Source organism: Streptomyces sp. TAA486, from assembly GCF_000426165.1.
Genome location: NZ_KE384504.1, coordinates 1 through 115,343, shown reverse-complemented (window position 1 = coordinate 115,343; position 115,343 = coordinate 1). Strand labels below are relative to the sequence as shown.

At 69.6% G+C, this 115,343-nt stretch carries 83 protein-coding genes, 2 tRNA genes and 4 pseudogenes (1 of these 89 running past the window's edge); 60 read left to right on the top strand and 29 right to left on the bottom strand.

The window, feature by feature from the left end; translation table 11 throughout:
* Window positions 1–378: the beginning of a dimethylargininase gene (ddaH, locus tag I004_RS37090; RefSeq protein ID WP_078511943.1), read on the bottom strand. Its footprint begins 522 nt before the window's first position; the window shows 378 of its 900 coding nt (coding positions 1–378); the start codon lies at window positions 376–378; its stop codon lies beyond the left edge, outside the window.
* Between the two features lie 108 nt (window positions 379–486).
* Window positions 487–1,749 carry an AMP-binding protein gene (locus I004_RS0130205; RefSeq protein WP_028438525.1) on the bottom strand — a complete coding sequence of 421 codons (1,263 nt, stop codon included), beginning with the start codon at window positions 1,747–1,749 and terminating at the stop codon, window positions 487–489.
* Between the two features lie 336 nt (window positions 1,750–2,085).
* Here I004_RS0130205 and I004_RS0130200 point away from each other — a divergent pair, with 336 nt between their 5' ends.
* The 14 genes from I004_RS0130200 to I004_RS0130130 all read left to right on the top strand — a co-directional run bounded on the left by I004_RS0130200 (window position 2,086) and on the right by I004_RS0130130 (window position 20,200).
* The gene (locus I004_RS0130200) at window positions 2,086–3,399 is read left to right on the top strand and encodes an AMP-binding protein (RefSeq protein ID WP_028438524.1); all 1,314 of its coding nucleotides are present in this window, start codon (window positions 2,086–2,088) and stop codon (window positions 3,397–3,399) included.
* Window positions 3,399–5,189 carry a prenyltransferase/squalene oxidase repeat-containing protein gene (locus tag I004_RS0130195; RefSeq protein WP_051345610.1) on the top strand — a complete coding sequence of 597 codons (1,791 nt, stop codon included), beginning with the start codon at window positions 3,399–3,401 and terminating at the stop codon, window positions 5,187–5,189. The genes I004_RS0130200 and I004_RS0130195 overlap by 1 nt, the downstream gene beginning before the upstream one ends.
* Window positions 5,190–5,203: 14 nt before the next feature.
* The gene (locus I004_RS0130190) at window positions 5,204–5,626 is read left to right on the top strand and encodes a hypothetical protein (RefSeq protein WP_028438522.1); all 423 of its coding nucleotides are present in this window, start codon (window positions 5,204–5,206) and stop codon (window positions 5,624–5,626) included.
* Window positions 5,623–5,925 (top strand): phosphopantetheine-binding protein, encoded by a 303-nt coding sequence (locus I004_RS0130185; RefSeq protein ID WP_028438521.1) that lies wholly within the window; start codon window positions 5,623–5,625, stop codon window positions 5,923–5,925. Before I004_RS0130190 ends, I004_RS0130185 begins: the two co-directional genes overlap by 4 nt.
* Window positions 5,926–5,933: 8 nt before the next feature.
* Window positions 5,934–6,968, top strand: a complete 1,035-nt coding sequence (locus tag I004_RS0130180) for a hypothetical protein (RefSeq protein ID WP_028438520.1) — start codon at window positions 5,934–5,936, stop codon at window positions 6,966–6,968.
* 3 nt (window positions 6,969–6,971) lie between these two features.
* Complete coding sequence (locus tag I004_RS37085) at window positions 6,972–8,585, top strand: aromatic amino acid ammonia-lyase (protein WP_051345609.1); 1,614 nt, start codon at window positions 6,972–6,974, stop codon at window positions 8,583–8,585.
* Complete coding sequence (locus tag I004_RS0130170; RefSeq protein WP_028438519.1) at window positions 8,573–9,817, top strand: 3-deoxy-7-phosphoheptulonate synthase; 1,245 nt, start codon at window positions 8,573–8,575, stop codon at window positions 9,815–9,817. The genes I004_RS37085 and I004_RS0130170 overlap by 13 nt, the downstream gene beginning before the upstream one ends.
* A gap of 83 nt (window positions 9,818–9,900) precedes the next feature.
* On the top strand, window positions 9,901–11,190 hold the full coding sequence (locus I004_RS0130165) for a biotin carboxylase (RefSeq protein WP_028438518.1): 1,290 nt from the start codon (window positions 9,901–9,903) through the stop codon (window positions 11,188–11,190).
* A gap of 112 nt (window positions 11,191–11,302) precedes the next feature.
* Window positions 11,303–12,070: an SDR family oxidoreductase gene (locus I004_RS0130160; RefSeq protein ID WP_028438517.1), complete on the top strand. Its 768-nt coding sequence runs from the start codon at window positions 11,303–11,305 to the stop codon at window positions 12,068–12,070.
* A gap of 111 nt (window positions 12,071–12,181) precedes the next feature.
* On the top strand, window positions 12,182–13,429 hold the full coding sequence (locus tag I004_RS0130155) for an ATP-grasp domain-containing protein (protein ID WP_028438516.1): 1,248 nt from the start codon (window positions 12,182–12,184) through the stop codon (window positions 13,427–13,429).
* A gap of 204 nt (window positions 13,430–13,633) precedes the next feature.
* On the top strand, window positions 13,634–15,070 hold the full coding sequence (locus tag I004_RS37080; protein ID WP_078511942.1) for an amidase: 1,437 nt from the start codon (window positions 13,634–13,636) through the stop codon (window positions 15,068–15,070).
* A gap of 358 nt (window positions 15,071–15,428) precedes the next feature.
* Window positions 15,429–16,760 carry an MFS transporter gene (locus tag I004_RS37075; RefSeq protein ID WP_051345607.1) on the top strand — a complete coding sequence of 444 codons (1,332 nt, stop codon included), beginning with the start codon at window positions 15,429–15,431 and terminating at the stop codon, window positions 16,758–16,760.
* Between the two features lie 179 nt (window positions 16,761–16,939).
* On the top strand, window positions 16,940–18,652 hold the full coding sequence (locus tag I004_RS37070) for an APC family permease (protein ID WP_078511940.1): 1,713 nt from the start codon (window positions 16,940–16,942) through the stop codon (window positions 18,650–18,652).
* Between the two features lie 177 nt (window positions 18,653–18,829).
* On the top strand, window positions 18,830–20,200 hold the full coding sequence (locus tag I004_RS0130130) for an ATP-grasp domain-containing protein (protein WP_078511939.1): 1,371 nt from the start codon (window positions 18,830–18,832) through the stop codon (window positions 20,198–20,200).
* A gap of 210 nt (window positions 20,201–20,410) precedes the next feature.
* Here I004_RS0130130 and I004_RS0130125 read toward each other — a convergent pair whose 3' ends face one another.
* Together I004_RS0130125 and I004_RS0130120 are read right to left on the bottom strand one after the other, a co-directional pair.
* The gene (locus I004_RS0130125) at window positions 20,411–21,088 is read right to left on the bottom strand and encodes a response regulator transcription factor (protein WP_028438514.1); all 678 of its coding nucleotides are present in this window, start codon (window positions 21,086–21,088) and stop codon (window positions 20,411–20,413) included.
* Window positions 21,089–22,267: a histidine kinase gene (locus tag I004_RS0130120; protein ID WP_037978572.1), complete on the bottom strand. Its 1,179-nt coding sequence runs from the start codon at window positions 22,265–22,267 to the stop codon at window positions 21,089–21,091.
* A 699-nt stretch (window positions 22,268–22,966) separates the two neighbouring features.
* Here I004_RS0130120 and I004_RS0130115 point away from each other — a divergent pair.
* Both I004_RS0130115 and I004_RS0130110 read left to right on the top strand, forming a co-directional pair.
* Window positions 22,967–24,460, top strand: a complete 1,494-nt coding sequence (locus I004_RS0130115; protein WP_028438512.1) for an alpha/beta hydrolase — start codon at window positions 22,967–22,969, stop codon at window positions 24,458–24,460.
* Window positions 24,461–24,476: 16 nt separating this feature from the next.
* Complete coding sequence (locus I004_RS0130110) at window positions 24,477–25,130, top strand: hypothetical protein (RefSeq protein WP_028438511.1); 654 nt, start codon at window positions 24,477–24,479, stop codon at window positions 25,128–25,130.
* A 182-nt stretch (window positions 25,131–25,312) separates the two neighbouring features.
* Here the strand turns inward: I004_RS0130110 and I004_RS0130105 are convergent, their stop codons facing one another.
* The 3 genes from I004_RS0130105 to I004_RS0130095 form a co-directional block, all read right to left on the bottom strand.
* Entirely contained in the window at window positions 25,313–25,723 is a 411-nt protein-coding gene (locus tag I004_RS0130105; RefSeq protein ID WP_028438510.1) for a Rid family hydrolase, read from the bottom strand.
* A 429-nt stretch (window positions 25,724–26,152) separates the two neighbouring features.
* Window positions 26,153–26,226, bottom strand: a tRNA-Pro gene (locus I004_RS0130100).
* 182 nt (window positions 26,227–26,408) lie between these two features.
* Window positions 26,409–27,338 carry a metallophosphoesterase gene (locus tag I004_RS0130095; RefSeq protein WP_028438509.1) on the bottom strand — a complete coding sequence of 310 codons (930 nt, stop codon included), beginning with the start codon at window positions 27,336–27,338 and terminating at the stop codon, window positions 26,409–26,411.
* 190 nt (window positions 27,339–27,528) lie between these two features.
* On the opposite strand from I004_RS0130095, the gene I004_RS0130090 reads away from it, so the two are divergent.
* On the top strand, window positions 27,529–27,990 hold the full coding sequence (locus tag I004_RS0130090) for a GatB/YqeY domain-containing protein (protein ID WP_028438508.1): 462 nt from the start codon (window positions 27,529–27,531) through the stop codon (window positions 27,988–27,990).
* Window positions 27,991–28,252: 262 nt separating this feature from the next.
* On the opposite strand, the gene I004_RS0130085 is transcribed toward I004_RS0130090, so the two are convergent.
* Complete coding sequence (locus tag I004_RS0130085) at window positions 28,253–30,553, bottom strand: transglycosylase domain-containing protein (RefSeq protein WP_028438507.1); 2,301 nt, start codon at window positions 30,551–30,553, stop codon at window positions 28,253–28,255.
* A gap of 468 nt (window positions 30,554–31,021) precedes the next feature.
* Between I004_RS0130085 and I004_RS0130080 the strand changes: the two genes are divergently transcribed.
* Window positions 31,022–31,384, top strand: coding sequence for a WhiB family transcriptional regulator (locus I004_RS0130080; protein WP_028438506.1), 363 nt, complete (start codon window positions 31,022–31,024; stop codon window positions 31,382–31,384).
* Window positions 31,385–31,961: 577 nt separating this feature from the next.
* Here the strand turns inward: I004_RS0130080 and bagB are convergent.
* Window positions 31,962–33,425, bottom strand: coding sequence for an ATPase BagB (gene bagB, locus I004_RS37065; protein WP_078511938.1), 1,464 nt, complete (start codon window positions 33,423–33,425; stop codon window positions 31,962–31,964).
* Window positions 33,422–34,396: an ATPase BagA gene (gene bagA / locus I004_RS0130070; RefSeq protein WP_028438505.1), complete on the bottom strand. Its 975-nt coding sequence runs from the start codon at window positions 34,394–34,396 to the stop codon at window positions 33,422–33,424. The genes bagB and bagA overlap by 4 nt, the downstream gene beginning before the upstream one ends.
* 44 nt (window positions 34,397–34,440) lie before the next feature.
* Between bagA and sp36 the strand changes: the two genes are divergently transcribed.
* The 4 genes from sp36 (at window position 34,441) to I004_RS0130050 (ending at window position 36,983) form a co-directional block, all read left to right on the top strand.
* Window positions 34,441–34,599, top strand: a complete 159-nt coding sequence (gene sp36, locus I004_RS39290; protein ID WP_106965479.1) for a Sp36 family protein — start codon at window positions 34,441–34,443, stop codon at window positions 34,597–34,599.
* On the top strand, window positions 34,596–35,069 hold the full coding sequence (locus I004_RS0130060; protein ID WP_028438504.1) for a RidA family protein: 474 nt from the start codon (window positions 34,596–34,598) through the stop codon (window positions 35,067–35,069). Before sp36 ends, I004_RS0130060 begins: the two co-directional genes overlap by 4 nt.
* Before the next feature lie 106 nt (window positions 35,070–35,175).
* Entirely contained in the window at window positions 35,176–36,156 is a 981-nt protein-coding gene (locus tag I004_RS0130055; protein WP_028438503.1) for an NUDIX hydrolase, read from the top strand.
* Window positions 36,153–36,983, top strand: coding sequence for an MBL fold metallo-hydrolase (locus I004_RS0130050; protein WP_028438502.1), 831 nt, complete (start codon window positions 36,153–36,155; stop codon window positions 36,981–36,983). Before I004_RS0130055 ends, I004_RS0130050 begins: the two co-directional genes overlap by 4 nt.
* Window positions 36,984–37,087: 104 nt before the next feature.
* On the opposite strand, the gene I004_RS0130045 is transcribed toward I004_RS0130050, so the two are convergent.
* Window positions 37,088–37,762, bottom strand: a complete 675-nt coding sequence (locus tag I004_RS0130045; RefSeq protein ID WP_028438501.1) for a Crp/Fnr family transcriptional regulator — start codon at window positions 37,760–37,762, stop codon at window positions 37,088–37,090.
* A gap of 336 nt (window positions 37,763–38,098) precedes the next feature.
* Between I004_RS0130045 and nth the strand changes: the two genes are divergently transcribed.
* From nth to I004_RS0130030, 3 genes are all read left to right on the top strand, one after another.
* Window positions 38,099–39,175 carry an endonuclease III gene (gene nth / locus I004_RS37060; protein ID WP_078511937.1) on the top strand — a complete coding sequence of 359 codons (1,077 nt, stop codon included), beginning with the start codon at window positions 38,099–38,101 and terminating at the stop codon, window positions 39,173–39,175.
* Window positions 39,176–39,288: 113 nt separating this feature from the next.
* Complete coding sequence (locus I004_RS0130035; RefSeq protein WP_051345645.1) at window positions 39,289–39,900, top strand: NUDIX hydrolase; 612 nt, start codon at window positions 39,289–39,291, stop codon at window positions 39,898–39,900.
* A gap of 108 nt (window positions 39,901–40,008) precedes the next feature.
* A complete protein-coding gene (locus I004_RS0130030; protein ID WP_028438499.1) occupies window positions 40,009–41,208 on the top strand; it encodes a MarP family serine protease in 1,200 nt (399 codons plus the stop codon).
* Window positions 41,209–41,577: 369 nt separating this feature from the next.
* Here the strand turns inward: I004_RS0130030 and I004_RS0130025 are convergent, their stop codons facing one another.
* The 3 genes from I004_RS0130025 to acs all read right to left on the bottom strand — a co-directional run bounded on the left by I004_RS0130025 (window position 41,578) and on the right by acs (window position 45,367).
* The gene (locus tag I004_RS0130025) at window positions 41,578–42,516 is read right to left on the bottom strand and encodes an alpha/beta fold hydrolase (protein ID WP_028438498.1); all 939 of its coding nucleotides are present in this window, start codon (window positions 42,514–42,516) and stop codon (window positions 41,578–41,580) included.
* A 108-nt stretch (window positions 42,517–42,624) separates the two neighbouring features.
* A complete protein-coding gene (locus I004_RS0130020; RefSeq protein WP_028438497.1) occupies window positions 42,625–43,110 on the bottom strand; it encodes a phage holin family protein in 486 nt (161 codons plus the stop codon).
* A gap of 289 nt (window positions 43,111–43,399) precedes the next feature.
* Window positions 43,400–45,367, bottom strand: coding sequence for an acetate--CoA ligase (gene acs, locus I004_RS0130015; RefSeq protein WP_028438496.1), 1,968 nt, complete (start codon window positions 45,365–45,367; stop codon window positions 43,400–43,402).
* 407 nt (window positions 45,368–45,774) lie between these two features.
* On the opposite strand from acs, the gene I004_RS0130010 reads away from it, so the two are divergent.
* On the top strand, window positions 45,775–46,968 hold the full coding sequence (locus I004_RS0130010) for a lipoprotein (RefSeq protein ID WP_037978476.1): 1,194 nt from the start codon (window positions 45,775–45,777) through the stop codon (window positions 46,966–46,968).
* 92 nt (window positions 46,969–47,060) lie between these two features.
* Here I004_RS0130010 and I004_RS0130005 read toward each other — a convergent pair whose 3' ends face one another.
* Window positions 47,061–48,044 carry a nucleotide-binding protein gene (locus I004_RS0130005; protein WP_028438494.1) on the bottom strand — a complete coding sequence of 328 codons (984 nt, stop codon included), beginning with the start codon at window positions 48,042–48,044 and terminating at the stop codon, window positions 47,061–47,063.
* A gap of 108 nt (window positions 48,045–48,152) precedes the next feature.
* On the opposite strand from I004_RS0130005, the gene I004_RS0130000 reads away from it, so the two are divergent.
* Window positions 48,153–48,974, top strand: a complete 822-nt coding sequence (locus I004_RS0130000; RefSeq protein WP_028438493.1) for a Fic family protein — start codon at window positions 48,153–48,155, stop codon at window positions 48,972–48,974.
* Window positions 48,975–49,389: 415 nt separating this feature from the next.
* Here I004_RS0130000 and I004_RS0129995 read toward each other — a convergent pair whose 3' ends face one another.
* Window positions 49,390–50,232 (bottom strand): HAD family hydrolase, encoded by an 843-nt coding sequence (locus I004_RS0129995; protein WP_028438492.1) that lies wholly within the window; start codon window positions 50,230–50,232, stop codon window positions 49,390–49,392.
* Between the two features lie 452 nt (window positions 50,233–50,684).
* Between I004_RS0129995 and ssd the strand changes: the two genes are divergently transcribed.
* The 7 genes and pseudogenes from ssd to I004_RS38775 all read left to right on the top strand — a co-directional run.
* On the top strand, window positions 50,685–51,839 hold the full coding sequence (ssd, locus tag I004_RS37055; protein ID WP_028438491.1) for a septum site-determining protein Ssd: 1,155 nt from the start codon (window positions 50,685–50,687) through the stop codon (window positions 51,837–51,839).
* Window positions 51,836–53,191, top strand: coding sequence for a TadA family conjugal transfer-associated ATPase (locus I004_RS37050; protein ID WP_078511935.1), 1,356 nt, complete (start codon window positions 51,836–51,838; stop codon window positions 53,189–53,191). Before ssd ends, I004_RS37050 begins: the two co-directional genes overlap by 4 nt.
* 56 nt (window positions 53,192–53,247) lie before the next feature.
* Entirely contained in the window at window positions 53,248–54,126 is an 879-nt protein-coding gene (locus I004_RS0129980; protein WP_037978560.1) for a type II secretion system F family protein, read from the top strand.
* On the top strand, window positions 54,123–54,953 hold the full coding sequence (locus tag I004_RS40650; protein WP_078511934.1) for a type II secretion system F family protein: 831 nt from the start codon (window positions 54,123–54,125) through the stop codon (window positions 54,951–54,953). The genes I004_RS0129980 and I004_RS40650 overlap by 4 nt, the downstream gene beginning before the upstream one ends.
* Window positions 54,954–55,065: 112 nt before the next feature.
* A complete protein-coding gene (locus I004_RS0129970) occupies window positions 55,066–55,320 on the top strand; it encodes a DUF4244 domain-containing protein (protein ID WP_028438488.1) in 255 nt (84 codons plus the stop codon).
* Window positions 55,307–55,672, top strand: coding sequence for a TadE family type IV pilus minor pilin (locus I004_RS0129965; RefSeq protein WP_028438487.1), 366 nt, complete (start codon window positions 55,307–55,309; stop codon window positions 55,670–55,672). The genes I004_RS0129970 and I004_RS0129965 overlap by 14 nt, the downstream gene beginning before the upstream one ends.
* Window positions 55,611–55,970 (top strand): annotated as a pseudogene (locus I004_RS38775) (Rv3654c family TadE-like protein); the annotation flags it as partial. The gene I004_RS0129965 and the pseudogene I004_RS38775, both read left to right, overlap by 62 nt.
* 96 nt (window positions 55,971–56,066) lie before the next feature.
* On the opposite strand, the gene I004_RS37045 reads toward I004_RS38775, so the two are convergent.
* Complete coding sequence (locus tag I004_RS37045) at window positions 56,067–58,553, bottom strand: DEAD/DEAH box helicase (protein WP_037978472.1); 2,487 nt, start codon at window positions 58,551–58,553, stop codon at window positions 56,067–56,069.
* 220 nt (window positions 58,554–58,773) lie between these two features.
* Here I004_RS37045 and bldG point away from each other — a divergent pair, with 220 nt between their 5' ends.
* The 10 genes from bldG to I004_RS0129910 all read left to right on the top strand — a co-directional run bounded on the left by bldG (window position 58,774) and on the right by I004_RS0129910 (window position 74,963).
* Window positions 58,774–59,115: an anti-sigma factor antagonist BldG gene (bldG, locus tag I004_RS0129955; protein WP_019547857.1), complete on the top strand. Its 342-nt coding sequence runs from the start codon at window positions 58,774–58,776 to the stop codon at window positions 59,113–59,115.
* 103 nt (window positions 59,116–59,218) lie between these two features.
* Window positions 59,219–59,671: an ATP-binding protein gene (locus I004_RS0129950; RefSeq protein WP_028438486.1), complete on the top strand. Its 453-nt coding sequence runs from the start codon at window positions 59,219–59,221 to the stop codon at window positions 59,669–59,671.
* A 683-nt stretch (window positions 59,672–60,354) separates the two neighbouring features.
* Window positions 60,355–62,781: a sodium-translocating pyrophosphatase gene (locus tag I004_RS0129945; protein WP_028438485.1), complete on the top strand. Its 2,427-nt coding sequence runs from the start codon at window positions 60,355–60,357 to the stop codon at window positions 62,779–62,781.
* A gap of 209 nt (window positions 62,782–62,990) precedes the next feature.
* Window positions 62,991–63,548 carry a hypothetical protein gene (locus I004_RS0129940; RefSeq protein WP_028438484.1) on the top strand — a complete coding sequence of 186 codons (558 nt, stop codon included), beginning with the start codon at window positions 62,991–62,993 and terminating at the stop codon, window positions 63,546–63,548.
* A gap of 84 nt (window positions 63,549–63,632) precedes the next feature.
* Window positions 63,633–65,192, top strand: coding sequence for a DUF7059 domain-containing protein (locus tag I004_RS0129935; RefSeq protein ID WP_028438483.1), 1,560 nt, complete (start codon window positions 63,633–63,635; stop codon window positions 65,190–65,192).
* 373 nt (window positions 65,193–65,565) lie between these two features.
* A complete protein-coding gene (topA, locus tag I004_RS0129930) occupies window positions 65,566–68,475 on the top strand; it encodes a type I DNA topoisomerase (protein WP_028438482.1) in 2,910 nt (969 codons plus the stop codon).
* A gap of 69 nt (window positions 68,476–68,544) precedes the next feature.
* Window positions 68,545–71,502 carry a dTMP kinase gene (tmk, locus tag I004_RS0129925; RefSeq protein WP_028438481.1) on the top strand — a complete coding sequence of 986 codons (2,958 nt, stop codon included), beginning with the start codon at window positions 68,545–68,547 and terminating at the stop codon, window positions 71,500–71,502.
* Window positions 71,503–71,683: 181 nt separating this feature from the next.
* Window positions 71,684–72,901 carry a DNA polymerase III subunit delta' gene (locus tag I004_RS0129920; RefSeq protein WP_028438480.1) on the top strand — a complete coding sequence of 406 codons (1,218 nt, stop codon included), beginning with the start codon at window positions 71,684–71,686 and terminating at the stop codon, window positions 72,899–72,901.
* A 245-nt stretch (window positions 72,902–73,146) separates the two neighbouring features.
* Window positions 73,147–74,748: an alpha/beta hydrolase gene (locus I004_RS0129915; protein WP_028438479.1), complete on the top strand. Its 1,602-nt coding sequence runs from the start codon at window positions 73,147–73,149 to the stop codon at window positions 74,746–74,748.
* A gap of 141 nt (window positions 74,749–74,889) precedes the next feature.
* Window positions 74,890–74,963: transfer RNA gene (locus I004_RS0129910), tRNA-Thr, on the top strand.
* Between the two features lie 44 nt (window positions 74,964–75,007).
* On the opposite strand, the gene I004_RS0129905 is transcribed toward I004_RS0129910, so the two are convergent.
* From I004_RS0129905 to I004_RS38770, 4 genes and pseudogenes are all read right to left on the bottom strand, one after another.
* Window positions 75,008–76,393, bottom strand: coding sequence for a tyrosine-type recombinase/integrase (locus I004_RS0129905; protein WP_028438478.1), 1,386 nt, complete (start codon window positions 76,391–76,393; stop codon window positions 75,008–75,010).
* A gap of 64 nt (window positions 76,394–76,457) precedes the next feature.
* Entirely contained in the window at window positions 76,458–76,658 is a 201-nt protein-coding gene (locus I004_RS40645) for an excisionase family DNA-binding protein (RefSeq protein WP_028438477.1), read from the bottom strand.
* Entirely contained in the window at window positions 76,655–76,831 is a 177-nt protein-coding gene (locus I004_RS40640) for a hypothetical protein (RefSeq protein WP_486580669.1), read from the bottom strand. Before I004_RS40640 ends, I004_RS40645 begins: the two co-directional genes overlap by 4 nt.
* A 146-nt stretch (window positions 76,832–76,977) precedes the next feature.
* Window positions 76,978–77,274: pseudogene (locus I004_RS38770) on the bottom strand (DUF3631 domain-containing protein); the annotation flags it as partial.
* Between the two features lie 438 nt (window positions 77,275–77,712).
* Between I004_RS38770 and I004_RS39720 the strand changes: the two are divergent.
* From I004_RS39720 to I004_RS37030, 7 genes are all read left to right on the top strand, one after another.
* Window positions 77,713–78,357, top strand: a complete 645-nt coding sequence (locus tag I004_RS39720) for a hypothetical protein (protein ID WP_158677150.1) — start codon at window positions 77,713–77,715, stop codon at window positions 78,355–78,357.
* 566 nt (window positions 78,358–78,923) lie between these two features.
* Window positions 78,924–80,567 (top strand): hypothetical protein, encoded by a 1,644-nt coding sequence (locus I004_RS0129885; protein WP_158677149.1) that lies wholly within the window; start codon window positions 78,924–78,926, stop codon window positions 80,565–80,567.
* A gap of 30 nt (window positions 80,568–80,597) precedes the next feature.
* Window positions 80,598–82,643, top strand: coding sequence for a hypothetical protein (locus I004_RS0129880; protein ID WP_028438474.1), 2,046 nt, complete (start codon window positions 80,598–80,600; stop codon window positions 82,641–82,643).
* Between the two features lie 346 nt (window positions 82,644–82,989).
* A complete protein-coding gene (locus I004_RS38765; RefSeq protein WP_078511933.1) occupies window positions 82,990–85,959 on the top strand; it encodes a tetratricopeptide repeat protein in 2,970 nt (989 codons plus the stop codon).
* Window positions 85,960–86,089: 130 nt separating this feature from the next.
* Window positions 86,090–89,068 carry a tetratricopeptide repeat protein gene (locus I004_RS38760; RefSeq protein WP_078511932.1) on the top strand — a complete coding sequence of 993 codons (2,979 nt, stop codon included), beginning with the start codon at window positions 86,090–86,092 and terminating at the stop codon, window positions 89,066–89,068.
* A gap of 72 nt (window positions 89,069–89,140) precedes the next feature.
* Entirely contained in the window at window positions 89,141–89,644 is a 504-nt protein-coding gene (locus tag I004_RS0129865) for a hypothetical protein (protein WP_486580666.1), read from the top strand.
* A 674-nt stretch (window positions 89,645–90,318) separates the two neighbouring features.
* A complete protein-coding gene (locus I004_RS37030; protein WP_051345604.1) occupies window positions 90,319–91,476 on the top strand; it encodes a hypothetical protein in 1,158 nt (385 codons plus the stop codon).
* 483 nt (window positions 91,477–91,959) lie between these two features.
* Here I004_RS37030 and I004_RS37830 read toward each other — a convergent pair whose 3' ends face one another.
* Entirely contained in the window at window positions 91,960–92,784 is an 825-nt protein-coding gene (locus I004_RS37830; RefSeq protein ID WP_486580664.1) for a phosphotransferase enzyme family protein, read from the bottom strand.
* Between the two features lie 380 nt (window positions 92,785–93,164).
* Here I004_RS37830 and I004_RS38755 point away from each other — a divergent pair.
* Window positions 93,165–93,342 (top strand): annotated as a pseudogene (locus tag I004_RS38755) (MmyB family transcriptional regulator); the annotation flags it as partial.
* Between the two features lie 53 nt (window positions 93,343–93,395).
* On the opposite strand, the gene I004_RS39280 reads toward I004_RS38755, so the two are convergent.
* From I004_RS39280 to I004_RS37020, 3 genes are all read right to left on the bottom strand, one after another.
* A complete protein-coding gene (locus I004_RS39280) occupies window positions 93,396–94,175 on the bottom strand; it encodes an aldehyde dehydrogenase family protein (RefSeq protein WP_106965476.1) in 780 nt (259 codons plus the stop codon).
* Window positions 94,176–94,545: 370 nt separating this feature from the next.
* Window positions 94,546–97,335 (bottom strand): SCO7613 C-terminal domain-containing membrane protein, encoded by a 2,790-nt coding sequence (locus tag I004_RS0129840; RefSeq protein WP_158677146.1) that lies wholly within the window; start codon window positions 97,333–97,335, stop codon window positions 94,546–94,548.
* Window positions 97,336–97,427: 92 nt separating this feature from the next.
* Window positions 97,428–98,360, bottom strand: a complete 933-nt coding sequence (locus I004_RS37020) for an aminoglycoside phosphotransferase family protein (RefSeq protein WP_051345643.1) — start codon at window positions 98,358–98,360, stop codon at window positions 97,428–97,430.
* 591 nt (window positions 98,361–98,951) lie between these two features.
* Between I004_RS37020 and I004_RS0129830 the strand changes: the two genes are divergently transcribed.
* The 3 genes from I004_RS0129830 to I004_RS0129820 all read left to right on the top strand — a co-directional run bounded on the left by I004_RS0129830 (window position 98,952) and on the right by I004_RS0129820 (window position 102,094).
* On the top strand, window positions 98,952–99,785 hold the full coding sequence (locus I004_RS0129830; protein WP_199779495.1) for a SigB/SigF/SigG family RNA polymerase sigma factor: 834 nt from the start codon (window positions 98,952–98,954) through the stop codon (window positions 99,783–99,785).
* 450 nt (window positions 99,786–100,235) lie between these two features.
* Window positions 100,236–101,300, top strand: a complete 1,065-nt coding sequence (locus tag I004_RS37015; RefSeq protein ID WP_051345601.1) for a T6SS phospholipase effector Tle1-like catalytic domain-containing protein — start codon at window positions 100,236–100,238, stop codon at window positions 101,298–101,300.
* 320 nt (window positions 101,301–101,620) lie between these two features.
* Entirely contained in the window at window positions 101,621–102,094 is a 474-nt protein-coding gene (locus I004_RS0129820) for a hypothetical protein (protein ID WP_028438469.1), read from the top strand.
* Between the two features lie 15 nt (window positions 102,095–102,109).
* On the opposite strand, the gene I004_RS0129815 is transcribed toward I004_RS0129820, so the two are convergent.
* Window positions 102,110–103,036: a DUF4231 domain-containing protein gene (locus I004_RS0129815; protein ID WP_037978467.1), complete on the bottom strand. Its 927-nt coding sequence runs from the start codon at window positions 103,034–103,036 to the stop codon at window positions 102,110–102,112.
* 445 nt (window positions 103,037–103,481) lie between these two features.
* Here I004_RS0129815 and I004_RS0129805 point away from each other — a divergent pair, with 445 nt between their 5' ends.
* The 4 genes from I004_RS0129805 to fxsT all read left to right on the top strand — a co-directional run bounded on the left by I004_RS0129805 (window position 103,482) and on the right by fxsT (window position 111,757).
* Complete coding sequence (locus I004_RS0129805) at window positions 103,482–105,653, top strand: FxsB family cyclophane-forming radical SAM/SPASM peptide maturase (protein WP_028438467.1); 2,172 nt, start codon at window positions 103,482–103,484, stop codon at window positions 105,651–105,653.
* On the top strand, window positions 105,634–106,440 hold the full coding sequence (locus I004_RS0129800) for an AAC(3) family N-acetyltransferase (RefSeq protein WP_486580659.1): 807 nt from the start codon (window positions 105,634–105,636) through the stop codon (window positions 106,438–106,440). Before I004_RS0129805 ends, I004_RS0129800 begins: the two co-directional genes overlap by 20 nt.
* Before the next feature lie 95 nt (window positions 106,441–106,535).
* The gene (locus tag I004_RS37010) at window positions 106,536–107,825 is read left to right on the top strand and encodes a TIR-like protein FxsC (protein ID WP_051345600.1); all 1,290 of its coding nucleotides are present in this window, start codon (window positions 106,536–106,538) and stop codon (window positions 107,823–107,825) included.
* Window positions 107,822–111,757: an FxSxx-COOH system tetratricopeptide repeat protein gene (gene fxsT / locus I004_RS0129790; RefSeq protein ID WP_028438465.1), complete on the top strand. Its 3,936-nt coding sequence runs from the start codon at window positions 107,822–107,824 to the stop codon at window positions 111,755–111,757. The genes I004_RS37010 and fxsT overlap by 4 nt, the downstream gene beginning before the upstream one ends.
* Before the next feature lie 90 nt (window positions 111,758–111,847).
* Here fxsT and I004_RS0129785 read toward each other — a convergent pair whose 3' ends face one another.
* Window positions 111,848–112,723 (bottom strand): alpha/beta fold hydrolase, encoded by an 876-nt coding sequence (locus tag I004_RS0129785; RefSeq protein ID WP_028438464.1) that lies wholly within the window; start codon window positions 112,721–112,723, stop codon window positions 111,848–111,850.
* Window positions 112,724–112,925: 202 nt separating this feature from the next.
* On the opposite strand from I004_RS0129785, the gene I004_RS0129780 reads away from it, so the two are divergent.
* On the top strand, window positions 112,926–114,647 hold the full coding sequence (locus tag I004_RS0129780; protein ID WP_051345599.1) for a hypothetical protein: 1,722 nt from the start codon (window positions 112,926–112,928) through the stop codon (window positions 114,645–114,647).
* A gap of 108 nt (window positions 114,648–114,755) precedes the next feature.
* On the opposite strand, the pseudogene I004_RS37005 reads toward I004_RS0129780, so the two are convergent.
* Both I004_RS37005 and modA read right to left on the bottom strand, forming a co-directional pair.
* Window positions 114,756–114,998: pseudogene (locus I004_RS37005) on the bottom strand (TOBE domain-containing protein); the annotation flags it as partial.
* A 61-nt stretch (window positions 114,999–115,059) separates the two neighbouring features.
* Window positions 115,060–115,343, bottom strand: a 284-nt coding sequence (modA, locus tag I004_RS0129770) for a molybdate ABC transporter substrate-binding protein (RefSeq protein WP_028438462.1), incomplete at its 5' end; no start/stop codon positions are given.

Here is a 115,343-nt window from a genome sequence, read left to right as displayed (position 1 = left end):
GCCCTCGTTGACCCACTGCGGCTCGTGGACGCGGTCGAAGCGCCGGTCGCGGAACCACTGCGCGTAGGCGGGCCCTTCGGCCGCCCGCTCCTCGTTGCGGAAGCGCGCGGCCAGTACCTTTCCGTCCACGACGGTGGCGCCGTTGGCGGCGAAGACCATGTCGGGAAGGCCGGGCAGCGGGTCGATGAGCTCCACGGTGTGGCCGAGACCGGTGTAGAGGTCTTTCAGCTTCTCCCACTGCGCGACGGCCCGGTCCCGGTCCACCGGCTTCTCGGGGCTCATCCACGGGTTGATGGAGTACTGGACGTCGAAGTAGGTGGGTCTGCACATCAGATAGCGACGGGGCCGTGCGGTGCGGGCGGCGGAGGATTCGGGCATGGCGACTCCATGGATGAGGGCTGGCGAAGGGATCGGTTCGGGCGGCAGGAAGTCCGCCCGCTGCGGCGCCGGGGCGGATACGGGCCACGCCGCCTGCAGCGAGCGTGCTCAGTCCAGGGGCGAGTCCTTGACCAGCAGCGGCGTCTTCTGTGAGCGCTCGTTGATGCTGAAGCGCGGCGTGACGCGGACCCAGAAGGCCTCGGGCGCCTCCGTCTCGACCTCGTAGCCCATCCGGTACACCTGCGTCAGCACCGTTTCCTTGACCCGCGCCTCGACCTCGTCCGCCTGCGCGCCGTCCCGCACCTTCACGCGCAGTTCCATGCGCTCCGCGGGAGCGCCGTGGTCGAAGAGCGCCACCTGCACGCCCATGACGTCCGGGTCCTTGAGGGCCGCCTCCTCGATCTCCTGCGGCGTGACGAGGATGCTGAGGAACTTCATCTGAGGGTCGTCGCGGCCCAGCACGCGCAGCGCGGGCTCCGCACGGCCGCAGGCGCAGGAGGTGAACTCGCCCCGGTCGCCGATGCGGTAGCGCACCACCGGGTTGACGCACTCGGGGTGCAGGTTGGTCACGAATATCAGCCCGTCGTCGAGCTCGACGTGCTGGTAGGGCACGAGGTGGAAGGTGTCCATGGCGCAGCCCGGGCCGTTGTGCCCGATCACCCACGTCTCGGTCGAGCCGTAGCAGCCGTACAGCTCCGCGTCGGGCAGGATGCGCCGCGTCACTTCGAGGGCCGCGGCGCCGAACGGCTCGCCGGTCCACAGGAGTTTGCGGAATCCGGGGGTGATGCCGGCGTCGACGCAGGTCTGCAGCAGGTGTGCGATCTGGCTCTGGGTGGCGTTGAGCGCCGTGGCGCCCAGACGGTGCACCATGCCCATCCATTCCGGGAGTTGGCGGTCCTCGATGGCGCCCAGCGGAACCGTGACGGCGCCCGACGAGTGGGCCAGCGCGTTGAAGAAGGCGTGCGAGGAGCAGAGCCGGCCCGGGGTGTCGTAGTTGACCAGCACGTCGTCGGCGGACAGCGGGTCCCAGACCGTGCGGATCTCCTCGATCATCTGGCCGCTGGGCACGAGGCTGAGTTTGGGAGCGGACGTGGTGCCGCCGCTGCCCAGAACCAGGGAACCGTGTGCGCGCTGCCGCGCCCTGAGCACGGTCTCCGGCAGCGCGGTGCGGAAGTCGTCCTTCGTCAGGACGGGAAGGTCGCCGAGAGCCGGGTCCGGCAGCGAGCGCGCCTTGTCGTAGAGGTGGCTGAGCGAGGGCAGGTCGCTCATCCGGTCGAGCAGCCGGCGCACGACCTCCGGCGACAGCGCGCGGTCGTGCTGCGCGCGGTCGCGGTGTGCCGTGGCGGACTCTTCCGAGGAGGTGATGGCCATGCGGGACGGTCTCCCATCGCACGTTGCCGCAAGAAGTACGGCAGGAAAGCAGGACCCCTCGAGTGCGCCACGAATTACCAGAGTTGTCCAAGAGAACTTCGCACGCCTTGAATAAGTGATTCCTATTGCGGCAGCTAGGCGCTGTGTGGCCCGATTGGCCACCTCGCTTCATAACCGGCGCTTCTGGTGGTCGTGTCTCCTCGTATTGGACGGTCGGCCCGGCGGTGCTGCAGCATTGCGTTCGCTTCCGGCTGCAACCAGGCGGCCGGTCGGATTCTCGGAGGGTTTCGCCTCCGCAGAAGTCGTCTGTCTTTTCTGTGAATTGAGGGGTGGCTCGTGCTGGTCCGGGACCGTGCGGGACTGGAAATGATGCGCTGCGCTCAGGAGGAATTACGTACGCTGCGCGGGAATCCCGTTCCCGAGGATTTCCACGGCGGAAAGATCGCCGCGGTCTGGGACCGGGCGAGGAAGAGCCCCGCCTTCCAGGGGCTTCCGGATTTCTCCTGGGAGGAGTTCGGCGGCCTGCCGGTCATGACGAAGGACCAACTGAAGGCCGATCCTTGGAACTTCGCCGTCACGGGGGTGTCGGGAGCGGCGAAGTACTACGAGACCACGGGCACCACGGGACGGGTCACGCCGACCCCGCGCCTGGCCGAGGACGTCATCTGGAACACCGTCTCCGTGGCGGAGGCGTGGCGCACGATCCTGCACGACGACGACCGTGTGGCGGTGTTGCTGCCCTCGGACGTCGTGCCCGTCGCGGACCTGATCGTCTCCGTCTGCGAATACCTGGGCCTGCCGCACAGCCGGCTGTACCCGTTCGCCACCGGAATCTCCGACTGGGACAGGCTGCTCGCCTTCTGGGAGAACCTGCGCCCGACGACGCTGTTCGTCTCGCCGGGCGTGATGCTGCAGCTCACGCGCCTCCTCAAGCAGCGCGACCTGATGGAACGGCACAGGCCCGCGGTGCGCAACATCATGCTCCTCGGAGAGGTCAGCACCCCCGCCCTGCGGGCACGGCTCGGCCAGTGGTGGGGAGCCGACGCCCACGACGCCAGCTACGGCAGCACCGAGACCGGAACCCTCGCGGCGGCCTGCCCGCGTGGCAGCCTGCACCTGCTGACCGGCACCAACTACTTCGAACTCGCCACGGACGAGGGCCTGGTGCCGCTGCCCGCGCAGGGGTCCGGCCGCCTCGTCGTCACACCGCTCAACCTGTACGCCCGTCCGATGCTGCGGCTGGACACCGGCGACGACGTCAACATCGACGCGGGCGGCTGCGACTGCCAGGACCCGGCACCGGTGATCGTGGTGTGCGGACGCAGCAGCGAGACGATCCGCATACACGGCGCGCAACTGAACATCCTCGGTGTGGAGAACGCCGTGTACGGCGCGACCGAGGCCACCGGCTACCTCGTCGAGCTCGAGGCCACCGGCGACTTCGGACGTCTGCTCCTTGAACGCGGCATCGGGGCGGACCGCTCGGCGGAGCCCGCCGCCATCGAGGCCGTGCAGCGCTACTCGGAGAAGGAACTCGGCCTCCACTGGGACGCCGTCGCCTTCGTCAACTCCCTGCCCAGCACCACCAAGAGCGGCGGCTCCCAGAAGAGCTGGAAGCGCTCCAACATACGCGTGGTGGAGCAGGCCTGATGAGCGCCCTCACACACGCACAGCCCGTGCCCGCCGCCCTGTCGCAGAGCCGTGCCGCCGGCACCGGCGAACCGGACCTGTGGTGCACCTACGCCGCGATGCGCACCCTCGCCTGGCTCGGCCGCACCGCCGAGGCCGAGGACGCCGAGGCGACGGCCCGCTACCTGCGCAGCAGACGCAACTCCGACGGCGGCTACGCCTGGTCCGCCGGCATGCCGTCCGATGCGTGGGCGACCTTCTACTGCACGCAGGCCCTCGCCGACCTCGGCCGCCCCCTGCCCGAGCCCGACGGCACCGCACAGTGGCTGCGCGGCACCTGGACGGCGGACGGCACCGGCGCGGCGTACGCGATGGCGCCCGGCCAGGCGCCGGACGTGTGGGCCACGCACTTCTCCACCCGCAGCACCGTGCGCATCAGCGAAGACGGCGTGCCGGACAGGGCGCAGCTGCTGGCATGGCTCGGCGCTCTCCAGCGGCCGGACGGCGGGCTGTCGTGGAGTCCGGACTCGCGGACCAGCGATGTGCGTGCCTGTCACTACGGTGCCGCCGCCTGGTACGCGCTGAACGGCGTCGCCCCGGTGGACCCGCCGTGGGACGTCGCGGCGCTCACCCGCTGGCTGTGCGAACAGCAGACCCCCGAGGGCGGTTTCCGCTTCTCGCCGGAGGCGGACGTGCCCTGCATGTGGGCCACGTACCGTGCTACGGCGGCACTGAACATCCTGGGCGCTTCCCCGGGCCGCCCCGTCGAGCCGTGGATACGCGAACTGCGCGGTGCCTCCGGCGCGTTCGTGCGCTGGCAGGGCTACGAGGTCGAGGACGTCTGGGCCTCGTTCTGCGCGGTCGGCGCGCTGCAGGCCGTCGGGGCGCCGACCGATGACGTCGCCGACGCCGTGGTCGCCCGCATCTGCGCACTGCGCTGCCCGGGCGGCGGATACACCTACCGCGAACCGGAGCACGCCGCCGACGCCCTGAGCACCGCCGCCGCCGTGCTCGCGGACGGGACGGAGCCCCCGGGGTCCCCGGAATCGTCCGAGCCTTCGCAGTCATCCGTGCGTGCCGCCCGCATCGCCTGGCTGGAGAGCTGCCAACTCCCCAACGAGGGCGGCCTGATGTACATGCCGGCCCGCGGCAGCGAGATCCGCTGCACCCTGTGGGGCCTGACCGCCGGAGCGTTCGCCGGTGAGGAGGCACAGCCCGCGCGCAGCCGCATCGCCCAGTGGGTGCGCGGTATCCAGAACCCCGACGGAGGCTTCGGCTTCTGGGAGGGGCGGGGCTCCGAACTGCTCTCCACGGCGGCCGCGGTCGGCGTCGTACGCCACCTGGGTGCCGCCGTGCCGGATTTTCTCGACGCCGCTGCGCTGCGCGCCTTCGTCTCCCGCTGTCTCGGCCCCGATGAGTGCACCGCGGCACTGCCCGGCACCGAACCGACCCTCCGGCAGGGCCTGCAGGCGCAGCGCATCCGGCACGCACTGGGCGAGGGCTCCCCGCACGCCGTGACGTCGCTCCTCGAGCGGCACCGGGTGCGCGGCGGCGGCTGGGCCAACACCGGTGCACGGCTGCCCGATCTGCTCTCCACGTACGAGGCGGTCGCCACCGCGGACCTGTACGGGCTGTCCCTCGACGCCGAGCATCTGCGGCGCTTCACCGACCGCGTGCACAGCGACGGCGGCACCGCGTGGAGCCCGCTGGCACCCGGCAGCGGAGGACCGCTCGCCGACGCGCTCGGCTCCCTGCTGCGCCGCCGCGTCGACGGCGCGCTGCGCGCCCTCCCCGACCTCGTGCTCTCCTGACCAGGAAGGTCTCCATGCCCACGATCGAGATCAGCGGCCCCGACCTCGCGGTCCCGGCCCGCCGCACGGTGGCGCTGCGCCTCACGCGCTGGTTCACGGGACGCGGCGTACCGGGCGGACACGTGGTGGTCCGCTTCTCCGTCACGCCGCCGTCCACCGTCTTCAGCGGCGGCATGCCCGTCGACGCCCTGCCGCACGGCGACGAAGGCCTGCAGCACGCGTCGGTGACCGTGTGCGTGGGGCCGGACCGCGACGAGGACTTCCGCACGGAGCTGGCCGCCGAGATCGCTTCGGCGCTGGAGATGAACGAGCAAACCCCCTTCCTCTACATCGAGTTCCGGGAGACCGATCCCGGCCGCGTCCATCTCGCCCACCAAGGAACGCTGCGACAGGCCGGAGAGGCCCTTGCCGCCGCTCAGGGAAAGGCACTGCGATGAGCAACTGCACCATTCCGGCGTACGACGAGACGCTCTCGCGCGTGCGCGAGGTCCTCGGCGAACTGCTCGGCGACGGCCCGAGGTCCGCGGGGGAGGACCAGCCGCTGACGGAGGTGCTGGGCGACCGCTACGACAGCCTCGCCGCGCTGGAGTGCGTCTCCCGGGTGGAGAACGCCTTCGGCATCGAGGTCGACTTCGTCGCACACGACGTGCGCTACTCCTTCGCGACGCTCCGGCGCATCGCCGAGTTCGTGCAAGGCGAGCTGGAGGACCGCGCCGTACTGGAAAACCGCGCGTGAACGCCTGCGTGACGGACAGGCCCGTCCTCGATGCCGAGATCCCGTTCGACACCTCGGGGCACACCGGCGAACCCGTGCGGTGGTGGCGGACGCCCGAACAGCTCCGTGCGGAGGTGGAGCTGCTCGTCGCCACGGTCGTCGGCGAGGTGGGCCAGGTGGTGACCCTGGCGCCGCCGGAACACCTCTTCGGAAGGCTTTTCGGCGTCGAACTGCCCGCCCTGAAGGGCATCGAGGTGCATTCCGCGTGGCAGGACCCCGTCACGCCGCCGACGTGGCGCCCCGGCGTGCCGTCGCTCTTCGTGTGCCTGCCCGCGAGCTGGGTGGCGCTGCGCAGCCTCGCGCCGCGTATCGCCGAACTGCCGCGCGCCGTGGCCCTGCACAGCGCCGGGCCGACGACGCCGCACACCCGGCAACTGGTCGGCGCGCTGCGCGGGCACCCCTTCCGGGCCGTCGAGCTGTTCGGCTCGACCGAGACCGGCGCGGTGGCCTCCCGGGAGGTCGCCGCGGACGCAGGGGACGAGGAGCCCTGGCGGCTGCTGCCCGATGTGCACGCCGAACTGCCCGCCGAGCCGTCCGCAGAGTCGACTGAGCGCAGGCTCACGGTGAGCTCGCCCCGGCTGGCACGGCGCGACGGAGAGGACGCGCCGCCCGCCTCATGGCAGATGGGCGACCTCGTACGGCCCGCGGGGGAGCGGCAGTTCAGCTTCGTCGGCCGCACCTCGCGGCTGATCAAGGTGAACGGGCTCCGCTGCGACCTGGGCCGCGTGGAGCAGACCGTCGCCGCGGCGCTGCCGGGCCTCGACGCCGTGTGCCTGCCGGTGCGCGACGCCGTACGCGGGGAGCACTACGAGCTGGTCTGTGCCGACCCGGCCGGAGGGCTCGACGCGACGTCGCTGTGGCCGCTGCTGCGACGCGCCCTGGGCGGCACCCCGCTGCCCCGGTCGCTGCGACGCGTGGCCCGCATACCCCGAAGCGCCACGGGCAAGCCGCTCACGCATCTGCTGACGGCCCCCGCCGCCACGGCAGCGACGGCGGGTGAGTGACGGATGACGACGGAACTCACCGAGGCGCCGCGTGAACTTCCCTGCCCGGTCGGGGAGTTGCTCGTCCACACGGCGCCCGGCGGCAAGCTGGTGCTCACCCGCGAAGAGGAACAGCGCATGCGGGCATCCGCCTCGGCGCTCGCCCGCATCGCAAAGGACCGCCCGGTCTACGGACTCACCCGCGGCTTCGGCCCGTTGGCCGAGTACGCAGCCGACGAGGACCCCCGCGAGCAGGGGCTCGGACTGCTGGACCACCTCACCGCCGGACAGGGAGCACCGCTGCCGCGCGACGTCGTACGCACCATGGTCTGGCTGCGGCTGCGCGGGATGACCCAGGGGCACTCGGCGGTCGACGTAGAGGTGTGGCAGACCCTCGCCGAGCAGTGGGACCACGGGCTCACGCCCGTGGTCCCGCAGGAGGGCAGCCTCAGCGCGAGCGGCGACCTGGTGCCGCTCGCCCACGCCGCGCAGGCCGCGGCCGGACGCGGCGAGGCGTGGCTCGAACTCGGCGGCGAGCAGCGGCGTGTGCCCGCGGCAGAGGCACTTGCCGCCAACGGCCTGCCCGCGGTGCGCTGGGACGCGCGTTCCGCGCTGGCCTTCGCGAACGGTTCGGGTGCCTCACTGGCGCGGGCCCTGCACAACCACGTGCGGCTGGCCGCCCTGGCGCGTGCCCTCGCCTCGGCCACCGGGCGCGCCGCGGCGCTGCTGGGCTGCAACACGGAGGCGTATGCGGACGCCCTCTCGGCGGTGCGGGGACACCACGGGCAGCGGGTCGCCGCCGCGCTGGTGCGCGAGGAGATGCACCGCACGGCCGCCGGCAGTGCCGGGCAGGAGGGTGCCGGCACCGCGCCGCGCAGGCTCCAGGAGCCGTACTCGCTGCGCTGCGCGCCCCAGGTCGTCGGCGCCGTGCTCGACCAACTCGCCGCGCAGGGACGGATACTGGCCGCCGAGGCGGAGGGCTGCACCGACAATCCGGTGCTCGTCGACGACGACGTGCTGCACGGCGGCAACTTCCACGCCGCGCCGGTGGGCCTGGCCAGCGAGCAGCACGCCCTGTGCGTGCACCAGCTCGCCTACCTCGCCGAGCGGCAGCTCGCGCTCGTGCTCGACCCGCAGCACAACGGCGGGCAACCGCCGCTGCTGGCGGAACGGCCCGGCAGGGACAGTGGGTTCGCCGGCGTCCAGATCGCGGCGACCGCCCATCTGGGCGCCCTGCGGCAGCGCGGCTATCCGGCGTCCTTCACGCCGGTGCCGACGAATCTCGGCAACCAGGACCACGTACCGCTCGCCCTCAACAGCGCCAATGCGGTGGCTGAGATGACGGAACGGGCGTGGTGGATCGTCTCCTCCCTGTTCCTCGCCGTCACCCGGCTCGCCCACCTGACCCGGGGCGGCACAGGCGCCGGTGGACACGGCGACGCGAGGGGCGGGGACGGCGATGGCGGGGACTCGCTGTGGGCCGAACTCGCCCGCGACTGGCCCCCGTTGACGCGCGACCGGCCGCTCGCCGGCGAGGTCGCCGCCATGGCCGGCCGCATCGAGGCCCACTACTCCCGCGCCGGGGAGCGACACGGCGCGAACGACGAGGATCAGGAGTACACCCGGTGCCCAGCGTGACACTCGGAACCCGGCTTGCCGCCGCGCAGCAGCCGCAATGGGAGGACGAGGAGGAACTCGTCCTGGCCGTGAAGGAGTTGGCGACCAGGCCCGCTCTGGTGAGCGCGGGCGACTGCCACGAGCTGCGCCACCGGCTGGCGGCGGCGGCCCGTGGAGAGGAGTTCGTCGTACAGGGCGGCGACTGCGCCGAGCGGTTCGCCTCCTCCGCGCCCGGCGAGGTGCGGGCGAAGGCGCAGCAGCTCCGGCGGCTCGGCGCCCTCGTGCGCGAGCTGTCCGGGCTGGAGAGCGTCCTGATCGGCAGGCTCGCCGGGCAGTACGCCAAGCCGAGGTCGAACCCGACGGAGACGGTCGGTGAGCACGTACTGCCCGTCTACCGCGGTGACGCGGTCAACTCGCCGGAACCGCTGCCCGAGGCGCGACGGCCCGACCCCGCCCGGCTTGTGCGCGCCTATGACCACGCCTCCGCGGTACACGGGACGCTCGGAACACCCCGAGCGCCCGAAGGAACTCGCGGCCCGGCACCGCACGGTCCGGAGCGGACCGGCGAGACGGAGCGGGCCCGCAGCGCGCAGCAGCGCGAGGCGGTCTTCACCAGCCACGAGGCGCTGCTGCTGGACTTCGAGGAGTCGTTGGTGCGTCCGGACGGGGTCGTCGGCGGCTCCTACGGCTCGTCCGCACACATGCTGTGGATAGGTGAGCGCACCCGCCAACTGGACGGTGCACACGTGCACTTCGCGGAGCAGGTGAACAACCCGGTGGGCGTGAAGCTAGGCCCGTCGGCCGACCCGGCGGACGTGCGCGCACTGTGCAAGCGGTTCGACCGGTACGGCCCGCCCGGCCGGCTGACGCTGATCAGCCGCATGGGGCGCGGAGCCGTCGCGGAGCGGCTTCCCCGGCTGATCGAGGCGGCGGCTCCCTTCGCGGGCCGCGTGGTGTGGCTGTGCGACCCGATGCACGGGAACACACTGCCGCACGTGTCGGGGCGCAAGAGCCGCGTACTGACCGACGTCCGCGAGGAGGTGCGCGGCTTCTTCGCCGCACTGCGCGAGTACGGCGCGTACCCGGGCGGCCTGCACCTGGAGACGACGCCCGAGCCCGTGACCGAGTGCGTGGGCGAACGCGACGACCTCGAACGTGCCGACGCCCTGACCCGCTACACCTCCGCCTGCGATCCGCGTCTCAACGCCGAACAGGCCGATGAACTGGTGGCGTTCGCCGCCCGGCTGCTGTGACCGCCGAACGCACGGACCCGCGTACACCGACCGCCCAGACAGCCTTGCCGGCAACGCCCGGCAGCCGACGGAGAGAGAAGCACGTGACAGCCCCGAGCGCACCGGACGACAGGCCCCACATCGTGGTGATCACCCGCTGGCGGGAGCACTACGCACAGTACGAGCGCTACCTCGACCACGACACCCACGCCGTCACCTACGTCGCCAGTGGCATCGCACTCGGCTCCGTACCGCCGGCCGCCAGGGAGGTGGCCCCCGTACGGCGCACCGACGACCTCGAGGAGGTTCGTGCGGCCGTGCACGCTCTGGCCGGCAGGCACGGGCGGCCGGCCGGGATCGTCGCCCTGAAGGAGGACGACCTGCTGGTGGCGGCGCAGCTGCGGGCCGACCTGGGATGTCCCGGCCAACTCCCCGGGGACCTGCTGCGGTTCCGCGACAAGTACCTGATGGCCTCCGCGATCGCCGACGCCGGGCTGCCGGTGCCGGCGTGTGCGCCCGCGCCCCGACCGGAGGCCGTCGCCGGCTTCGCGGAACGCCACGGCTGGCCGGTGGTGCTCAAGCCGCGCACGGGCAGTTCCAGCGCCGGGGTCACCGTGCTGGACGGGCCGGACCAGCTCGCGGCCACATCCTGGTCGGAGCCGTCGCTGGTGCAGGTGTGCAACCCGCATCCGATCTACCACGTGGACGGTGTCTTCACGGGCGAGGAACTGTCCACCTGGCGTGCCTCCCGCTACGTGAACTCCTGCCTCGGCTTCCGCGAAGGGCTGTTCCTCGGGTCCGTGGAGGAGGACGACGCGGAACTGCTGGCCGTCATCGGTACGTACACGCGGCGGTTCCTCGCGGCGCTCACCGACCGGCCCACGCCGTTCCACCTGGAGGTGTTCGTGGACCGGGCGCGGCTGCGGTGCGAGTTCCTGGAGGTGGGCGCGCGCGTCGGCGGTGCGGAGATCCCCTTCATCTGGCGGGAGTTGCACGGCTACGACCTGATGGAGGCCGCCTTCCGCATCCAGCTCGGCGAACCCGCGCCGCCGGCCCTGCCCGCGGCCCCCGGCGGACCCGGCGCAGGCGACGGCCACGGTCCGGAGCGCGGCGGCTGGCTGCTGATCCCCGCACCGGCGGAGAAGCCGTGCCGCATCACCGAGGTGACGCCCATGACCGGCCGGGAGCCCGGACCGTACAGCGAGTCCCTGCTGAGCGTCGGGGAGGTGCTGCCCGCGGCCGACGCCTACTACGAGCACGTCGGCGGCCGGTTCCGCTTCCGCGGCCGCGACAGCGGTGAGGTCGAGAAGGCCCTCGCCGCCACGGCCGAGGCGTTCCGGGTGACCGCGGAGCCGGTGCGGGACGAGGACCTCGTCGCGGCCGGATCCCCGTGAACGCCACGACGACAATCGGTTCCGGACGGGACCGGAACGAACACACGACACGGCGGAACACGCCCGGTCCGGCCGACCGGACCGGGCGGCACACAGCAGGAAAGGGGACGAGATGTCACGAGTGGTGATCGTCAGCGGTGGAGGGACGGGCATCGGACGTGCCGTGGCCCGCAGGTTCGCCGCGGACGGCGACAGGGTGCTGCTCGTCGGACGCCGGGCCAGGATGCTCGGCGGCGCGGCCGAGGCGCTCGCAGCCGAGGACGGCGTGAGCGGCGAGATCCGGACCTTCGCCGCCGACCTCTCCGACCCGGCGGAGGCCGAACGCGTGCGTGCCGAGGTCGACCGGCTCTACGGACGCGTCGACGTGCTGGTCAACAACGCCGGCGGCAATGTGGAGATCGGCGCGCCCGACGACGCTCCCGGCGGACTGGCCGGGGTCGCACGGCACTGGACGGGCAACTTCAACTGCAACGTGCTCACCTGCGTTCTTCTCACCGAGGCGCTCAGGGACCTCCTGCAGCAGCCGGCCCGCCGGGTCGTGCTGATCAGCTCCATCGCCGCATACCGGGGCTCGGGCTCCGGTTCGTACGCCGCGTCCAAGGCGGCCCTGCACCCCTACGCCTACGACCTGGCGGGGCAGTTGGGCGGGCACGGAGCCACCGTGAACGTGGTGGCGCCCGGCTACATCGAGGACACCGAGTTCTTCGGCGACCTGATGTCGGACGAGCGGCGCAAGATGCTCGTCGCACAGACCGACAACGGCCGCGCCGGCACGCCCGCGGACATCGCCGACACCGTGCACTGGCTCTCCTCGCCCGGCGCGGGCCACGTCACCGGACAGGTCGTCCAGGTCAACGGCGGTGCGCAGCACGGCGCTTGACGTCCGTCACGTCCACGTCCCCCGAATCATCCCCCCGCAGAGCACCCGAGGCCGGTGATCCACCGGCACAGCACAGCGGCGGCTGCCGCGCCCAGACAGGAGAGAGAAGCCATGCCGGAAAAGGGCTATGTGGCCATCGTCGACGCCTACAGCTTCACCAGGCGGCTCGCCCCGGAGTTCGTGAAGGCCGGATACGGGTGCGTGCGCGTGCAGAGCACCCCCGAGGTGCCGGCAGTCTACGGCTCCTCGTTCAGCCTCGACGACTACGCCGGGAACATCGTCCACCAGGGCGACCTCGACGAGACGGTCAAGGCGCTCGCGGACTACGGGCCCGTCGCCGTCGTGCCCGGCGGCGAGTTCGGCGTCGAGTTCACCGACCTGCTCAGCGAGGAGATGGGTCTGGCCACCAACGGCACCGCACTCAGCTCCGCACGCCGCGACAAGTACACGATGATCGAGACGATCAAGGCGGCCGGTGTGCCCGGAGCCGAGCAGCTCCGCATCACGGGTGAGGACGAACTGCGGCGCTGGCACGAGAAGCTGGGCGGCCGCGTGGTGGTCAAGCCGGTCCGCAGCACCGCGGGCGACGGCATCCACTTCTGCGACACGCCGCAGGAGTCCGTCGACGCCTACCGCGGGCTGAAGTCGGCCAGCAACGTCTTCTCGCAGAGCAACGAGGGCATCGTCGCCCAGGAGTACCTCGTCGGCGGCGAGTTCGTCGTCAACACCGTCAGCCGCGAGGGACGGCACCACGTGTGCGACATGTGGAAGACGACGCGGCTGACGGCGAACGGCGTGCTCGACCTGTGCGACGCCGTCCACCTCATCGCTTCCGGCAGCGACGAAGGACGCACCCTCGCCGCGTACGCACGGCGGGTCCTGGACGCCCTCGGCATCCGCAACGGGCCCGCTCACCTTGAGGTGAAGCTGACGCCGGACGGGCCGCGGCTCGTCGAGGTCGGCGCGCGCATCGCCGGCGGTGACATCCCGCACTACGCCCGCATGGGCATCGGCGAGTCCCAGATCGACTGGACCGTCGACGCCTACGTCAACCCGGAACGCTTCGACGCGCGGCAGCACGAGGAGTACCGCATCCGGCACCACTTCGCGTCCGTCGCGATGATCTCCTCGGTGCGGGGCACGCTGCGCCGCTACCCGCACCTGGAGACGCTGGAGAAGCTGGAGAGCCTGCACGAGATCCGGACCCTCGTCAGCCCCGGCTCCGCCATCGAGCCGACGGTCGACGACCTCACCTACCCGATGATTGTCAACCTCCGGCACGAGGTCGAGGAGGTCGTCACGCGCGACTTCGGCACCCTCCGCTACCTCGACGGCGAGGGCTTCTACGAACTCGACTGAAAACGACGGCTGTTCGGGCACGCGCGCACCCGTTCGTGCCCCAACAGCCGGCCGGCTCTCCGCGGCGGCGTACGCGGGGTCCCGGCGGAACGGAAAACACCGGCCACAACGGAGGCCGCCCCCAGAGTCCAGTCCACACAGCCCAGCCCACACAGCCCGGTCCACAGAGCCGAACATCATCGGCGCCGAGAAGCAGGAGCAGCGATGCGAACGCCTGAAAGTGCAGTGGCGGACTTCGTCGGCCGCAGACAGCCCGGCGCGACGGGCGACGCGGACGCGCCGTCCGTGCCCCGCGTGCTGGCCCTGCCGCTCGCGGAACGGGACGCGCTGCTGCGCAAGGGCGAGTTGTCCGCGGCCGAGCTCTACGGCGCGGCTGCCTCCTGGGAGCCCGTCGCGGACCAGCGGTACCGGGCCTGTGCCCAACTGCGTGTCACCACCGGGGAGTCGGTGGACGGACCCGGCGGTGGCGGAGAGGACCGAGGCGACGCGGACGTGAGCGGCAGGGGCGGCGGCACCCTGCGGGTCGGCGTCAAGGACACCGTCGACGTGCGCGGCTTCGCCACGCGGCTCGGGCTGCGCCACTACCGGCACCACCCGCGGGAGTCGGCGACGGTGGTGGCCGGGCTCCGCCGCGCCGAGGTCAACGCGAAGGTCGTCACCACGGAGTTGAACATCGGCGTGGGCTCGGGCTGCGGCAACCCCTACTTCCCGCAATTCGATCCGGCCGGATCCAGCACCGGCTCGGCGGTGGCCGTCGCGGCGAACGTCTGCGACGTCGCGCTGGGCACCGATGTCCTCGGCTCCGTGCGCTGGCCGGCGGGGCGCTGCGGCGTCGTCGGCCTGCGTACGACCCACGACCCGGCGAAGCTCGCGGGCATCTTCCCGCTCAGCCCGTGCATGGACGCGCCGGGCTGGGTCGCCCGCACGGCCGACGATCTCGCCTTCGCCTGGCGGCACTTGGGCCTCGGCGATGCTCCCCGGCTCTCGGCACCGAGCCTGCGGGTGGGGGTGCCGGAAGAGCTGTACCGGCCGGGCGTCGTCGACCCGGAGATCGCCCGGGCACTCGACACGGTGAGCACGGCGCTCACCTCGCGCGGACACCGCGTCGCGTCGCGCGCCCTGGGAGACCTGTGGAACTGCCGTGCGGCGGCATGGGAGTTGTGCGCCCGTGAGGCATGGGACGGCCACCAGGTCTGGCGTGACCGGCTCGTCGACGAACTGATGCCGTCGACCTGGCGGGCGCTGGAGACGGGCGCCAAGGTGACCGACGAGCGGCTCGCTGAGATCCGCGGCAGCATGGCCCAACTGAGGGCGGGCGTTGTGGAGTTGTTCGCCGCCCAGTCCGTGGACGTGTGGCTGATGCCGCTCGACCCGGGCGTGCCGCGGCCCCGCGGCGCCGTGGCGGCGGCCTCCACGATCCCCGACGCCGGCGACCCCGCCTTCGAGCGCGAGGTGGGCTTCACACCCGTCGCCAGCTTCGCCGGTCTGCCCGCGGTCACCATGCCCGTCGGCCGGGACCCGGAGCACGGCGCGCCCCTGGCCGTGCAGCTCGTCGGCCGCCCGGGAGACGACGGTTCACTCATCCGCCTCGCCCAGCAGCTCACCACGGCACTGGAACCCCTGGAGCTGCGCCCGGCCTGAGAACTGACAGACAGAGCAGGGCAGTTGGGCGACGACAGGCGACCGAGGAGGCGACCGATGAAGAGCGACGGCCGGCAGCCGGACGGTGAGGAGAGACGTGCGGAGGATGACCGGAAATCGGCAGCCGAGCAGGCCGGCACCGGACAAGACTGACCAGCGGCCCGGATTCGGGTACGCCGCGGGCCGAACAGCCCTGTCGCGCGGCGACCTGACACGGACCGGCCGGGCACGGTACGACCACGTGCACGGGAGCCGGCGAGGACGCCGGAGAGCGAAGAACCCGCCCGACGTCGGACCGGAGGGGGAGGGCACCCCCGAACCACGAGACGTCGGCCGAACCGGAATCGATGGGACGAACATGACCACTGCGGCGCCACACGCCACGCCGGCCGGCTCGAGCAGCCCGCCCCGGCGCAGCTTCCTGCTGCTCTACCTGGCGGTCTTCGGGGGCTACACGGGCCAGCAGATCCTCACGCCCGTACTTCCGCCGCTGGCACGTGAACTCTCCCTCAGCGAGTTCCAGTTCGGCATCGTGATGAGCGCCTCCGCCGCCATGGTCGCGCTCGTCAGCCCCTGGTGGGGCCGACGCAGCGACACGCACGGGCGCAAACCGCTGCTCGTGGTCTCGCTGTTCGGCGCCGCCGCGGGCCTGCTCGCGTTCGCCGTGTCCGCGCACTTCGGGCTGCTCGGCGCGATCAGCGCCGCCCTCACCTTCGCCCTGCTGCTGGCGACCCGCGGCATCGTCTTCGGCGGCGCGCTGGCAGCCCTGCCGGTGGCGGCGCAGTCCTACGTCGCCGACGTCACCCCGGACGAGCAGGCCCGTGTGAAGGGCATGGCGCGCGTGGGTGCGGCCATCGGCCTCGCGCTGGTCCTCGGGCCCGGACTGGGCGGCGTACTGGCCGAGTTCGGGCTGGTCGCCGCTCTCTACCTCGCGCCGGGTCTGATCCTGCTGCCCGCCTTCGCCGTATGGGCGGGACTGCCGAAGGACGCGCGCTCCGAGGGCCCGAAGAAGAAGGCGCCGCGGCTGAGCTGGCGGGACGAGCGGGTGTGGCCCTTCCTGCTGGCGGGCGTCGGCGTCTATCTCTCCGTGAGCATGCTGCAGATGAGCCTGGGCTTCCTGCTCCAGGACCGGCTCGGGCTGACGACCGGGGAGACCGCCGAGTGGTCCGGGTACGTGCTGCTCGCCGGCGGGCTCCCCATGCTGCTGGTGCAGGGTGTCGTCATCCCGTTCCTCGAGTGGCGGCCCCTGCGGCTGCTGCGCGTGGGAGTGCCGCTGACCGGAATGGCCTTCGTGGTCATGGTCTTCGCCGACAGCCTGCCGGTCTTCTTCGCGGCGACCGTGCTCTCCGGCCTGGGCCACAGTCTGGCCATCCCGGGCTACAACTCCGTGCTGAGCCTGCGGGTCGGTGCCGACGAACAGGGCGGTGTGGCGGGGCTGATCTCCGCGACGAACGGCTTCACCCTCGTCCTCGGTCCGCTCGCCGCGACGGCGCTGTACCAGACGGGCGTCTCGCTGCCGTTCGTCTGCGGTGCGGCGGCGCTCGGTCTGCTCGCCGCGTTCCTCGTCCTCTCTCCGAAGGTGCGCGACGTGCCGTCGCCGTCACCGGCCGGGGAGACCGCAGCCGAAGAGTCCCCGGAGCATGCCGCGGCTCCCGACGGCGCGGGGGAGGAGCGCAGCGACGTGGGATGACCCGCCGGCGCACGAGCCCCGGCCGGCCCGTCCCCACCTCCTGAGCACGTCCGTACCACCGGGGTCCGTGAACCCTCCGGACCCCCGGATTCCCTGAACGGCCGCCCGCCGAGCGGAAGTCACACTCCCCCGGCGCCAGGCCGTCCGTTCGCCCTGCCATCACACATAGGGGGAGACCCATGTCCGCACCACCCTTGGACCACCGCCCGCCCGCTGGCATACCCAGTCCGACGGGGGAATCCGGGCTCCGCCGGGAACTGGGCTTCTGGAGCCTCACCGGCGTCGCCTTCGGCGGCATGATCGGTTCCGGCTGGCTGTTCGGCGCCTACTACGCGGCCCAGGGCGCGGGCCCCGCGGCGCTGTTCTCCTGGCCGCTCGCCGGCGGCGCCCTGATCCTCGTCGGCATGGTCCTGGCGCAGCTCGGCGCCACCCGGCCACAGGCAGGCGGAATGGTGCGCTGGCCCATGCAGGCGGGCGGGCCCGTCGTGGGAGCGGTCATCAGCTGGGGCGTGATGCTGGCCGTCACCAGCGCGCTCGCCGCGGAGTCCTCCGCGATCGTCCAGTACGCCGAGCGCTATCTGCCCGGGATGTACACCGACGGCGCCCTGACGGCGCAGGGCACCCTGGTGACCGCCGCGCTGCTCGGGGTGCTGGTACTGCTCAACTGGTTCGGCGTCGCGCTCTTCGCGAAGGTCAACCTTCTGGTGACGGTGGTCAAGACGGCCGTACCGCTGCTCACCATCGTGGCGCTGTTCATGTCCGGCTTCCACACCGGCAACATCGAGGCGGGCGGCGGCTGGGCGCCCTACGGCTGGCCGGCGATGCTCAGCGTCGTCGCCACCGCGGGCATCATCTACTCCATGAACGGGTTCGGCGCGGCCGTCGAACTCTCCGGCGAGGCCCGCGATCCGCGCCGGGACCTGCCCCGCGCGGTCATCATGTCGATCACGCTCGTCGTCGCGCTCTACACGCTGCTGCAACTGGTCTTCCTGCTCGCCGTCCCGGAGGGGAGCCTCGTCGACGGGTGGCAGGGCATCAACCTCTCCTCCCCGTACGGACAGCTCGCACTCGCCCTGGACCTGGGGTGGCTGGCCACAGTGATCTACGCCGACGCCGTGATCTCCCCGGCGGGCGCCGTCTCCGTCTTCGTCGCATCCGGGGCGCGGGAGACCTACGCCGCGGCACGCAACGGTGTGCTGCCGCGCTCGGTGGCCGTCGTCCACCGGCCCTCGGGTGTGCCCCGGCGCGCGATGCTGGGCAACTTCGCCGTCAGCGTGCTCTTCCTCGTGCCCTTCCGCGGCTGGCAGGACCTGATCACCGTCGTCGGTGTGCTCTCCTTGCTGAGCTACTCCGCGTGCGCGGTCGCGGCAGGCACGTTCCGGGCGAGCGACGGGGAACGGGCCACCTGGACCCTGCCGGGGCTGCGCTGGATAGCGCCGGCGAGCTTCGTGGTCTCCACTGGGCTGATCCACTGGGCCGGCTGGGACCATCTGCGCATCGCCCTGCCGATGGCCGCCACGGGCGTGCTGATCTTCGTCGTACGGCATCGCCTGCGCGCCGGCCTCGGGCGTGAACTGGCCCTGGGCATGTGGCTGCTGGGCTATCTGGCCTCGCTCTACCTGGTCTCCTGGGCCGGCAGCTTCGGCGGCAACGAGCTGCTCACCGCCCCGTGGGACTCGGTCGTCGCCGCCGTGCTGGGCCTCGCCGTCTACCACTGGGGCGTCCGTTCGGGTGTCGCCCACCAGGCCCGCGGCGCGGAGCCGGAGGACGAGGGCAACGCGGACGGCGAGGCCCGCACGGAGAACCCTGCCGACGACGACGGCCGTACGGACGGCGACGGTCGTGCGGACCATGGGCGCCGCACGGGCCCGGCACCCGAACCGGCCGGATGACGACGCCGCCCGGCACCGGAGGGTGACACTTCCCTCGGCACAACTGCGTTGATCCCTTTGGCAGTTGTCGAAGGCCGAGCACCGTGCGTCCAGGTGACGGCCCGTCCGTCCTGGCAAGTGAGACCGGCTGGCCCGCGCGACAGCGGGCCGGCCCTGGAGAGTCAAGGGAGAGCCGTGATGTCCGAGCCCGTCCAGTCCCAGCAGCCCGACCGGCCGCCACGGGCCGGGAACGCGGAGCCCGAACACGATGTGGCCGGGCCCGTGGCATCGGAACGCCCCGGCCCGGAGGGCGGGGGAGGCGCTCCCGAACGGGGATACGTCGCGATCGTCGACACCTACCACCCGACGCGGCGGCTCATCCCCGAGTTCGCGAAGGCCGGCTACGCGTCCGTGCGCGTCCAGAGCGGCCCGGAGGTCCCGGAAGCGTTCCGCAGTGCGCTGAACCTGGACTACTACGCGGACAACATCGTGCACCACGGCGACCTGGAGGAGACCGTACGAGCGCTGGCCGCCTACCGGCCCGTCGCCGTCGTGCCCGGCGGAGAACACGGCGTGGAGTTCGCGGACCGGCTCAGCGAGCGGATGGGCCTGCCCTCGAACGGCACCGAACGCAGCGCGGCCCGCCGCGACAAGTACACGATGATCGAGACGGTCAAGGCGGCCGGAGTCGCCGGTGCCGCCCAACTGCTCGTCACCGACGAGGAGTCGCTCCGCCGCTGGCACGCAAGGCTCGGCCGCCGCGTGGTGGTCAAACCGCTCAGCAGCGGTGGTGGCGACGGAGTGTTCTTCTGCGACTCCCCCGAGCAGTCCGCCGAGGCGTACCGCGCACTGCTCGGCGCCGAGCACATCTACGGAGGGCGCAACGAGGGCGTCGTCGCCCAGGAGTATCTGCGCGGTGCCGAGTACATCGTCGACACCGTCAGCCGCGACGGCAGACACCGCGTGTGCGACATCTGGCGCACGACGCGACTGTCGGCCAACGGCGTTCTCGACCTGTGCGACTCGATCCGCTCCGTGGCGCGTTCCTCGCAGGAGGGCCAAGTGCTGGGCGAGTACGCCGAGTCGGTGCTCGACGCCCTGGGAATCCGGCACGGCCCCGGGCATCTGGAGGTCAAACTGACGCCGGAGGGTCCGCGGCTGATCGAGATGGGCGCGCGCATCGCCGGCGGCGAGATCCCCCACTACGCCGAGCTGGCCCTCGGCGAGTCCCAGCTCGGCTGGACGGCCCTGGCCTACACCGACCCCGACCGCTTCCACGCCGAGTGCGGGAGGGAGTACCGCGTCCAGCAGCACTTCGCCTCCGTCGCCATGATCTCGCCGGTGGAGGGCACGCTGCGGCGCTACCGGCACCTGGATCGGCTGGAGCAGCTGGAAAGCCTCTACGACGTGCGCCCCCTCGTCGCCCCCGGCTCGCCGATCCGGCGCACCGTCAACGACCTGACCTATCCGCTCATCGTCAACCTGCGCCACGAGGTCCAGGAGACGGTGCTGCGCGACGCGGGCACCGTCCGCTACCTCGACGGCGAGAGCTTCTACGAACTCGCGTGAGCGGGGCGGGCGGGCGGTCGGCGGGGATCGGTGACCGTCCTGGCAAAGGCACAGTAGGGACCGGGCGTTGCGAAGCGCTGGTGAGTCGCCGGTATCAGATGAGGGCGCAGGCTGAACTGACGCGTGCTCAGCCCAGTGAACGGGGCTGTCCAGGACGGCTCCGCGACGGGCCCCCTCGGGGCAGCGTGGGCACCCTGCGTGCCAGGCTGGTCATTCCTCCGCGTCGCGCACCACGAGTGCGATCTGCACCCGGTTCTCGGCCGCCAGCTTGGCGAGCAGGTTGCCTGTGTGCGCCTTGACGGTTGCGACGCTGATGTGCAGCCGCTCGGCAATCTCCGGGTTCCCGAGCCCGTCCGCGATGGCCCGAGCGGTATCGAGTTCTCGTTCGGTCAGTAGGGACAGCCGTTTCCGCGCGGCTTCGCGGGACGAGTTGCGAGCCGCAGAGGACTGTGGCCCGGTGGCCGCGGCGATCACTCGTGCCGTGGCCGCTGGGGACAGCACGGGGTTCCCCTCCGCGACTGTCCGCACCGCGTCGGCAATCCGCGACGGCGGGGTGTCCTTCAGGACGAACCCGAGTGCTCCGGCGCGCAGTGCGCCGAGCACCAGATCGTCGGAGTCGAATGTGGTCAGCATGAGCACCCGCGGCGGCGCCGCCCGGGTGAGGAGTTCCCGGGTCGTGCTGAGACCGTCACGGCCGGGCATCCGCACGTCCATCAGTACGACGTCCGGTCGCTGCTCGTCCACCACAGTGATCGCGGCGTCCCCGTCGGCCGCCTCCGCGACGATGGTCAGGTCCGGTTCGCCGTTGATGACGAGTCGCAGCGCCATCCGCACCAGCTCATCGTCGTCGACGATGACGACACGCACGGGCTCCCGCTCGCTGTCCACTCAAACGCTCTTTTCGTGGCTGTGGTTCGGCCAGGGTAGTTGCGCGGTGAGGAGGTATCCGCTGTCGGGTGTGGGGTGGTGGTTGAGTTTTCCGCCGGCGACGGTAATTCGTTCGGCGAGGCCGAGCAGGCCGAATCCTGACGCCGGCGGTTGAGTGGTTCTTGCGGTGGCTGGGGAATTGCGGACGCTGATGTGCAGTTCGTCGCCCGCTCTTCCTTCGAGGGCGATGTGTACGTGTGCTCCTGGGGCGTGTTTCGCGGCGTTGGTCAGTCCTTCCTGGACGATCCGGTAGCAGGTCAGTCCGGCGATGTCGGATGGTTTTCCCGTCATGGTGGTGGCGAGCGTGACGTCCAGTCCGGATGTGCGGGCGTCGGCAATCAGTTGGGGGATCCGGTCGAGGGAGGGCTGCGGCGGTTCCGGGCGCCCGGGGTCGGCCCGGAGCACACCGAGGACGTCCCGCAGTTCTTCCAGCGCTTGGTGGGAGCCGTCGGCGATGCCGCGGAGCAGTACGCGGTTCTCCTCAGCTGTGAGGTCGCCGCGGTGGTCCAGCACTCCGGCTTGCATGGCGACCAGGGAGATCCGGTGTGCGAGCACGTCGTGCATCTCGCGGGCGATCCGGTTCCGTTCCAGGGCCCGCGCCTGCGCCGCTCGTGCGATCTGTTCCCGTTCCGCGCTCTCCGCCCGGTCTCGCAGGGACCGTACTTCGACGCGCCGCGCCCCGGTGGCAATGCCCACGGCCACCGCGATGCCCGCGCTCAGTGCCGGCAACGCGAGCTGGAACCACAACGAGCCGGGCGGGCTCTCGACCGGGTAGAACCCGACGGCGAACTGTGATGCGGTCACGAAAGCCAGGCCGACGACACCGATCTCCACCGGACGGCGGCGAGCGGAGATCGAGACCAGCGCCAGAAACGCAGCGCCGGTGGCGAGTGCCGACGCGGTCGAGGCGATCGCGACCGTCATGGCCACAGTGAGCGGGAACCGCCGCCGCCACAGAAGCGCCGTCAGGCAGCCCAAAGCCACCAGCGGATCACCGGTGAGGAACCAGGAGTCCGTTTCGGTCCCCTGCTCCCGCGACAGCAGCACACCGGTGGAGAGCCAGACCGGTAGGCCCACTGCCGCAGCAGCCACCACCCGCCAGGTCTGCTGCCACCCCCCGAGCCGTGGCGCCATGTCCATGTTCACCCGGACATTGTCGCAACACGGTGCGGCCGGGTGATCAGACCCGGGGCTGATGTGCCCTTGGACCAGAGTCGAATCACCGCCTCGCCATGGGTCGAAGACGGTTCGGGACGCCGGGCGGATGTGCCGGCCGCGCCGAACCGAAAGACTCGTCCACGTGCCGAGACAACCGGACACGAGACGGAGAAACGCGATGCGCAAGGGCGGCTGTATGGGCCCTTGAGGCGACCGGCATGGTGATCACAGCCCTGTCCGCCCGAGCGGTGATCCGCGGATTGTTCAACCAGGACTCCGAGCCTCTGTGCGGCATCTTCACATGGGTCTCCGGCGGGCTTACCGGCCAGATGATTCTCCTGGGATTCATCGCGTTCTTCGGAGCGGTGTTTGGTGGCTGGGCGCACACCCGCCAGAAACCGGCCATCGAGCGGGCCGCTGATCCCGGGCGAATCCACGGCCGAGGAGCGGCCTCACGACATCCGGGGCCACGGGTGCGCTCCTACGGCATGTGCGCCGACGCGCCCCGGAGAGAGGACTTCGCCGTGCGCGCGCTCAGCCTGGCCAACCCCGGCCTCTACAACCCCGGCCTCTACAACCCCGCCCAGACCGACGCTCCGGTCCGCGTGAACGGCCGGCGGCGGGGCCGTCCCGAACCCGCCCGTTCCGGCGCCCCCGTGCGCCCCTTCAGGAGGACATCAGATGCGCAGAACCCTGTCCCTCGCCCTCGCCGCCACCGCGGTGGCCGCGACCGTGTTTCCGGGAGTGTGGGTGGCGACGCCGGACACGGCGGTGGCGACGCCGGACGCCGTGCGGTGGGGCTCGTGCTCGGAGAAGGCCGACTCACCCCGCAAGGCCGCCTCATCTCGTCTGGAGTGTTCGACACTCAAGGTCCCCCTGGACTACCGGAATCCGGACGGCCGTCAGATCGAGATCGCAATATCCCGGCTGGCGAGCAAGAAACCGTCGCAGCGCCGCGGCGTGCTGCTGACCAATCCGGGCGGCCCCGGCATCTCAGGACTCGGCTACCCGGCCGCTCTCGCCGCCTCACAACTGCCGCAGAAAGTGCAGGACTCCTACGACGTGATCGGCTTCGACCCGCGTGGCGTCGGCCGCAGCACGCCGGTTACCTGCGATCTGACGCCGGAACAGCAGAAACGCGGCAACCTTCCGCCGTACGCGCACACCGCGGGCGATGTCGCGCTGGAGGCGAAGAACGCGCGGACCATCGCCAAGCAGTGCGACACCTCGCGGAGCGCATGGATGCTGCCACACACCACCACCGCGAACACCGCGCGCGACATGGACCGGATCCGGGCGGCGCTGGGCGAGCCGAAGCTTTCGTACCTCGGCGGGTCCTACGGCAGCTACCTCGGGGCGGTGTACACGACGCTGTTCCCGAAGCGCAGCGACCGGATCGTGCTCGACAGCAACCTGGGCCCCGGCGGTTACGACGTCACGGCCATGCGGTCGCTCGCCCGTGGAATGGAGGATCGTTTCCCGGACTTCGCGGCGTTCGCCGCCGCGCACCCCGAATACGGTCTGGGCACCACACCGGAGCAGGTGACTGCGAAGTTCTTCGACCTCGCGAAGCGGCTGGAGGTGAAACCGGTCCGGGGCATCGACGCGACATTGTTCCGCGGGATCACCTTCGACCGCCTCTACAGCGATGCGGATATGCCTCTGGTGGCCGAGATGTGGCAGGCGCTCGACAAGGACCGGCCGTTGCCGCCCAACACGCCGCCGGTGATGGAAAACATGGAGAACTTCATGTCTGCCCGCTTCTTCGTGCTCTGTGGTGATTCACGCTGGCCGGAGACGATCCGGGAGTATCAGCGAAATGTCGCGGCCGACCGGCAGAAGTACCCGATGCTGGGCGGATCCTCGGCCGGCATCGGACCGTGCGCGTTCTGGCCGGACAAGCGGGTCGAGCCGCCGGTGCGCATCGGCGACCGGGGCCCGTCGAACGTGCTCATGGTGCAGAACGAGCGCGACCCGGGGACGCCGCTGGCCGGCGCCCAGGAGCTGCGGCGGGCGTTCGGGAAGCGGGCCACGATGGTGACGGCCGACCAGGGCGGGCACGGTGTCTATCCGTTCGGCCCCAACACGTGCGCGAAAGACGCGGTGACGGCGTTCCTGACCACCGGGCAGCGGCCGGCGCAGGATCTTGCCTGCCCGGCGGAACCGACCGAGTAGCGGGAGGGGCTGAGGCATGTTCCAGGCATTGCGGCAGCGTCGGGCTGTGAGGCGGGTCAAGCCCGGGGACGGGCGAGCGCTGAAGCCTTTCCGCTGGTGGCAGATGCTTTCCCGCGCACTGTTCCATCTTCGGCTGATGAACGACGACGGCCGACGGACGGTCTACGCCGTCGACGTAAAGCATCAGAAGCAGTCGGATGGCTACGTCAAAGCCCACCTGTACCTCGATGGCAGGCATCACGCCGAGTCCAGAGTCCCTGCCGTCTTCCCCGTCCAGGGCGGCACCGTCGAAGTAAGGGCGAGCACCTTCGGGCTCAAGCGCTGCCACTACGTCACCGTCGAGGGCGCCGAGCACCAACTCACCCCGGACCCCGCCTCCGCCGAGGGGCGCCGCGCGCGCCTCGATCGCGCGCACCCCGCCCTGAGCCGCTGGATCGGTTTCCTCACGTCGATCGTGCTCGCCATCGGCCTGGCTCTCCTGATCCTTCAGCTCGCCGAACAGGTCACCAGGGCGCCGGAGGGCGTCGCCCAGTACGTCGGGACCTTCACCTCGCCCATTGATCTACCGGCATGGGGCAACATCATCATCGGGCTCGGTACTGTGGCGGCCAGCACGGAGCGGGCGCTCCGGCTGCGCTACAACTGGCTGCTCGACGGCGGGGCGGGCTGACCCCGCGCCTTCGGACCGGTCGCTGTGAGAGTCATTCCGTCGCTCGCGGTCGCGGGCGGGGAGACCGGCCACAACATGTCGAACAGGAAGCGTCTCACTCCGGAGCACGCGGGGGACTGATGCAGGGTCTGGTGCTCTTGGTGGAGGAGCGCTGGTCATGCAGCCACAGCGCGTCGGCGGGCTCAAGAATCGAGCACGGCGGCGACGGCCTCGATCTCGACGAGTTGGTCCTGGTAGCCGAGCACGGTGACGCCCATCAAGGTGCTGGGGACGTCATGGTCAGCGAACGAGTCCCGGACTACCTCCCAGGCAGCCACGAGGTCCTCCTGCTGGGCCGATGCGACGAGGACCCTGGTGCTGATGACGTCCTGGAGCGACGCACCCGAGGCAGCAAGAGCGGCCTGCATGTTCTCGATGGCCTTCACCGCCTGACCCGCGTAGTCCCCGATCGCCGCAGTGGAGCCGTCATCGTTCAGCGGGCACGCGCCGGCGAGGAAGATCAGGCGTGACTCGGCTGGCGCCGTGGCCGCGTAGGCATACTCGGCGACGTCGGACAGAGAGGCGGAGCGGATCAAAGTGATGGCACGAGGCATGGTCGGTGGGTCCTCTCCCCTCGGGCATTGAGCAGGACGGACATCGTGCCAGCGCCTCGTTGGTTCTCGCCTTCCCCTTTTCCGCCGCTCCCACGGCAGCGCCGTCAGTTCTCCTCGACAACACAAGGCCGAGTGATCACCAACTGACTCCGGAACCCATCGACGAATGCTGTTCCCAGAGCTCGACAAAGCCAGATGAGGAATCGGCTCATGACGCGCTGATCGAATAGTGAGAGGCGTTGGACGCACGCTGGCCTGCATTCGCGGTCCCCGGGGCGCGCACTCGAGCTCTTGTTGAGGGTGCGTCAGGGATGATGCCTCGGGAGTGAATTCCCTGATCCACTCCCCGCTCACTCCCCAGAGACCACCGACAACGAGTCAGGGCCGGTCTCCCGTGAGGGAAACCGGCCCTGACCTGGAATTTCTCTGTCGGGGTGGCGGGATTTGAACCCACGACCTCTTCGTCCCGAACGAAGCGCGCTGCCAAGCTGCGCCACACCCCGAAGCAACGCGCACCACTCTAGCCCAGCCGGACGCTGAGGCGAAATCCGGTTTACGTGCTACGAGCGCCCCGAACAGGCCCGACCGGGGTCGTCGTGACCGGTACGTGGCGGTCGCGCTGCCGGCCGCCCCCACGCCCCGGCGGGCGACACGCGAGCCCCCCGGCCCCTGGGTCGCGGCCCCTTCAGTCGCGCGCCGTCAGCGTCAGCAACGTCGCCTCCGGCGGGCACGCGAACCGCACCGGCGTGTATCGGTTGGCGCCGCAGCCCGCCGAGACGTGGAGGTACGAGCGGTTGCCGCCGGCGACGTGGGTCGAGAGGCCCTTGACGCGGTCCGTGTCCAGGTCGCAGTTGGTCACGAGGGCGCCGTAGAACGGGACGCACAGCTGCCCCCCGTGGGTGTGCCCGGCGAGGATCAGCGGGTAGCCGTCCGCGGTGAAGGCGTCCAGGGAGCGCAGATACGGGGCGTGGACGAGCGCGAGCGAGAAGTCCGCGTCCTGCTCGGGGCCGCCGATGACGGCGTTGTAGCGGTCGCGCTTGATGTGCGGGTCGTCCAGCCCGGTGAGGGCGATCTCCTGGCCGCCGTCCAGCTTGAGCCGGCCACGGGTGTTGCTGAGGCCGACCCACCCCGCCGCGTCGAAGGCGTCGCGCATGCCCTCCCACGGGTTGTGGACGGCGCCGACGGCCGGGGCGTTCCCGTTGAGGCCGTGGCGTCCGCTGGCCTTCTCCAGCAGGTAGCGCGCGGGGTTGCGAAGCTTCGGGCCGTAGTAGTCGTTGGAGCCGAACACGTACGCGCCGGGGAACTCCATGAGCGGGCCCAGCGCGTCCAGGACCTCGGGCACGGCCTCCGGGTCCGAGAGGTTGTCGCCCGTGTTGATCACGAAGTCGGGGTGCAGGCCGGCGAGCGACCGCAGCCAGCGCTGCTTCTTGCTCTGCCCGCTGACCATGTGGATGTCTGCGATATGCAGGACGCGCAGTGACGGCATGCCCTGCGGCAGCACGGGGACGGTCACCCGCCGCAGCCGGAACGAGCGGGGTTCGACGAGCGCCGCGTAGCCCACGCAGGCCGCGCCGAGTGCCGTCAGGGTGAGGGGGAGTCCGTATCGCGCGCGCATCGGACCATGGTCGCAGAACTCTCGTTCCCCTCGCACTCCGTGCCCGTGCGCGCACCCGATGCCCAACGCCGGTGACTGCGGCCGCCGACGGCACGTCCGTACGTGCTGCCGCGGGCGCCGCAAGGGCGGGTGCCCCCGCGCCGTGTGCGAGATGATGGGCGCCGGATTCTCAGGAGGACACGAAAACGCTATGACTACGCTCAAGTCCCGGCTGCAGAACGACCTGACGGCAGCGATCAAGGAGCGCAACGAGCTGCGCTCGGCGACCCTCCGCATGACCCTCGCCGCGATCACCAAGGAGGAGGTCGCCGGGAAGTCCGCACGCGCGCTGTCGGACGACGAGGTCCAGAAGGTGATCACGCGCGAGGCGAAGAAGCGTCGCGAGGCGGCGGAGGCGTTCGCCGACGGCGGCCGCGGAGAGCAGGCCGACCGGGAGCGCGCCGAGGGCGAGGTGCTCGCCGACTACCTGCCGAAGCAGCTGACGGACGAGGAGCTGGACGCACTGGTCGGCGAGGCCGTCGCGGAGGCGCAGGCCGCGGGGGCTGAGGGCCCGCGCGCGATGGGCGCCGTCATGAAGATCGTCAACCCGAAGGTGCAGGGACGTGCCGAGGGCGGCCGCGTGGCGGCGGCGGTCAAGAAGCGGCTGGCGTAAGGCTGACTCCGGCCTCGTCACCGCTGCCTGCCCGGACGCAGTCGAGCCGGGCGGCCCGTACCCGTCCGACGGACAGGTGACGGACGCGCGAAGGGTGGTGCTCCCCTGGAGCGCCCCCTAGCGTGCAGGCCAGTGCAGGGTGCGTGGTGAGGAGCCGCCTCCGGATGCGCGGGGACCCCAGGCCACCGGGCCCGGGTGCCCGTCGAGCCCCAGGCCCGCACCCCGACCCCGTCGTCACGGTCAGCGCGCCGCCGACCCCCGGCTAGAAGCCGCCGGTCCCGCCGAAGCGCCCGCCGCTGCCACCGCTGCGCCCCCCGAACGGGTTGCCGCCGCCGTTGGCCCCGCCTGCGTCGGCACCGCCGGGGCCTCCGTTCGCGCCGCCGTTCTGGCCGGTCGTGGCTCCGGAGTCGGCACCGCCGTTGCCTCCGCCGCCGATGAAGTCCGGCGGCAGCGTGATGTCCGGCCACGGCGAATCGTCGTCGGGCGGCTTGGGCTTGTCGCGGCCCTTGCCCTTGTCGTCGTCGATCGGAATCAGGTTGAAGCGCGGGGCCGGCTTGCCCTCCAGGGCGCCCGCCATGGCGTCGCGCCAGATGGGGCCCGGCACTTCGCCGCCGAAGACCTTGTCGTAGTAGTTCCCGCCGATCGAGATGTTCGTCATCTGTGTCTTGTGCGCCGGGTCCCCGACCCACACCGCACCGGACATGTTCGGCGTGTAGCCCACGAACCAGGCCGCATAGCGCTGATCCGTGGTGCCGGTCTTCCCCGCGCTGTCCCGCCCGCTCAGTCCGGCCTTCTTGCCCGTACCGTCCTCGACGACGCCCCTCAGCAGCGAGTTGACGGTGTCGGCGGTGCGCTGGCTCATCGCGCGCTCGCACTCGGTCTTCGGCACCGGCAGTTTCCTGCCGCGCGCGTCGGTGATCGACTCCACCGCCACGGGAGTGCAGTGCTCTCCACGGTTGGCGAAGGTGGCGTACCCCGCTGCCATCGTCAGCGGTGACATCTCCTGCGTCCCGAGGGTGATGGAGGGGACCTGGTCGATCTCCTTGCCGTCGGCCCGCTCGATGCCCATCTTCCCGGCCATCTCCGTGACGGGGCAGACGCCGGTTTCGCTGATGAGGGAGACGAAGTAGGTGTTCACCGACTTGGCGGTGGCCTCCTTCATCTCGTACGGACCCACTTCGCTCTTGTTCTCGTTCTCGACGGGGGCGCTGCCGTTCCACTGGCCTCCGCACGTCTGCACCGGCGAGGGGTACTGCATCTTGTACGGCGAGGGGTACTTCTTGTACACGCTCATACCGCGCTCGAGCGCGGCCGCCGCGATGACCGGCTTGAAGGTCGAGCCGGGCTGGTAACCGGCGCCACCGCCCATGTCGTTGTCCACGGACAGGTTGATCTGGGTCTCGTTCTCACCGAAGCCGTACGGCCGGGACTGACCCATCGCCAGGATCTTGCCGGTGCCCGGCTCGACTATGGAGGAGGCGGTCGCGACCTTGTCCGACTTGTTCACGTGGTCCTTGACCGAGGCTTCGACGGACTTCTGCGCCTTCGGGTCGAGCGTGGTCCTGATCGTCAGGCCGCCACGGTTCCACCGCTTGGCGCGTGCCTTGTCCGTCTTGCCGAAGGCCGGGTCCTTCAGGACCACTTCGCGTACGTAGTCGCAGAAGAAGCCGGCACCGTGCGAGGCGGTGATGCAGCCGTTGCGGGGCTTGCTCATCTCGAGGCCGAGCGGCTTGTCCTTCGCCTCGCGCGCCTCTTCGGCGGAGATGCGGCCGAGGGCCTCCATGCGCGAAATCACGGTGTCACGCCGCTTCTTGGCAGCGTCCTCGTTCTGCACCGGGTCGTACCGGGCCGGGGACTGCACGAGCCCGGCCAGCAGGGCCGACTCGTGAACGTCGAGGTCCTTGGCCGACTTGGAGAAGTAGCGCTGCGCGGCGGCCTCGACCCCGTAGGCCTGCTGCCCGAAGAAGGTGATGTTGAGGTAGTTCTCGAGGATCTTCTTCTTGCCGAGGCTCTCCTCGACCTGGATCGCGTACTTGAGTTCCTTGATCTTCCGGCCGACCGTCTGCTGGGTGGCCTGGGCGACCTTGTCGGGGTCGTCGCCGGCCTCCTCCACGAAGACGTTCTTCACGTACTGCTGCGTGAGCGACGAGGCGCCTTCCTCGACCTCGCCGTTGCGCGCGTTGCGGTTGAGTGCGCGCAGGATGCCCTTCAGGTCGACGGCACCGTGCTTGTAGAAGCGTGCGTCCTCGATCGCGACGATCGCCTTGCGCATGGAAGGTGAGATGTCGGAGAGGCCGACGACGGTGCGGTCACGCGAGTAGATCTTGGCGATCTCACCGCCCTCCGAATCGAGGACCGTTGTGCGCTGACTCAGCGGCGGACGCTTGAGGTTCGCGGGGAGCTCGTCGAAGCCCTGGACCGTGTTCTTGGTGACGAGCCCGAGGCTGCCGACCGCCGGCAGCGCCAGCCCTGCGAGCACCGCGCCCGCCAGCACGCTGACGCCGAGGAACTTGGCGCCCTGCTGGAACGCGGACTCACCACCGCCGGCACTCTTCATCACCATGGCGGTCAGCCTACGTTCTCAATTGCCGGACAGGGGACCCTCAGTTCACCTAAGCTGGCGTACGCATCGAACCTCACACCGTCACTGTGGCTTCGTTCCTCTGCGGCCTATCCACTCACTCCTGTGAGTGATGAGGCTTGTCCGGAAGAGCGCCAAGTGTCGTGATGTGCCCGGCAAGTTCCTCCCCGCCGTACCGCCGTGAACTCCTGTGTTGTCCCGAAGGCCCAACTTTGAGCCCAAGTGGCTGTCAAGTCGCCCCGACTTGAGCTCAAGTTGAGTCCAGGTTGTTACCGGCTCACTCCGGTGGGTTACTTGTTGCGCACGCATAGTCCGTTCGGGCCATTCAAGATTGGGCCCGCTGGGGGTGTTGCACCCTGCCTGCCTTCCGTAACGTCTCGAACTGGCAACGGCGAATATGCCGCTTGCCGCCGTGGGGGAGCCTCGATTCGGGAGAGGACGGCGCCGGCTATGGGCTGGGTAACCGACTGGAGTGCGCAGGCAGCCTGCCGCACTACCGATCCGGATGAACTGTTCGTGCAAGGTGCGGCTCAGAACCGCGCCAAGGCCGTTTGCACAGGGTGCCCCGTGCGCACCGAGTGTCTGGCGGACGCTCTGGACAACCGCGTTGAGTTCGGTGTCTGGGGCGGGATGACCGAGAGGGAGCGGAGGGCGTTGCTGCGCCGCCGGCCCCTGGTCACTTCTTGGCGCCGGCTGCTCGAGACGGCACGCATGGAGTACGAGCGTGACACGGGCGGAGTTCTGCCTCTGGACCTCGAGGAGGCGAAGGACTACGCCGTCAACGCGGTGAAGGACTACGCGGCGGCGGGGTGAGTCACGCCTCACGGGTGATCCGGTACGTAACGGCGTAACGGCGTAACGGCGGCACTGCCGCTGGCCGTAAGGCAGTTGAGCGGTGCCGACGCACCGCCGTGCCATGCGCGTACCGCGGGGGTCACTCGCACCACACGCTTCCCGCGGGCTCCCACTCCTGCTGCCCGACGTGCCGCGACGCACCGCTCGTACCGCTCGGGTCGATGAACTCCCGGGCGGGAGGTGCGGCGCGCGGCTCTGTGCTGCCTGCTGAGCTGAACGCCGGGCGTTATGCCGTCTCTGCACGCCTGTACACCGCCATGCCTGAACAAGGCCATGCCCGTTCGATGTGCGCAGCGCACCGCGCGGGTACGTCGCGGCGATACGGCAAGTACGGGCATTCCGCGTATCGCTGCTGCGTGTGAGTGCAGGGCACGGTTCTCTTGCGGGCTCTGTGACCCACGCGACGGAAGTGCGTTCCCGCGGCCTCGTTGACCGCCTCACGCCTCACGGACGCCGGAAGAGAACCGGCACCCGCGGCAGGTGAGCACGGATCGGGGATCAAGCACGGTTCGGGGATCAAGCACGGTTCGGGGGATCAGGCCGCAGGCGGTCGGCCCGGCGCGTCCAGAAGTTGCGGCCCGTTGGCGAGCAGCTCACCGATCGTGCGCAGCCCGGCCAGGTCGTGCACGTCGCCGGCCAGCGCCTCCACTTCGGCCACCGGCACCTCTGGGTGGAGCGCGGCGAAGCGGTCGCGCGTGCGCCGCTCGCGGCTCAGCAGGCGCATGCGTTCGGCATGCAACCTCAGCAGCGCGGCGGCAAGTTGCTCCGTCTGACCGAAATGCCCGTCCCGTCCCGTCGACTCCTCTGCGGATTCGGGCCGCAGGGTGGAGTCCGGGACGGCATCCTCTCCGGTTTCCAGGTGCTCGTCCGCGACGGTGGCGTCCGACGAGCCACGCCCGGGGGAATGGGCGCTGTGTCCCCTTCCCTTCCCGTGCCCTCGATCGACAATGCCGCCGTCTTCAAGATTTTCCGCGAGGGCCAGCGCCCGCTCCGCGCCGATCACCGAGGCACCGCTGGCGTGCACGCGGTTGAGCACGAGCCCGGCCAGCGGCATCTGCTCCTCGGCCAGGCGCTCCACGAAGTACGCGGCCTCGCGCAGCGCGTCCCGCTCCGGGGCCGCCACCACGAGGAACGCGGTTCCGGGCGCCTGAAGCAGCTTGTAGGTGGCGTCCGCACGTGTACGGAAGCCGCCGAACATGGTGTCCATCGCGGCCACGAACGTCTGCACGTCACGCAACAGCCCCGTACCGAGAAGCTTGTTGAGCGCCCCGGTGAACATCGACAGCCCGGCCATGCCCAGATTGACGACCTTCATCCCGGCCCGCCCGCCCGCCTTCGCCGGCGCCATGAGCATCCTGATGAACCGGCCGTCCAGGAACGAGCCCAGCCGCTTCGGCGCGTCCAGGAAGTCCAGCGCGGAGCGCGACGGCGGAGTGTCCACGATGATGAGGTCCCACTGTTCCCCTCGGCCCTCCGGGCCTGGGGAGGCCCCCACGGAGCGCAGCTGGCCCAGCTTCTCCATCGCCATGTACTCCTGCGTCCCCGCGAAGCCCGCCGACAGCGACTCGTAGAACGGGTTGTCCATGATGGCGCGTGCGCGCTCGGGCTCCGCGTGTGCCTCGACGATCTCGTCGAAGGTCCGCTTCATGTCCAGCATCATGGCGTGCAGCTCGCCGCCGGCCGTCTCGTCGACGCCCGGAACGGGACGCGGGGTGTTGTCCAGTTCGGTGAGCCCCATGGACTGTGCGAGCCGCCGTGCGGGGTCGATGGTGAGGACGACGGTCTTCCGGCCGCGCTCCGCCGCACGGACGCCCAGTGCTGCGGCGGTCGTCGTCTTGCCGACGCCGCCCGATCCGCAGCAGACGATGATCCGTGTCTCCGGGTCGTCGATCAACGGGTCGACGCGCAGCGCCACTTCGGAGGCCAGCGGATTGCCGGCGTGTGCGGTGTGCTCGCCGCCGCCCTTACGCGTCCCGGTGTCCGTCCTGCCTTCGGTCATGACGTCTCCTGGCGTGGTGGCAACTGGTCGCGCAGGTCCGCCGCGAGCTGGTAGAGCCCGGCGAGTTCGACGCCTTCGGGCAGCAGCCCGAGTTCGTAGACGGGCATATCCAGCTTCGCCAGTGCGGAGCGCTGCTCCTGCTCCAGCGCGACGCGTTGCGCGTGCTCGTGTGCCTGTTCGATGAGCGGCTCGACGAGCCGGTCGGCGCGGGCGAGGCCCGCACGCGCCAGGGCGTCGGCCAGTTCACCGCCGGGACTGCGGTCGGCGTTCTGCAGCAGTTCCTCGTCCAGCAGATGCGGCCGCACCATGTTCACCAGCGCCGCCCCGACGGGCAGACCGGCCTCGCGGAGCTCCGCGACCCCGTCGACGGTCTCCTGGACGGGCATCTCCTCCAGCAGCGTCACCAAGTGCACAGCCGTCTCCGGGGACTTGAGCACGCGCATCACGGCCTGGGCCTGGTTGTGCACGGGGCCGACCTTGGCCAGCCCCGCGACCTCCTCGTTCACACCGAGGAAGCGGGTGATGCGGCCGGTCGGCGGCGCGTCCATCACCACTGCGTCGTACACACGTCGTTCGTGCTTGTCCCGGCGGCGTACGGCCTCGCACGCCTTACCCGTCAGCAGTACGTCCCGCAGGCCGGGCGCGATGGTGGTCGCGAAGTCGATCGCGCCCAGCTTCTTCAGCGCCCGTCCGGCGCTGCCCAGCTTGTAGAACATCTGGAGGTAGTCCAGCAGCGCCCGTTCGGGGTCGATGGCGAGCGCGTGGACCTCGCCGCCGTCGTGCGCGACAGCGATCTTCCGCTCGTCGTAGGGAAGCGGCTCCGTCTCGAAGAGTTGAGCGATGCCCTGCCGTCCCTCGACCTCGACGAGGAGCGTGCGCCTCCCTCCGGCGGCCAGGGCCAACGCGAGTGCCGCGGCGACCGTCGTCTTGCCGGTGCCGCCCTTGCCTGTGACAACATGCAGCCTGCTCACTCCCGGGAGCCTAACCAGCATTGCGACGGACTACCCTCTGCCCCATGACGAAGTGGGAATACTCGACAGTGCCGCTGCTCGTGCACGCGACCAAGCAGATCCTGGACACCTGGGGAGAGGACGGCTGGGAACTCGTCCAGGTCGTCCCGGGCCCGACCGGTTCCGAGCAACTGGTGGCATATCTCAAGCGGGAGAAGCAGTGAGCAGCGTCGAATCCCGGCTCGCGGAGCTCGGCATCACGCTGCCCGAAGTCGCCACCCCCGCCGGGGCGTACGTTCCCGCTGTGCGCAGCGGACGGTACGTCTACACGGCCGGCCAGGTTCCGTTCGTCGACGGCAAGCTGCCGTTGACGGGCAAGGTCGGCGGAGAGGTCACCCCGGAGGAGGCCAAGGACCTGGCGCGTACGTGCGCGCTGAACGCCCTGGCGGCCGTCGCCTCGGTGGCGGGCGGACTCGAGCGGGTCGTACGGGTCGTGAAGGTCACCGGGTTCGTCGCCTCCGCCCCGGACTTCACCGCTCAGCCCTCCGTGATCAACGGTGCGAGCGAGCTGCTCGGCGAGGTCTTCGGCGACAAGGGTGTCCACGCGCGCAGCGCGGTCGGTGTCGCCGTACTGCCGATGGACGCGCCGGTCGAGGTCGAGGTCCAGGTCGAGCTGGCCGACTGGCCGGGGTGAACGCACAGGTGCGGTGACGGAGTTCACGAAGCCCTGACCTGTGCCTTCGCAGGCAGCAGCGCCACCACCCGGCGACGCGGGGCGAGGTGACCCGTAGCATCCGTCCATGTCGTCATCCACGAACGGTCAGTGGTACCCACGGGACTGGCCGGAGCGCATCCGCGCCCTGGCCGCGGGCGAGATCACGCCCGTGGCTCCGCGCCTGGCCGCCACGGTCATGCTGCTGCGTGACGGCGGCGGGGCGGCGGAGGGTCCCGAGGTGCACATGCTGCGCAGGAGTACGTCCATGGCCTTCGCCGGAGGCGCGTACGCCTATCCCGGCGGCGGCGTCGATCCGCGCGACGAGCACTGGGGCGGCGGCGACCGCAGGCCGGGCGAGGGCTGGGCCGGGCCCTCCCGCAAGGAGTGGGCCATGCGGTTCGGCACGGACGAGGCCACCGCCCAGGCCATCGTCTGCGCGGCGGTCCGCGAGACCTTCGAGGAAGCGGGCGTGCTGCTCGCGGGCCCGGACGCGTCCAGCGTCGTCGACGACACGACCGGCGAGGACTGGGAGCGGGACCGGAGGGCGCTCGCCGAGCACGAGCTGTCCTTCGCCGACTTCATGGCGCGCCGCGGGCTGGTGCTCCGCAGCGATCTGCTCGGCGCCTGGGCCCGCTGGATCACACCGGAGTTCGAAAAGCGCCGCTACGACACGTGGTTCTTCGTCGCCGCGCTGCCCGAGGGCCAGCGCACGCGCAACGCCTCCACCGAGGCGGACCGCTCCGTGTGGATCCGTCCCGACGAGGCCGCGGCGGGCTACGACGGCGGCGAACTGCTGATGATGCCGCCGACGATCGCCATGCTGCGGCAGCTGGCGCCCTACCAGACGGCGGCCGCGGCGCTGAACGAGAGCGCACATCGCGATCTGTCCCCGGTGCTGGCGAAGGCGCGCATGGAGGGCGGGCACGTGGTGCTCAGCTGGCCGGGGCACGACGAGTTCACCAAGCGGGTCGAGGTGCCCGCCCCGGAGGGCGACGACGGGGGCGCGGCAGGAGCCGGCGACGGCACCGCGGACACCCGAGGCGCCGGAGGGGACGGCCCCACATGACGGATGCCGCCTCCCTGCCGGGTCAGCCGCGCGGCGGTGTGCTCAGCGGTCAGGCCACCGCGCGCGCCCACTGCGTCCTCGCGCCCAATCCGTCCGCCATGACGCTGGACGGCACCAACACCTGGATCGTCGCCGAACCGGACTCCGATTCCGCCGTCGTCATCGACCCCGGACCGCTCGACGAGGGCCACCTGCGCCACGTGATCGACACCGCGGAGAGCCTGGGCAAGCGCGTCGGCCTGACGGTGCTCACCCACGGCCACCCCGATCACGCGGAGGGCGCGGCACGCTTCGCCGAGCTGTCCGGCACATCCGTACGGGCCCTCGATCCCGCGCTGCGCCTGGGGGACGAGGGCCTGGCCGCCGGTGACGTCGTGAGCACGGGCGGGCTGGAGATGCGCGTCGTGCCCACGCCCGGGCACACTGCGGACTCGCTCTGCTTCCACCTGCCCGCCGAGGGGGCGGTACTGACGGGCGACACGGTGCTCGGCCGCGGCACGACCGTCGTCGCGCATCCCGACGGGCGGCTCGGCGACTATCTGGACTCCCTGCGCCGCCTGCGATCGCTGACCGCCGACGACGGAGTCTCGACGGTGCTGCCGGGGCACGGACCGGTGCTGGAGGACGCACAAGGCGTCATCGACTTCTATCTCGCGCACCGCGCCGATCGTCTTGCCCAGGTCGAGACCGCCGTCGGCGAGGGCTATCGCACGCCCTCGGAGGTCGTCGGGCACGTGTACGCCGACGTCGACCGTTCGCTGTGGCCGGCCGCCGAGCTGTCCGTACGCGCACAGCTCGCCTACCTTCGGGAACGGGGCGCGGCATAGCCGGGGGTCCGGCCGGTGCGGGAGGCCGACGGCACCAGCGGCATGCGTAAGGGGCGCCCTCCGGAGAGGACGCCCCTTACGCGTTGTTCCAGCGGTCCAGCGGTTCAGCGACTCCGCTTGGCCAGCCGCTCGATGTCGAGCAGGATCACCGCACGGGCCTCCAGCCGCAGCCAGCCGCGGCCCGCGAAGTCGGCGAGCGCCTTGTTCACGGTCTCGCGGGACGCGCCGACGAGCTGCGCCAGCTCCTCCTGCGTGAGGTCGTGCACGACGTGGATGCCCTCTTCCGACTGCACGCCGAAGCGGCGCGAAAGATCGAGCAGCTGCTTCGCGACGCGGCCGGGGACGTCGGAGAAGACCAGGTCGGACATCGAGTCGTTGGTGCGGCGCAGCCTGCGGGCGATGGCCCGCAGCAGCGCGGAGGCCACCTCGGGACGTACGTTCAGCCAGGGCTGGAGATCGCCGTGGCCCAGGCCGAGCAGCTTCACCTCGGTCAGGGCCGAGGCCGTCGCCGTACGCGGACCGGGGTCGAAGAGGGAGAGCTCGCCGATGAGCTCGCCGGGGCCCAGCACGGCCAGCATGTTCTCCCGGCCGTCAGGGGAGGTCCGGTGGAGCTTGACCTTCCCTTCGGTCACTACATAGAGACGGTCGCCCGGGTCGCCCTCGTGGAAGAGGGCCTCACTTCGCGCGAGCGTGGTCTCCGACATGGAGGCGCGCAGCTCAGCGGCTTGCTCCTCATCGAGCGCCGCGAAGAGCGGGGCGCGCCGCAGAACGTCGTCCACGAGTTCTCTCCTTGTCGACCTAGCCCAATGGGGTCCCCAGGGGCCTCACAAGGCTCCCACGGGCCGAGGGGCGGCGTCTCCCCAGGCCCCAGGGCGGCCTCAGGTCCGTGAGGGCGAGGGGACATCGAACCCAATGATGCCGGACGGTGAAACAGTGCGATCAATCACAAGTTTGACTCACGTCCCCCGCGTTCCCGAAGGCAGGGGGCCGATCGGGCCGGGAATTGCCTTCGTGCGGGGCGGATGTCAGCGGGCCCCTCTACGCTGGCCGGGTGTCAGTTACCCCCGTGATGCCCCGGTGAGCGCACGCAGAGCGGGGCCGTGCGGGTGACCGCGATGGGAGATTCCGCTGTGGGCGAACAGGAGCCCCTCAACAGGGCAAGCCGGACAAAGGGGTCCGATGCTGCCCCGGCCGCCGATGCGGCGGTGGCCGCGGGGAACACCGGCGAGCCCGCGAAGAAGGCTGCCGCCGGTAAGCCTGTGAAGAAGGCCGCGGCCGGCAAGGCGGCGGCCGGAAAAGCCGCGTCCGCGAAGACCGCCTCGAAGAAGGCCACTGCACAGAAGACGTCGGCGAAGAAGGCCGGCCCCGCCCCGAAGAAGGCGTCCGGGAAGCCCGAGTCCCACCTCGCCAAGGTCCGCCGTGCCCGTCGCATCAACCGTGAGCTGGCCGAGGTGTACTACTACGCGCACCCCGAACTCGACTTCGAGAACCCCTTCCAGCTGCTGGTCGCCACGGTCCTCTCCGCCCAGACGACGGACCTGCGGGTCAACCAGACGACGCCCGCGGTCTTCGCCGCCTACCCCACTCCCGAGGACATGGCGGCAGCCGACCCGGAGAAGCTGGAGGAGCTGCTGCGTCCCACCGGGTTCTTCCGTGCCAAGGCCAAGTCGGTGCTCGGCCTCTCGGCGGCTATCCGCGACAGGTTCGACGGTGAGGTGCCGGGCAACATAAAGGACCTGGTGTCGCTGCCCGGCGTCGGGCGCAAGACCGCGTTCGTCGTGCTGGGCAATGCCTTCGGCGTCCCCGGCCTGACGGTCGACACCCACTTCGGCCGTCTCGTCCGCCGCTGGAAGCTCACCGAGCAGACGGACGCGGAGAAGGTCGAGGCCGAGATCGCCGAGATCATCCCGAAGAGCGAGTGGACGATGTTCTCGCACCGGACGATCTTCCACGGCCGTCGCATCTGCCACTCCCGCAAACCGGCCTGCGGTGCCTGCCCCATCGCGGAGCTGTGCCCGTCGTACGGGGAGGGCGAGCTCGACCCGGAGAAGGCGAAGAAGCTGCTGAAGTACGAGATGGGCGGACTGCCGGGCCAGCGCCTGAAGCCACCGGCCGACTACCCGGGGCGTCCCGCTCCCCCGCTCGGTGCCAACGGCAGCAACGGGATCGGCGCCGCCGGGGCCGCCCGGTGACCCGTCCACCGACCAGTTCACGTCCGACCGCTGCCTGCGACGACTCTCCCGCCGGCCCTCGGATCCACTTCAGCGACCGTGGTCTGCCGGGCTGGCTCGCGCCGGTCGCCACGATGGCGGCCTCGGTCGAGCCTCGCCAGCTGAGCCGCTTCCTGCCGCCCGCCGACGGAGCGGGCCGGCCTTCGGCGGTGCTCGTGCTGTTCGGTGAGGGAGCCGAGGGGCCTGAACTGCTGCTCATGGAGCGTTCGTCCAGCCTCCGCTCGCACGCCGGCCAGCCCTCCTTCCCCGGCGGTGCCATCGACCCGGAGGACGGCGACCCGGATGGTGAGGGGCGGCTGCGGGCCGCGCTGCGGGAGGCCGAGGAGGAGACGGGCCTCGATCCGTCAGGCGTGCAGATCTTCGCGACGCTGCCGGCGCTCTACATCCCGGTGAGCGGGTTCGTCGTCACACCCGTCCTCGCATGGTGGCGGCGACCCACGCCCGTCGCGGCGATGGATCCGGCCGAGACGGCACGGGTCTTCACCGTCCCTGTCTCCGAGCTGACCGATCCGGACAACCGCGCGATGGCTGTCCACCCCTCCGGATACACGGGCCCGGCGTTCAGCGTGGGGCCCGCCCTGGTGTGGGGCTTCACGGCGGGGGTGATCGACCGGCTGCTGCACTACTCGGGCTGGGAGAAGCCCTGGGACCGCGAACGGCGAGTCCCGATCGACCGCAGCGCATGACTCAGGAGCGCGCCGGCCGTCCCGTCGGCCGCCTCACCAGGGCCGCGGCGCGCGTTCGTACCGACCGCGGCGGACCTCCCCCTCCATCCTCATGAGACGGTGGCTCCCGTGAACGCGCTGGACTTTGTGCTCCTGCTTGCAGCCATCTGGTTCGCCGTCATCGGTTATCGGCAGGGTTTCGTCGTCGGAATCCTGTCCGTGGCCGGTTTTCTGGGCGGCGGACTCTTCGCGATCCTCGTGCTGCCACCGCTGTGGAACGGACTGACGGACGGCACTCCGCCCGGGGCGGTCGGTGTGATCGCGGCGGTCGTCATCGTCATCGTCTGCGCGTCGGTGGGCCAGGCGTTCACCACCCACCTCGGCAACAAGCTGCGGCAGCACATCACCTGGTCGCCCGCACGAGCCGTGGACGCGACGGGCGGCGCGCTCGTCAACGTGCTGGCGATGCTGCTCGTGGCGTGGTTCATCGGCTCCGCGCTGGCCGGCACGTCGCTGCCGACGGTCAGCAAGGAGGTGCGCAACTCCAGCGTGCTGCTGGGGGTTTCGCGCGTGCTGCCGCCGCAGGCCGACAGCTGGTTCAACGACTTCTCCTCGACGCTCGCGCAGAACGGGCTCCCGCAGGTCTTCTCACCCTTCTCCAACGAGCCGATCCGGGCCGTGCCCGCGCCCGATCCGAAGCTGGCGAAGAGCCCCGTCGCGGCAGAGGCAAGGCGCAGCATCGCAAAGGTCGTGGGCAGCGCGACGCGGTGCGGAAAGGTGCTGGAGGGCACGGGCTTCGTCTTCGGCCGCCACCGGGTGATGACGAACGCCCACGTGGTGGGCGGCGTCAAGGAGCCGACGGTGCAGATGGGCGGCGTGGGCCGCATCCATGACGCGCGGATCGTCCTCTACGACCCGAAGCGTGACATCGCCGTCCTGGACGTTCCGACGCTCGAAGCCCCCGCGCTCGAGTTCGCACCCAAGGACGCGGACCGGGGAGACGGCGCCATCGTCGCGGGCTTCCCGGAGAACGGCGGCTTCGATGTTCGCTCGGCGCGCGTACGGGACCGGGTCGACGCGGACGGCCCGGACATCTACCACCGGGACAGGGTCCGCCGCGACATCTACTCCCTGTACACGACGATCCGCCAGGGCAACTCGGGCGGTCCGCTGCTCACACCGCAAGGCAAGGTCTACGGCGTCATCTTCGCCAAGTCGCTCGACAACTCCCGTACGGGGTACGCCCTCACGGCGGACGAGGTCCGCAGCGACGCTCGGCGCGGCCGGGCCGCGGAACGGCAGGCCGACAGCCAGGGTTGCGCGATGTGAGTGCGTGCCGGTGCGCAGCCTGCGCCGACGCGCGATACAGGACGTGCGGCGGGGGCGGGAGGGTGAACGACTTCAGCCGCGCGAGTGCCGCAACCTTGCTCCGACCCAGCGTGCTCTTCGGCTGAGCAGACTGGGAATTCCGGGCTCGGTGCCTTCGCCGAGTCTCTCGGATCGTAAGCGCCACATGCGTTGCCCGGGGATCAGTCCCCTCCGCTCGCTGCGGCCACCTGCCTGGTCACGGTAGTCGTGTGTCCAGCCCATACATCGAACTCTGCCCCGTACCGTGGCGCGTAACCGTCTGACGGTCCATCAAACGCCTATGCACGCGGCACGTGTTGCCCGTGTTGACGGCGTATGCGGGCGATGCGCTCAGCGGTCGGGCTCGGGGTCCTTGAGCCAGCCGATGAGTTCCGCGGAGAAGCCCGCAGGGTCCTCCTCGTGCGGCCAGTGGCCGATGCCGTCGAACAGCCGCCAGCGGTACGGCGCTTCGACGTACTGCCCCGATCCGGCCGAGCTGCGCGTGCGCAGCACAGGATCCAGCGAGCCGTGCATCTGCATCGTCGGCACCCGCACGGGCCGCTTCATGCGGCGGTTGAACTGGAAGCCGTCCGGCCGCGCCATCGACCGCACCAGCCAGCGGTAGGGCTCGACAGAGCAGTGCGCGGTGGACGGCACGCACATCGCCTGCTCGTACCGTGCGACCGCCTCGTTCGCGTCAGGCTGCTCCAGGAGGCGCGGTCCGGCCCAGTCACGTACCAGCTTGCCGACCAACTCGCCGCCGTTGGCGGTGAGTTGGCGCTCGGGGACGAACGGTCGCTGGAAGCCCCACACATAGGAGCCGGCCGCGGTCTGACGCATGTCCTTCAGCATGGCCGCCCGCCAGCGCCGCGGGTGCGGCATCGAGGAGACGGCGAGACGCCGTATGAGCTTGGGCCGCATCACGGCGGCGGTCCAGGCGAGATAGCCGCCCAAGTCGTGCCCCACGAGCGCCGCGTCGGCCTCGCCGAGCGACCGGATGACACCGGTGACGTCGAGGGCCAGGTTGGCCGGGTCGTAGCCGCGGGGCGTCCGGTCGCTGCCGCCCACACCGCGCAGATCCATCGCAACGGCACGGAATCCGGCGTCGGCCAGCGCCGTCAGCTGGTGCCGCCACGTCCACCAGTACTGCGGGAAGCCGTGCAGCAGCAGTACGAGAGGTCCGTCACCCATCTCAGCGATGTGGAAGCGGGCTCCGTTCGCGGCCACATCCCGGTGCGTCCAGGGGCCTTCGGGACGGATCAGGTTCGCTGGACCTGCTGGATGGGTCATGCCGCCGAGCCTGTCACACTCTGGGCGGCGTCCATGCCGCGCTCGTCCGCGGGGACGCGAAGCGGGAGACCGTCCGGCGTGCGGGCACCACCTCCCGGTCGCGTGGCCTCACGCGACCGAGGTGCTCTTCGGCTGCTTCTCCGGCCGCCTGCCGTTCTGTTCGGGAGCGGTCTGCTCTGCGGCGACGGCCCGCGTGCGCGGATGCGGCTTGGCGCGCGAGAGCACCGAGGCCGTCTCCTTCGCGGAGGCGATCGACTTCTCCGGGGGCTTGATCCGCTTGAACTTCCGCAGCGCAAGCAGCAGAAGGATGAGCGCGACGACGATGTACGCGCCCCCCACGATCAGGAACGACCAGGCCAGTCCGAGGCCCAGATTGTGGATCCCGTAGGCCGCGGCGAAGCTCAGGACGGGCAGCGAGAAGAGCAGCAGCACCCCGGCGACCGTTGCCGCGCCGCCGCCCACGATGCCCCGCTTCACGTCCTGCCTGATCTCGGCCTTGGCCAGCGCGATCTCGTCGTGCACCAGTCCGGACAGCTCGGCGGTGGCAGCCGCCACCAACTGGCCGAGACTGCGGCCGTCGTCGGCAGAACTCATCGTGTCTCCCTCTCCGTCTCTGCGTCGGTCCCGGACGGAGGCCCGGTCATCGGCCTTCGACCGTCCCGCCCCGTCCGTCCGATCATGCCGGACCATCGTGCGGCACGTGTGCCCAGGAGGCCACTACGACAAGCTCCGTCGGAGGTCCCGGTGTTGACGAAGCGTACGTCCGGCGGCGATCCGTGGGTGAGAACAGGGGAGAACAGGGGGAGGGGCACCCGGCGGTGCCGGATGCCCCTCCTCAAGGACCTGACGTCTCCCGTACGTCCTTGATACCGCTGTACGCCGGTCAGTCCTCGCTCGCCGCGCTCGGCAGCTTGTCCTGGATGAGCTCCATGACGGAGGAGTCGGTCAGTGTGCTGACGTCTCCGAGCGCACGGTTCTCCGCGACGTCCCGCAGCAGCCGCCGCATGATCTTGCCGGAGCGGGTCTTGGGCAGCTCCGCGACCGGCAGGATCTTCTTCGGCTTGGCGATCGGGCCGAGTTGCTTGGCCACGTGCGCACGCAGCTCCTCCACCAGGCCGTCGTCCTCGGCGTTGGCCGAGCCGCGCAGGATGACGAACGCGCAGATCGCCTGGGTCGTCTGCGGGTCCGTCGCGCCGACGACCGCCGCCTCGGCGACCTTCGGGTGCGAGACGAGCGACGACTCGACCTCGGTCGTCGAGATGTTGTGCCCGGAGACGAGCATCACGTCATCGACGCGGCCGAGCAGCCAGATGTCTCCGTCGTCGTCCTTCTTGGCACCGTCGCCGGCGAAGTACATGTTCTGGAAGCGCGACCAGTAGGTGTCGAGGAAGCGCTGGTCGTCGCCCCAGATCGTGCGCAGCATCGACGGCCAGGGCTCCGTGAGCACCATGTAGCCGCCGCCGCCGTCAGGCACCTCGTTGGCCTCGTCGTCCACGACCGTCGCGGCGATTCCCGGCAGCGGCCTCTGCGCCGAGCCCGGCTTGGTCTCGGTGACGCCGGGCAGCGGGCTGACCATGACGCCGCCGGTCTCCGTCTGCCACCAGGTGTCGACGATGGGCGTGCGGTCGCCGCCGATGTGGTGGCGGTACCAGATCCACGCCTCCGGGTTGATCGGTTCGCCGACGGAGCCGAGGATCCGCAGCGACGACAGGTCGAACTTGGCCGGGATGTCGTCTCCCCACTTCATGCAGGCGCGGATCGCTGTCGGGGCGGTGTAGAGGAGGGATACGCCGTACTTCTGGACGATCTCCCACCAGCGGCCCTTGTGCGGGCTGTCCGGGGTGCCCTCGTAGAGCACCTCGGTGGCACCGTTCGCCAGCGGCCCGTACACGATGTAGGAGTGGCCGGTGACCCAGCCGACGTCCGCCGTGCACCAGTACACGTCCCGGTCCGGCTTGAGGTCGAAGACGGCGTGGTGGGTGTACGCGACCTGCGTCAGGTAGCCGCCGGTGGTGTGCAGGATGCCCTTCGGCTTACCGGTGGTGCCCGAGGTGTAGAGGATGAAGAGCGGGTGCTCGGCGTCGAAGTTCTCCGGCGTGTGCTGGTCGCTCTGGCGGTCGACGACGTCGTGCCACCACACGTCGCGCCCGTCGTTCCAGTCGATGTCGTCCTGTCCGGTGCGCCTGACCACCAGCACGTTGCGGACCTTTTCGGTACCGGGCCGGGTGAGCGCCTCGTCGACGGCGGGCTTGAGCGCGCTGGCTCCGCCCTTGCGGTAGCCGCCGTCGGCGGTGATGACGACGCGGGCGTCGGCGTCCTCGATGCGGGTGGCCAGCGCGTCGGCGGAGAAGCCGCCGAAGACCACCGAGTGCGGGGCGCCGATGCGGGCGCACGCCAGCATCGCGACGACGGTCTCCGGGATCATCGGCAGGTAGACGGCGACGCGGTCGCCCGCCTGCACGCCCAGTTCCGTCAGCGCGTTCGCGGCCTTGGAGACCTCGCGCTGGAGGTCGGCGTAGGTGAGGCTGCGGGAGTCGCCGGGCTCGCCCTCGAAGTGCAGGGCGACCCTGTCGCCGTTGCCCGCTTCGACGTGCCGGTCCACGCAGTTGTACGCGACGTTGAGCTTGCCGTCCTTGAACCACTTGGCGAACGGCGGGTTGGACCAGTCGAGGGTCTCGGTCGGCTCAGTACCCCAGCTCAGGCGGCGTGCCTGCTCGGCCCAGAAGCCCAGCCGGTCAGCCCTCGCCTGCTCGTACGCCGCTACGGTGACGTTGGCCTGAGCAGCCAGATCGGCGGGCGGCGGGAACCTCCGCTCTTCCTTGAGCAGATTGGCCAGGCTTTCGTTGCTCACGACATCTCCCTTTCCCAGGGTGTCTGTTGTGTCCCGGCCCAAGGTCCGGATCGTGCCGGGACCTTGGACTCCGGGCCTAGCTCATCAGCCGTCGCGCCCTTGTGACAAGAGCTTGCGGCGAAATTGGTTTAGACCTGTCATGGACGCGCTCGCCCGTCACTGAGGCCCGCCCTGGCGCGTGTGATGCCGCACGTGAAGACCCGGTGCCGCTGCTTCGGTGAGTGCGACTCACTATGCGCCCGACGGGTGAAGAAATCACTCCATGGCTTCACCCGAGTTGCCCGCTCTGTCCGAGATGCGAGTTTTGAGTCACGTACCGGAGTTGATCCGTTACGGAGCGACATCGACATGGGTGAGGTGATCCGATGACAGCCACGCGACGGTGGCTCGTGGGTATATCGGCGGGAATGGCGCTCACTGCAGTGATGAGCGGCTGTGCCGGTGACACCACACGCAGCCCGGAAGGCCAAGGCCGCTCGGCCCCCGAGGAGAAGCCCGAGCTGCAGGCCCGCGTCATCGGGGACGGTTCGACCTCCATAACCGGCCGGCAGCCCAACCAGCCGGTCCCCAGCAAGCTCCGCAAGGGCAAGAAGCCGCCGCAGTTCGTGGTCTTCTCCTGGGACGGAGCAGGCGAGGACGGCAAGAAGCTCTTCTCGCGGTTCCGCAAGGCGGGCAAGCGCTACGGCGCATCGCAGTCGTTCTTCCTCAGCGGCATATACGCCCTCCCCGAGGCCAAGTCCCGCCGCTACTCGCCCCCCGGCCACTCCGTAGGAGCCTCCGACATCGGCTACCTCAAGGACGAGAACATACGGGCCACCCTTCGCGAGGTGCGAAAGGCATGGCTCCAGGGGAACGAGATAGGCACCCACTTCAACGGCCACTTCTGCGGCCCCGCGGGTGTCGGCAGCTGGTCCGCGGACCAGTGGAAGAGCGAGATACGCCAGGCCAAGTGGTTCGTGAAGAACTGGAAGACGACCACTGGCTTCAAGCGCGAGGACCCTCTTCCCTTCGACTACGACAGGGAACTCATAGGCGGACGCGCCCCCTGCCTCCAGGGCCAGGAGAACCTCCTCCGGGCGGCCCGGCAGATGGGCTTCCGCTACGACTCCAGTGGCAACGGGACCCAGGTCTGGCCCGGCAAGAAGGGCGGCCTCTGGGACGTACCGCTGCAGGAAGTCCCCATGCCCGGGAGGAAGTTCCAGACCCTCTCCATGGACTACAACTTCCTGGCGAACCAGTCGGGAACCGTCCATGGACCGTCCGAGAAGCACGCGGCCTACGGCCGTCAGATGCGTGACGGCCTGATGAAGGGCTTCGAGCGCGCCTACAAGGGCAACCGCGCACCGATGATCATCGGCAATCACTTCGAGAACTGGAACGGCGGCGTCTACATGGACGCTGTCGAGGACGTCATGAAGTCGGTCTGTCAGAAGCGCCAGGTGCGCTGCGTCTCGTTCAGACAGCTCGTCAACTGGCTCGACAAGCAGGACCCCAAGGTGCTGGCCAAGCTCCGCACCCTCGGGGTCGGCGAGCGGCCCAAGGGCGGCTGGGACTCCTACCTCAAGAAGCACACGCGGACCACGAAGCTGCTCTCCGACTGACGGGAGCACGCCTCGCGCTCCCGCGCGGCGGGCACGGCCGTGGACGGCGGTTCCTCAACCTCCGTCCGCGGCCTGCCCGTTAGGGCGGTCGCTCAGACGGGTTGAGGCACCGGCTGCTCGCCGAGCACGAAGTCGGGGTCCACCTGGGCGGCCAGGTCCGCGCCCGTCTTCTCGTTGCCCCAGCTCTCGGCGTTGCGCAGATGGAAGTGGATCATCTGCCGTGTGTAGCGTTGCCGGTCGCGCTTCTCATATGCGCCCTCCGCGGCCTCCTGCAGCACCCCCAGCGCCCGGCGGTTGGACGGCTCCAGGTCGGCCAGCGAACGGGGCCGGCCCTTCTCCATCGCGCGGACCCAGTCGGAGTGCCCGAAGGAGACCAGCAGGTCGTCGCCGGCCTCCTCGCGAAGGAAGTCCAGATCGTCCTCGCCGTGCACCTTGTTGCCCACGACGCGCAGCTGGATGCCGAAGTCCCGCGCGTACTCCTTGTACTGGCGATAAACCGAGACGCCTTTCCGGGTGGGCTCGGCGACGAGGAAGGTCATGTCGAAGCGCGTGAACATTCCGGACGCGAAGGAGTCGCTGCCCGCGGTCATGTCGACGACCACGAACTCGTCGCGCCCGTCGACGAGATGGTTGAGGAAGAGCTCGACCGCCCCGGTCTTGGAGTGATAGCAGGCGACACCCAGATCGGCCTCGGTGAACGGCCCCGTGGCCAGCAGCCGAACCTCGCCGCCGTCGAGGGCGATGGTGCGTGCGCACGCGTCGTAGACGGGGTTGTCGTCGGTGATCCGCAGCAGGCGTGAGCCCCGGCCCGGCGGCGTCGTCTTGATCATCGTCTCGGACGAGGCGATACGCGTATTCGAGCCGCGCAGCCACTCCTTGATGAGCGGGAGCTGCGCACCCATCGAGGGGAGCGCGGCCGCTTCGGCCTCGTCCATCCCCAGCGCGGCGCCGAGGTGCTGATTGATGTCCGCATCGACAGCGACCACCGGGACGTGCGCGGCGGCCAGCTGACGGATGAACAGTGAGGACAGTGTCGTCTTGCCACTGCCGCCCTTGCCGACGAAAGCGATTTTCATGTACGAGAGCGTAGGGGGATCGGCCCGGGGGCCACGGGGACGGGGTGAGAAGGACCACTCGTTCGTGCGACGCGAGTTGCGGCACGGCCTGCGCGTAGGGTCATACGCATGAGTAGCTCCGCTGATCCCCTGGCTCCGCTGGGGGCGTTGCCCGGCGTCGCGGACGCCGTCGACTCCGTACGGAAGTCCGTGGACAGGATCTACGGGCACCGCGTGATGCGCCGCCGCAGCAGCGAGGTGAGCGCGGAGGCGGCACTGCGCGGGGCCCGTGCCTCTGCCGCGCTCGAGGGCGCCGACTGGCCCCTGGAGGAGCTGCGCCGGCGCACCGACTTCGGGGGCGAGGGCGAACCCCGCACGGTCGGTGCGGCGCTCCGCACGACCGCCGAGGCGGGGCAACTCCTCGACGTGTGGGGGCAGTCGCCCCTGCGGGTGCTGGCGCGGCTGCATCTCGTCGCCGCGGGAGGCGCCGGGGACGACGGGACGGTCGGCCGGCCGCGCCTCGCGGGCGAGCCGGTGAGCGGACCGGCGCTCGGGAAGGAGCCGCCGGACGCGGAGGAGGTGGCGGCCCGACTCGACGCGCTCGCGCGGATCGTCGTGGACGGCAGCGAGACGCCGGCGCTGGTGCTCGCCGCGGTCGTGCACGGGGAACTGGCCACGTTGCGGCCGTTCGTCTCCTTCAACGGGCCGGTGGCGCGCGCGGCCGAGCGCATCGTCCTCGTCGGGAGCGGGCTGGACCCCAAGTCGATCTGCCCGGCCGAGGTCGGCCAGGCCGAGCTGGGCCGCGAGGCGTACGAGCGTGCGCTGGCCGCGTACGCCGCCGGGACGCCCGAGGGCATGGCCGAATGGATCGGGCACTGCGGAAAGGCCCTCGAACTGGGCGTGCGCGAGACGACCGCGGTGTGCGAGGCGCTGCAGCGCGGGGCCGCGTAGCCCGCGCGTTCCGGCTCGGCAGACCCGCCCATCGGGGCGGGCGGGTCTGACGGCGGCGCGGAAGCGCGGAAGCGGGTCAGGGCTCACGCGCCGGGCCGCAAGGCCTCGGCCGCCGCACGAACACAGTTGCGGCGGCACCGCCGTGGACGGTGCCGCCGCTGGCACGGATACCGGGTTACCAGTGCGTGCTCTCATCCTTCCCGTCAGGCCGGGTGCTTCGCCCGTTTCCTGGCGGGTCCGCCCGATACGTGGGCTCAGCGTCGCGTGGGTACCCAATATTCATGCAAGGCGGTCCGTGGGGCCTTGTGCGTACCGGCGAACTCTCTGTCGCCGCTGGTCTCGCGGGCCGTCAATTCCTTTGTACTGCGCGCTGCGATGATGTGGAACCCCTGGCTTCCGAACTTTACCTTTGCCCTCAAAACTGCTCGAACCGGGCGCTCCTGCGCTGGCTCGTGTACCAGACCAGTCCGGCCGTCGCGACTGCCGCACCCACCGCTGCCGCGGCGATGGCCAGCGCCGGCCGCGACGGCAGGGAGAGGGTCGGGACGCGCTCCTTGAGACGGACCGGACGGGAGAAGGTCAGGACCGGCCAGTCACGCCCGGCGGCCTCCTTGCGCAGCGCGCGGTCGGGATTGACCGCGTAGGGATTGCCGACGGCTTCCAGCATGGGAATGTCGGTGATCGAGTCGCTGTACGCGTAGCACCGGCTCAGGTCGTATCCCTCGGACTCCGCGAGCGACGCGATCGCCTCCGCCTTGGCAGGGCCGTAGGCGTAGTACTCGATCTCGCCGGAGTAGCAGCCGTCCTCGACGACCATCCGGGTCGCCACCACGCGGTCCGCGCCGATCAACTCCCCGATCGGCTCGACGACTTCGGCACCCGAGGTCGAGACGATGACGACGTCACGGCCTGCGAGATGATGCTCCTCGATGAGGGAGGCCGCCTCGTCGTAGATGATCGGGTCGATGAGATCGTGGATCGTCTCGGCGACGATGTCCTTCACCTGCTCGACGTTCCAGCCACGGCACAGAGCGGAGAGATACTCCCGCATCCGCTCCATCTGATCGTGGTCGGCGCCTCCGAGGAGATATACGAACTGGGCATATGCGGTGCGGAGTACGGCACGGCGATTGATCAGGCCACCTTGGTAGAAGGATCTGCCGAAGGCGAGCGTGCTCGACTTCGCAATGACCGTCTTGTCCAGATCGAAGAACGCGGCTGTGCGGCGCATCGCTAGGTTTTCCACGAAGCCGAGCATAGGTGCCAACCATTCGGCGTAAGGTGGGGCGCGTGGGTTTGCCTGAGAAGGCCCTCGGGTACACCATGGAAGTCACGGATCGTTCGCGACCGTGCTAACCCGGCCCGACTCCTCCCCCCCCGAGTCGGCCCTGGGGACGACCCCCGCTCTCCCCCCCGGCGGGGGTCGTCGCATGTCCAAGGCCCTTTTCGCCTTTCATTGATCGTTCTCCCGTCTCTTGGTGATCTTTACGAGCCCGATCGCCGGACCCTCGGACTCGTAACTGAGTGTAACCGCCGAGCTCCCCTGTGGGAGTCGCCAGGATGGGTGACGGAGTTATTCACAACTCCCGGCAAGTCCACAGTTTTGGACCGTGATCACCAAGCTTTTCGCGTTCACCGCACAGTGATTCCGGACAGGGCCCGCAGGTGTTTGCGGGAGTGAGGCAGTGAACTGCGAAGGGGGTCCGGAACGTGGCCGAAACCATTCTGATTGTCACTGAGGACGAAGAACTCCTTGACGATCTCCTGAGGCTGTGTGCAGCTGCCGGGGCAGAAGCGGAAGTTGTGCACGGAGCTCCGCATGACCGGATGGCATGGGCGGAGTGGGGCGGCGCGAAGGCTTGGGAGAAGGCACCTCTGGTCCTTGTCGGCGACGACTGCGCGGGCGCTCGGGGGCTCAGCTCAGCCGCGGGGGGAGAGCTTTCCGGAATCCTGCGCAGGCCAGGAGTGCTCCTCGTCGGCAAGGACATGGACGACCCGGGTGTGTGGGAGCGCGGCGCGCGCATCGGAGCGGAAGGCGTGGTCATGCTGCCCGACGCCGAGAGCTGGCTGACGGGCCGTATCGCGGACGCGTCCGAGTGCGTGGGCAGGCCTGCCCTGACCGTCGGGGTCCTCGGCGGACGTGGTGGCGCCGGTGCGTCGACGCTCGCCTGTGCCCTGGCCGTCACGGCCGCGCGGGAGGGCCGGCGCACGATGCTCGTCGACGGCGACGCCCTCGGGGGTGGCCTCGATGTACTGCTCGGCGGAGAACGGACGGAGGGACTTCGATGGCCGGCGTTCGCGGAGTCCCGGGGGCGGGTCGGCGGCGGTGCGCTCGAGGAATCGCTGCCGAGGCTGCACGACTTGAGCGTGCTCAGCTGGGACCGGGGGGACTCCGTGCTGATCCCCGCGGACGCGATGAAGTCCGTGCTGTCCGCCGCGAGGCGGCGCGGTGGCGTGGTCGTCGTCGACCTGCCCCGTCGTGTGGACGAGACGGTGGCGGAGGCCCTGGCGCAGACGGACCTCGGACTGCTGCTGGTTCCGGCGGAGTTGCGTGCCGTGGCAGCGGCGCACCGGGTCGCCTCGCGTACGCAGATGGTGCTGCGTGACCTGAGGGCGGTCGTGCGCACGCCCGGCGGCCCCGGTGGCCCGCGCGGCTACGGGCCGGGCCTCGACGAGAGCGAGGTGGCCAGGCTTCTGCGCCTCCCGCTCGCGGGCGAACTGCCTTGGGAGCCCGGGTTGTTGGAGGCCGCGGAGCGGGGCGTGCCGCCCGGGGCGCGTACGAGTGGGGTGCTCGCCCGCTTCTGCCGGGAGTTCTGGGCGCAGGCGCTGAGCGGCGGAGTGAGCGGCGGGGGTGTCTCCGTATGAGCGCGAGGCGGGGGCCGGTGGGGACGAGCGTGCAGCGCGCCGGTGAATCCGCCGGGGCGGGCGTAGGCACTGCGGCGTCCGAGGCGGCCACGTCCCGGGCGGGGGAGCCGGCGCTGCTCGACGTGGTGCGGCGACGGCTGGCCGAGACGGGAGCGGAACCGACGCCGGCACGGGTGGCAGCGGCGCTGCGTTCTCACGGACGGCTGCTGGGAGACAGCGCGGTGCTGGGCGTCGTGGAGGCCCTGCGCTCGGAGATGGTGGGCACAGGCCCGCTGGAGCCACTGCTGGCGGAGCCGGACGTCACGGACGTGCTGGTCACCCGTCCCGACGAGGTATGGGTCGACCGGGGCAGAGGCTTGGAACGGACCGATGTGCGTTTTACCGACGCGGCATCAGTGCGGCGGCTGGCCCAGCGGCTCGCCACGTCCGCAGGGCGCCGTCTGGACGACGCCAGGCCGTGGGTGGATGCCCGGCTTCCGGACGGCACGCGGCTGCACGCGGTGCTTCCGCCGGTGGCGGTGGGGTCGACGTGTCTCTCGCTGAGGGTGGTGCGCCACAAGGCGTTCAGCCTCGGGGAGTTGGCGGCGGCGGGGACGGTGCCGCCGGGCGGGGAGAGGATCCTGCGCGCCGTGCTGGAGGCGAGGCTCTCGTTCCTGATCAGCGGGGGCACAGGCTCGGGCAAGACCACGCTGCTGAGTTCGCTGCTGGGGCTCGTGGGTCCGGATGAGCGGATCGTGCTCGCCGAGGACTCGGCTGAGCTTCGCCCCGACCATCCCCACGTCGTACGCCTGGAGGCGCGACCGCCGAACCAGGAGGGCGCCGGGCGGGTCGCGCTGGACGATCTGGTCCGGCAGGCGTTGCGCATGCGGCCGGACAGGCTGGTGGTCGGTGAGGTGCGCGGAGCCGAAGTGACGGATCTGCTGGCCGCGTTGAACACGGGCCATGAGGGCGGATGCGGGACGGTGCACGCGAATGCCGCGGGCGATGTCCCTGCCCGCCTGGAGGCTCTGGGTACGACGGCGGGTCTGGACAGGACCGCTCTGCACAGCCAGCTCGCCGCGGCACTCGACGTGCTGGTGCACCTGGTGCGCGACTCATCGGGAAACCGGCGCATCGCGGAGATCCATGTGCTGTCACGGAACAGGGAGGGCCTTGTCTCGACGGTCCCCGCACTGGTGTGGGACGAGAGCGGATTCCTGGAGGAGCGGGGTGCCGGCCGCTTGTGGGAGATGTGCGGGCGAGGTGGCAGACGTCGCGCGCGTGTAGGAGCCGGGCGATGGCAGAAGAGCCCATCCCCCTCCAACGCCCTCTCCGTGGGCCCAGGTATCGCGCATGAGGGGGGATCGAGGTGACAGGGGCCGTGGTGCACGGAGCGACGGTTGTCGAGACCGCGCCGGTCTATGCGGCGATGGTGTGTGCTGGGGCGGCTGCCTGGCTGATGGCCGGACGGGACGACGGGATGCGCCGGGCGAGGCTGATGCTGGCCGGGGCGGGCCGGGCATCGGAGGCCCGGCCCGGACGATCGCTCAGGCTCGGCGAATTCGCCGCGTTCTTACGCGGCCGGCTCGGAGCTCCGTCCGGTAGGGCGTGGTGGTGCGCGCTCGGCGGCGCGGTGCTCGCGCTGCTTGGTGAGTCCTGGCTTCCACTCGTGGCTGGGGCGGTCGCCGTTCCCGTCGTACGGAGACTGCTGCGTAAGCGTGAGCGAGGCAGGGCCGACGAGCGAAGGGCCGCTGCGGTGATGGAGCTCTGCGCGGCGGTCTCGGGCGAACTGCGGGCGGGCAGGCAGCCGGACCGGGCCCTGCTGTCGGCAGGAGGCATCGCGCTGCGGGAGCTGGGAGACGGCGGTGCGGCGGTGCTGGCGGCTGCGCGCTTCGGCGGCGATGTCCCTGGTTCGCTGCGGGAAGCCGCTCGAAGTCCCGGTGCGGAAGGGCTCCGAGGGGTCGCGGCGTGTTGGCAGGTCGCCGTCGAGGGAGGCGCGGGCCTGGCCACCGGCCTCGACAAGGTCGCCGACGCCCTGCGTGCCGAACGCGACCAACGCGAGGAGCTGCAGGCGCTGCTGGCAGGGCCCCGTTCCACGGCCGTCGTACTCGCGCTGCTCCCGGTCTTCGGTCTGCTGCTGGGCACAGCCATGGGTGCTGATCCCGCCCGGGTTCTGCTGCACAGCACGGCAGGGCTGATCTGTCTCGTCGTCGGAGGGCTTCTGGAGTGGGCGGGCATCGCCTGGGTCGCCCGGCTCGTACGCACGGCGGAAGGGCCAAGCAGGCCGCGAGGAGAGGAGTCGTCATGAACGAGGCGTACTTCGGCGTCCCCACGGAAGCGCGGACATGGTTGGTGCTGCTGCTGGGGAGCGGAGGGTGCCTGGCGGCTTCCATGCGGGAGTTGTGGCGTGCTCGCACGGTGCGGCACCGGACGCGAGAGCTGCTCGCAGCACCCGGCCTCGAACCACGCGGCAGGCTCCGGCGCTTCGTCGGCGAGGGAGCCCTGCGGCCCGCACGGACAGCCGGCCGGCGCGCTCTGAGGGAGGCCGGAGCAGCGCTGGGGGTCGCGGCCTTCGCGGTGGTCGTCATTGGCGGAGTCGCCGGATGGGTCCTCGCGGGAGCGGGCGCGTGCGGCGTGAGGTGGTGGATGCGCCGTCAGGAGGCCATCGCGGCCACGGCAGATGAGACAGCCGAAGCGAGCGCCGCAGCCGAACAGCTTCCCCTGGCAGCCGAATTGATGGCGGCCTGCCTGGCAGCAGGTTCGGGTCCGGCGCAGGCTGCCGACGCGGTCGGCCGCTCGCTGGGCGGACCGCTCGGCATACGCCTGATCCGCACGGCCGCCGAGCTGCGGCTCGGAGCCGAACCGGCAGCGGCGTGGGGGCACTTCGCGTCCCTGCCCGGCAGTGAGGGCTTCGTCCGCAGCATGGAACGGGCCGGTACAGCGGGAGTCCCGGCCGTGGCCCAAGTGTCCCGGCCGACCGAGAAACTCCGTGCACGCCGGGCCCGCCAGGCCTCGGCACGTGCCCGTAGGGCTGCGGTCCTCGTGACCGGGCCGCTGGGTCTGTGCTTCCTGCCGGCCTTCCTCGCGGTCGGTGTCGCGCCTGTCGTGATGGGCCTTGCGGGCTCGCTGCTCTGAGCGAGCCATTCCAGCGGCGGGCGCCTAGACGCGACGGGCCGATCAGCAAGGCGGGCCGACAGCGCCACAGCGAGGACAGCAGTAGAAGACATCAACGACAGCAGGGGGAACGATGTCCGGAAAGTTCCGTGAGGCCGCACGTGCCGCACGCTCCGGGTCCGTACGGCTGGCAGCCGCCATCCGCCGCCGAATGCGTGACACCGGCGGGCAGTTGAAGTCGGAAGCGGGGATGAGCACAGCGGAGTACGCGGTGGGGACCATCGCCGCGTGCGGCTTCGCCGCGGTGCTCTACAAGGTCGTGACGAGCGGTGCGGTCAGCTCCGAGCTGCAGCAGCTGGTCGAGCGGGCCCTTCATGCCCGCTTCTGAGGACGGCTATGTGACGGCCGAGACAGCGGTGGTCATTCCCGCCCTTGTGCTCCTCTTCGGAATGCTCCTGTGGGGCGTCATGGCCGCGGCGGCACACATCCAGTGCGTCGACGGTGCGAGGGCGGGCGCGCGGGCAGCGGCACGCGGTGAGACGGGGGAAGCGGTGCGATCGGCGGCGCTGTCGGCGGCCCCCCATGGAGCCGTGGTGAAGACAGCACGGGAGGGGCCGTTGGTGCGCGTCCGCGTGCACGCACGGACAGCCGGTCCGGGGCCGTTGACCCTCGGCCTCGATGCGGAGGCGGTGGCCATGTCCGAGGAGGGAACGGGGGTTGCGGGCCTTGAAGGAAAGTGACCGGGGATCCGCCACGGTGTGGGCGGCCCTGAGCGGGGTGGTGCTATGCGCCGCGGTCTCGGTGGTGCTGGGCCTCGGTCAAGCGGTCTCCGCCCGGCATCGTGCGGGCGGCGTCGCCGACCTGTCGGCCCTGGCCGCCGCGGATCGCGCCCTCGAAGGACGGGCGAGGGCCTGTGCCGCTGCCGCCGAGGTCGCCCGCGCCCAGGACGCTCAGCTCGTACGGTGCGCGGTCACCGGCGAAGTCGCGGACGTCTCCGCGCGGGTGCGGTTCGGCCCCTACGCCCCGACGGTGCGGGCCCGCGCCGGGCCTGCCGACACCGTGCTCGACGGGATCGCCATGGCAGGTGACGTCGGCAGCCGAGTCTCCGCTGCACGCGCCTCGCGACCGCCGGACTCAGGCGGCGGAGGTCAGCAGTTCCGTCAGGAGACGGACGGCGCCGCGCTTGTGCAGCGGGTCGTTGCCGTTGCCGCACTTGGGCGACTGGATGCAGGAGGGGCAACCTGCCTCGCACTCGCAGGCGGCGATGGCGTCCCGCGTGGCGGTCAGCCACTCGCGTGCCGTGCGGAAGGCCCGCTCGGCGAAGCCGGCGCCGCCGGGCTGCCCGTCGTAGACGAAGACGGTGGGCAGCAGGGTGTCCGGGTGCAGCGCGATGGAGACCCCGCCGATGTCCCAGCGGTCACACGTCGCGAAAAGAGGCAGCAGACCGATGGCTGCATGCTCGGCGGCGTGCAGTGCGCCCGGGAGCACCGAGGGATTGATCCTGGCCCTGTCCAACTGGTCCTCGGTGAGCGTCCACCAGACGGCGCGGGTGCGAAGAGTCCGCGGTGGAAGGTCGAGTTTGGTCTCGCCCATGACCTCGCCCGTGATGATGCGGCGGCGCAGATAGGAGACGACCTGATTGGTCACCTCCACCGTCCCGTAGCACAACCGGGCGTCGCCCCACGGGACTTCCTCGTCCGTCTCCAGCACGGCGACGGACGTGGTGTCCCTGGCCATCGTCGTCCAGGGAGGCGCTGCCTCCTCCACGAGGGCCGCGGAGTCCTCGAGGTCCAGCTGCCGGACGACGTAGGTGCGTCCCTGATGCAGGTGCACGGCCCCCTCGTGGACGGTGGCGTGGGCCGCGCCCGCGTCGACGGTGCCCAGAAGTCTGCCTGTGCCGTCCTCGACCACCTGCACGGGCGTGCCGCCCGAACCGCGGATGTCGGCGAGGTCGCAGGCGCGCTCCTTGAGCGTCCAGTACCAGGAGCCGCCGCGGCGGCGGAGGAGCTTGCGCTCCTCGAGCTGGCTCAGGAGTTCGGAGAAGCCGGGTCCGAAGAGTTCGGCGTCGGCCTCGGTGAGGGGGATCTCGGAGGCTGCCGCGCAGAGATGGGGAGCCAGGACGTAGGGGTTGTCAGGGTCGAGGACGGTCGATTCGACGGGTGTCCGGAAGAGCGAATCGGGGTGGTGCACGAGATAGGTGTCGAGGGGGTCGTCGCGGGCGACCAGGACAGCGAGGGCTCCCTCTCCCGTTCGTCCCGCACGGCCGGCCTGCTGCCACACGGACGCACGGGTCCCGGGATAGCCGGTGATCAGTACGGCGTCCAGACCGGAGACGTCGACGCCCAGTTCCAGGGCGTTCGTGGCGGCGAGGCCGAGGAGTTCGCCGCTGTGCAGGCTGCGTTCGAGGGCGCGGCGCTCCTCGGGGAGATATCCGCCCCGGTACGCAGCGACCCGGTCGCTCAGCGAGCGGTCCACGGAGGCGAGGCGGTCCTGAGCGATGAGCGAGATGAGTTCCGCCCCCCGCCGTGAGCGGACGAAGGCCACAGTGCGCACACCTTGAACGGCAAGGTCCGTGAGGAGCTCCGCGGACTCGGCCGTCGCGGTGCGTCTCACTGGGGCGCCGCGTTCACCTTCCATCTCGGTGAGGGGGGGCTCCCACAGGGCGAAGACCAACTCGCCACGCGGGGAGGTGTCTTCGGTCACTTCCGCCACAGGGACCCCGGTCAGCCGGGTCGCCGCTTCGCCCGGGTCGGCGGCCGTCGCGGAAGCGAGGAGGAACACGGGGTCGGATCCGTAGCGGGCGCACACCCGTCGCAGGCGCCGCAGAACCTGGGCGATGTGGGAGCCGAAGACCCCGCGGTAGGTGTGGCATTCGTCGATGACGACATAGCGCAGGGAGCGCAGGAAGGAGGCCCAGCGGGCGTGGGCCGGGAGTATTCCGCGGTGCAGCATGTCCGGGTTGGTGAGCACGTAGTTGGCGAAGACCCGCACCCACTCGCGCTCTTCGACGGGTGTGTCCCCGTCGAAGACGGCGGCGCGCACGGCCGTGCCGAGCGGTGCGGCTAGTTCGGTGACGGCGCGGCGCTGGTCGGCGGCGAGCGCCTTGGTGGGGGCCAGATACAGGGCGGTACTTCCGCGGCTCCCGGTCGGGCTCCGCCGCTGCCCCGTCCCGCCGTGGCGCGCTTCGCCCTCGGGTTCCGCCCCGCCGTCGGCCTGCGTCCCGTCCCGCAAGCGGCCCCCGGCCACCGCACCCTCGCCGGAGTCGCCCGCAAGTACGGCGGAGCTGCCCGAACCGCTCTCCGCACCGTCGAGGAGAGAGCTGAGCACAGGCATGAGATACGAGAGTGACTTGCCCGAGGCGGTGCCTGTGGCAATGATCACTGACTCCCCGCGCAGAGCGTGCCGGGCGGCCCGCGCCTGGTGCTCCCACAGCCGCTCGATCCCCGACTCCCTTACGGCGTCGGCCACTTCGGGCCGGATCTGCTCGGGCCAGGCGGCATGGCGGCCTGTTCGCGGGGGCAAGTGCTCCGTATGGGTGATACGCGCAGCCCGGCCGTCCCCGGCGGTGAGTCGGGCGAGCACCGTGCGGGGATCGCTTTCCGGGACGTTGCGGGAGGGCACAGCAGGTGAGCGTACGCTCGTGCCGGCCGGCTGGGCTCGGCCGGCCGTGGACTCCGGTGGTGTCACCTGCACGACGCACAAAGACAGCAAGGCGTCGTGCGTGCAGGCCGGTAAGTGATTGAATGCTTCTGCGGCTGCCGATCCGCCTGCTGTCCCGGCCTTTCCTCGGCCGGGATGTCTCAGTTGGTGGACGACTCGATAGCAAGGTGCTGGAGGATCCGTGGACCTGTCCCTGTCGACCCGGACCGTAGGCGATCGGACGATCGTCGAGGTCGGTGGCGAGATTGATGTATACACCGCGCCCAAGCTGCGCGAGCAGCTGGTCGAGCTTGTGAACGACGGGAGCTACCACCTCGTCGTGGACATGGAAGGCGTTGACTTCCTGGACTCCACCGGGCTGGGTGTGCTCGTCGGCGGGCTCAAGCGGGTGCGTGCTCACGAAGGCTCGCTGCGTCTGGTGTGCAACCAGGAGCGCATTCTCAAGATCTTCCGTATCACCGGTCTGACCAAGGTGTTCCCGATCCACGGCTCCGTGGACGAGGCCGTCGCGGCGACCGACTGACGTCCGCCCCAAGCGGACCGGATACCGGAACGACGTTGGAGGTGCCGGGCTCTTGGAGCCCGGTGCCCGGGAATGTGTTCAAGGAAAGTTCGAGGGGGATGGCATGGCCATCGTGGAACTCCGATTCAGCGCGCTGCCGGAGCATGTGCGTACGGCGAGGCTGGTGGCTGCCGCGGTCGCGCGGCGTGCGGGGGTCGACGAGGCTGTGCTCGACGAGGTCCGGCTCGCGGTCGGCGAGGCGTGTTCGCGCGCAGTCGGGCTGCATGTGCTCCACGGTGTCGAAAGCCCTGTGCGCGTGGCGCTCATCGAGGACGAGAAGAAGTTCTCCATCGAGGTCGGTGACGGGACCTCGACAGCGGGCACCGCACACGGCAACGCCGGCTCCGACGCTTCCACCCCGGCGTCCGCGGCTCCGGCCGACGACGAGGAGGCCGAGAGCGAGATGGGCCTCGCGGTGATCAGCGGTCTCGTCGACGACGTCGAGGTGACCGCGGACGGGAACGGCGGGCTGATCCGCATGAGTTGGCCGGTGGCGCCGGAGCCGGTGCTCCCCTGACCCGCCGCGGCCGTCGGTCGCCGCGGCCCCGCTCACGGCACCGACCGGAGAGCGAACCCGACGCCCCTGACGGCCACGCCACTCGGGCCGGTCGGCGACCCGCCACAGAACCGGCGGCCGGGGTGGATGGGTCGGTCCCAGGAACCCCGGAACAGCGGCCGGAAATCGCGGCGGCGGACGACTCCCCGGCAGCAGCCCCGGAGGGGAGTTCGCGATCTTCCCATCGCTCGGCCACACGCCCCCGTCGACGCGCTGACCAGGCATTTCGCTGCTCGCCCGGGGTCCACTGCCGAAGCGGTAGCAAGATGTTGCGGGATCTTCATCAAGCACTCTCAGATCACCGCACAGGCCACATGCGTCACATTCGCCCCAGCGCCGAGCGGCATCGGCCGAGGTCGCCGACCCGGTGCCTGGAGGTAATCCCTGAACTGTTTTGATGTGAAAAATGGGGCCTGCGAGGCTCTCGAAGCGATCATTTTTTACAGTGTCAACATTTTTGTAAAGCTACCTCGTGCGAGCGAATTCGCCACACGAACTCCATTTGATCTCCGCTGTTGGTGGGGCTTCGCCGAAACGGTGCACTGTTTTGTTCCGGAGCTGATCCCTACAATCCGTCCACATCTTTGCAAGCAGGAGCCGGCCACCGAACCGCGCGCCCCTGCGCCAAGCGTCAAGGAGGACGAATGGCGGGGCACCTCAGCCCATCCCAGAACCACCAGCACCTCGCTGATGCCATGTTGACCACTGGCAATCGCGGTCTCGTCATCGTGATCGCCCTGGTCGCCCTGGCAGCTCTCGGCGTCGCCGTCGTGCTGGTCCGTCAAGTACTCGCCGCGAGCGAGGGCACCGACAGCATGAAGAAGATCGCTGCTGCTGTGCAGGAAGGCGCGAATGCCTATCTTGCCCGCCAGTTGCGCACACTCGGCATTTTCGCCGTCGTCGTCTTCTTCCTGTTGTTCCTGTTGCCTGCCGATGACATGAGCCAGCGTGTAGGACGCTCGCTGTTTTTCCTGGTGGGTGCGGCATTCTCCGCGGCCACCGGCTATATCGGCATGTGGCTTGCAGTGCGCAGCAACGTACGAGTGGCCGCGGCCGCCCGTGAGGCGACCCCCGGTGAGGGCGAGCCCCCCGCGGACCTGACCAAGGTCTCGCACAAGGCCATGAAGATCGCCTTCCGCACGGGCGGCGTCGTCGGCATGTTCACGGTCGGGCTCGGTCTGCTGGGTGCGGCCTGCGTCGTGCTCGTCTACGCCGCGGACGCCCCCAAGGTGCTGGAGGGCTTCGGCCTCGGCGCCGCGCTCATCGCGATGTTCATGCGTGTCGGCGGCGGCATCTTCACCAAGGCCGCGGACGTCGGTGCCGACCTCGTCGGCAAGGTCGAGCAGGGCATCCCCGAGGACGACCCGCGCAACGCCGCGACCATCGCGGACAACGTCGGCGACAACGTCGGCGACTGCGCGGGCATGGCGGCGGACCTCTTCGAGTCCTACGCCGTGACGCTGGTCGCGGCGCTCATCCTGGGCACTGCCGTCTTCGGCAACGACGGGCTCACCTTCCCGCTGATCGTCCCGGCGATCGGCGTGATCACGGCCATGATCGGCGTGTTCGCGGTGGCACCGCGCACCAAGGACCGCAGCGGCATGACCGCCATCAACCGCGGGTTCTTCATCTCCGCGGTGATCTCCCTGGTTCTCGTCGCCATCGCGGCGTTCACGTATCTCCCCTCCAGCTACGCCGACCTGAAGGGCGTAGGGGGCAGCGATGCGCAGGAGATCCTCGGCCACAGCGGTGACCCGCGGGTCCTCGCGATCGTCGCCGTCGCCATCGGCATCGTTCTCGCAGCGGTGATCCAGCAGCTGACCGGCTACTTCACCGAGACCAACCGCAAGCCCGTGCGGGACATCGGCCGTACGTCGCTGACCGGCCCGGCCACCGTCATCCTGTCGGGCATGTCCATCGGTCTCGAGTCGGCCGTCTACACGGCTCTGCTGATCGGCCTGAGCGTCTACGGGGCCTTCCTCCTCGGAGGCGGCATCGTGATGCTGGCGCTCTTCGCCGTGGCCCTCGCGGGCACTGGTCTGCTGACCACGGTGGGCGTCATCGTCGCCATGGACACCTTCGGTCCGGTCTCCGACAACGCGCAGGGCATCGCCGAGATGTCCGGCGATGTCGAGGGCGCGGGCGCCCAGGTGCTCACCGACCTCGACGCGGTGGGCAACACCACCAAGGCGATCACCAAGGGCATCGCCATCGCCACGGCCGTACTGGCCGCGGCGGCGCTCTTCGGTTCGTACCGCACGGAGCTCGTCAGCGCGCTGAGCGAGGCCGGCGAGAGCAGCAGCAAGATGCTGCAGCTCCTCGACATCGCGCAGCCCAGCACGCTCGTGGGGCTGATGCTCGGCGCCGCGGTCGTCTTCCTCTTCTCGGGGCTGGCGATCAACGCGGTGTCGCGTTCCGCGGGTGCGGTGGTCTACGAGGTCCGGCGGCAGTTCCGCGAGAAGCCCGGGATCATGGACTACACCGAGAAGCCGGAGTACGGACGCGTCGTCGACATCTGCACGAAGGACGCCCTGCGGGAGCTGACGACGCCCGGTCTGCTGGCCGTGCTGTCGCCGATCCTGGTGGGCTTCACCTTCGGTGCCGGTGCTCTGGCTGCGTTCCTGGCCGGTGCGATCGGTGCGGGCACGCTGATGGCCGTCTTCCTGGCCAACTCGGGCGGTGCCTGGGACAACGCCAAGAAGCTCGTCGAGGATGGGCACCACGGCGGCAAGGGCAGCGAGGCCCACGAGGCCACCATCATCGGCGACACGGTCGGCGACCCGTTCAAGGACACCGCGGGCCCGGCCATCAACCCGCTGCTCAAGGTGATGAACCTCGTGGCGCTGCTCATCGCGCCCGCCGTGATCCAGTTCTCCCACGGGGACGACGCGAGCGTCGGCGTGCGCGCCGTCGTCGCACTCCTCTCCGCGGGAGTCATCGTCGGTGCCGTCTACATCTCCAAGCGCCGCGGTATCGCGATGAGCGATGCCGACGCGGGAAACGGGAGCGGTGACGCCGGCAACGAGACGGAGCGCACGGCAAAGCCGAGTGACCCGGTCACGGCCGGCTGAGGTCTGACAGGTCACAGTCGTTCAACAGACGGGCGGGCAGGGCGCGTTGTCGCTCTGCCCGCCCCACTGTTGTCTGTGGGGCACTACACACCGGTCGGTAAGGTGGTGCAAATGGCTGCAATGCCACACATATTTCTTCCCCGGCTCGCCGCCGCCGGTGCGCGGGCGTGTATGTTCCGGGCCGAACAGCCACGGAAGGGACCGATCCGGTGAACAAGAAACTTGCGGCCGCACTCTCCGGCGGTGCGGCGATCGCACTCGCGCTGACCGGTTGCAGCGACGACAGCGCGCAGGCCGACGCGTGGGCCAAGAAGGTCTGCGACGGCGTGCAGCCTCAGGTCAAGAAGATCCAGGAGGCCAACGCCTCGATCAATGAGGCGTCCAAGGAGAAGAACTCCTCGGAGGACGTGAAGAAGACCGACGCCGCAGCCTTCAAGAAGATCTCCGGCGCCTACAAGTCCCTCGCCTCCGCTGTGGACAACGCAGGCCCGCCGCCAGTCGACGACGGCGAGAAGCTGCACGCCGACGCGGTGGACGAGCTGCGCAACATCTCGTCGAAGTACGGCCAGTTGCAGAAGACGGTCGACGGTCTGGACACCAAGGACCAGTCGAAGTTCGCAGAAGGCCTGCAGGACGTGGCCACCCAGCTCGACACGCTCGGCAAGAGCGGCGACAAGGCGCTGAGCAAGCTCCAGTCCGGCGAGGTCGGCAAGGCCATGGCCAACCAGAAGGGCTGCAAGCGTTCAGGGAGCGCGCCCGGCGTGTAGTCCGGCGGGCCCTTCGGGGCCGTCCAGCTCGCGCCCGTACCGGGGGCGGCGGACACGTACGGGCCGGGGCGTCACAATGGGTGCGTGAGTACGAGCGAGCGCCTACCCGAAGCAGACCCAGATCGCACCGGCAGGCTGAGGGAGGCGTTGCGCGCCGCGAACTTCACCGCCGACGGTCTGCTGGACCTGCTCGGCGGTCCCGCGTATGCCGCCCTCGCACGGAGCGAGATGGTCCCGGCGCTGCGCGCCACTCGCGGGACGAGCCCCCTGGAGACGCTCGTCCGGCTGTTCCTGCTTCAGCAGAGCGTCCCCCGCGAGCGGGCGCGGGACGCCCTGCCTCTCGACGAGGTGCTGGAGGACGGCTGGCTGGTGCCGGCCTCTGAACCGGGCATCGGGGACGGCGAACTGGTGCGGGCGAGCGTTGACGTTCGGCCCTATGGCGGGCCCCAGGGCCAGGACTGGTGGATCGTCGCCGACCTCGGGTGCGCCGTCGGCGGTGCCTCGGGTGCCGGGACGACGGAGGGCACGCACGGCAGGGACGTCGTCCTCGGCGTGGGCGGTGCGTCGACGACTCTGGCCGGCATCACGATCCGCAAGCCGGTGGCCAGGGCCCTCGACATCGGAACCGGCTCCGGGCTCCAGGCCCTGCACGCGGCGCAGCACGCCACCCGCGTCACCGCGACCGACCTCAATCCGCGGGCCGTCACCATCGCCGGGCTCACGCTCACGCTCTCCGGAGCATCCGGCGTGGACCTGCGTGAGGGGACGCTCTTCGAGCCGGTCGCCGGCGACGAGCCGTACGACCTCATCGTCTCCAACCCGCCGTTCGTGATCTCCCCGGGAGCCCGGCTGACGTACCGGGACGGCGGCATGTCCGGCGACGGCCTGTGCCGGACCCTCGTGGAGAACGCGGGGGAGCGGCTGGCACCGGGCGGCTACTGCCAGCTGCTCGCCAACTGGGAGCATCCGCGGGGGCAGGACTGGCGCGAGCGCGTGCGCTCCTGGGTGCCCGCCGGCTGCGACGCGTGGATCGTGCAGCGGGAGGAGCAGGACGTCACGCAGTACGCGGAGCTCTGGCTGCGGGACGCCGGGGACCACCGCGCAGGAGAGGCCGAGTACGAGGCCCGGTACGGCGAATGGCTCGACGAGTTCGAACGCCGGGGCACCACAGCGGTCGGGCTCGGCTGGATCACGCTGAGGAAGAGCGGCGCGGAGGAGCCGGCGGTCGTGGTGGAGGAGTGGCCGCACCCCGTCGAACAGCCGCTGGGCGGCGAGGTGGTTCAGCATTTCGAGCGTCAGGACTTCCTGCGTGCGACCGACGACGCGGCACTCCTGGAGTGCCACTTCCAGCTGGCCGAGGGCGTCGTCCAGGAGCAGGTCGGCATGCCCGGGGCCGAGGACCCCGAGCACGTGGTGCTGCGCCAGCAGCGCGGGATGCGGCGGGCCACCAAGGTGGACACCGTCGGGGCGGGCTTCGCGGGCGTGTGCGACGGGTCGCTGCCTGCCTGGCGGATCCTGGACGCCATCGCGCAGCTGGTCGGGGAGGACCCTGTGGTGCTGCGCGACCGCACGCCGGGCGCGATCCGGCTGCTGGTGGAGCAGGGCTTCCTGCTGCCGGTGGAGGCCGGTGTCCAGGCGGGCTGACCGTCCTCGGACGACTGACCCTCCCCGTACGGCCGAGCCCCTGCAAGCCGGGCCGGCACCCCTGACCACGGGGACGACTCCGAGGTCGGCGCCCTCGAGCGGGGGAGGACGACGGGCCGCCGGCAGGCCCCGCAACGCACACTCCGCATAGTCAGCTGTGATCGTATTTTCGGCCTGATTTCGCTCATCAGGGGTGCTCCGGAGTTGTCCTCGGCAGGAGGATCGGGCGGTATCAGGCGGCAGGACCCACGGGTGTCGGGTTACCGTTCGAGTTGCGTTGCGGAGTTTTCCCGTTTGACACAGAGCCGGGATGTACCGTCACACTCCGCAGCGACAGCGATGCCGTACGCCGACCGGAGAGAAGAGCGAGAAGTTGTCCCCCACCCGCGAGCCCGCAAACGGCGGGCGCCGACTCGTGATCGTCGAGTCGCCCGCCAAGGCCAAAACGATCAAGGGGTATCTCGGCCCTGGTTACGTGGTCGAGGCCAGCGTGGGGCACGTCCGCGACCTTCCCAACGGCGCCGCGGAGGTCCCGGCGAAGTACAAGGGCGAGTCCTGGGCGCGGCTCGGTGTGAACGTCAACCACGACTTCGAACCGCTCTACGTGGTGAACACGGACAAGAAGGAACAGGTCAAAAAGCTCAAGCAGCTTCTCGCCGAATCCGACGAACTCCTGCTCGCCACCGATGAGGACCGCGAGGGCGAGGCCATCGCATGGCACCTTCGCGAGGTCCTCAAGCCCAAGGTGCCGGTGCGGCGGATGGTCTTCCACGAGATCACCCAGGACGCCATCCAGGACGCGGTCCGCAATCCGCGCGATCTGAACCAGCGCCTGGTGGACGCGCAGGAGACGCGCCGCATCCTCGACCGTCTCTACGGCTACGAGGTCTCGCCCGTCCTGTGGAAGAAGGTCATGCCGCGGCTCTCGGCGGGCCGCGTGCAGTCGGTGGCGACCCGGCTGGTCGTCGAGCGTGAGCGCGAGCGCATGGCGTTCCGCTCCGCCGAGTACTGGGACCTGACCGCCACCTTCGCGACGGGGCAGGGCGAGGCCCGTCCCGGTGCCGGCGAGCCCGGCACGTTCGGCGCGAGACTCAACTCCGTCGACGGACGCCGCGTGGCCCAGGGCCGCGACTTCGGCGCCGACGGACAACTGAAGAACCCGGACCAGGTGCTTCACCTGGACGAGGCGAACGCCCGTGGGCTCGCCTCCGCCCTCGCGGAGACGCGCTTCTCGGTGCGCTCCGTCGAGTCCAAGCCGTACCGCCGCTCGCCGTACGCACCGTTCCGTACGACCACGCTTCAGCAGGAGGCCAGCCGCAAGCTCGGCTTCGGCGCGAAGCTGACGATGCAGGTGGCGCAGAAGCTGTACGAGAACGGCTTCATCACCTATATGCGTACGGACTCCACGACGCTCTCCGAGACCGCGGTGCGCGCGGCGCGTGCTCAGGTGACGCAGCTGTACGGCTCCGAGTACCTGCCGGAGAAGCCGCGCGTCTACACAGGCAAGGTCAAGAACGCGCAGGAGGCGCACGAGGCGATCCGCCCCTCCGGCGACCGCTTCCGCACCCCCGCCGAAACGGGCCTGACGGGCGAGCAGTTCAGGCTCTACGAGCTGATCTGGAAGCGCACCGTCGCCTCGCAGATGAAGGACGCCGTCGGCCAGTCGGTGACCGTGAGGGTCGGCGGACAGGCCGGTGACGGGCGGGACGCAGAGTTCACCGCGACCGGCAAGATCATCACGTTCCACGGCTTCCTCAAGGCGTACGTCGAGGGCTCCGACGACCCCAACGCCGAGCTGGACGACCGCGAACGCAGGCTGCCGCACGTCACCGAGGGCGACCCGCTCACCGCGGAGGAGCTGTCGGTCGACGGTCACGCGACCAAGCCGCCGGCGCGCTACACGGAGGCGACGCTCGTGAAGGAGCTGGAGGAGCGGGAGATCGGCCGCCCCTCCACGTACGCCTCGATCATCAGCACGATCCTCGACCGGCGCTACGTCTTCAAGAAGGGGACGGCCCTGGTGCCCTCCTTCCTGAGCTTCGCCGTGGTGGGGCTGCTGGAGAAGCACTTCGGCCGGCTCGTCGACTACGACTTCACGGCCAAGATGGAGGACGACCTGGACCGCATCGCCGCGGGCAGCGCCGCCTCCGTTCCGTGGCTGCGCCGCTTCTACTTCGGTGAGGACAGCGGCGCGGACGGTGCGCCGGGCTCCGCCGCCGACTCCGGCAACGGCGACGGCGACCACCTCGGCGGCCTGAAGGAACTCGTCTCCGACCTGGGCGCGATCGACGCCAAGGGCGTCTCGTCGTTCCCCGTCGGCGAGGGCATCACGCTGCGCGTGGGGCGCTACGGCCCGTACGTCGAGGGCCCGCCGCCCTCACCGGACGAGCCCGGCCAGCGCGCCGACGTCCCGGACGACCTGCCCCCGGACGAGCTGACGGTCGAGCTGGCCAAGGAACTGCTGGCCAAGCCCAGCGGCGACTTCGAACTGGGCACCGACCCGGGGACCGGCCGGCCGATCGTGGCCCGCGACGGGCGGTACGGCCCGTACGTGACGGAGGTGCTGCCCGAGGGCACGCCCAAGACCGGCAAGAACGCCGTCAAGCCGCGCACCGCGTCGCTGCTGAAGTCGATGTCGCTGGACACGATCACGCTCGACGACGCGCTCAAACTGCTGTCGCTGCCCCGTGTGGTGGGTGCCGACCCGGAGTCGGGCGAGGACATCACCGCGCAGAACGGCAGGTACGGCCCGTACATGAAGCGCGGCACCGACTCGCGCTCGCTGGAGACCGAGGAGCAGATCTTCACGATCACCCTCGACGAGGCCCTGGCGATCTACGCCCAGCCCAAGCAGCGCGGCCGCGCCGCCGCGAAGCCGCCGCTCAAGGAGCTGGGCACGGACCCGAACAGCGAGCGTCCCGTCGTCGTCAAGGACGGCCGCTTCGGCCCGTACGTGACGGACGGCGAGACGAACGCGACGCTGCGACGCGACGACGACCCGGAGACCATCACGCCGGAACGCGGGTTCGAACTGCTCGCGGACAAGCGCGCGAAGGGCCCGGCCAAGAAGGCCACGAAGAAGGCGACGAAGAAGAAGGCCACGGCCAAGAAGTCCGCCGAGAAGACGACGACGGCCAAGAGCACGGCTGCCAAGACGACCGCGAAGAAGACCGCGGCGAAGAAGACGGCAACCAAGAAGACAGCAACGAAGAAGGCGGCGTCGAAGACGGCCGCCTCCGGCCGGTCCGCCGACTCGGGCGGATCCGGCGCGTCCGAAGAGTAAGGCCCTGGTCCCGCCCGTTTGTTCGGGCTGGGACACATGGCTTCCACGGCTCCCTATACCCTGACCGCCATGACGCGAGCAGATCAGCCCATGGGCGTACCCCCCACCCCTGACGCCCCCGACGACGCACTCGCCGCGGAGTCCCGCGAGCGCGCCGTGGGCGCGCTGTTGCGATTCGGTCCTCTCAGGCGCCTGTGGAGCGCCCACTTGACCAGCGGGATCGGCGACGCACTCGCCCTCCTGGTGCTGGTGCTGCTCGCCCTGCAGGCGGCGACCGTACGGGCAGCGGGTGCCGAGGCGGTCTTCGGCGGCGGTTACCGGGGCCTGGCCCTCGTCATCACCGCCGTCTTCGGGGCCCGCCTGCTGGCCACGCTGCTCTTCGGGGCCGTGCTCCTCGGACCGGTGTCCGCGCTGCTGGCCCCCGGCAAGGGCGTGCTGGACCGGCGCTGGACCATGTTCACCGCCGACGCGCTGCGCGCCCTCGCGCTCATCGTCGCGCCCATGTGGATCGACTGGATGCCGGGCCAGGCCTTCGCGCTCGTCCTGATCACGGTGTTCGTGCTCGGTGTCGCCGAGCGCTTCTGGACCGTGGCCAAGGACAGCGCCGCCCCGGCCCTGCTGCCCGCGGCGCCACCCGAGGGCGCCGCCGTGCGGCCGCTCCCCGACCGCGGCGACGCGCTGCGGAGGCTGTGGCTGCGCAGCACCTTCATGGCGCTTCCCATAGCGGCCATCGGCCTCGTCGTCGTCACGCTCATCAGCAACGGGCTCGCCTCGCTCTTCGGCTGGTTCAACACCCACCAGGCCGCCCTCGGCTCCTACGTGGCGGCCGGGCTGTTCGCCGCCGCGCTCTCCGTCGTGTACTTCCTGGAGCTGCCCGACGGCGGGAACCCCCGCCCTCGCTCCCCGCTCGAGGGCCTCCGCCGCCCCAGGGGCGGCTCCGCCTCGGGTGACGGCAAGGGGCGCACGGGCGCCGTCCCGCTGCTGGTGCTCGCGGGTTCCGCGACGGCGTGGGCCATCGCGTCCGCCGTGGCGCTCGCCGCGCTCCACGCCGCCGACCTCGGCGGTGGCCCCATCAGCTTCGGGCTGCAGGTCTTCGCACTCGCCGGCGGTACGGCCGCCGGCATCCGGCTCGCACCCCGCACCCTTCCCCAGCTCTCCCGCAGGCGGCTGCTGGCCATCGCCATAGGTCTCGCCGGGCTCGCCCTGCTCGTCGCCGGTCTGGTGACGGACGCCACCACCGGCCTCGTGCTGATGGCCGTGGCGGGCCTGTCGTCGGGAGTGGCCGCGCAGGCGGGCCACGTCCTGCTCGACCAGGAGACCGAGGACGCACACCGTGCCCGCATGACGGAGCACCTCCAGGCCGTCGTCCGCATCGCCATCGGGCTCGGTGCCCTGGTCGCCCCCGTTGCGGCCGGGTTCATCGGCCCGCACCGCGTGGTCGCCGCCGACTTCGTCTTCGACCACGGCGGCGCGGCCTTCACCCTCATGCTGGTCGGCGCGCTGCTGCTGCCCGTCGCGGCGCTCGTGCTCGGACGTACCGACGACCGCCAGGGCGTCACACTGCGCCGCGACCTGCTCGACGCGCTCGGCGGCGGCCATCCCAAGGAGGCACCCGCCGGCAGCGGCTTCTTCATCGCCCTCGAGGGCGGGGACGGCTCCGGGAAGACCACGCAGGTCGAGACGCTGGCCGAGTGGATCAGGGCGAAGGGCCACGAGGTCGTCGTCACGAAGGAGCCGGGTGCGACGCCCGTCGGCAAGCGCCTGCGATCGATACTGCTCGACGTCTCCTCGGCCGGGCTCTCGCACCGCTCGGAGGCGCTGCTGTACGCGGCCGACCGCGCCGAGCACGTCGACACGGTCGTCCGTCCCGCGCTCGAACGCGGCGCCATCGTCATCTCCGACCGCTACATCGACTCCTCCGTCGCCTACCAGGGGGCGGGCCGCGACCTGTCGCCGACGGAGATCGCCCGCATCTCGCGCTGGGCCACGGCCGGGCTCGTGCCGCACCTGACGGTGCTGCTCGACATCACGCCTCAGGCCGCGCGCGAACGCTTCACCGAGGCGCCGGACCGGCTGGAGTCGGAACCGGCCGAGTTCCACGACAAGGTCCGCGCCGGCTTCCTCACGCTGGCCGCCGCGGACCCGGCCCGCTACCTCGTCGTCGACGGGGCACAGGAGCCCGAGGCGGTCACGACGGCCGTACGCCACCGCCTCGACCAGGTCCTGCCGCTCTCGGACGCCGAGATCCAGGCGCGGGAGGACGCCCGTAAGGCCGCCGAGGACGAGGCCCGCCGCAAGGCAGAGGAGGAGGCCGCGCGCAAGGCCGAGGAGGAGCGCCAGGAGCGCGCACGCCAGGAGCAGATGGACCGGCTGCGCGCCGAGGAGGAGGACCGCAAGAGGCGCTCCGCCGAGCTGGAGAGGCAGCAGGCGGAAGCCCGTCGCGCGGAGGAGGCCCGGCGGAGGGCCGAGGAGGCGCGTCGCATCGCCGAGGAGGAGCGGCAGCGCCGCGAGGCCGAGGAGCGCACCCGCGAGGAGGAGATCGCGCGTCAGCGCCGTCTCGCCGAGGAGGAGGCGCGGCTGCGCGCACAGGCCGAGGAGCGCCGCCAGGAGAAGCAGCGCCTCGCGGAGGAGGCGCTCCAGCGGGCAGAGCAGGCGCGCAACCGCAGGGGATCGAATCCGGACGGCTCCGACGGTGACACCGCCAGGCTGCCCCAGCCGGACGAGGAGCACGGCGACTCCGACGGAGAGCGCACGCACGTCATGCCTCAGACTCGCCAGGCCAACGGCTACCGGCAGGAAGCGCAGGACGACGAGACGGCGATGCTGCCGCGGGTGCCCGCAGAGGAGCGGGAGCGGACGCGCGAGGAGATCCCGCAGGTCGACCCGGAGACGGGCCGTGCCTCGCGTCCCCGCCCTGACTGGGCGGAGGAGACTCCGCTCGACGACGTGCCGTCCCTCGCGGACGAGTTGCTGGGTGGGGGCGAGGACGAGGACGACCGGGACCGCAGGCGGCGCCGCGGCAAGTGAACCGCCGCCCGGTCCGTGAGTCGGTGCGCGCTTCGGCGCGCAGGTCCTGACTGTCGGTGCCGTGGCCCACAATGGTCGGCGTATGCGGGACGCGTGACTCGACGAGTGACGTGTGCGTGCCTCGTGCGGCGAGAGCCGGTGCGGGCGCACGCGAGAGCGGTGAGAAAGGCGGCGGGCAGCAATGGCGGTGTGGGACGACGTCGTCGGCCAGGAGAAGGTGACGGACCAGCTGGGCGCCGCCGCCCGTGACGCCGACGTCTACGTCACCGCCGAGGCGGAGGGAAAGGGCAGCGCCGCCCTGTCCGGTTCCGCCATGACCCACGCATGGCTCTTCACCGGGCCCCCCGGATCCGGTCGCTCCACCGCGGCGCGGGCCTTCGCCGCCGCGCTCCAATGCGTAAGCCCCGACCGTGCGCTCGGCGGCGCACCCGGCTGCGGCTTCTGCGACGGCTGCCACACGGCGATGGTCGGCACACACGCCGACGTCGAGGTGATCCGCACCGACCTGCTCACCATCGGCGTCAAGGAGACCCGCGAACAGGTGCGCAGGGCGCAGATGTCACCCGCGGGGGGCCGCTGGCAGGTGATCGTCATGGAGGACGCCGACCGGCTCACCGAAGGCGCGGGCAATGTGCTCCTGAAGGCTGTCGAGGAACCCGCGCCCCGCACCGTATGGCTGCTCTGTGCACCCTCCACGGAGGACGTGCTGCCCACGATCCGCTCCCGCTGCCGCCATCTCGCCCTGCGCACACCGCCGGTGGACGCCGTCGCGGATCTGCTGATGCGGCGCGACGGTATCGAGCCGGACATGGCGGCGTACGCGGCGCGCGTCACCCAGGGCCACATCGGCCGGGCCCGCCGCCTCGCCACCGACGAACGCGCACGCAGGCGCAGAGCGGCCGTGCTGACCGTGCCGCAGCGGGTCGCGGACGTCGGCGGCGCGCTGCGTGCCGCGCAGGAACTGATCGACGCCGCGGCCGAGGACGCCAAGGAGGTCGCCGAGGAGCACGACGAGCGGGAGACCGAGGAGCTCCGGGCCGCGCTCGGCGCTTCCGAGGGCAAGGGCAGCCGACTCCCGCGTGGGACCGCCGGCGCGATGAAGGAACTCCAGGACAAGCAGAAGCGGCGCGCCACCCGCACCCAGCGCGATTCGCTCGACCTCGCGCTGAGCGACCTCACCGGCTTCTACCGCGACGTACTGGCACGGCAGTTGGGCTCCGGTGTGGCACTCGCCAACGAGGAGGCGGCGGACGTCGTGCAGCAACTCGCCGCATCGTCAGGCGCGGAGCAGACGCTGCGCCGCATCGAGGCCGTACTGGAGTGCCGCGACGCGCTCGACCGCAACGTCGCACCCCTGCTGGCGGTCGAGGCGATGGCGATGACGCTACGGGCCGGCTGACGGCGCGGCAGTGGTCTCCGGACGCCCTTTTCGGCACCGCCCGGGCGGCCCGACGGACCCCGCCCGTGGGCCGACTGCCGTGCCCCCTCACCCGTATGAGGAGCGGCACCTGGCGGGGGAACATCTGTGGTACTCGGTGCGGATACGCTCCCCCTGGGCCTTGCGGCCCGGGTGGTGCCCCCAACCTCAATTGCCGTGCCGCTCCCGCCGGCCCACCGGTCCGACGCGAACCCAGGGGATGGTCCATGCACACCAGCCGTCTGCCCAGCACCGCACTCGCCGTACTCGCGACCGCCGTACTGCTGACGATGTCCGGCTGTTCGTCCGGGTCCGGCGGATCGGGTGAACCCGAGGGAGCCCCCTCCTCCGCCAGCAGTGACCGCGCGGCCGGACGCAACGACGCCCAGCCCCTCAAGCCACTGCCCGCGGCGGTGCCCGGCAACCTGAAGCGGTACTACGAGCAGAAGCTCTCCTGGCGCGACTGCGGGGACGACGGCTTCCAGTGCGCCAACATGAAGGCCCCGCTCGACTACCAGCACCCGGACCCCGGCGAGGACGTGGAGCTCGCCGTCGCCCGAAAGAAGGCCTCCGGCAAGGGCAAGCCGATCGGCTCCCTGCTCGTCAACCCGGGCGGCCCCGGCGGCTCCGCGGTCGACTACGTGCAGCAGGCCGCGGCCGTCGGATATCCGCCGCCGGTGCGCCGCAGCTACGACCTCGTCGGCCTCGACCCGCGCGGAGTCGCCCGCAGCGAGCCCGTGCGGTGCCTGACCGACAAGCAGATGGACACCTTCACGCAGACCGACCAGACACCGGACGGCAAGGGGGAGACCGGGAAACTCGTCAGCGCCTACAAGAAGTTCGCCGCCGGCTGCGAGAAGCGTTCGGGCGAACTGCTCGGCCACCTGTCGACCATCGACGCGGCGCGCGACATGGACGTACTGCGCGCCCTGCTGGGCGACAAGAAGCTCAACTACGTCGGTGCCTCGTACGGCACCTACCTGGGAGCGTTCTACGCCGGGCTCTACCCGCAGCGCTCCGGCCGGCTCGTGCTCGACGGCGCCATGGACCCGTCGCTGAGCATGCTCAGGCTCAACCGCGACCAGACCGGCGGCTTCGAGACCGCGTTCAACGAGTTCGCGAAGGACTGCGTCGGCAGGTCCGACTGCCCGCTCGGCACGAAGGACACCAAGGACGCGGGCCGCAAGCTCAGCGCCTTCTTCAAGAAGACCGACGACCAGCCCGTGCGCACCGGGGAAGAGCGCCGGCTCACCGAGTCCCTGGCCACGACGGGCGTCATCCGCGCCATGTACGACGAGAGCACCTGGCCGCAGCTGCGCGCCGCTCTGAAGACGGCGATGGAGGGTGACGGCGCCGACCTGCGGGCCCTCGCCGACGAGTACTACGAGCGCGACCCCGACGGCCACTACGGCAACATCATGTACGCCAACGCGGCCGTGAACTGCCTCGACCTCCCGCCCGCCTTCTCCTCCCCGGCCGAGGTGAAGAAGATGCTGCCCTCGTTCGAGAAGACCTCGCCCGTCTTCGGACGTGGATTCGCGTGGGCGGCCCTCAACTGCGGCTACTGGTCCGAGAAGTCCACCGGCCGGCCCCACAACATCGACGCCAAGGGCGCCGACCCGATCCTGGTCATCGGCACGACCCGCGACCCGGCCACTCCCTACGCCTGGGCCCAGGGCCTCGCCGGCCAGCTCGACTCGGCCCGGCTCCTGACGTACAAGGGCGACGGGCACACCGCATATCTGCGCGGCGGGGCCTGCATCAATGACACGGTCGACAGGTACCTGCTCAAGGGCGAGGCGCCGAAGAAGAACAAGAAGTGCACGTAGGAGCCGTCCGCAGCGGCACTCGGAGCCCCCTCGGGGCGCCGCTACGGAGGCCGCGGGCCCGGCCGTTTACCCCGTACGGAGCACCCCCGCAGACTGTGTAGACTTGTTCGCGCTGCGCCTGCAGGACCGGCGCGGGCACCTGCCGCCTTAGCTCAGTTGGCCAGAGCGACGCACTCGTAATGCGTAGGTCGGGGGTTCGACTCCCCCAGGCGGCTCCGATGAACCCCAGCTCAGATAGGCTCTGAGCTGGGTTTTCTGTTCAGCGGATGCGACGGCGACGGCGCGCACGGGCCGTCCGGGTAGGCCCGGTCTCAGTTCTGGTCTCAGATGTGACCCGAGGAGCCGGAAAGAAGGCGTCTCCCATGCGCCGCATGGCCTCCTTGGAGAGCTCCGATCGTCCCTGCACGTACCGCCGTGTCTGGCTGATCTGGGTGTGCCGCAGAATCTCCATGATCGTCGGCATGTCCACGCCCAGCTCGTTCAGGATGGTGCCGGCGGTATGGCGGCTGCCGTCGTAGAGACGACGGTCGTCAATCCCCGCCTCAGCGAGCAGCTCCTTGAACTCCTCGTAGTCGGCGCGCGGATCGAGGGGGCGTCCGTCCGGTCGCGAGAACACAACATCGTGCTCCTGCCACAATTCGGCCGCCGCGATCCGCATCTCGTCTTGTTGTGCCTTGTGCTCGTGGAGGAACGGGACAAAGACGGGCGGGATCGGTACGGCGTTCTGGCTCTTCTTGGTCTTGGGGCGCGTGAAAACGAGACCACCCCCCATCCGCTGCGGGCAGGCGCTCGCGTGCTTCGTGCACGACTTCGGACACGGCTTTGGGCAACCACGCTTGTAGCCCTTGTGCGCAGTGCAGTTCGGCGGACACGACTCGAAGCGGTGGAGGCGGGCGCCGCAGACGTGCGGGTTGTCGCATCCGTGCTGCCATGTAAGGCGCTGTAGCTGCCACTTGGGGTGAAACAGCTCGGCTTCCAGGTCCACGTACGGCCAGCGCAAACCGAGCGTCTCGCCTTGCCGAAACCCCATGCCGACGCCGACGATCCACCGCATGAAGGTGGGTCGCTTGGCGGCTGCTTCGAGAAATGCTTTGGCCTCCTCTTTCGTGAAGGGGTTGGCCTCGTGCTCGTCGACGCTTGGCGGATCTACGAGAGTTGCCACGTTCTCGCCGATCAGCCGCCGTCGCCTGGCAATTTTCAGCGCGCGCGACAAGATGCGGTGCACCTTCACGACGTGCGAGGGAGCGCGCCCGGCAGCAAGCATTGCGCGGTACATCCGCTCTAGATGCTCCGGCGCCAGCTTGTCCAGCCGGTGTTTCCCAACGCCCGGGATGATGTCGTTGCGCGTCTTGGACCAGTAGTCGTCCAAGCTGCGAGGCTTGAGCGTCAGGCTCGCGATATCGGTCAGATACGTGGTCATCCACTGTTCCACGGTCGGCTTGCGCCCTGCTTTCGGGGCTCGCCCTTTGTCTCGCTGGTTCTCCAATTCTCGGACCTTGCGGAGTACCCCGGTCTCGGTCTTGGCGCGGCGGTGTCGGCGGTCGGGGCTGCCATCGTCCTTGACGCCCATCGTGACGCGGCCGTGCCACCATCCGTCACTGCCCAGGTAGATGGAGGACTCCATGTTCGGCTTGCGAGGACTCAAGTTCCCTCCAACGAAGAAGCGGGCCGGAGGATCTCCGGCCCGCTTCGGTTTCGTGACGTGTGGGTCAGCTCGCCTGCGATGTCAGGCTGGAGACGTACTGTTCAAGGTCATCGCGGCGGATGCGCCGCAGGCGGCCGAGCTTGATGTACTCCAAGGCGCCTGAGGCCATCAGCTCGTAGATGGTGGATCGCCCGATGGAGAGAGCCTTGGCGGCTTCTTCCGGGGTGTAGAGAAGCCGAGTGATGGGCGTGGGTGTCGTGCTCACTGGTCCTCCTGTCGCTGGGTGCTCGGGGAAGCGGCGGTGAGGTAGAGGCGTATGAGGCGGCTCGGGGGGCGGTTGGGGTAGGGGCGGCTGGTCTCGTGTACGTCGAGGGCTGCTGCGATGGCGTCGGCGGCGCGGCGGCATTCGTCTTCCGTGCCTTGGAGCCTGATGCGCATGTGTGGTGTCCCCTTCTGGGAAGTCCGCAACGTCCGCCACGCCGCAACATTGCTGGTTAGCGGCTTGGTTTTGTGGCGGATGGCTGCCTTGTGGCGGATAGGTGCCGCCACGCGCATGCATGGCGGCACCGTTGGATCTGTGTTGGTCAGGTCACGGCCCTGAGTGCGCGCGTGGCGGTTTCCGGGGGCGTGTGGCGGATGTCGGGAAGGGGATCCGCCACAGATTCACCGCCGTTGACCTGCGGTGTGGCGGATGTTGCGGCTGTTGCGGACTCTCCGGGGGGTGGGGGGCAGTACCGCTCCCATGCGTCCTGGAGATCTTCGGCGTAGTAGCCCTTGGGCGTGCCGGAAGCGGTACGGATACCGCGGGGTTTGATCGGCTTGTTCGCCGCTGTGACGTACTGCCCGAGCAGCCTCGCCAGAGTGCGGGAGGTGATCGGCTTGCTTGGGGGCTTCGGACACGGTAACTACGAAGCAGCGCTGTGGGCAGCGGCCTCTAGGGGCAGTATGCGAACGACGCCCAGCATGCACCCGGACAGTCTGGCGGGTGCACCGGTCGCCTCTTGGCCTCGTGCATCGGCTCGACAGGTCAGCGTTCTCTTCATCGGTCAACCGGGGGCTCATGGGTAGGACCGAGATGCCACTGGCCGCCCGTGGGTGCACCCCCTCCTCGGGCATCTGCTCCTCACCGGCGATAAGGCTTGATCGGAAGGGGTATGTCCGGTGCTGTCTCGGGGTATTCTCCGCGCACGATCCATTTGGTCACCAAAGGTTTCTGCTTTGGGAAATGCCTGGGGGCGCGTGTGAGTAGTGGGTTGGTGAGCCGTCACCGTCTCGGCGGTGGGAGCACTTCGCAATCAGCATCGCGTCTGCTGACAATCATGGATGCGTTGGGGACGCCGACGGATGGCGACGGTGTCGTCTCGGAGGCCGTCACGGTAGTGCGCTCCCTAACTCGCCTTGTGAAGATCGATTTCTGGTTGCGTAACCCCGACTACCTGGCCCATGAGCTGTTGACTGAAATAGAACATGGACGTCAGCCGCCGGAGGAAACCCTCGTCTTGGTCGCGAGTATGATCGGCGGAACTGCTCCATCACTGCACCGCTATCCAATGGCCAAGTATCTCTACGGGGCATACGAGCGCCCCGACAATGCATTGGCACTACTAGTTTCCAGGAAGCACATCAGGATGATGCGGGTCAACGAAAGCAGCGCCAATGCCCGGAGGGACTACTACCTCTTACCCCAGGGTCAAGCTGCTGCGACGGCCATGCGGCAAGAGGTTCGGCAGATGCAGTGGTATGTGCGTCAGGCACAGGCAATTGGGTTGATACCGGAAGCCGTCAGTGGCGGGCTCATGCGCCGACGACAGTACGAGCACCCAGGGTATGAAGCTGCGGTCAACGGCCGCCTGATCCCTGAGATCACCGAGGAAGTGACCAAGCGGGCGGAAGCCACGGCGGCCAGGTATGGCCTTCCTTGGCCTCCGATGTCGCCACAGAACACCGCAGATGGGGGGGCGTAGACATGACAGAGCAATGGGAGAGTGGCGTAGGTGCCGAGCCCATCGTGGGAGCGGACGAATGGATCGCAGAGATCGCCCGCCGCTCTAAGTGTGGGGAGGACGAAGTCCGCCAAGTATTGGCTGCTGAGTCGATTCGGCCTCCGGCGGGATGGACCACTGGTCGGCACTCCCTGGAGGTCCGAGGCGTGCACTTCGCGGGGATCAAACAACTGAGGGATGCACCGCCCGCCCCATTCTCCTTTGCCGAGTCGATCGGCCCAGGTGTCACTGGGTTCGGCACGCATGATGTGAATGACGCAGGAAAGTCGAGTCTGCTGCACATCATCCTATGGGCAATTCGAGGCCGAACCGAAATCCAAGATGATGTCAAGAAATGGCTGCGCTTAGTAGTTGTGGAGCTCGCTGTCGATGGAGAGCGCATGGCATCCGTCTTCTCGGTCCACAATAGGCGCCCCCGAGGCACGGTGTGGCTGCTTACCCGAGACGCGGAGCTGCCGTGGGAGGAATTGAGGCAGACCAGCGACAGAATCGTGCGGTCAGCCTTCGGGGCAAGCGGGGACGCCACGGTGGCTACACCGGAGTTGATCGAAGAAATCAACGCAACTCTCCGCCCACATGTGCAGCATGAACTCGCAGCCTTCTCTTCTGGCGGCGATATGGAGCGGATGATGGACGGGATCATGACGTCCCGCCTGGGTTTCGAGAGTATTCCGAGCTGGGTCACCCGACGCGAGAGCGACCGTATCGACGACTCCGACGGGACTATGGGCAGGCAGGGGTGGCCGACATGGAGTGGTGCCCTGCTAATCAGTGATCCGAGCATCAAGGTCGTGCTAGGTGAGGAGACGTTCGCAGCGTCGCGCCTGCTGCAGGTCTATCTCGGAAGTCCCTGGGCTCCAGTCGCCGCAACCGCGCAAGCTCATGCAAAGCAGTTGGAGAACCGCGTCTCGGTGCTGACCCGGCAGACCGAACAGATGCGCACCGCGCACAGCGGCAGCCTGGAGAGGCTTCACCAGGAGATCGAGGAGGTCGACGCCGCTCTGGCCGCAGTTCCGGCCGCTCTCGATCCCATCCAGCTCGGCAAGCTTGCATCTGACCTGCAGCATGCCTCGGCAAGGTACGCACAGGCCAACGCCGTGTGGCTGCAGCGTAGCGAAGCCTATGGGGCTACCTCCCGATTGTTGGAGTCCGCCGAAGCTGATGAGACCGCGCTCATAGAGGCAGTCCACACCCGGCGTTTTTGGCACGCGCTCAAGCCCACATGCTGCCCGCGGTGCGAAACAGACGTCACCCCTGATCGGTGGGCTGCCGAGAAAGCGGGGCATTGTTCACTGTGTGACAGCGATCTAGACCTGGAGCCGGACAAGGAACCGATCGGCGTGCCGGCTGCTCACGAGAGCCCGCAACAGCTCCTCGCCGCTGGTGAGTCGGGCAACTGGGAATCACTCGACGACCTCACCCAAACCCGCTTGACCATCCTGCAACTGAAGGACGCTCTCGCGCGGGAAGAAGTTGAGCTAGACCAAACCAAGGAGCAGCGGGACGCAGCCGCGGCCGCTCTAGAGGCGGCTCGTACGGAACTGGAGCACATCGACACGTCCGCGACTGAACGCCGCGCGGCACTCCAGCTGCGGCGCGCTGCGCTCAACGGACAGCTCAGCGAGCGCCGGGGCGCCAAGATCGCGCTGTTCAGTGAGCAGATCGATGCTTTGCGCGGGCGCTTGAAGGTTGTCACTGCTGCTGAGACTGTGTCAGCGAGCAGGCGTGGCGCTGACCAAAGCGAGCTACTGGCGAGGGTCAACGAGCAGCTGACCCGAATAGGCCAGCATCTGGGGGTAGCGCAGCTGACTCGTGCGGAGCTTGATGGTGGTTGCCGGATGGCTGTCACCAAGGGCGGTACGACTGTGCGGTTCGGCAAGGTCAACGTAGGGGAACGGCTGCGCTTGAAGATCGCAGTGGTGGCCGCGTTGCTCCGGGTCGGTCAGGAGGCTGGCGTCACCAGGCATCCCGGGCTGCTCATTCTGGATTCAGTTGGGCGCGAGGAGACCAATCCGGCGGACGTTGCCCGCATGCTCGAAGAGCTCATTCAGCTTGCTGATGAAATCCCCGGCCTGCAGGTCATCGTTACCAGTGCACACGGCGGCTATCTAACCGACGCGTTGGGCGCTGACCGAACCTATCTGGCGCAGCCGGGGCATACGCTCTGGTGAAGTCTGCCGTCGACAAGATCAGGGGGGAAAGTGAGCCACGTACTGGCGCATTTAGAGGCCCTGCGCGAGGTTGACTCCGACCTCACCCTGGACGCCTTGGGAGGTATGGAGGCGATCCTGGCCGACCGTGAAGAGCTCGTAGCTTCACACGAGATGCCGTTGCTCGTCCGAGTGCTGTTGCAGGAGTGGCCACAGCTTTCGGCCCCGGAGCAGGTTGCAGGTTTGATCGTTGAGAGCATCCCGCTTCAGCACGCGTTCGCGCTGGAGGACATTCTCGATGACGCTCTTTCCTGTCCCGAGGCTCTCCCCTTGCTGGCTGTCCCGCTCAGCCAGGCCCTGACGCGGCGAGCTGGCGGGTGCAACGCCGAAGCTGGCATTGCCTTGGAGGCCCTGACGCGCCTGGCCCTGGGAGGCTGGATCCGCTCACTTCGGGTGCGCAGCCAACTGGTTGAGCAAGCGGTCGACTTGGCCGAGGGCGCCGTGAGCACTGGCGCAGACCCTGTATTGATCCAGCGTGTTGTCCGCGCGCTTGGCGCTGTAGCCGAGATCTGGGACGACGCCGAAGTGCCCTCTGTGCTTGAGAGTCTGTTGACGCTCGAGGTTCACGAGGACGACATCGCGTTCGAACTAGCCATGCTGCACATACGGACTGGGCTTGCCGAGGACACCATGGACGGCGCTGTCCCACCGCTGCGGCGGGCGAGGGAGTTGCTGAGTCGGTGCGGTCGCTATGAGCATCGGTTAGACGCGCATATCTTCCGCACCGCGTTGGATGCCCTACTGTCTTTCATCGCTGGCAACACGATCTCCGGCCCGGCGGTGGACGAGCTTCACGCGATGGTCGTGGAATACAGGCTATTGGGAATGCGTGAGCGGCCTACTTGGCGTCAGCCAAGGGCGGACGCCACAGCTGCCTGGGTGCAACTCACGGACCGCCTCTACGCTCTTCGTGCCCTCCAGGAGCCGTGGTGGGATCCTCCGGCGCTCATCTCTGCCATCGCTCGGGCCTATAGCGCTCACCGCACCATCCACTTGCTGGTGCCGCCTGACGTTCCCTACGCCGAAGATCCGCCTGAGCCTGGCGGCGCCACAGCGCTACCGCACTTGCTGCAGCCCCGCCTTCTAGGTTCCCTCAGTGCGCAGGGGGACAGCTCTGCCTTCCTTGAGCGCTGGCTGTCCATCCATTGCGAGGACCCGAACACTAGTGAAGACACCCGCGACGCCGTTCGTGAGCTGCAGGGACTGCTGCATGCAGGAGGCGGGCCCGAGGGCCCAAAAGCCCTTGAAGTCGAGCTCGGTGCCGTCACCTCTGCCCTAGCACTACCAGCGCAGGTCCGAGACCGCCTGACAGTGCTACTGCGAAGCGAGCCGGACCTTGCCGATGATCTCAACAAGTCCAGTCTGGCCGTTCTGGCCGGGCGGGAGTCTGAGGTGAGCGAGTACGCCAACAGCACATTGCAGAAGCTGCGGGAGGACATCGACCGGATCACGGGCCTCAGCGGTGAAGCAGCGTTGCGTGTGGATGAGCTCCTACTCTTTCTCGTGCGCTACACCCGCTGGTCCATAGAAGCGGAGACCGGTGGTGCGCTGGGAGAGCCCTTCCTCCGTCCCTTCACGAAGGCAGAAGAAGCGCCAGAGGAAGTCGACATGGCCAAGGACCTCGCGAAACGCCTGTACACGTCGCTCAGTACCAGCCCACGCTGGGAAGTGAAGAACCTCGGCGCCGGCCGCACGGACATTGTGCTGTTCTACGGTGCCTTCCATCTGGTCATTGAGTGCAAGAGGGAACTGAAGAACGCATCCATGGAGTATCTCTCTGCCCGCTACAGTGTCCAACCGGCCGAATACGGTGCCACTGACATCCCGGTCGGGTTCCTTGTCGTCCTCGAACTCACCCCCAAAGCCCGCAAGGCACTGCTTCACCAATGTCTCAAGGTGACAGAAGTACCTTCGGCCGAACCCGGCGGCCGTCCCCATGCTGTAACTACGGTTCGTATCCAGGGAAACACCAGGTCACCCTCGTACTCCTCAACTCCCGCCGCCTACCGACAGCGCAACCGCGCCGCTCAGCCGTGAGAGCGGATGGGGCGCGTACCCGTCCGCCAAGGTGATCAACACGCACACACGGAGCAAGCGCGCGCTGGGGAGGCGGGTTGCTCGACCTCGGGAGTGCCGCAGTCTCAATTCTGGTCTCAATTGGTGCATGTCCCCGCAGCGTCCAGGTTGGTCCACGCTCGTCTGAGACGGAGGGTGACCTGACACGTCTCGCCGATCTCGGATACGGGTGCACACCGCCGGAAGGTAGTCAGACATCTCGTAATGCTTGGGCTTGCGCTTCGCTTTCGCTAGTGGAGTGTGAGGCGTCTGGCTGGCTAGTCTGAGTTGCCGTCAGGGATGCAGGAAGGACTTCGGGGGGGCGCTCGTGGGTGGGCAGGGATCGGGTCGTGAGCCGGCGGCGGTGTTCTTCAGTTACGCGCGTGCGGATCGGGAGCGCACGCTGCCTCTGGTGGCAGCGTTGCGTGCGGCGGGTGTGTCGGTGTTCGTTGACGAGCACGGGATTGATGAGTTCGAGGGCATCACGCAGGAGATCCGGCAGGCGCTCGCCGGGGCGCGGTTGTTCCTGGCGTACTACTCGATGACGTACCCGTTGCGGCCGGCGTGTCAGTGGGAGTTACTGACTGCATTCCGTGCCGCGGCTGCACTTGGCCGGCCGAGTGAGCGCATCCTCGTCGTGAACCCTGAGGAGTCGCATGCCCACATCCAGCCGGTGGAGTTGGCTGATCCCCGCTACCTCGACCCCGCCGATGGAGACGGGGCACGCCGGTTGGTGGACCTTGTCCGCGGGAGGCTGGTGCACTCAAGAACCCCATTCGGAGACGCCATTGAGAGTGTTCGGCCGGTATGGCGGCCGGTCGAGCACACTGGCTCGGAGCGCTTCGTCGGGCGGGTGGCGGAGTTCTGGAAGCTACACACCGCGCTACACGCCCATGAATACCCCGCCACGCAAGATGAGGCCGCTATCGGGCAGGTGTCCGTTGTGGGGCTCGGTGGCGTTGGTAAGACACTGCTGGTGGAGCAGTATGCCCGCCGTTTCGCCGCTTTCTACCCGGGTGGCGTCTATTGGTTCACGGCCGCAGCTAGTCACGTCCCGGAGACGACCATCGACGCCTCCAGCAGCCGCGGTGAGATGGCGGTCGATGTTGATGCTTTACAGACGGGGGTGCGGGCTGAGCACCATCGGCAGATTGCTAGGGCGCTCGCTCTCGACCCCACTCGGCACTCTGCGGACGCGATCCGCGAAGCCGCGCGGCGGCACATCGAACAGGCAGGGGGGCCCTGCCTCTGGATCATCGATGATCTTCCCGGGTACCTCACTCCCGCTGTGTTGCGTGAGCTGACTGCCCCTCACCCGCGTGCTCACACACTGGTGACCACGAGGTGGCGTGGTTATCAGCTGCCCACCATTGACGTCGACACTCTCCCTGCTGAAGAGGCGCAGCGCCTGCTCACTAGCGCCTGCAGGCCTGACGGAGCAACCGAGGAAGAGGCGGCTCGCACACTGGCCGCCCGACTTGGCCATCATGCTCTGGCCATCGATCTGGCCCGTGGCTGCATAGAGGATCAACCGGACCTCTCATACACCGATCTGATGGCGGAACTCGATGACACGCAACACGGCGACGCCTTCCAAGCCCTGGTCGACGACCTTCACCTTCAGGTTCCCACCGACCATACGGCCGACATCGCAGCTACTTTCATGCGAAGCGTGCGCCACCTCGACGAGGAGGCTCTCGCCCTCCTGCGCGCAGCCGCTCAGCTAGCCGTAGCCCCTATCCCCAGCCGACTTCTCGTCGCAATCACCGCTGCCCTCACCGGAAGCGACGCACGTGCATCTGCGCGTACCAGCCGCCGTGCCCTCAGCACCGCCCAACGTCGGTCCATCATCCGCAAAGCCGGTGGTCGGGCCAGCGGTTGGTTTCTCCACGCTCTTGTGAGCCGCAGCCTGACCCTGCAACCGGGCGCTTGCAGTGAGCTGCGCGCCGCTCGCGAGGCCGCTGTTGCAGGTACGGCCCAGCTGATGGAGGCCGTGCATGAGCGGTCTGGCTGGCTCGACGTGGCGGACCTTACCCCCCATGCCCGCACTCTTACTGAGACACTTGACAGCCTCGACTCCCTTGCATTGCTGGGGCATTTGGCCCGTTTCGACGGCGAAATCTGTCAGCCGGCCAGCGCGGCAGCCGCTTACGAGCGCCTGGTGCAGGCAGGTGAAGCCTGGCAAGGTCGGAACCACCTTGACACTTTCACTTCCCGCAACAACCTTGCTGCGGCTTATGTCTCGTCGGGGGATGCAGGGCAGGCGGTTTCGCTGTACGAGCAGATGTTGGCCGAGTGTGAGCACGTGCTGGGTCCGAACCATCAGGTCACGCTCACCTGCCGTAACAACCTTGCGGGCGCCTACGAGTCGGCAGGGGATATGGAGCGAGCCATCTCGCTGTGGAAGGCGTCGCTGGCTGATCGTGAGCGGCTGCAGGGTTTGGACCATCCGGATACGCTCGTCGCCCGCAACAACCTCGCCTACGCCTATTTGTCAGCGGGGAATCTATCGCTGGCAACTCCTCTGTTGGAGGTGACGTTGGCCGATAGTGAGCGGCTGAAGGGTTCGGACCATCCGCACACGCTCACCTGCCGGAGCAACCTTGCTAGCGCCTACGAGTCGGCGGGGGAGCTGGACCAGGCGATATCGCTGTACGAGGTGATCTTTTCCGACAGTGAGCGCGTCTTGGGTCCCGACCATCCGCAGACGCTCACTGCCCGCAACAACTTCGCCCACGTCTGCGCATTGGCGGGGCTGGTGAGGCAGGCGATTGCCCTGTGGGAGGTGACGCTGGCCGATGGTGAGCGGGTGCTGGGTTCGGACCATCCACTCACGCTCCTCTACAGGAACAACCTCGCAGGCATGTACGAGATGGCAGGGGATGTGGGACGGGCGGCTCCGCTGTACGAGGTGGCGTTGGCGGGTCGTGAGCGGGTGCTGGGTTCGGACCATCCGCAAACCCTGACGTCCCGCCACGGCCTTGGGAGCGCCAGCCTGTTGGGGGGAGATGTGGAGCGAGCCACATCGCTGTGGGAGGCGACGCGTGCCGATCGTGAGCGGGTGCTGGGCCCGGACCATCCGGACACGCTGTCGACGTGCGACCGCCTTGGCTACGCCTACTTGTTGAGGGGGAGGGGGAGGCAGGCGATTTCGCTGTGGGAGGCGACCTTGGCCGATCGTGAGCGGGTGCTGGGCCCGGACCATCCCGACACGCTGTCGACGCGCGACGCTCTCGCTGTCGCCAGCAAGATAGTGAAGGACGGGCCGAAGAGCTCCGGTGACCGGCCTACTCTGTAGAGCGAGAAGGGGTGTGCGGGCACGTGCCTGCCCCCAGGTGCTCGTGACACGAGTGGAGTGTGACACGCCTCGCTGGCTAGCCTGAGTTGTCGTCAGGGGTATTGCGCGCGAGGGGCTTCGGGGGGCGCTCGTGGATCGCGTTGGGCAGGTTTCATCGGTTCGTGAGCCGGCTGCGGTGTTCTTCAGCTATGCGCGCGCGGATCGGGAGCGCGCGCTGCCTCTTGTGGCAGCCTTGCGTGGGGCTGGTGTGCCGGTGTTCGTGGACGAGCACCAGATCGATGAGTTCGAGGGCATCACGAAGGGAATTCGGCAGGCTCTCGCCGGGGCGCGGTTGTTCTTGGCCTACTACTCAGCGAGGTATCCGTTGCGGCCTGCGTGTCAGTGGGAGTTGCTGACTGCGTTCCGTGCTGCGACGGCGCTCGGTCGGCCGAGTGAGCGGATCCTCGTTGTGAACCCTGAAGACTCCCCTGCACACATTCAGCCAGTGGAGTTGGCTGATCCTCGTTACGTTAATCCGGGAGACAGCGAAGGGCTGAGCCGACTGGTGCACCGTGTCCGCGAGCGGCTGATGGACTCAGGTGACCCGTTCGGAGATGCCGTTCACGGCGTTCGGCCGGTGTGGCGGCCCGTGGAGCACACCGGTTCGGAGCGTTTCGTCGGACGGGTGGCGGAGTTCTGGGAGCTACACACCGCGCTACACGCCCACGAATACCCGGCTACCCAAGACGAGGCCGGTGCCGGGCTAACGAGCATCGTTGGGCTAGGCGGCGTGGGCAAGACGCTGCTGGCTGAGCACTACGCTCGCCGTTTCGCCTCGTTCTACCCGGGTGGCGTCTATTGGTTCACGGCGGCCGCTAGCCACGTCCCCGAGACAACCACCGAGGCACCCAGCCGTCACGGCAGCACGGTGGTCGACATCGAAGCTCTGCATACCGAGGTGCGTGCCCAGCATTACCAGCAGGTCGCTGCGGCGCTCGGTCTCGACCCCACACAGATAGTCCCGGAAGAGATCCGCGAAGCTGCGCGGCGACACATCGAGCAGATCGGGTTGCCCTGCTTGTGGATCGTTGATGATCTTCCTGGATATCTCACTCCCGCTGTTCTGCGTGAGCTGTCGGTCCCGCACCCGCTCGGCCACACAGTGCTGACCACCCGCTGGCGCGGCTATCAGGTACCCACCATCGACGTGGACACTTTGGCCATGGATGAGGCGCACCGTCTACTCACCAGTGCGCGCCAGCCTGAGGGGGCGGTGGAGAAGAAGGCAGCGCAGACACTGGTGGCCCGACTGGGCCACCATGCGCTGGCGATTGATCTGGCTCGCGGCTGTCTAGAGGACCAACCCGACCTCACCTACACCGACCTGATTGCCGAGCTCGACGACACCCAGCGCGGCGATGCCTTCCAGGCTCTCATCGACGACCTCTTCCTTCAGGTCCCCACGGACCACACCGCCGACATCGCCGCTACTTTCACCCGAAGCCTGCGCCACCTCGACAAGGATGCTCTCACCCTCCTGCGCGCCGCCGCTCAGCTTGCCGCAGCCCCAATCCCCACACGCCTTCTCACTGCGATCACCGCAACCCTCACCGGCAGCGGCCATCTCGCTGCCCGGCGCAGCAACCGCCGCGCTCTCAGTGCGGCCCAACGCCGTTCCCTCATCCGCAAGGGCGGAGGTGACGCCGGCGAGTGGTTCCTTCATGCCTTGGTAAGCCGCAGCTTGACCCTGCACCCCGAAGCTCTGGGCGATGTGCCCGCCATTCGGGAGGCGGCCGTTGCGGCCACCGACCAGCTGATGCAGGACGTGCATGGGTCTCCTAGCCGACTTGACCTCGCCGACCTCATCCCACACGCGCGAACCCTCACAGAGACCCTTGACACTTCCGCTTCTCTCAAACTGCTCGACTGCTTGGGCCGTTTCGACCTTGAAACGGGCCAACCCGCCAGTGCTGCATCCGCGTACGAACGCCTGGCGCAAGCCTGCGAAGCCCGGCTAGGCCCGGATCATCCGGGCACGCTGAAGTCCCGCGGCAACCTTGCCACCGCATACGAAGAGGCGGGAGATGTGGAGCAGGCGATCCCCCTGCACGAGGAGGTTCTGGCGGACTCTGAGCGGGTGCTGGGCCCAGACCATCCGGACACGCTCACCTCCCGCAACTTCCTTGCTGTCGCCTATAGCGCGGCGGGAAACGTGGAGCGGGCGATCGCCCTGTTGGAGAGGGTTGTGGAGGTTGGTCAGCGCGTGCTGGGTTCGGATCATTCGATCATGCGGGCCTCCCGCAATAACCTCGCCGCCGCTTACCGAGAGGCGGGGGATGTGAGGAGGGCGATCGCCCTGTACGAGGAGGTTCTGGCGGATAGTGAGCGGGTGCTGGGCTCAGACCATCCCAACACGCTGAAGTCCCGAAACAACCTTGCCGTCGCTTATGGAGAGGCGGGGGATGTGAGGAGGGCGATCGCCCTGTACGAGGAGGTTCTGGCGGATAGTGAGCGGGTGCTGGGCCTGGATCATCCCGGCACCCTGGCCTCCCGCCACAACCTCGCCGCTGCCCATTACATGGCGGAGGATGTGGGACGGGCGATCCCCCTATGCGAGGAGGTTCTGGCGGTTGCTGAGAGGGTGCTGAGTTCGGACCACCCCAACACACTGACAGCTCGCAGCAACCTCGCCGCGGCTTATGGAAAGGCGGGCGATGCGAGGAGGGCGATCCCCCTGTACGAGCAGATTCTGGCGGACCGTGAGCGCGTGTTTGGCCCAGATCATCCGGACACGCTCACCTCCCGCAGTAACCTTGCCGTCGCTTATGGAGAGGCGGGGGATGTGGAGCAGGCGATCGCCGTCTTGAAGGAAGTCCTGGCGGATAGTGAGCGGGTGCTGGGCCAGGATCATCCCGGCACCCTGGCCTCCCGCAACAACCTCGCCGTGGGCTATTACAAGGTGGGGGATGTGGAGCGGGCGATCCCCCTGTTGGAGGAGGTGCTGGCGGACTGTGAGCGGGTGTTGGGCCAGGATCATCCCGACACGCTTGCCTCCCGCAGCGTCCTTGCTGACGCCCATGACTTGGCCGGGGATGTGCGGAGGAGTTCTGGTGACGAACCTACTCGGTAGCGTAACCAGGGTTTTCGAGTCTCTCGAATTGGTGTGGAGGTGGGGACAGTGCGGGTACCGAAGAGCGTGGAAGTGAAGTTGAATCTGCGGCTTCTGGAGATCTCGGGTACATGGGAGCCCAACGACGTCGAGCGACGGGCAGCGTGGGAACTGTACGTGGAGTTGGTCACCCGAGTCTCGGTCGTGCCTCTGCGTGCTGATGAGGGATTGCTCCGCGAGGCGCTGAGCAGTCTCTATTCGCTGTTCGCCACCACACGCGAGGTGCTGCGCAAGTACGGCCCAGAGGTGGCCGAGCCCAAGAGGGACGGTCAGTACAACTTCGGGTATCTGGCCGTTGCCATGCTCAACTATGGAATCCGCCCCGTGCTGGCAAACTGGCACCCTGCCCTGGAGGACTGGGAGATCCAGCGCCCAACTGATCGCTCACGCCGCGAGCACGAGCAGTCGTGGCCCCTGGTCGATGAACTGCGTACCGGGCTGCGCGATACCCGATCTGCCCTGACTGCCTACGCTGATCTCCTCGCCAGTGCTTGTGGAGTCCCCAACCTGTTGGAAGCGGTCCCGAGCGACGGCTGACCCGGCCTCGGGTCTCAGTTCTGGTCTCGATAGACCTTCGTTCCGTGTGTGTACAGACGCGTTTGTCGATGTCCGCAATGACCGCTGGCCTGCGGACCATCCCTATATCAGGATCACCCTGGACAGTGTTGGAACAAGATCGGACACCTCGTAATGCGTAGGTCGGGGGTTCGACTCCCCCAGGCGGCTCGCAGGTCAGAGGCCCCTTCCGGCGACGGGAGGGGCCTTTTTGATCTTGGTTGCTGATTTGGCTGCTCACTCGAAGGCCCGGCCACGGCGTTCCGCGAGCCGTGAGGGGCATTCTGATGGCCGATCAGAGAAGCGGACTTCGGTCACGCAACGTAGTCTGCACGCCTCTTCCGTGCAGAGGTGGATGGCTTCGTGATCAGGCGTAGGAGCCGAAGACTTCTGGCGCTGCAGGTCACCCTGGTGTCCGGACTGTGCCCGGAGGCGGCGTGGGTCCTTTCTCTGATTTTCACGGCCGGGAATCATTCCCCCATTGAGGAGGCTGCCGGCGCACGCAGTGCCGGCCGGCCGATCCGCGACCGACGCACCGGTGGTTCAGCGTCCTTCCGCCCCACAGCAGCGGCCACCATCAGCCTCTCGGTGTCACAGCATCATCCGGAGTGATCACGTAGCCATCCACCTCCTGCACGGAAGATGGGATTCTCCGCATGTACAGAGCATTCAGACGAGGCGGCCTGAGCGCCGCAGTCGGCCTGGCACTCGGGCTGGCACTTCTGCCCGCAGAACAGGCACACGCGTCGACCTTCGTGCCCTGCAACAACATTGCCGCCCTCAAAGACGCCATCACGCAGGCGAACATGACCGGGGAACAGGTCGTCCTCGCCTCCGGCTGCACCTACGACCTCACCGAGATCGACAACGCCGACAATGGGCTCCCCGTCATCACCGGCAACGTCCGCATCGTCTCCACCGGTGCCACCATCCGCCGCTCAGCTGCCGCCACCGAATTCTTCCGCATCTTCCGAGTCAACGCGGGCGGCAGCCTCAGCCTGACCCGCATCAGCATCACCGGCGGGGAACCCTCGCTGGGCGACGACAGCGGCGGCGGCATCCGCAACAGCGGTGGCACGCTCTCCATGACCGGTGGCACCGTCAGCGGCAATGGCGTCGAAGGCCGTGGTGGCGGCATCTTCAACGACGAGGGCGCGGTCACCCTGACCCAGACCACAGTCGAGGACAACGGGGCCGGCCGTGGAGGTGGCCTCTTCAACTTCCAGGGCGCGCTCACCCTGACGCAGAGCAGAGTCGAGGACAACGACGTCACATCGGACGGGGGCGGCATTGCCAACAGTGGCCAGCTCGGTCAGCCCGGTCGGCTCACCCTGAACCAGACCAGGGTCGAGGACAACGACGCTGACGACTTCGGGGGCGGCCTCCTCAACGAGAACGGCAGCACCATGACCATGGCGGGGGGAGTCCTGCGCGACAACACCGCCGACCTCGACGGCGGCGGCCTCGAGAACGGCCCGGAGAGCAGTGCCTCCTTCAGCGGCACCACCATCACCGGAAACACCAGTGGAGGTCTCGGCGGCGGCATCTACAGCTTCGGCGACTCCACGCTGCGCCTCACCAGCAGTGTCGTCAGCAACAATCAGGCCATTTCGGGCGGCGGCATCTACGACCTGCAGAGCACGACAACTCTCGTCGGCACGCGAGTCACCGCCAACCTCGCCACCGCAGGTCCCGGAAACGGCGGCGGCATCTTCGACGACGGCGGTGAGGTACTCCTCACCGGTAGCAGGGTCACCAGTAACATCCCCGACAACTGCGCACCCCCCGGCAACATTCCGGGCTGCACCGGCTGACCACCAAGATCCGCCCACGGTCGAGCAGGAGACACAAGCTTCTGCTCGACCGTGAACGTGTACCGCCGACAACGAACGGCCGGCATCCGGCTGCTGCCGGTCCCCCTGGCACCTGACCTTGCCTGGCATACGCCAACAAGGACGCCAACAGCGACAGACAACGGCGCACTTCGCCGCACTCGTGTGCCGCCATCAACAGGGCCGGACACGGGCGGTCAGCAGCGAAGGTGGATGGATGAGTCATCGAGGTCCGAAGTGAGGTGAGCCCATGACGCCTCAATGCCTTCGCGTCGGCCTTCGTGCCGCCGACGCCCCCGCACGCACGCCGAGCAGCTCTTCGTCACCTTTTGACGCACGCACCGCCCCGTGATCGCGAAGGCCCTCGGCTACTGCGACGTGACCACCACGAACGTGGCCGCAGGGGCCGGCGCCTCCTGGGCCCGGTATCCCCCGGCGAGCACACTCGGTGACAGCACGTTCCGTTCAGCGGACAAGCCACCGACGTGCTTGCTCCATACGCTCCTCGTTGTCCGCGCGGTCCGCGACGCCGGTCAGATCGTCGCGCAAGATCCGCCCGGCGTAGAACAAGGTGTTGATGGCGTACCGGAAGTCCAGCAGCGGCAGCAAAGCTTGGCCGACTTCGTCAGGGGAGAGCGCCCCGTGCTCAAGGTATGCCCGGATCAGGGGACGGGCAGCGTCCGGGCCGCCGGCGTCCATCACAACCGTGGCCAAGTCGTACATCCGGGCCCAAGGACTGGAGGCGCCCCAGTCGATGAGACCGCACAGGCCGGTGTCAGGATCGAGCCGGAAGTGCTCGGGAGCCGGGTCGCCGTGAACGGGGCCCCACGTCAGCGTCTCCGGACGGAGCCGGCGCAGCCGCGTGACAACCCTTTCGACCGCGGGCCGGATCCACGGACGTGCATGAAGGACGGCGGTGTCTTCGATTCCGGCCAGCAGGTCGAAGCGCGACCACGCCTGGTCCTCGGTGACGGACTCGGTGCCGAGCACCTGGTGGGCGCGGGCGAGGGTGACGCCCATGAGCACCATGTCGCCCTCGTTGCGACCGTCCAACTCCCTTCCCGGAACCCGTCGCAACAGCGCCAACTCGTGGCCGACGGTACCGACCGTCCGTCGGCCGTCCTTCGACGTCACCGGCGCACCGCAAGGGATGCCGGACTCCTCGACACGCGAGGCCAGGTCCAGTCCGTAGCGGAACTGCTCTGCGGGGGGCCCGTCAGGGACGGCCTTCGCCACCCACTCGTCACCGTGGCTCTTCACGTGCCAGGTCGCGGAGTTCATGCCCCCCATGAGAGGAGTGACCTCGGCGTTGTCGAGGTCCCAGTGGAGGAACAGGGCGGCAGTGATCGTTTCACTGCGGGGTACTGCGGGGTGCTTGGTGCCCGATGAGGAGGGCGAGGTGACGTCCGAGTCAGTGCGGTGACCCGCCGCAGGACATGGTGATGGGGTGGTGTGGTGCGTCATGGGTGAGCGTCTCCAGGAACAACGAAGGAACCGCCCGATACGGCGGCTGATTCGACCTCGTGGACGGCGCGGCAATGCGCCGCTGGAGACTCACCTCACGTGCCGGACACTACCGGCATGGTCGACGCATCGACCAGGGAGTATCGGTCCAGGGCTCCAATCCGGCGGAGAGGAACCATCACCCCTGACCACGCCCGGTGATCACCTGCAAGACGTTCCAGCATCCGCTGGTGGGTCCGGTCGTCCGTCACCTGCGACGCCCTCGCCATCACCGACCGCGACCAGCAGGTCGTGATCTACGCCACCGACCCCGGCTCGCCCTCCGAGGAGGCGCTCCGGCTGCTGTGGGTCATCGGCACGCAGCGCATGGACCTCACGCGCTGAGTGGCCGGCGCCTTCGCGGCCGACGGATCGAAGGGTGGTGTCACCGAGCCCTGTCACTTCAGGCGGCGGATGCTGTGGTCCTCGACGTAGGCCGACAGGCCGCTGAGGCCGAACTCCCGCCCGATCCCGCTCTGTTTGACGCCGCCGAAGGGCATTCGCAGGTCCAGGGATTCCGACGAGTGGCTGTTGACGAACGTGCAGCCGGCCTCGATGCGGCGGGCCAGGGCGAGCCCCTCCCCGGGCAGAGAGCGGCGGGCCGGAGTGTGCGCAGCGGGGCCGCGGGGCCGGCAGAGTTCTCGGCCGACGGCTCGTGGCGCGGCACGAGCGGCCTCAGGCCCGGAGAGCGGGCAGTTGACGGGGGTTACACCGTCGGGGGAGCCGGCGCTCCATGCTCTCGCGACCGGGCGTGCAGGGCCCTTCGGCTGCGGTGTTCCCGCCTCGTGATGAAGGGAGCAGGCCGGGAATCCCGTGCCGGACCGGACAGCCGGTAACAGGAAGTGAACAAGTCTGGCGGGTTGACGGGCCACAAGTTCCTTCTGTGATTCGGGAGTTGCCTCTCGCGCCGGAAACGTGCCGATGCGGTCGAGGCCGTGGCCGGTCCGCGCAGGACCGTGCCCGTCACCGACGCACCGCCGGCAGGGTGGGCGACGGGGAACCCTCGCCGCCCTTGAGGGGCGGAGTGCCCCGAGACATGCAGGTGAATCGAGACGGTTGGTCAGCCTGTCCGATCTCGGGCGCCGGATGGTGGTCGTCCGTCCAGCGGTCGCAGTGCACCAGGAACAGACGAGTCCCCCTCGTCTCTCTGGGCCTACTGTAGATCGCCTTGGTGACATCGTCCTGGTCCGACGAAGCGATTTTGCGCCAACGAAGTACGCCTTCCCGAGGTGGGGTTGGCCTACAGAAGGGTGCAATACGCCCTGAACACAGCCGCGTTGCCGCCGCACGGCTCCTGTCGGGGCGTGCGTATCGCGTCCGGCTGACCGGCGTGCCGCAGGAATGCGAGCAGGAAGCGAAGCCGTTCCCGGCCGGCGGTCAGCCCCAGCAACCGGCTGCGCCGCGGCAGTAGTCCCGGGCACAGCCCTTCACTGCGCGATGTGAGTCAGCCCGTACCAGCCCCGCACCGACCTGCCGCGGCACGTCGGTACGGGGGCTGGTGTTCGTACGGTCCACGTCCTTCGAACCGCATGGACGTCCGCCTCGCCCTCACCCCAGGCGCTGCCAGGCGCGCTTGAGCCGTCGCGCCTCCTCCAGCCGCCGCTCGTACGTGGCACCCGCCACGACCAGGAGCAGCCCGGCGAGCGCGGGCATCAGCCAGCGCGGCAGCAGCCAGGCGACCTGGGCCACGTACGGGGCGAGTTCGTGTGCGCCGACCGCGGCGAGGGTGGCCCCGCCGAGCAGCAGCGGCGCCTGCGTGCGCCACCGGGCGCCCGCGAGGGTGGTGCCCAGCGCGCCCGTGCCCAGCAGCAGCGGGCGCAGCCAGTGCGGGTCGCTCAGCACCATGACCAGGCTCGGCACGAAGGTGAAGGTGAGCCCGCCGCCGTACGCCCACCACGACGACACCCGGGTCGGCGCCGCCGCGTCGCCGCTGCCCGAACGGCGCCTGCGCAGCCATCCGACGAGCAGCAGGGCGGCGGAGACGGGCAGTGTGTATGCCTCCGGGGTGGTGACGTCGGAGGCGAACAGCCGTACCCACGTGGCGAGTACGAGCAGAGCCGCCGACGCATGGCCCGCGCCGGGACGCCGGTCGGCGCGGAGGGCGACGCCCGCGGCGGAGACGGCGCAGAGGGCGAGGGCGAGCCACAGCGTGCCGGGGTGCGGGGCGCACAGCAGGAGCGCGACCAACGCCGTTGCGTATCCCGTGCATTCGACGGCGAGCGAGATCGCCTTCCGTGCCGCGGGCGCTGTCGCATCCGCACCGCCGCGCAGCAAGGCCGCCGCCGGCACGGTGCCCACCGCGACCGCGAGCACTGCGAACGCGGCCTGGTGCGCAGGGAAGTGCAGGGCCGCGGCGAGCGCGCCGGCCAGCCCGGCCGCGAACGCCACGGCCGACGCCGCGAGAGTGGCCCGGCGTTCAGGGCCGCCCTTCGGGGACCAGGCCGCGGCCGCCGCGGACGCCACGCACAACACAGCCAACACCGTGAGGGTGGCGGTCTGTTGAGCGAGCGCCCAGCCGGTCGCGGTGCCGGCCAGGACAAGGCCGGACAGCAGTGCGGTGACGCCGGTCGTGGCGTCCGCCACGGTGGCCGCGGCGGCGAGCAGGCCGATGGCCAGCGCGGCGACGACGGTCACGGTCGCCCCGTACGGCAGACCGAGTGCCAGCGGCACCGTTGCGCCGACGGTGGCGCACAGTACGGGCAGCACGGGCCGAACCGGCACCGGGGGCACCACCCAGCGGAGGCCGCGAGACGATCCGGCGGCCGATGGTCGGCTCAACGCGCCGTCAGCACCGGACTGTTGACCGTCGCCTGCCTTGCGGCCGAGCCCGCCGGCGAGCAGCGGCACCGACAGCGCCAGCAGCAGGAGGATCGGCAGCGTGGCGGCAGAGCCGGTCCATTCGTGGTGACTGCCGACGGCCTGCCGGACCGTGCCGAGCGGCGGCCCCTCCCACACTCGCGTCACGAAGTACAACGGCCCGAACACTGCCTCCGCCATCGGCACCAGCACCCACACCAGCGCGACGCACTGCACGACGGCGGCCGCCACCACGAGTCCGGCCGACTGCGGTGCGCTCCGCCCCCGCACCACGCGAAGGATGAGCACGGCGCCCAACAGGCCCATCGCGCACAGCAGATACACCAGCATCCGCCAGTCCGGGTCCGCCGTGTCCCCGGCCCCTGCCAGGGCCCACGCCACGCCCCCCAGCGCCGTGATCAGCACCAGCCCGGCGACCGTACCCAGCGGACCCGACAACCGACGGGCCGGCTGCCGCTGCCCCGCATACAGCAGCACCGTCGCGGCCACTGCCTGCAAGGCACTCCAACGTGCGGCCCCGGCAACGCCGTTGGTCTCCTGCGACAGCGTCACGCCCATCATCAGTGCGCCCACGGGCACCGCCGCCACGGCGGCCGTCAGCCGTACCGGTCGGGCGGTGGCTCGGCTGCCCATGCCGTCCCGCTGCCGCGACACCGCCAGTGCCACGTCCGCCGCGAAGGTGAGCAGCAGCGCCGCGGCGAGCGCGTACACCGACCGGTCCGAAGTCCCGTCCAGGGTCAACGCCCAGAGTGGCAGCGGAAGTTGGGCGACTACGACGGCGAAGGGCAGCGGCAGCCGCAGCCCGGGTGCCGGCAGCGCCAGCCCGTAGACGCCCCACAGCGGGGCGATCAACGCGGCGCTGGCAGCCGTGAAGCCGAGGCCCTCCGCATAGGGGAAAGCGACCTCGTGCAGGGCGTACGCGTCCAGCGCCAACAGCGCCAGACCGAAAGCGGCGACGGACTCGGCGGTGGCCACCAGCTTGCGGCGCAACAGGAACAGCGGCACGGCGAGTGTGGCGAGGGTCAGCCCACCGAGCACCAGTGCACGCCCGCCGACGCCCATGCCGCCCCAGCTGAGCAGCGCGAAGGCGAGCGCGGCGACGGTGAGCAGCAGACCGCCGAGCACGAGCAGGACGTTACGTGCGGTGTACGAGGAGGTCTCCGCCCGGCCCGCGGCCCACGACCGGGGCACGGGTCCGTGCGCCGGCAAGGACTTGAAGGCACCGCCCGGGGCTCCGCCCTGGGCCGATGTGCCTTGCCCAGCACCCTGCGCAGCCCCTTGTGCCGCGGCCCGCAGCCCGGCCAGCAGGGTCTGCCGCCGCCCGTGAAGTGCGGTGCGCCGCTGTTCCAGACCGATCAACTCCGCATCGATCCGCCGCACCTCGTCGTGCTCCTCGCCGGTCAACGGCAGGGCGCAGTACGGGCACTTGGCGGGCCCTTCCGCATGCCCCTCTCTCTGCTCCGCCTGCCCCAGCGGTCCAAGGCAGTAAGGGCAGTGCGCGAGCGGCTGGTTGTACTCCATGCCGGGCAGCGTGACGCCGCCCCGGCACCTGCGGATATCCGTCGGGATACTCAGATCGGCCTGAGGGCTTGGCCGATGCCGGACAGGCTTCGTCAGAAGGTCCCGCCGACGGCAGCGAGACATCGTGCCGTCCACGCGGTGTGGCGCCGTCGAAGCTCCCCGCCGGTGAGGTCGGTGCGGCCGAGACCGGCGTAGTTGGGGACCCAGGTCTCCACGGTGCGGTGGGAACGGGCGAGCGTGTAGAGGTCCCACAGCGCCACATCGGGCAGTGGGGCGCCGGCCGCGTCCTGGTAGGCGGCACAGAACGTGTCGGCGGTCGTGGTGTCGGGGCCGTGCAGCAGGGCGAGGTCCAGCCGGCACCAGCCGACGTCGAACCCGCGCGGCGCCAGGCCCGCACCATCCCAGTCGATCACGCCGGTCAGCGCGCCGTCCTGCCACAGCACGTTTCCCGACCAGTAGTCGAAGTGGGCCAGCACCCGCGGTTGGGCAGCGAGCCGTTCGAGCTGACCGTCCAGCGCCGCGGCGGCCGGTCCGGTGCTGCTGCGGGTGGCGGTCATGCCGTCCCGGAACCCGGTGAGCCGGGCGTGGGGGAGTGCGTGCAGGCGGGCGAGGGCGTGCCCGAGCGCGGCCGCGGCGGCGTCCGGATCGGCCGGGGTGATGTCGGCCCGCCCCGGCAGACGCGTGATGAGGACGGCCGGCAGCCCGCACCGTTCGCCGTGCGGATCGACACCCAGCAGGCGCGGGGCGAAACCGCCCAGGCCGTCGAGCGCCGTCAGGACCTTCTCCTCGCGGGCGGCGGAGTCGTCGCCGGGCGGGAAGCGCCGCAGCACGGCCTGCCGTTCAGGATCGGCGGCCTGCAGCAGGTGAGTGGAGGCGTGGCTGCCACCGCCCAAGGCGCGAACGGCGCGCACGCCGGCACCCGTTCCGGAGCCGAGGAACCCGGCGGCCCAAGCGAGCGCCTCGGGCGGCGGATCGCCGGAGGGCTGGGCGTCGTCGTACGACGGGTACGGCGGGGAAGACGTCACGCGAGCCAGCACAGCACGCGGCAACGGACCGCAGCCAGCGGTTTCCTGGCCGGGGGCTGCGATCGGCACGGCAGTGAGGCCGAGTGGGTCCTCGCCGCTGTGGCCGACGAGCACGTCGGCTCGCCTCCCCGGGGCATCGGCAACGGCCATGTCCCTGCGGCCCGGCGAGTCGCCGCGCTCGTCGCGTACGTCGCCAGTGACGAGGCCGGTCACATCACGGACACGGACACGGAACGTCGACGGCGGTCACGCGGCCTGATCCGGCCGGCACACACGACGGCGGCCGACGGGACGCGGGTGCCTGCCGGTCGCGGTCGTCCGGCGGGGGAGCTGTTGCTCGGGCTGCCCGAGGGCGCCTCGTGGCGGGCCGGTGGTGGCGCGCCGGAAGAACGTACAACTCGGTTCGCATCGCTGACGTTTGCTGCCGGCAGACCGGGGCACACGGGCCGACAGTGCTTCGGCAAGAAGGCACATCCGCGGGAGCGGGACTCCGTCTCGCCCTCGGACCCATGAAGTGGTCCGGCCCGCCTGTGTCCTTCTCCTGCGGTGTCCGCTTGGACGCAGTACCGGAGGGAAGAGGACACAAGCACGATGTCAGCCGTAGAGATGCGCACGAAGGGTGCCCGTCACCCGCACCACGACGCCCCCGACACCGCGGCGGACTTCCGCCGCATCGTCGTGCTCCCCGAGGGGCCGGAGAAGGAAGAGCTCAAGCAGCGGGTCGTCGAGGCGTGGATGCCGATGGCGGAGCGTCTCGCACAGCGGTTCCGCAACCGCGGAGAGAACCTGGAGGACCTGCAGCAGGTCGCCTCGCTGGGTCTGGTGAAGGCCGTCGACCGCTTCGATCCCGACCGCGGCAAGGCCTTCGAGAGTTTCGCGATCCCGACCATCGTCGGTGAGATCAAGCGGCACTTCCGTGACCACATGTGGGGGCTGCATGTGCCGCGGCGCGTACAGGAGTTGCGCAACCGCGTCCGCACCAGCCGCCGCGAGCTGAGCCTGACGACGGGTGAGGGCAGCCCGACCGTCGCGCAGATCGCCGAGCACGCCCGGATGTCCGAGGAGGACGTGCTGGTGGGCATGGAGGCGCTGGAGAGCTACAGCACCCTCTCTCTGGACGCCGAGCTGCCGGGCGCCGACGACGGATACTCCCTCGCCGACACTCTCGGCCGCACCGAACCCGGCTTCGACCACGTCATCTACCGCGAGTCCGTCAAGCCGCGGCTGAAGCGGCTGCCGGAGCGGGAGCAGCGCATCCTCTACATGCGCTTCTTCTGCGACATGACACAGACGAAGATCGCTGACGAACTCGGCTGCTCGCAGATGCACGTCTCCCGGCTCATCAGCCGCACCTGCCGGCGGATCCGGGAGGAGGTCGAAGCCGAACCCGGAAGCGGGAGCGAACGGGAACTCGCCGCAGCCTGAGGCTGCTCCTCCCGGGCGACCGCGGGGTGCCGTGCGGCACTCAGGCGGTCGCCTCCCACGCCGATGACGCCTGGCCGCCTGCCCATGTTGACGTGGCGCAGGCGGCCGGGCATTGCCGAAGCAGCGCGGCGCCGACTTGAGTTCCCGCTCCACCGACCCTCTGTCCGGGACGGGACCAGGTATCGGTGAAGGCTGCCCTCCCGTGCGCCTGGCCCGTGCGCCTGGCCCGTGCGATCGGCCCGCCGTGGACGTCGCGCAGAGGAAGCCGCGTGCCGCCGCGGTGCGGGGCCGCGGACGCTCCATTGGGCCGAATGGCGAGCCCGTCGGAGCCGTGCGATCGTCGAATCCGGTTCCGACCGCCAGCCTCGCGGCCCCCGCTCTCCGCGCCGCGAGAGCCGGGCAACGACGTCGACGCCGTCGTTGCCGCAGTTCTCCGCGGAAGGAGATGCCATGGCCAGGAAACTGATCGTCTGCTGTGACGGCACATGGAACTTCGCCGACCAGCCCCGCACGACGAACGTCACCAAGGTCGCCCTGGCAGCTCGAACGGAAGCTGACGGGGCGGCGCAGCGCGTGTACTACGGCAGCGGCGTCGGCCTGCGCCCGTGGCAGCGGTGGCGCGGCGGCGCGTTCGGCATGGGGTTGTCCAGCAACGTTCAGGACGCTTACCGCTTCCTCGTCGACACCTACGAGCCTGGTGACGAGCTGTTCCTCTTCGGCTTCAGCCGCGGCGCATTCACCGCCCGCAGCCTGGCCGGCCTGGTGCGCAACTCCGGCATCCTGCGCCGGGAGAGCGCCCACCGGGTCAAGGAGGCGTGGGCTCTGTACCGCGACCGGGCCGAGAAGCCGACCAGCACTGCCTCCAAGCTGTTCCGCGGCGCGCACGCACACGAGACGGGGATCCACTTCATCGGGGTGTGGGACACGGTCGGTGCCCTCGGCATCCCGACCGGTGCCCCGTTCAACCGGCGGTGGGCGTTCCACGACACCGAGCTCAGCAGCTGGATCAAGGGAGCCTTCCACGCGCTGGCCGTCGACGAACAGCGCGCGCCGTTCACCCCGACGCTGTGGCACCAGCAGCCCGGAGCCGCCAAGAGCGGCCAGGAACTGAAACAGGTGTGGTTCAGCGGAGTGCACTGCGACGTCGGCGGTGGTTACGAGAAGACGGGGCTGTCCGACATTGCGCTGCTGTGGATGGTGCAGCAGGCCCGCCGGTACGGGCTGGAGTTCAAGAAGGAAGCGTTCGGCGAACTCGAGCCCGACAGCATGGGCGAACTGCACGACTCGCTCACCGGCCTCAACCGACTCATGGGGCAGCTGCACCGCCCCGTCGGACGAGCGGCGAACGGATGCGAGTACCTCTCGAACACCGCCACGGAGCGCTACAGCAACGACGCGGACTACCGTCCGCCCGAGCTCCAGGGACGCACGCAAGGCAAGATCCCCGTCGAGCAGGTGCCGCTGACCTTCTCCGAGGGGGCGACCCGTGACACCGGGAAGAGGCGGGCGGCGTAAGTGCGGGACCGCACGCGCCCACTTTCACGCCATCCCGGTCCGACGACCGCCGTCGGACCGGGATCTTGCCTTTTCTGCCGTGAAGTCTGATGTGAGGCAAGTATTGCCTCTGGGTGTATGGAAAAGCGGATCGAATTCCGCGACGTTGGCATCAGCGGCCCGCACTACCCGCTTTGCTCGACCCCAGGTTCACGGCAGCGTTCCACGGCTGCGCCCGCGCTCATGGTCACCGACAGGCCACGACCGAACCGGCGGGGTCGTGAGGCGCGTGTGAGGCGGGACCGCTGAGACCAGCCGCGAGAGCCGAGCGAGGAGACGCCATGACGCGGATCGGCATCACCGGGCACCGGAACATTCCTGAGTCGGCACTGTCCGAGATCGTGCACCGCCTTGCGGCCGAGTTGAAGGCGCCGGCGGACGAGGCACTGAGCTGTCTCGCCGATGGAGCCGACCAGCTCTTCGGCCAGATTGCCCTGGAGATGCGCATCCCCCTCACGGCCGTGCTTCCCGCAGACGACTACGAGGACCACCTGGGCGGCGACGAAGCCGTGAACCGCTACCGGACGCTCCTCGGCGCATGCGCGCACACGGTTCACATGCCCTACCGCACCTGCAGCCCGGAGGCTTACGAGGCGGCCGGCCGGTGGATCGTCGACAGGGTCGATCACCTCATCGCGGTATGGGACGGCCGGCCTTCGCGCGGCCGTGGGGGCACGGCGCAGATCGTTGCGCATGCGCGTGATGCAAACGTTTCGGTCACCGTGATCTGGCCGCCGGGTACCGTCCGCACCTGACGACGCGGTGCGGCGCTACGAGCCGCCGAACTGGGCCAGCCAGTCGGTGTGCTGCGGCGACACCAGTCGCTCCACTTCCGCCACGGACTGCGCCCACTGCTCCTCGCCGCGTTCCCCTTCCTCCGGCGGAAGCTCCTGCATGGTGATCTCGACCAGGCTGAGCTCCTGCCAGATCAGCCGGTGGGCATACGTGAGTGGTTGCTGCCGCCGCATCTCGCTCCAGGCGACAGCGGCCGCCGCGCATGCGGAGCACATCCCGGTCAGGTCATCACCTATGAAACCGACCGCCCTGACCAGCGTGGCCGCGAAGGCAAGGAACGTCAGCATGGCGATGATTCCCGACCACACAGCGGCCGAGCGCTGCGAGCGTTCGGACTTGCCGCCGTACCAGGCGAGTTGCTCCTGCACGCGGTCCCGCAGATAGATGTCACGGCGGGTCACGAAAGACTTGCCCCGCACCGCGCGCATCACTTCCGTTATCTGCCCTTCCCCGGTCGGCTGCGCCCCACAGCGTGCGGCGTCCCAGCCGGCTTTGCGTAACTCACGCATCCCGTCCTCGAGGCGCGTGGCGAACAGCGCTTCCGGGTTCGGGGCGCCGGCCCCGAACTCTCCACCTCTCGCCATGTAGAGCCAGCACAGTCTCTTGACCATCTCCGCCGCAGCGCGGTGCGCGTGGTAGTGCACGCGGGCTCGTCTCCGGCTCGCGTGCACGCCGAACCCCAGCGCCAGCGCGTACGCGACCGCAGCCAGCCAGGCCCCGGCGGCCCATCCGGCCCAATGCCCCGCCGCGGAGACGAACGTCGCCAGAAGCAGGAGGGAGAGCTGTAATCGGACCGTCTTCATCGCCTCGTCCTGGCGGCTCACCGCGAGGCGATCGTTGACGAGGAACAGCGGCGCGAGGTCCCGTGCGCCTATGGTCGTCCGTGGCGCTATATGACTCATGAGCGTCCCCCCGATTTCCCTCGGCTTCCGGGTGAAGTGGCCGTCCCCGGCGGCTGCGCGATGGCGGGTCAGGCCTTAGGATGCGGATCAACGAGTCCTTCCTTCAGCACAAAACAACGGGGCAGCGCCATGAAGCCATGTGTGGTCACGAACACCGCCGCCGCTGCGACCAAGCGGCCGGTGGCTCTCGCCGTGATTGACCCACGCACCACCGCTGCCCGTAGGGCCACCGGTCGGCTGCTGCAGGCTTCCGGATTGACGCCCGTCAAGTTGCCCACCTTCAACTCGGCCGTCTGAGCGGCTTCTTGAGATCGTCTGCGGGTCGACGGCCACACTGGGGCTCGCCGGTCCGGAGCGGTGCGTCACTGCTGCTCGGAAAGACTCCTGATACTTCCCAGGTGTTTGGTTCTTAAACTTTTCCCTTGGCTCGTCCTAGGGTGAGCGCGTGTCAGCTGCGCTCCGTCAATTAGTGCTCAAGATCCACAGCAGGTGTGACCTCGCCTGCGATCACTGCTACATCTATGAGCACGGTGACTCCACCTGGGCCTCCCTGCCGAGGGTCCTGTCCGAGGAGACCGCGGACCAGGTGGCGCGGCGCTTTGCCGAGTACGCGAAAGCGCAGCAGCTTGAGGAAGTGCTGGTCATCCTCCACGGTGGTGAGCCGCTCCTCGCCGGCCCCAAGCGCATTCGCGGCATCTGTGAACGCCTGGTCACCCACCTTTCACCGGTGACATCGCTCGACCTGCGGATTCACACCAACGCCGTCCAGCTGAATCGCGCCCACCTAGGGCTCTTCAACGAGTTCGGCGTCAAGATCGGGGTCTCCCTCGACGGCGACCGCGCTGCGAACGACCGGCACCGCAGGGACCGCCGGGGCCGGAGCAGCTACGACCGGGTACTGCGTTCCTTGGATCTACTGAGGGAGACCGAGTTCCGCCACCTGTACCTGGGTCTGCTGTGCACTGTGGACCTGGCCAATGATCCGTACTCGGTGCACGACGCCCTGACCTCCCTCGACCCTCCCCGGATCGACTATCTGCTCCCGCACGCGACCTGGGACCGGCCCCCGGACGGGTCCGGGGTGAGTACCGGGCAAGGGCAAACGCCCTATGCCGACTGGCTGTTGGCTGCCTTCGACCGGTGGGACGAGCAGGGACAGTCCCTACCCGTCCGTTTCTTCGAGTCCGTCCTGTCCACCTTGCGGGGCGGCCCGAGTCTCACCGAATCACTGGGCCTCGCGCCTACCGACCTGGCCGTGGTGGAGACCGACGGCAGCTTCGAGCAGGCCGATTCGCTGAAGACGGCCTACGACGGTGCTGCTGCCACCGGATACGACGTCTTCCGGCACGGCTTCGAGACGCTGGCTGCCCACCCCGGTGTGCGGGCCCGCCAGTCGGGCATCGAAGGGCTTGCGGACGCGTGCCGCACCTGCCCGGTGGTGGCCTCCTGCGGTGGTGGTTTGTATGCGCACCGCTACAGCACCGAGAACGGCTTCGACAATCCATCGGTCTACTGCGCGGACCTCAAGGCGTTCATCGAGGGTGTGGCCCAGCGCATCACCAGGTGGGAGCTGTCGCCGGTGGTGCACAGCGACGATGAACTCGCCTATGAGCAGTCGTTGTTGAACCGAACGCTGCTCGCCGGACTCGAGCGCGAAGAGTCGGTGTGGGAGGCGTTCACCACGCTCGACGACTCACCGGCAGCAGCGGAACTGGACGCCCTGCTCGGCTACCCCTACGTCCGTGCCTCTCTTCTCGCTGCTGCGGCAGGCCGAGGCAGCGGCCCTGAGCGGCTCGGTGCGACAGCCGTGGCCGCGGCCTTGCGCTCTCGCTCGGAGGTGCGAGTGGCGTGGCAGGGTCAAGGCCGGCAATTACACCTGCCGTCACTCGGCACCCTGTCCGTCGAGGAGACCCGGCGGGGGAGCGAGCGCTCGATGGCGCCGGACGAGGGCCGGATCGAGGTGGTCACCCACGCGGACGGTTGCACGCTCGACCTCTGGTACGTGTCGTCAGGTGTGAAGGTGACCGTCGAGCTCTCTGCGGACGAGGAGACGTGGCGTCCGCTGCCCGTGCTCGATGAGGGCGTGCTTCTCGACGATGCTGATCCCTATCGCGGCTGCTTCGCGGTCCCGGAGGCGGGACCACTCGACACGGTGCCGGAGCGGGAGGGATTCGCCCGGCTCTGGCGGGAGGCGCGGAGCATCCTCGACTCGCGCGTGCCGGGGCAGACCAGCCGCATCACCGCAGTGACCCCGCTCCTGCCGGGTGCGGGGGTGCACCTTGGACGGCACGGGGAAGGCGCCCTCGGCGTCGGAATCGACACCGGTCCGGAGGAGTTGGCACTCGGAATATTCCTCGCCTGCCGCAGGGCGCGGCTGCGCGCTCTCAGCGAGTGCACGGACCTCTCGCTCGTCGGAAGCCCGGCCAAGAACCTCTTGGACGAGGCCGACCGGTTGACCGGCGAAGCCGCATTCGCGGGGTCCTCAGGTGACCGTGACCGTGCCCGGGCAGCCGCACGCACGGCGCTCGACGCGATCGAGCCCGGCCATCTCACCGGCAGCGGGCACGTGGTCGCCGAAAGCGTGGAGGCCGAACTCCGTGAGCTGCACGGTGATTGAACACAGCACCCCCCGCACAGTTCAGGAACTTGCCGCTTTCCTCACCGAGTTGGGGATCAAACTTGGATCCACTCTGCTCGTTCACGCCTCCCTGGGGGGCAGCGGCTTGGCCCCGGCCGTTGTTCACAGCGCCCTCGATGAAGTCCTCGGGCCCGAGGGCACGTTGGTCGTCCCCACCTTCACGCCGGAGAACTCGGATACATCGGACGCCTACCTCAAGCGGACCGCCCATATGTCGCACGCCGAACGCGAGGCCGACCGGGCGGCGATGGCGCCGTACGACCCGTGGCGGACGCCATGCCCCACCGTAGGGGCCCTTTCGGAGTACGTGCGCTGCGCACCAGGGGCCCACCGCAGCGCACATCCGCAGACGTCGTTCGCGGCGATCGGACCGCGGGCCGCCTCACTGGTCGAGGGGCACGACCCGCACTGCCACCTGGGAGAGAGGTCGCCGCTCGGGAAGCTGTACGCGGTGGACTCACAAGTGCTGCTGCTGCGAACGGGATTCGGGGAGTGCAGCGCGTTCCACCTCGCCGAGTACCGGGCGTGGCCCGACCCCCCGATGCGCACCTACCGCTGTGTCGTAGGGGAGGCCGACGGGAAATGGATCGACTACCAGGACGTCGTCCTGGACGACAGCGACTTCGCGGCCGTCGGATCGCGAATGCCCGAGCGCCTCATCACCCGTCGTGTGCTGCACGGCAGGGCCGTCTCACTGTTCGCACTTTGCGACGCGGTTGACCACGCGTGCAGGGACTTGGCTGAGCACCGACCGCGAATGTCTTGAATTGGGCGGCACGTGCCCGGAGACCATCGGGCACATTAGGTATCCGATCGGGGCCAGGGGGGTGCATGGAGTCAGCGGGTCACGAGACGCGACGCATGCCGCAACAATCGGGGGAGGGCCCGTACTTCTTCCTTAGCTACGCGCATACACCGGCCGACCCCGACGGGCCGAACCCTGATCACTGGGTCCACGTCCTCTTCAAGGATCTGTGCCGGGACATTCTGCAGTTGACGACACTGCCGGGTGCCGCGCACGCCGGGTTCATGGACCGGCAGTTACGCACGGGTGACGGCTGGCCGGACAAGCTGAGCGAGAATCTCGCCGGCTGCCGCGTGTTCGTTCCGCTGTACGCCCCCCGGTACTTCAGCAGCATGGAGTGCGGGCGCGAGTGGTACGCGTTCAACGAACGGGTGCTCCGTGCGCGGCGGACCGGGCAGGGCGATTTCTCGGCCATCGTGCCCGCCTTATGGACGCCTGTCCCGCTCGACGACCTGCCGGAGCCGGCGAGGCACATCCACGTCGACCACGCCGAGTACGGCACGGAGTACGCACGGGACGGTTTCTACGGGCTGATCAAGGTCAAGCGTCTGCACGACGCCTACGAGGAGGCCGTCTTCCGGCTTGCGCGCCGCATCGTCGACGTGGCGCTCACGTCCACCCCACCGCCGTGCGAACCCCTCGACTACGAATCCACCCCGAGCGCCTTCAAACCGCACGGCACCGGCACCCGCTCCATCCACGTCACCGTCGCTGCGCCCACCCGCTACACGGTGCCTGAGCGCCGTACGCCCGAGCCGTACGGGACGACGGCGCAGGACTGGGGTCCGTACCACCACGAGACCACGCGCCCGCTCACAAGAGTCGTCAGCGAGCAAATCCGTTCGCTCGATTACCAGTTGACCGTCTCCGACTTCGACGAGCACACCCTGGCCGACGCACCGGCGGGCGCGGACCGGCCGCACATCCTCCTGCTCGACTTCTGGGCGCTCAGCGACGAAGGGCGGCGACAGCGCCTCGCCGCATACGACGCGGCCGTACAGCCATGGACCAGCATGCTCGTGCCGCGCTGCCGTGGCGACGAGCAGAGCCAAGGCGAGGTCGGCGAGCGCCTGTTCAGACGTGTCGCCGACACCCTGCCCACCCTCACCGAGCGGGGCCGGCTCTCCGGTTGCCGTACCGCCGTCGACGGAGTGCCGACGCTCGACGCCTTCAGTCACGTACTGCCGAAGGTCGTCGCCGAGACCACCAACCGCTTCTTCAGCCACGCCAAGGCCAACCCTCCGGCCGGGGAGCGCCTGCCGCGCCCCCGCCTCACCGGTCCCTCGCTGTGGGAGCCGGAGACAGAGACGCCCCAACCACCACCTGCGCCTGGAGGATCCGCATGACCGCAACTCGCGACGGCCGGATCATCACCTTCTACTCGTACAAAGGCGGCACCGGGCGGACCATGGCGATGGCCAACACCGCCTGGATACTTGCCGCGAACGGGAAGCGGGTCCTCGCCGTGGACTGGGACCTGGAGGCGCCGGGCCTGCACCGCTTCTTTCACCCCTTCCTGGACCCGAACGTGCTCGGCGCGACCAGCGGCGTCATCGACATCATCACCGAGTACTGCTGGCAGGCCACCACCAAAGGGCCACGCAACGGGCCCTGGCACCAGGAGTACGCACGCGTCGAACCGCACGTCGTCTCCCTCTCGCCCGAGCGGCTCGGCTGGCGGTTCCCGTCCCGGGCGACCCTCGACTTCCTCTCGGCGGGCCGTCAGAACCGTGAGTATTCCGCGAGCGTGTCATCGTTCGAGTGGGACAACTTCTACGAGCGGCTCGGCGGTGGCCTGTTCCTCGACGCGCTGCGCGCCGACATGAAGGCTCACTACGACTACATCCTCATCGACTCCCGCACCGGGCTGTCGGACAACGCAGACATATGCACCATCCACATGCCCGACCTGCTCGTCGACTGCTTCACGCTTTCCGATCAGGCCCTGGACGGTGCCGCCGCGATAGCCCGCAGCGTCGAGTCCGGGTACCGGGGCCGTCCCATTCGCGTCCTGCCGGTGCCGATGCGTATCGATGAGGGGGAGAAGGAGAAGGTCGACGCTGGACGCGCGCTCGCCCGTCTGAAGTTCGACGGTCTGCCCAGAGGGCTGACCGGGGAAGAACTCACCGCCTACTGGGGCGCCGTCGAGATCCCCTACCGGCCGTACTACGCGTACGAGGAGACCCTCGCCACCGTCGGCGACGAACCGGGCGTCGCGAACTCGCTCCTTTCCTCCTTCGAGCGCTTGACCGCGGTCCTCACCGACGAAGAGGTGACCTCGCTTCCACCGGTGGCCGAGCAGGTGCGGCTGCGGTGCCGGGACGCCTTCCTGCGGCGCCGCCCGCACACGCCCACCACCGAAGTCACGCTCGTGTACGTGGCCGAGAACCGGATGTGGGCCGATTGGATCGAAGCAGTACTGACCCGTGCGGGATGCCAGGTCACGCAGCGGGACCTCTCGTATGAGACGACCGAGGACGCACCGACCACCACGGCCGTCGATGCCCGGACCCTGGTGCTGCTTTCACCCTCGTTCCTCAAGTCCCGCTGGGCGGAGGCCACATGGCGTGCCCTGACGCGGGAGGCCGACGCCGGCGGACCGGACCATCAGCTGTACCCGCTGCGCATCGAGGACGCACGGCTTCCTGCCGCGTACCTGGACCACAATCCCGTCGATCTGAACCGTGTCGATGAGCAGCAGTGCATCGCTGCGCTGCTGCGGTGCGTCGGCCACGTGCCGCAGGCTCTCGAAGGAGCGGGCACCGGGGCTCGCTTCCCCGGCAAGGTCCCAGGAATCTGGAACGCGCCGTTGCGCAACACCACATTCACCGGACGTGACGAGGTCCTCGATCAGCTCCGCGACCAGCTCGCAGGCGGGGTGTCCGCCGTACTGCCGCAGCCGCAGGCGCTCTACGGCCTCGGAGGAGTCGGCAAGACGCAGGTCGCCATCGAGTACGTGCACCGGTTCCTCGCCGACTATGACTTGGTGTGGTGGATATCCGCCGAGGAGACGGAGCAGGTCGTCGCCTCGCTCGCCGAACTCGCCGCACGGCTCGGAGCCCCTGCCGATGACATGGCCCTCGCATGCTCGGAGGCCATCCGCCTCCTCAGCCGCGGCACCCCGACCGACCAGTGGCTGCTGGTCTTCGACAACGCCGACGACCCGGCTCAGCTCACCCGCTTCTTCCCTTCCGAAGGCAGCGGCCACATCCTCGTCACCTCGCGCAACCAGGCCTGGGCACAGCAGGGAGCATCCCTTCCCGTCGATGTGTTCCTGCGCGAGGAGAGCGTCGAGCACCTCACCCGGCGTGCCCCCGCGCTGAGTCCCGCCGAGGCCGAGCAGGTGGCCGGAGCACTCGGCGATCTGCCACTCGCCGTCGAGCAGGCCGCGGCGTGGCTGGCCGAGACCGCCACCCCGGTCGACGAGTACCTCGAACAGCTCGCGGCTCAGACCGTCGAGGTCCTCGCCCTCATGAACAGGGCACCCGGCTACCCGGAGTCGGTTGCCGCGACCTGGAACGTCTCCATCGCACGCCTCAAGGAGCGTTCACCGGCCTCCGTGCGTCTGCTGCAGTTGTGCGCGTTCCTGGCGCCGGAACCCATCTCCAACCAGCTGCTCTACAGCCGGGAGATGATCGAGGCGCTCAAGCCCTACGACCCTGCGTTGCAGGAGAAACTCGTCCTGGGGCGCATCATCCGGGAGATCGGGAGATTCGCCCTGGCGAAGATCGACCAGATGGGCAACAGCATCCAGGTGCATCGCCTCGTCCAGGCCATCATCCGTTCGCAGCTCACGGAGGAGGAACAGCGCGAGGCACGGCACGTCGTGCACACCGTCCTGTCCGGCATCAGGCCCGACGAGGACGAACCCATCGACGATCCGGGCACCTGGCCCCGGTTCGACCTGATCTGGCCCCACCTGGGTGCCAGCGACGCCCGGCACTGCAAGGAGTCCGAGACACGCAGGCTCCTCATCGACCGCGTCCGGTACCTGTGGAAGCGCGGCGACTTCCCCAGCGCCCGCCTGCTCGCGGAGGATCTCCTCGAGGACTGGCGCGGGCTGCTCGGCGAAGACGACGTGCAGTACCTCTATCTGCGGGGGCAGCTCGCCAACATCCAACGCTCCCAAGGGCGTTACGTCGAAGCCCGGGAGATCGACACCGACCTGCTCAACCGGCAGAAAGCCGTCCTCGGTGAGAGCCACCCGCACGCTTACGTGACCACTTCCAGCCTCGCCAGCGACCTCGCTGCGCTCGGTGCCTACCAGTCGGCTGTCGAGCTCGCTCGCGAGGCGCACGACGGGTTCAGCCAGATCTTCCACGACTCCCACCCACGCACCCTGTCCGCCGCCAACAACCTGGCGCTGGCCCTGCGGATGGTCGGCCGCTTCGGCGAAGCGCGCGCGCTCGACCAGGACGTCCTGGACCGGCGTATGGAAGTCCTCGGCCCGGACCATCCGTACACCCTCGCCTCTGCCAACGCCCTCGGCCGGGACCTGCGGGAAGTCGGCCGTTACGGCGAGTCCACGGCGCTGCTCTCCCGGACGTACGAATCGCACAAGCGGATACTTGGGAAGTCCTTCCCCGGCACCCTCGCCTGCGCCAAATCGCTCGCGGTGTCGCTGCGTCGCGACGGGAAGTTCGAGGACGCGCGGCGCCTGACCCAGGCCACACAGGCCCAGTACCGCGCCCAGTACACCGCGCCCACGCCCGACAGCCTGGCCTGCGACCTCAACCTGGCCGCCGACCTCTTCGCCGCGGACGAACGCGAGGCGGCGCGCCGCGTCGCCGAGGAGGCACTGGCCGAGTACATGAAGGTGCCTGGTGAGAAGCACCCGTACACCCAGGCCGCCCTCAACAACCTCGGAGTCTTCCACTGGGGGTGCGGTGACGCGGAAGAGGCGGCCCAGGTGCTGCGACGGGCGCGTGAGCGGATGACCGAGGTGCTCGGAGCGCAGCATCCTCACACACTGTTCTGCGGCGTGAACTACGCCAACGCACTTGCCGACGCAGGAGACTTGGAGGCGACGCTGGCCATCGAGGCGGCCGCTGTGGCTGCGCTTCGGAGCGGACTGGGCCCGCATCATCCGGAAACTCTCGGCATCATCACCAATCATGGGCTCACGCTGGCCGCTCTCGGCCGCACGGGTGAGGCACACAGCATGCGTGAGGAAGCGCTCACCGAACTGCGGATGCTGCTGGGCGAGGACAACGGCATCCTGCGTGTGGCTTCGGAACAGCGGCGCATCTACAGGGACTTGGAGCCGCTGGCCGTGTAAGGCCGGCGCTGCCGGACGCGGCCGCATACGTACGTCGCGCCGGTGCGGGGCGGGACGGACGCCTCCTGTCGGTGCCAGGCTGCCGTGGTCTCATGCCCGCGCGCTGTCCACCACCCAGCGCAGCACTGCGGGAAGAGCCTGAAGCGCGGCGAAGTGTGCGGCAGCCGGGTCGAGGACCGCGTGCGCGCGGGGGATCCGGGCTGCCAGCCATGCCGAGTGCGATGCGGGGGAGAACACGTCCCGGCGCCCGTGCCACAGCAGCACAGGCGTCTTGACCTCTGCCGGGTCGAAGCCCCATGGGCGGCACAGTGCCAATGCGTCATCGATCCAGCCATAGGCGGAGTGCCGCACTGCCTCCCCGTAGGTACGAAGCAGCATCGACCTGAGTCCTGTGTCCGACAGGACGCGCAGGTCGTCGTCGGTCAATTCCGCTCGCAGCGCCTCGATGAGGCGGGCCGGGTCGGTGCGGATAGCTTCTGAGCGCGGAATGATCCGCTGTGCGAAACCCTCCGGGTCCGCGACCGCCGTGCGGAAGTCGTCGACGTTCGACTCCGCCATTCCCGCGAACCAGTCGAGACCCTCGGCGTCCACGGGGGCAAGACCGACGAGAGCCGCTACCCGCGTCACCCGCTCCGGGAACAGAGCCGCGCAGGCGAGGGCGTGCGGGGCACCCGCAGACCGGCCTACGACCGCGAACCGGTCGAGCCCCAATGTGTCCGCGACCGCCACCACATCGCGCGGGCCGTCGGAGACACGGCGCCCGGGCTGCCGGTCTGAACCGCCGTAGCCAGGACGGTCATAGGAGATCAGCCGGGTACGCCGTTGGTAGAGGACCAGGTCGCGTGGCCGCGGCCCCATGCGGCTACCGGGCATGCCGTGCAGCAGGAAAACCGGCTGCCCGTGCGGATCCCCCGCCCATTCGACCCGGAGCGCTCGCCCGTCCTCAGCTCGCACCCACTCACGCACGATGCCCTCCCCCGAATATGGCCCTCGGTGCGTCCACGGGTGGACCTACCCGGGGATGACGGCGGAGTACCGGCAAGTCTTGGCCACGTCCCATGTGGGGTGGCGCATCAGTGGGTTGTGCGCGCACACAGAGGCTGGCGGCGGGTCGACGACGTGCCTACGCTGAGCCTTCTTGAGCCGCGGCCACCAGGGGAGTTGGCGCATGACTGAGGGCTTCAGCGCGGTACCGGAGTCGGAGCCGGAGTCGAAGACGGGCGACGCCGGCGCGCATTCGCCGCTGGAGATCGCCCGGCTGCTCGAACGGGGGCGCCTCGACGGGGACATCGGCACCATGGCACGCGTGCCGCGCTCCCACGCGGAAGTCTCCGCGGCGGTGGTGGACTTCGCCCGCGTCGCCGACGAACGGGGCCGGGACGTCGCGGCGTTGCTGACGGTGTTGTCCCCTCTGCTGGGGTCCACCAACGACAACGGCACCTCCGTGGAGGGCAGTACGGCGGCGGAGCTCAAGGACTTCGCCGACTCCTCCGCGTACGTCGCGCCCGAAGGGGGGCTGACCGCCGTGCCGTACTACGAGGACGTCAAGTTCCTGGAGCACTGCGACCCGAGGCTCATCGAGCGCAACGCCGCCGAGTACCAGCGCATGCGCCTTCTGCTCGCCTCCGTCGGGCCCTCCGTCGAAAGGGCGGAGTCCGTGGAATGGAGCAGCGATGCCGATGCCGGCCACGAGGGCCGGTTGAAGGACGTGAAGGGCCTGGTACAGGGGCTGTTGGACGGCTACGAAGCGGCGTCGAAGGCGCTGCTGACGTACGCCCGGGCTGTCGAGGACGCCAGACGGAAGCTGCGACTCGGGCGCGAAGCCCAGGACCGGCTCACCGGGCTGATCTCCAGAGGGGCGGTCCCGATCACACGTACCGCGCAGGAAACCGAGCCGATGCGCCGCTGGGAGGACCTGCGGTCCTCGACGAGCCTGCTCGACTGGTTCGCCGAACTGGGCGTGGACCGCGCGGAGATCGTGGACGAGGCCGACCGCCACTACGAGCAGGCCGCCGAGGCGTTCGGCGCCGCACTCCACGCCGAACAGGGCCCGCGCGGCGAATGCGTGGCCGCGCTGCGGCGTGCCAAGGAGCTGATCCCCGGCTTCCGCACAGGACGCATGGACGCGGCGGCCCTGCTCTCCGAGGTGAACGTCCTGTCGTCCGAGGAGGTCGAGGCAGCGGGCACCGGGCTGGCACGGCTGCCCGGCAGCGCCCCGGGAAAGGGGAGCGTGCCGACGATCGGCGACGAGAGGGTGTCGCCGCTGCTCCGGGATCTGCGGAGCCACCGCAATGGCGTGCCGGACGTCGACAGCCTCTGGCTGACCGATGCGTTGGGCAGCAGGAAGGAGTGGATCGAGGCCAACAAGGCCGCCATCAAGGCGGCGGCGCGGGCGTACGGTCTGCCTCCCGACATGGTGGCGGGCATCGCCTGGGTCGAGGTCGGCGGCAAGCCCTACGTCGCCGACGACGTGGCCCAGTGGCTGCGGCACACCGCCGAGTCGGACTGGAGCCCGGTCACTCCCGGCTACCTCCCCGGACCGCTCGCCGGCGACCGTGACAACACCTCCTACGGGCCGATGGCCGTGCAGGTCCGCCGTGCAGCGGAGACGCTGGGGTACGACCCGGCCAACCTCACCGAGGACCAACGGGACGAGCTGACAACCTCGTTGAAGGATCCGAGCGAGAACCTGCTGATCTCCGCGAAGCACATGGCGGACCTCAAGGCCCACACTTCCTTCGACGTGCCGGCCGAGGAGATGACACCGGGGCAGTACCGTGAGCTGGCCGCCCGCTACAACGGCGGTCCCTACTGGGAGAGTTCCGACGCGCAGAGCTACGCCGACGAGTTCGAGGAGAACCGCGAGCAGGCGAAGCAGGCGCTGAAGTGACCTGAGCGCCAGGGCCGGCGCTGGGAGCGTGCGCGCGCCGTCGCGTCGACGATCGGCATGCTTGTGCCGGATGGGATCGCGGCATCGTCGCAGCGGGCCCGTCCGTCCTCACCGCGTGACCAGGGTGATCTCGGTGGCCTTGACGCTGGTCCACACCGAAGTCCCGTCGACCACTTCGAGTTCGGCCGCGGCCTGCGGGGTGATCTCGGCGACGAGGTCAGGGACGTGGTCCGAGGCGACGACGACGCGGAGGCGGCTTCCGACGGCGGTGATCTCCCGGACTGTTCCGGGCCAGTTGTTGCGTGGGCTGCCGGCGGGACGTTCGCGGTGCAACGAGACGGCCTCGGGGGCGTGGCGTGGGGCTGCCCGCGGACGAGTGCCACCGGGCAGCCCCCGAGATTTGTCGCCCGGGTCAGGGCTTCTGAAAGCCGGCGTCGCGCAGGAGCTTCTGCGCCTCCGGGGTGCTGAGCCATTTCACGAAGGCGTTGGCCGCCTTCGGGTTCTTCGACGACTTCAGGGCGGCGGCCGGGTAGGAGGCGACGGCGTTCTCGTCGTCGGGAATCCTGACGGCGTCGACCTTGCCGGGAGCGGTCGCGGCGTCGGTCCTGTAGACGATGCCCGCGTCCGCTTCGCCGAGTTCGACCTTGCTCAGTACGGCCCGGACGTTGGCTTCCTGGGAGACGGGCTTCAAGCCGA

What these genes read in the sequence shown, in the direction of transcription:
- I004_RS0130205 (WP_028438525.1), bottom strand. Translation starts at nt 1,749, where the DNA reads ATGGCCATCACCTCCTCGGAAGAGTCCGCCACGGCACACCGCGACCGC.
- I004_RS0130195 (WP_051345610.1), top strand. Translation starts at nt 3,399, where the DNA reads ATGAGCGCCCTCACACACGCACAGCCCGTGCCCGCCGCCCTGTCGCAG.
- I004_RS0130190 (WP_028438522.1), top strand. Translation starts at nt 5,204, where the DNA reads ATGCCCACGATCGAGATCAGCGGCCCCGACCTCGCGGTCCCGGCCCGC.
- I004_RS0130185 (WP_028438521.1), top strand. Translation starts at nt 5,623, where the DNA reads ATGAGCAACTGCACCATTCCGGCGTACGACGAGACGCTCTCGCGCGTG.
- I004_RS37085 (WP_051345609.1), top strand. Translation starts at nt 6,972, where the DNA reads ATGACGACGGAACTCACCGAGGCGCCGCGTGAACTTCCCTGCCCGGTC.
- I004_RS0130160 (WP_028438517.1), top strand. Translation starts at nt 11,303, where the DNA reads ATGTCACGAGTGGTGATCGTCAGCGGTGGAGGGACGGGCATCGGACGT.
- I004_RS0130155 (WP_028438516.1), top strand. Translation starts at nt 12,182, where the DNA reads ATGCCGGAAAAGGGCTATGTGGCCATCGTCGACGCCTACAGCTTCACC.
- I004_RS37080 (WP_078511942.1), top strand. Translation starts at nt 13,634, where the DNA reads ATGCGAACGCCTGAAAGTGCAGTGGCGGACTTCGTCGGCCGCAGACAG.
- I004_RS37075 (WP_051345607.1), top strand. Translation starts at nt 15,429, where the DNA reads ATGACCACTGCGGCGCCACACGCCACGCCGGCCGGCTCGAGCAGCCCG.
- I004_RS37070 (WP_078511940.1), top strand. Translation starts at nt 16,940, where the DNA reads ATGTCCGCACCACCCTTGGACCACCGCCCGCCCGCTGGCATACCCAGT.
- I004_RS0130130 (WP_078511939.1), top strand. Translation starts at nt 18,830, where the DNA reads ATGTCCGAGCCCGTCCAGTCCCAGCAGCCCGACCGGCCGCCACGGGCC.
- I004_RS0130120 (WP_037978572.1), bottom strand. Translation starts at nt 22,267, where the DNA reads ATGGACATGGCGCCACGGCTCGGGGGGTGGCAGCAGACCTGGCGGGTG.
- I004_RS0130115 (WP_028438512.1), top strand. Translation starts at nt 22,967, where the DNA reads ATGCGCAGAACCCTGTCCCTCGCCCTCGCCGCCACCGCGGTGGCCGCG.
- I004_RS0130110 (WP_028438511.1), top strand. Translation starts at nt 24,477, where the DNA reads ATGTTCCAGGCATTGCGGCAGCGTCGGGCTGTGAGGCGGGTCAAGCCC.
- I004_RS0130105 (WP_028438510.1), bottom strand. Translation starts at nt 25,723, where the DNA reads ATGCCTCGTGCCATCACTTTGATCCGCTCCGCCTCTCTGTCCGACGTC.
- I004_RS0130095 (WP_028438509.1), bottom strand. Translation starts at nt 27,338, where the DNA reads ATGCGCGCGCGATACGGACTCCCCCTCACCCTGACGGCACTCGGCGCG.
- I004_RS0130090 (WP_028438508.1), top strand. Translation starts at nt 27,529, where the DNA reads ATGACTACGCTCAAGTCCCGGCTGCAGAACGACCTGACGGCAGCGATC.
- I004_RS0130085 (WP_028438507.1), bottom strand. Translation starts at nt 30,553, where the DNA reads ATGGTGATGAAGAGTGCCGGCGGTGGTGAGTCCGCGTTCCAGCAGGGC.
- I004_RS0130080 (WP_028438506.1), top strand. Translation starts at nt 31,022, where the DNA reads ATGGGCTGGGTAACCGACTGGAGTGCGCAGGCAGCCTGCCGCACTACC.
- bagB (WP_078511938.1), bottom strand. Translation starts at nt 33,425, where the DNA reads ATGACCGAAGGCAGGACGGACACCGGGACGCGTAAGGGCGGCGGCGAG.
- sp36 (WP_106965479.1), top strand. Translation starts at nt 34,441, where the DNA reads ATGACGAAGTGGGAATACTCGACAGTGCCGCTGCTCGTGCACGCGACC.
- I004_RS0130055 (WP_028438503.1), top strand. Translation starts at nt 35,176, where the DNA reads ATGTCGTCATCCACGAACGGTCAGTGGTACCCACGGGACTGGCCGGAG.
- I004_RS0130050 (WP_028438502.1), top strand. Translation starts at nt 36,153, where the DNA reads ATGACGGATGCCGCCTCCCTGCCGGGTCAGCCGCGCGGCGGTGTGCTC.
- nth (WP_078511937.1), top strand. Translation starts at nt 38,099, where the DNA reads ATGGGAGATTCCGCTGTGGGCGAACAGGAGCCCCTCAACAGGGCAAGC.
- I004_RS0130035 (WP_051345645.1), top strand. Translation starts at nt 39,289, where the DNA reads ATGGCGGCCTCGGTCGAGCCTCGCCAGCTGAGCCGCTTCCTGCCGCCC.
- I004_RS0130025 (WP_028438498.1), bottom strand. Translation starts at nt 42,516, where the DNA reads ATGACCCATCCAGCAGGTCCAGCGAACCTGATCCGTCCCGAAGGCCCC.
- I004_RS0130020 (WP_028438497.1), bottom strand. Translation starts at nt 43,110, where the DNA reads ATGAGTTCTGCCGACGACGGCCGCAGTCTCGGCCAGTTGGTGGCGGCT.
- I004_RS0130010 (WP_037978476.1), top strand. Translation starts at nt 45,775, where the DNA reads ATGGCGCTCACTGCAGTGATGAGCGGCTGTGCCGGTGACACCACACGC.
- I004_RS0130005 (WP_028438494.1), bottom strand. Translation starts at nt 48,044, where the DNA reads ATGAAAATCGCTTTCGTCGGCAAGGGCGGCAGTGGCAAGACGACACTG.
- I004_RS0130000 (WP_028438493.1), top strand. Translation starts at nt 48,153, where the DNA reads ATGAGTAGCTCCGCTGATCCCCTGGCTCCGCTGGGGGCGTTGCCCGGC.
- I004_RS0129995 (WP_028438492.1), bottom strand. Translation starts at nt 50,232, where the DNA reads ATGCTCGGCTTCGTGGAAAACCTAGCGATGCGCCGCACAGCCGCGTTC.
- I004_RS37050 (WP_078511935.1), top strand. Translation starts at nt 51,836, where the DNA reads ATGAGCGCGAGGCGGGGGCCGGTGGGGACGAGCGTGCAGCGCGCCGGT.
- I004_RS0129980 (WP_037978560.1), top strand. Translation starts at nt 53,248, where the DNA reads ATGGTGTGTGCTGGGGCGGCTGCCTGGCTGATGGCCGGACGGGACGAC.
- I004_RS40650 (WP_078511934.1), top strand. Translation starts at nt 54,123, where the DNA reads ATGAACGAGGCGTACTTCGGCGTCCCCACGGAAGCGCGGACATGGTTG.
- I004_RS0129970 (WP_028438488.1), top strand. Translation starts at nt 55,066, where the DNA reads ATGTCCGGAAAGTTCCGTGAGGCCGCACGTGCCGCACGCTCCGGGTCC.
- I004_RS0129965 (WP_028438487.1), top strand. Translation starts at nt 55,307, where the DNA reads ATGCCCGCTTCTGAGGACGGCTATGTGACGGCCGAGACAGCGGTGGTC.
- I004_RS0129950 (WP_028438486.1), top strand. Translation starts at nt 59,219, where the DNA reads ATGGCCATCGTGGAACTCCGATTCAGCGCGCTGCCGGAGCATGTGCGT.
- I004_RS0129945 (WP_028438485.1), top strand. Translation starts at nt 60,355, where the DNA reads ATGGCGGGGCACCTCAGCCCATCCCAGAACCACCAGCACCTCGCTGAT.
- tmk (WP_028438481.1), top strand. Translation starts at nt 68,545, where the DNA reads ATGACGCGAGCAGATCAGCCCATGGGCGTACCCCCCACCCCTGACGCC.
- I004_RS0129920 (WP_028438480.1), top strand. Translation starts at nt 71,684, where the DNA reads ATGGCGGTGTGGGACGACGTCGTCGGCCAGGAGAAGGTGACGGACCAG.
- I004_RS0129915 (WP_028438479.1), top strand. Translation starts at nt 73,147, where the DNA reads ATGCACACCAGCCGTCTGCCCAGCACCGCACTCGCCGTACTCGCGACC.
- I004_RS40640 (WP_486580669.1), bottom strand. Translation starts at nt 76,831, where the DNA reads ATGCGCATCAGGCTCCAAGGCACGGAAGACGAATGCCGCCGCGCCGCC.
- I004_RS39720 (WP_158677150.1), top strand. Translation starts at nt 77,713, where the DNA reads ATGGATGCGTTGGGGACGCCGACGGATGGCGACGGTGTCGTCTCGGAG.
- I004_RS37030 (WP_051345604.1), top strand. Translation starts at nt 90,319, where the DNA reads ATGTACAGAGCATTCAGACGAGGCGGCCTGAGCGCCGCAGTCGGCCTG.
- I004_RS37830 (WP_486580664.1), bottom strand. Translation starts at nt 92,784, where the DNA reads ATGGGGGGCATGAACTCCGCGACCTGGCACGTGAAGAGCCACGGTGAC.
- I004_RS39280 (WP_106965476.1), bottom strand. Translation starts at nt 94,175, where the DNA reads ATGTCACCAAGGCGATCTACAGTAGGCCCAGAGAGACGAGGGGGACTC.
- I004_RS0129840 (WP_158677146.1), bottom strand. Translation starts at nt 97,335, where the DNA reads ATGGAGTACAACCAGCCGCTCGCGCACTGCCCTTACTGCCTTGGACCG.
- I004_RS0129830 (WP_199779495.1), top strand. Translation starts at nt 98,952, where the DNA reads ATGTCAGCCGTAGAGATGCGCACGAAGGGTGCCCGTCACCCGCACCAC.
- I004_RS37015 (WP_051345601.1), top strand. Translation starts at nt 100,236, where the DNA reads ATGGCCAGGAAACTGATCGTCTGCTGTGACGGCACATGGAACTTCGCC.
- I004_RS0129820 (WP_028438469.1), top strand. Translation starts at nt 101,621, where the DNA reads ATGACGCGGATCGGCATCACCGGGCACCGGAACATTCCTGAGTCGGCA.
- I004_RS0129815 (WP_037978467.1), bottom strand. Translation starts at nt 103,036, where the DNA reads ATGAGTCATATAGCGCCACGGACGACCATAGGCGCACGGGACCTCGCG.
- I004_RS37010 (WP_051345600.1), top strand. Translation starts at nt 106,536, where the DNA reads ATGCCGCAACAATCGGGGGAGGGCCCGTACTTCTTCCTTAGCTACGCG.
- fxsT (WP_028438465.1), top strand. Translation starts at nt 107,822, where the DNA reads ATGACCGCAACTCGCGACGGCCGGATCATCACCTTCTACTCGTACAAA.
- I004_RS0129780 (WP_051345599.1), top strand. Translation starts at nt 112,926, where the DNA reads ATGACTGAGGGCTTCAGCGCGGTACCGGAGTCGGAGCCGGAGTCGAAG.